Source organism: Nostocoides sp. F2B08, from assembly GCF_009184895.1.
Classification (GTDB): Bacteria; Actinomycetota; Actinomycetes; order Actinomycetales; family Dermatophilaceae; genus F2B08.
Window position 1 is genome coordinate 571,357 of sequence record NZ_WESE01000001.1, and the last position, 112,488, is coordinate 683,844.

Here is a 112,488-nt window from a genome sequence, read left to right on the forward strand (position 1 = left end):
ACGTCGAGGCGTGCGCTGCGATACTGCGGCCATGGCCCAGCAGTACCCGCAGCTCACCGATCGCCTGCAGCGGTTCATCGAGGCTCAGCACGTCTTCTTCGTCGGCACCGCCGCCCGCGACGGGCGGGTCAACGTCTCACCCAAGGGACTGGACACCCTCCGCATCCTGGCGCCCGACCGGATCGTCTGGCTCAACCTCACCGGGAGCGGCAACGAGACCGCCGCCCATGTCCTCGACTCCGGGCGGATGACGTTGATGTTCTGCTCGTTCGACACCAAGCCGCTGATCGTGCGCGTCTATGGGGCGGCGAAGGCCTGGCACGAGACCGACGACGAGTGGGGCGAGCTCGCCCGGCTGTTCCCCGACCTGCCGGGTCAGCGGAACATCTTCGACGTATCCGTCGAACTGGTTCAGACCTCGTGTGGCTTCGGCGTGCCGTTGATGGAACTCGTCGAGGAGCGGGACACCATGACGGTCGGCCTCGAGCGCCGCGGGCCCGACGGTGTCCGTGACTACCAGCAGGCCAACAACCGGATGAGCATCGACGGCTTCCCGACGGGATTGCCGCTGATGTGAGGTCGGGGCCTGCGCCGTTCCACGTTTCGGTGCCGTCGAGCATCAGAACGGCGGAGGCTCAGCGGATGCGACCGCAGCGCGGTCGACCGAGGAGCAGGCGGGCTGGACCTCAGGGTCGAAGACGAGGTCGTGACCACCGTCGTCGTCGATCCGCACGAATCGGAAGTCGACCCGGCGCGACCGGTGCCCGGCCGGGTCGTCACAGTTCTCGGCACGCGCGAGGCGCGGTTCCTCGTCCCGCGCCTCGACGGCCTCGTCGATCGTCTCGAACTCGCCGCGGCGCACCTGTCTGGCGAGATCGTCGATCTCCTCGATCGTGATGGCGCCCGTGCTTCGCGTCGGGCTCGCTCGGCCGACGCTGGTGCCGGCCGAGCCCGCCATCAGCACGTGCTCCAGCGCGATGCCCATGACCTGTTCGGCGATGCTGCGCAGCTCGTCGGCGCTGGGCTCGGCGAGGGAGGACGGCACCAGGACGAGACTCAACCACCCGGCTCTGACAGAGCTTGCCGCCACATGCCCCGCCCGAAACGCCCCCGCCGGACGCCCCGCCCGACCGTGTCCTACGGCGTCGGATGCCGCGCGTCGTAGGCGACGAAGCCCTTCGCCCGCACGGCCAGCACTCCCATGGCGGCGATACACGCCAACCCGCCCGCGAACGCCGTCCAGCCCTCGCCGATCACATCGGCGACGACACCACCGATGATGTCGCCGACCCGTGGCCCACCCGCGACGACGACGATGAACACGCCCTGGAGCCGCCCGCGCATGTGATCCGGTGCCGCGGTCTGCAGGATCGTCGTCCGGTACACCGCGGACACCGAGTCCGCCGCCCCCGCGACGAACATCCCCGCCATGGCCGCCCAGAACGCCTGCTGCTGGTTCAGTGGCCCACCGGCCAGCAGCAGCGCCACGCCCAGGCCGGCGATCCCGGCGCCCCACCCCACGATCGAGACGAGGATCGCGAGTCCCTGCCGCCGCACCGCTCCCAGCCGACCCGAGAGCGCCATGGCGACGATCCCACCGACCGCGGCCGCCGCATACAGGTTGCCGACAGTCGTCGCTCCGCCGCCGAGGATGACCGTCCCGGCGGCCGGGAGCAGCACCCGCGGCTGGGCGAGCACCATCGCGTAGATGTCGCTGACGAACGTCATCCGGACGTTCGGGCTGCGGCGCAGGAAGCCGAAGCCCTCCACCACCGACCTCAGCCCCTTCAGGCGCGGACCCTCCCCGGGCTCGGGACGGATCGGACCGAGCCTGAGCAGACCCCACAGGGCGGCCGTCGTGATGAGCGCGTCGAAGGCGTACGCCGCCTCGAAGCCCCACCGCCCGATGAGCACGCCCGCGAGCAGCGGCCCCGCGGTGAGCGAGGTGTTCATCGCGAGCACGCCGAGGGCGTTGGCCGCGGGCAGCTGCTCCCGCGGGAGGATCCGCGGATAGATGCTCGAGCGCGCCGGCGACATCACGGCGAACGCCCCGTTGAAGAGGGCGACCAGCGCATACAGCACCCACACCTCGGTGTTCCCGAGGAACGCCTGCAGGGCCAGCAGGACGGCACTGAGCCAGGCGACCAGCTGAGCGACGAGGGCGAGTATGCGGCGGTCCACCTGGTCGGCCAGCGCACCTCCGTAGAGGCCGAGGGTGACCAACGGCACCAGTGCGAAGAGGCCGACGAGGCCGACGGCCGCGGAGGAGCCGGTCAGCTCGAAGACCTGCAGGCCGATGGCGACCGTCGCCATCTGGGATCCGACACCGGCCAGGGCGAACCCGACCCACAGGCGCCGGTACGCGGGGTTGGTGCGCAGCGGCGTGAGGTCGGGGAGCAGCGTGCGCACCCGGGGAATCATGCCCCAGCCGCTTTGGGTCCGACCACCACGCACGGCGGTGCATCATGGAGGGAGTCAACCTTCTCGACGCGTCCTGCGTTCAGGAAGGTGAAAGACGGTGGACTCATACGCCACCGCGGCGGACGTCAGGATCGGCCATGGCACGAGCATCGGAACGCGAGGAGGACTTCCGTCAGTTCGTCGAGGCCCACTGGCTGGGTCTGGTCCGCTCCGCATACCTGCTCGTGGGGGGCGACCACGGTGAGGCCGAGGACCTGGTCCAGCAGACCCTGGCGCGTGTCTACGGACACTGGAACCGGCGAGTGCGCGAGGGCGCGCCGGTTGCGTACGTGCGCAAGGCCATGGTCAACCAGGCCATCTCGAACCTTCGCCGCAAGAAGGTCCAGGAGGTGCTGTCGAGCGCATGGTCCGGTGAGGTGGATACCACGCCGGAGCCTCGTGCGGTGCGCCGCGACGTCCCGGGTTCTCGCGACCCCTACGGTGCGGTCGAGGACCGGGACGTCGTCGTCAGGGCCCTGCGCGAGCTCCCGCCGCGGATGCGCGCCGTTGTCGTGCTGCGGTTCTTCGACGACCTCACCGAGGCCGCCACCGCAGATGTGCTCGGCATGTCGGTCGGCTCCGTGAAGAGCCAGACCTCGCGTGGCCTGCAGCGGCTGAGAGCGGCCATGTCGGACCAGGAGGTCGTCGGCGGACGGACGGCTACCGATCAGGTCTCTGTGCCCTCCTCCGGCGCTGCGGTCGGCCTGAGCCGAGACGCGGGGAGGCCGTCATGAGCACCCACCTCGAGGACGACGTCCGCCAGGCCCTGCGAGCCGGCGCCGAGAGCCTGTCGGCCGCCCCCGACGGCTACGCGCGGGTGATGACGAGCGTGGCGGTCCGCCGACACCGGCGACGTGCCGTGATCGCGGGAACTGCGATCGCCTCGCTCGCCCTCGCCGGAGTCGTCGGTCTCGCCACGGGTGCCGGGTTCGACGAGCCCCGGCCGACCACGCCCGCGAGCGAGCGCAACCGCGAGATCACCCGCGTCGCGGATCCGGCCTCTGCCTGGCCCGCGAGGGGCGCTCTGGCGACCGATTCAACGTTCACCTCGCAGTTCGAACAGGCCCTCGGAGCCGACCACCAACTCCTCTACGCCGAGGACGGTGAAGCAGGGCGGGTGATCATCGCGATCTCCGCGGATGGTGCGACGGTGGTGTATCGCGGGGCGCGCGGAGCGGACATCGAGGACCTGGAGCGGTTCGCCGGTCTCTCGGCTGCGAGCCAGGACATCACCGTGGCGGTTCCCCTGAGCGCCGGTCACCTGGTGATCGCATTGATGCCGGAGCACGAGCGGTACGCCCAGATCTCCTTGCCGTCCGTTGCGACCGACGGATCCGTCTATCGGAACTGGCGGCAGATACCCGTCGAGCGGGGCGTCGCGCGGATGGTCACCGCCGACCCCGTCGGTGCCCTGCGGGTGCGGACACCGGTCGGAGACGGGGCGGTTCATCTCATCGCGGGGAGGTTCCCCGAGCCCGGAACCCTGACCTGCGACACCTGCGACGACTCATGGGTCGTCCAGCAGGGCCCCTCCCAGTTCCGCGAGGTGGCCGCAGCCACGGTCGGTGTGACCACTGACGCGGTCACGAGCCGTCTCCTCCTCGACGCGGTCGTCCCGACCGCCGGAGGCCGCATCGTCAGCTACGTCGCGGAGCTGCCGACGGGCGGGATCCTGCGGGCCAGCTACCTCATCGCCGACCTGGGGAACGGCGACTCGACACTGTGGATGGTCGAGCCACTGCGTCCACTGCCGGTGTTCGACCCCGCCCGCCCCTTCGCGTTCACCGCACAGCCGTCCGGCGATCTCGTCATCGTCGCGCCAGGCAAGGGCCGGATCGCCTTCAGCCCTATCGGCGACGTGCCTGCGTTGCCCGATGTCCAGCTCACCGACGGTGTCGGCTTCGTGACAGAGCTGCCCTCGGACTTCGGGTCGTACCGCATCCTCGCGTACGCATCGGACGGGTCGCTCACCGGCGGGTGGCACGGCAGCGCCCTGCGCGTCGACGACCCGCTTCAGGTGCGTTACCGGGTGGGCAGCGGGGCCGCGGGCTGACGTTCGGCCCTCACCTGCGACGATCCGTCTCGCGTGCGCCGACGCGCCCGAGGTCCTCCGAACGGTGGACGTGCCGACCGCATACCCGCACCGGTCGTAGCATGGATGCATCATGACTACCTCAGCACGGCTCGACAAGGTCGTGATCCGCTTCGCCGGAGACTCCGGGGACGGCATGCAGCTCACCGGTGACCGGTTCACCTCCGACACTGCGGCCCTCGGGAACGACCTGTCGACACTGCCGAACTTCCCGGCCGAGATCCGCGCACCCCAGGGGACCCTCCCCGGTGTCTCGAGCTTCCAGCTCCACTTCGCCGACCACGACGTCCTCACGCCCGGCGACGCGCCCGACGTCCTCGTGGCAATGAACCCCGCCGCCCTGCGGGCCAACCTCGCCGACGTCCCACGCGGCGCGACGATCATCGTCAACACCGACGAGTTCAACCGGCGCAACCTCGCCAAGGTCGGCTACGCGACGAACCCGCTCGAGGACGGCTCGCTGCAGTCCTGGCAGGTCCGCCCGGTCGCCCTCACCTCCATCACGGTCGAGGCGCTCGCCGAGTTCGACGGCCTGACCCGCAAGGAGAAGGAGCGGGCGAAGAACATGTTCGCCCTCGGGCTCCTGTCGTGGATGTTCAGCCGCCCGACCGCGGGCACCGAGGCGTTCCTGAAGACGAAGTTCGCCGACAAGCCCGAGATCCTGGCCGCCAACCTCGCCGCCCTCTACGCCGGTCTGCACTACGGCGAGACGACGGAGGACTTCGCGGTCCGCTACGAGATCGCACCCGCCGCGATGCCGCCCGGCACCTACCGCAACATCACCGGGAACACCGCCCTCGCATACGGATTCGTCGCCGCCTCGCACCGCAGCGGCCTGCCGCTGGTCCTCGGGTCGTACCCGATCACCCCTGCGAGCGACATCCTGCACGTCCTCTCCGGGCTCAAGCGCCATGGCGTGACCACCCTCCAGGCCGAGGACGAGATCGCCGGCATCGGCATGGCGCTCGGCGCGGCGTTCGGCGGCGCGCTCGGCCTGACGACGACGAGCGGGCCGGGGGTCGCCCTGAAGTCCGAGACCATCGGCCTGGCGGTCTCGCTCGAGCTGCCGCTCGTCATCGTCGACGTCCAGCGCGGCGGCCCGTCGACGGGTCTGCCGACGAAGACCGAGCAGTCCGACCTGCTGCAGGCGATGTTCGGTCGCAACGGCGAGTCGCCGGTGCCCATCCTCGCGCCGCAGTCCCCCGCCGACTGCTTCGACATCGCGCTCGAGGCGGTCCGCATCGCGACCGCCTACCGCACCCCCGTGCTCGTGCTCTCCGACGGCTATCTGGCGAACGGCTCCGAGCCCTGGCGCGTCCCCTCAGTCGCCGAGCTGCCCACCGTCAAGGTGGAGTTCGCCACCCAGCCGAACGGTGAGTCCGACGACGGGACGCCCGCGTTCCACCCCTACCTGCGTGACGGCGAGACCCTCGCCCGGCCCTGGGCCGTCCCGGGCACCCCGGGTCTGGAGCACCGCATCGGCGGCATCGAGAAGGCCAACATCACGGGCAACATCTCCTACGACCCGGACAACCACGACCTCATGGTCCGGCTGCGTGCCGAGAAGATCGCCGGAGCGGTCGTGCCCGACCTCGAGGTCGACGACCCGACCGGCGACGCCGAGGTCCTCGTTCTCGGCTGGGGCTCGACCTATGGCCCGATCGCGGCCGCCGCCCGCGAGGCCCGCAGTCTCGGTATGCGGGTGGCCCGCGGCCATCTGCGTCACCTCAACCCGTTCCCCGGCAACCTGGGAGAGGTGCTCCGCGCATACCCGAAGGTTCTCGTCCCGGAGATGAACACCGGGCAGCTGGCCCTCCTGCTGCGCGCCGCATACCTCGTCGACGTCCAGTCGGTCTCGCAGGTGCGCGGCATGCCGTTCACGACCGGCGAGCTGGTGGCGGCCATCACCGCGGCGGTCGACGCGGGCCGGCCGGTCGCCCCCGCGACCGCAGGAGGTCGACGATGAGCACCCCCATCGATCTCGGTATGCCTCGCTCGGGTCTCGCGGACATCCCCACCCTCGCCGAGGGTCGGGCTCCGCAGACGAAGAAGGAGTTCACCTCCGACCAGGAGGTGCGCTGGTGCCCGGGCTGCGGCGACTATGCCGTCCTGGCGGCCGTGCAGGGCTTCCTGCCCGACCTCGGACTACGCCGCGAGAACATCGTCTTCGTCTCCGGCATCGGCTGCTCCTCACGCTTCCCGTACTACCTCGACACGTACGGCATGCACTCGATCCACGGTCGCGCCCCCTCGATCGCGACCGGCCTGGCGACGTCGCGGCCGGACCTGTCGGTCTGGGTCGTCACCGGTGACGGCGACGCCCTGTCGATCGGTGGCAACCACCTCATCCACGCGCTGCGCCGCAACGTCAACATCACGATCCTGCTGTTCAACAACAAGATCTACGGGCTCACCAAGGGGCAGTACTCGCCGACGTCCGAGCCGGGGACCGTGACCAAGTCCACCCCGATGGGCTCGCTCGACACCCCGTTCAATCCCGTCTCGCTGGCCCTCGGTGCGGAGGCGACCTTCGTCGCCCGGACGATGGACAGCGACCGTGCGCACCTGACGGGTGTCCTCAGGCAGGCCGCCGAGCACCGTGGCGCAGCACTGGTCGAGATCTACCAGAACTGCCCGATCTTCAACGACGGCGCCTTCCAGCTCATCAAGGACCGTGACAGCCAGGCGGCCCGCCTCGTCAAGCTCGTCGACGGTGAGCCGGTGAGCGCCGGCACCGACCCCGACCGACGCGTCCTCGTGCGCGAGCCGAACGGCTCGGTGACGTTCGTTCCCGAGGCCGAGGCCGCCGGGCGACCGGTGGTCGTCCACCACGCGGGCGACCCCGACCCGACGGCGGCCTTCGCGCTCTCGAGGCTCGACGACGGCACGATGGCCCATGTCCCCATGGGCGTCTTCCGCAACGTCACCAGGCCCACGTACGACGACCTCGTGCGTGAGCAGGTCGCGACCGCCGTCCAGGGTGCCGGGCGACCGGCCGACGACGCAGCGCTCGACTCGCTGCTGCGCGGTCAGGACACCTGGACGGTCTCCTGACCGACCGGACGGAGCGCGATGGCGCTCCGACGCGGTCGCTGACCTGGTCCGATCGCCGCTGCGGGGTCGAGTAGTGTCGGCGGGTGATCACCGGCTCCGACGAGACCCGCCGCGGCACCGGGTACGTCTTCGCCGCATACGGGATCTGGGGTCTCTTCCCGTTGTACTTCGCGGCGATGCAGCCCGCGAGCGCCTGGGAGATCCTCGCGCACCGGATCATCTGGTCGCTCGTGTTCTGTGCCGGCATCCTCGTCATCCGGCGCGACCTGGCGTGGCTCGGTGGGGTGCTCCGAAACCGGCGACTCATGCTCGGCATGGTCGCGGCGGCTCTGCTCATCGCCACGAACTGGGGCTTCTACGTGTATGCGGTGATCAGCGGTCAGACCACCGAGGCGGCCCTGGGCTACTTCCTCAACCCGCTCGTCACCGTGGCGCTCGGTGTCGTCGTGTTGCGCGAGACCCTTCGCCCCCCTCAGTGGGTCGCTGTCGGGATCGGTGCAGTCGCCGCCGTCTACCTCGGCATCCAGGCCGGAACCGCACCCGTCATCGCGCTGATCCTGGCGTTCTCCTTCGGTCTGTACAGCCTGGTCAAGAAGCGCGTCGGCGTCTCGCTCACCGCCATGCGCGGCCTGGCGCTCGAGACGGCGATCCTCGCGCCGGTGGCCGCCGCACTGATCGCGTGGACGACGTGGAACGGCACATCGACCTTCCTGACCGAGGGAACCGGACACACGATCCTGCTCGCCTCCGCCGGTGTCGTCACGGCGATCCCCCTGCTCCTCTTCGCTGCTGCTGCTCGGCGGGTCCCGTTGACGACGATCGGGCTGGTCCAGTTCATCACCCCCGTGCTCCAGCTCATCGTCGCGGTGACCCTGCTCGGTGAGGAGATGTCGAGGGCCCGGTGGATCGGATTCGGCATCGTGTGGATCGCGCTGGCGGTGCTCACCGTCGACATGCTCGGGCGTCGTCGCCGGCTGCGGGGTCTGCCGCCCGCCACCGCCTGAGGGTGCTGCGACCGTGGCACGGACCCCGCTTCGGGAAGGGAACCCTGGGTCGAGGAAGGATTCGTTCCATCCCGAGGGAGGGGTTTTCTTCCGTGGGAAGGAATGGAGAAGCCCTCAGCCGAAGTTCTTTCCCTCGCCGCGATAGGTCGGCACCGTCTCGACGATCTCATCGCCGCAGACGAGGTGCAGCTCGGTGAAGCGTTCACAGGCCTCCCCGGCCTTGGCGTGCCGCAGCCACACCCGGTCGCCGACGCGCAGGGTGTCCGCCGCGGGTCCGGTGAGGGGCGTCTGCACCTCGCCGGCGCCCTCGGTGCCGACGTAGGACAGTCCGTGCGGCGCGAGGACGCTCGGCATCCGAGAGCGTCCGACCGGCCCCGAGGCGATGTAGCCACCGGAGAACAGCGTGACGATACCGGGCGCGGGTCGCCGCACGACCGGAAGCGCGAACGCCATGGCGGGGCGTGGCGCGAAGTCGTCGTAGCCGTCGAAGAGGGCCGGGCCGTACAGACCCGAACCCGCCGCAAGCTCGGTCACCGCCGGGTCCTGGCGGGTCACGTGCAGGCTGCCGGTGCCGCCGCCGTTGACGAAGCGCAGTGGCGTCTCGGCACCGATCGCAGCGCAGATCTCGCTGCGCCGCTCGAGCAGCTGCGCGTGGGAGCGGCGCTTCATCACGCGGACGGCCGCATTATCGTCCGGGACACCGGCGATCTGCGCGTCGTAGAACATCAGTCCATCGACGAGCAAACCCGCCCGCGCGGCCGCGCGCGCCACGGTGGCCGCCTGCGCGGCGGTGCGGACCGGCGAGCGCCGCACCCCGAGGTGGACCCGCCCCACCCGTAGCGAGGCGTCGACGTCGATCGCGACGCGCAAGGGGTGCGCCGCGGAGGTGGCGACCCTCGCATACAGCTCGACGTGCTCGAGCGAGTCGATCGCGACGGTGATCTCCCTGGACAGCTCGGCGTCGCGGGTCACCTCGGCGAGCGCAGGCAGGTCGACGGAGGGGTATGCGACGAAGACGTCCGCGAATCCCTCCCGGACCAGCCAGATCGCCTCTCGCACCGCATACCCCATCACCCCGGCGAACCCCGGGGTGGCGAGGGCGCGGGACTGCAGATGCCGGCAGCGGACACTTTTGCTCGCCACCCGGATCGGGTGCCCACCGGCCCGGCGGACGAGGTCGGCGGCGTTGGCGTCGAAGGCCTCGAGGTCGACGACCGCGAACGGAGGGACCAGGTCCGCTGTGGCCCGGTCCCAGCGATCCGTGCGCACCGCGCCCTTCCGATGACCCTGCGCCATCGGCCGCTCAGCCGACGCGGGACACGATGAGTGCGGCGAAGGCGGAGAGGGCCTGCTTGACCTCGCCATCGGGCAGAGGCTCGAGCGCCTCGCGAGCGGATCGGGCCACCGCCTCGGTGCGCTCCTCGGCCGCCCGCATCGCAGGATGGTCGCGGAGCAGCCCGAGCGCTTCGGCATGTGCCGCGTCGTCGAGGGCGAGGTCGGACCGGAGCAGCTGCTGGAGGCGGGCATCGGCAGGGTCATTCGAGGCGAGGGCGTACAGGACAGGAAGGGTCCGCTTGCCCTCCCGGAGATCGGTGCCCGGCAGCTTGCCCATTGCGTCCGCATCGCTGGCGACGTCGATGAGATCGTCGGCGAGCTGGAAGGTCACGCCGACGCGTTCGCCGTACTCCCGCAGCAGACCGACGGTGCGCTCGTCGCAGCCGCTGAACATGGCACCGTAGCGCGCAGCCGTCGCGATGAGCGAGCCGGTCTTGTCCGCGAGGATCTGGAGGTAGTACTCGACCGGATCGGCGTCACCGGGGTGAGGTCGGTCGTCCCGGATCTGACCGGCGCACAGCCGGACGAACGTGCGGGCCTGGATGCGGACGGCCTCGGCACCGAGATCGGCCACGAGCTCGGAGGCCTTGCCGAACAGCAGGTCACCGACGAGGATCGCGGTGCTGTTGTCGTACTTCGCGTTGGCGCTGGGAGAGCCACGCCGCACGTCCGCATCGTCCATGACGTCGTCGTGATAGAGCGAGGCGAGGTGGGTCAGCTCCACCGCCGCCGCAGCGGTGACCACGTCGTCGTTGATCCCCTCCCCCACCTCTGCCGCGAGAAGGGTGAGGAGCGGCCTGACCCGCTTGCCCCCGGCGTTGAGCAGGTGGGAGCTGGCCTCGCGGATGAACTCGTCCTCGTGCCGGACCGCGTCCCGAAGGGTGGCGTCCACGCGGGCCATTCCATCGGCCAGTCGGCGCTGGAGGTCGGGTGAGATACCAGGGATGTCCATGACCGCCGGGGTCGCCCGGCCATGCGAGTCCGGCGCACCCGTCCCCCCGTCGGGCAGGGAGTCGCGTGTGTCCGGACTGTCGAAGTTCATCGGCTAGCGGATCAGCTCGGAGGCCTGGGCCGCGAGCTCGAGCACGGGCCCCGGGACGATGCCGAGCACGACGGTGGCGACGGCGCCGACGGCGACCGCAGCCGTGGTCAACGGCGATGCCTCGGCGGCGACGACGTCCTCGCTCGTCGCGTCGGAGAAGTACATGAGCACGATGATCCGGACGTAGACGAACGCGGTGACGGCGGAGGCGAGCACACCGATGACGACGAGCACGACACCGAGGGTCCCGCTCTCGATCGCAGGCGCGAACGCGGCGAACTTGGCGGTGAAGCCGGACGTCAACGGAATGCCCGCGAAGGCCAGCAGGAGGAAGCCGAAGGTCGCCGCGAGGATCGGGTGGCGCTGGCCGAGACCGGCCCACTGGGACAGCTGGGTGGCCTCCGTGCCGCCCTGCCGCACCATCGAGACGATCGCGAAGGCGGCGATGGTCATCAGCCCGTAGGCGAGCAGGTAGAACATGACGCCCCGAAGGCCCAGCGTCGAGAACGCGAGGACACCGACGAGGATGAAGCCGGCGTGCGCGATGGACGAGTAGGCGAGCAACCGCTTGATGTCGGTCTGGGTCACCGACAGAACGGCACCGACGACCATCGTCAGGGCGGCGATGACGGCCAGGCCCACCTCCCAGCTCCACCTCGTGCCCTCGACACCGACATAGACGAATCGGAGGATGGCGCCGAACGCGGCCAGCTTGGTGGCCGCGGCCATGAAGCCGGTGACCGGTGTCGGAGCGCCCTGGTATGCGTCGGGCGTCCACGAGTGGAACGGCACGGCACCGACCTTGAAGAGCAGTCCGACGAGGACCAGCAGGATCGCCGGGACGAGCAGCGGCTCCAGGCCGGGACGGGTCTCGGTGATGGCCGCGGCGATCCCGTCGAGGTCGGTCGTCGCGGCGTAGCCGTACAGCAGCGCCGAGCCGAAGAGGAAGAAGGCGCTCGCGAACGCGCCGAGGAGGAAGTACTTCAGCGACGCCTCCTGCGAGAGGAGACGGCGGCGCCGGGCCAGACCGACCAGGACGTAGAGCGGGAGCGAGAGGACCTCGAGCGCCACGAACATCGTGATGAGGTCGCCGGCGGCGACGAACATCATCATGCCGGACAGCGAGAAGAGCGCCAGGGGGAAGACCTCGGAGGTCGCCAGGCCCGCACGGTCGGCAGCCGCTTCGTACGCGGACCCGGGAATGGCCGCGCCCATGGGCGTGAACGCGTCCGGACGGTCCCCGCCGAACTTCTCGGCCATGGTGAGCACCCCGAGCAGGCCGAAGACGATCAGGGAACCCTGGAGGAAGACCGACATCCCGTCCATGACCACTGAACCGCCGAGCGTCTTGACCCGGTTGTCCACCGTCAGCGTGACCAGGGCGACGAAGGCGAGGACGAGCGCGACGACCGAGAGGGCGACCTGCACGCTGTGCCGACGACGCCGCGGCACGAAGGCCTCGACGACGATGCCGATCAGGCCGCCCGCCATGACGACGAGCATCGGCGCGATGGCCGCCCAGTTGATCTCCGGAGCCTCGAACACGGTGGGCATCACCTTTCACTTCCCGGAGTGGCTTGGGTGGGCGCGGGATCCTCGACGCCGACGTAGACGAGGGTCCGCTCGACCGCCGGGTTGATGATGTCGAGCGCGAGCTTGGGGTAGAACCCGAGGACGAGGAAGGCAGCGATGAGCGGAGCCACCACGAGCTTCTCGCGCAGGGAGATGTCCGGGACGAGCCGTCCGAGGTCGGGACGCGGTCCGGTCATCGAGCGCTTGTACATCCACAGCACATAGACCGCGGCGAGCACGACACCGGGCAGCGCGATCAGGGCGGCTACCGGGTAGCGCTGGTAGGTGCCCACGAACACGAGGAACTCGGAGACGAACGTCGCCAGGCCCGGAAGGGAGAGGGCCGACAGACCCGCGACGAGGAAGACCCCGGCGAGGGCCGGCGTGACCCGCTGCCAACCGCCGAAGTCCTCGATGTGCTGACGGCCGTGGTTGCGGTAGATGAACATCGCCGCCACGAGGAACAGGGCGGCCGTCGAGAAGCCGTGGTTGACCATGTAGAGCGAGGCACCGGCACCGCCGACGGTCGTCATCGCGAAGATGCCGAGGATGATGAACCCGAAGTGGCTGATCGAGGTGAACGCGATCAGTCGCATCATGTCGCTCTGGGCGATCGCGAGGAGCGCGCCGTACAGGATGGACACCACGGCGAGGGTGAGCACGACCGGCGTGGCCCACTGGCTCGCCTCCGGGAAGAGCTGGAGGCAGAACCGGATCATGCCGTAGGTGCCGACCTTGTCGAGGACGCCGACGAGCAGGACCGCCGTGGCGGGCCGCGCTGCCGATGCCGCATCCGGCAGCCAGGTGTGGACGGGCCACATCGGCGCCTTGATCGCGAAGGCGATGAAGAACCCGACGAAGAGCCACCGTGCCGTGTTCGTGTCGATGTCCACGCCGGTGAGGTTGCTGACGAGGAAGCCGTCCGGGCCACCGGGACCGACGAAGTACAACGCGATCACGGCGACCAGCATGATCAGGCCGCCGAGCAGCGAGAACAGCAGGAACTTGACCGCTGCGTAGCGTCGCCGCGCCCCGCCGAAGGACCCGATGAGGAAGTACACCGGGATGAGCATCGCCTCGAAGAAGACGTAGAACAGGAAGACGTCGGTCGCCGCGAAGACACCGATCATGAACGTCAGCAGGACGAGCATGAGGGCGTAGTACGTCTGCACCCGCCGACCGGAGCCGTTCTCGTGGCGCAGCGCCTCACCGTCGAGGTCGTTCCAGGCGGCGAGGAGGCAGACCGGGGTCAGTACGAGGGCCAGCAGGATCAGCGCGAGGGCGATGCCGTCGACGCCGAGGGCGTAGGACACCCCGAACTGCGGGATCCAGGCGTACTGCTCGGTGAGCTGGAACTGCTCCGACGAGCCGATCTCGAACTGGCTCGCAGCCGCGATCCCGACGAGCAGGGTCACGATCGAGACCCCCAGGGCCGCGCGCTTCGCGGTCTCGGCGCTCGGGAGGAAGGCGACGACCACGGCTCCCACGAGCGGGATCAGTCCGAGGATGGTCAGCCAGGGGACGTTGGACATCACTGCATCACCCACACGGCACCGAGGAAGAGGACGACGCCCGTGAGCATCGTCAGGGCATAGGACCGGGCGAACCCGTTCTGGATCCGACGCAATCGGGACGACAGGTCCCCGATCCAGGTCGCGAGTCCGCCGACCGTGCCGTCGACGCCCGAGCGGTCGGTGTGCTCCAGACCGTGGACGAGTGCCACGCCGGGCTGCTCGAAGAGCGTGCGGTTGACTTCCTCCTGGTAGAGATCCGCACGCGCGGCCTGGGTGCCCCAGGAGCCGACCGGCGCCGTCGTCGGCACGTCCTCCTGGATGTACATCCGGTAGGCGACGAACGCACCGATGGCCACGAAGATCAGCGTCAGCGCGATGATGACCGGGATGGCCAGGACCGGCTCGGCCTCCGAGCCGCCGTAGCCGACGACGGGCTCCAACCAGGCGACGATCGGCTTGGTCTCGGCGAAGGGCCAGGCCAGGATCAATCCCAGCAGGGCCGAGCCGGCGGCGAGAACCATCATCGGGACCGTCATCGTCGGGGGCGACTCGTGGGGATGGTAGTCACGCTCGCTCCACCGGCGCTTGCCGTGGAACGTCATGAAGAACAGTCGCGACATGTAGAAGGCGGTGATCCCGGCACCGACCAGAGCCGCGCCCCCGAGCAGCCAGGGCCGGATGCCCTCGCCGATGAAGGCGGTCTCGATGATGGCGTCCTTGGACCAGAAGCCCGAGAAGGGCGGAACCCCGAGGATGGCCAGCCAGCCCAGTCCGAAGGTGATCCACGTGATCTTCATGAAGGTGGACAGCCCACCGAAGCGCCGCATGTTCACCTCGTCCTTCATGCCGTGCATGACGGAGCCCGCCCCGAGGAACATGCCGGCCTTGAAGAAGCCGTGGGTCAGCAGGTGGAAGATCGCGTACGCATACCCGGCCGGGCCGAGTCCGGCGGCCAGCATCATGTAGCCGATCTGCGACATCGTCGAGGCGGCCAGCGCCTTCTTGATGTCGTCCTTCGCCATACCGACGACGGCTCCGTAGAGGAGTGTGACCGCACCGATGACCGCGACCGCCGTCTGGGCGGTCGGCGCATTGTTGAAGATGGGCGCGCTGCGGACGATGAGGTAGACACCGGCGGTCACCATGGTCGCGGCGTGGATCAGCGCGGACACCGGTGTCGGGCCGGCCATGGCGTCCCCGAGCCAGCTCTGCAGCGGGAACTGCGCCGACTTTCCGGTGGCGCCGAGGAGGAGGAGCAAACCGATGAGCACGAGCACTCCCGTGTCCGCCTCGGCGGCAGCGGCACCGACTCCGGCGAAGTCGGTCGCTCCGAACGCGGCGAACATCGCCATGATCGCCGCGATGACTCCCATGTCACCGACGCGGTTGACGATGAAGGCCTTGTTGGCGGCGGTGGCATAGGCGGGGTTGTGGTTCCAGAAGCCGATGAGCAGGTACGAGGCCAGGCCGACACCCTCCCAGCCGACGAACAGCAGGGGGTAGGAGTTGGCGAGCACCAGCAGCAGCATCGCGGCGATGAACAGGTTGAGGTAGGCGAAGAACCTGCGACGCTCGGACGGCTGGCGACTCTCCTCCCACGCGCTGAGCGTGTGGCCCTCGTGGCGCACGTGACCGGGGTCGTCCTTCATGTAGCCCAGCGAGTAGACGTGGATCAGCGAGCCCACGAAGGTGATGAGCAGGACAAACGACATCGAGAGGGGGTCGATGAGGATGCCCGCGTCCAGCTGGAACGACCCGGCCCGTATCCAGGAGTAGAGAACGTGCTCGACGGCCCGGTCCTCCGGCGCCCGGCCCAGCATGGCGAACAGCAGCGGCAGCGCGAGGACGAAGCTCGCCCACGACAGGCCGGTCGCCAGCAGCGGACCGAACGAGTCGGTCTTGCGGCCCCCCAACAGGAGGATCGCCGCACCCAGCAACGGCAGCCCGATGAGCAGCCAGGCGTAGGCCGGCGCGGCGCCGGGTTCCGCGGCGGCCGCGGTCACGAGGAATGTCACCTGGAACTCCTTCTCAGGCCTTGAGCAGGTTGGCGTTGTCGATGGAGGCCGAGCGACGCGAACGGAAGATCGCCATAATGATCGCCAGACCCACGACCACCTCGGCGGACGCGACGACCATGACGAAGAGCGCGATCACCTGTCCGTCGAGCTGACCGTGCATCCTCGCGAAGGTGATGAAGGCGAGGTTCGCGGCGTTGAGCATGAGCTCGACTCCCATGAACACGATGATCGCGTTGCGGCGGAGCAACACGACCGCGCCGCCGATGGAGAACAGGATCGCCGACAGGTAGATGTAGTTGACCAGGCTCATCGCTCACTCCCCTCCTCGATCTCGCGCTCGATCTCGTCCTGCGCGTCGGCGAACCGCTCGGGTGAGGCTACCTGGGACCGGGCCGCGAGGACACGCGACACGGACAGCTCGGAGATGCTGCCGTCCGGGAGCAACGCCGGGGTGTCGACGGCGTTGTGGCGGGCGTACACGCCGGGGGCCGGCAGGCCGGCAAGGTGCTTGCCCTCGCGGAACCGGCGCGCGGCCCAGGCCCGCTGGTTCGGAGGTGGTGCCAGCCGGGTGCGGTGGGCGAGCACCATGGAGGCGACCGCCGCCGTGATGAGCAGCAACGCGCTGACCTCGAAGATCCACACGTAGCGCCCGAAGATCAGGTATGCCAGGCCGGTCACGTTGCCGGTCTCGGTGTTCGTGGCGGCCAGGCCGACCGCACCACCCCACGTCACCTGCCCGACGACCACCGTCAGGAGGGCGACCAGCCCGAGGGTCACGAGAACCGTGGCCAGACGCTGGCCGCGGATGGTCTCGATCAGGCTGTCCGAGGCGTCGCGTCCGACGAGCATGACCACGAACAGGAAGAGCATCATGACGGCGCCGGAGTACACGACGATCTGGATGATCCCGACGAAGGGCGCCTCGTTGGCGATGTAGAAGACGCCCGCGATGAGCATCACGACGATCATGCTCAGGGCCGCGTGGACCGACTTGCGGGCGAAGAGCAGGCCGAGCGCGGCGATCACGCTGATCGGCGCGAGGATCCAGAAGAGGGCCGTCTCTCCGGCACCGATCTCCAGTGGCGTGGTCACCGGGCGACCTCCTCGTCCACCGTCGACTGCGCCGAAGCCGACGCATCCGAACCCGACGTGTCCGAGGACTCGGCGCGGGCCGCATAGTCCTCGACGTAGGCCCGCTGCTCGTCCGTCGCGCTGGACACCTTGCCCTGGTAGTAGTCGCGCTCCTCCAAGCCGTCCACCATCGGGAACGGCGGCGGCAGCATGCCCTCCTGCAGCGGGGCGAGCAGCTGGTCCTTGGTGTAGATCAGGTCCGTACGGTTGTCGTCGACGAGCTCGTAGAAGTTCGTCATGGTCAGCGCCCGGGTCGGGCAGGCCTCGATGCACAATCCGCAGAAGATGCAGCGCAGGTAGTTGATCTGGTACACGCGGCCGTAGCGCTCGCCGGGCGAGAACCGTCCCGTGCCGCCCAGCTCGATCGGGGTGTCGTCGTTGTCCGCGCCCTGGACGAAGATCGCGTCCGCCGGGCAGGCCCAGGCGCACAGCTCACACCCGACGCACTTCTCGAGGCCGTCCGGATGACGGTTGAGCTGGTGCCGGCCGTGGAACCGCGGCTGGGTGGGTCGCTTCTCCTCGGGGTACTCCTCGGTGTAGACCTTCTTGAACATCGTCGAGAAGGTCACGCCGAAGCCGGCCACCGAGGCGAGCAGCCCGGGCTCACTCTCCCTCTCGCCGGAGTGGCCGCCCTGCGGCTCGAGCTCCCTGCTGTCGGACATGGCTCAGTCCTCCTTGTCCGAGACGACGACCGCCGTGGCGGCGCCGGATCCGGACGCGTCGGTGTGGATGTCGGTCTGGGTTCGGCCGACCCGGGCCGAACCCGGCTCGACGAGACGCTGCCCCGGCAACGGTGGGACGGGATAGCCGCCCGCGAAGGGATCGACGTCGATCACGGACTCCTCGCGCCGCTCGGCCCGGCGGCGCTCGGCGGCCCGGTCCCACAGCGTGAAGCCGATGATCATGAGCAGTAGGGCCGCCCCGAGGATGAAGAGAACGGGGACGGGGAAGTCCCGGCCGAGGATCCCGAAGGTGCTGTCCCCGAAGAAGCCGGCGTCGGCGCCGCGGACGAGCGCGACGAGCACGATCCAGACCAGCGAGGCCGGGATGAGGAACTTCCAGCCGAACTTCATGAACTGGTCGTACCGGGTTCGCGGCAGGGTGCCGCGCAGCCAGACGAACAGGAACATGAACAGCCACATCTTCAGCGTGAACCAGAGCAGACCCCACCAGCCCTCGTTGAACATCCCGTCGTTGATCGCCGCGATGCCGGGAGGTGCCTGCCATCCGCCGAGGAAGAGCGTCGTCGCGATGGCGGAGACCGTGAACATGTTGATGTACTCGGCGAGGAAGAACATCGCGAAACGCATTCCGGAGTACTCCGTGAAGTACCCGCCGACGATCTCGCCCTCACCCTCGGCGAGGTCGAACGGCAGCCGGTTGGTCTCGCCGACCATGGTGATGACGTAGACGACGAACGAGAAGGCCGCGGCGATGATGAACCATCCCTGCTCGGCCTGGGCGGCCACGATCTGGGAGGTCGACATCGAGCCGGCGTACAGGAAGACCGCGACGAGAGAGAGACCCATCGCGATCTCATAGGAGATGATCTGGGCGCTGCTCCGCAGCCCACCGAGCATCGGGTAGGTCGACCCGGAGGCCCACCCCGCCATGATGACCCCGTAGGCGGCGACACCGGCCGCCGCGAGGACGAGCAGGACGGCCACCGGTAGGTCGGTCAGCTGGAGCGGCGTCCGGTAGCCGAACATCGACACGTCGGGTCCCAGCGGGATGATCGAGAACGCCACGAAGGCCATCGACGCGAAGAGGATCGGCGCCACCGTGAACACGATCGCGTCGGATGCCTTGGGGCGGACGTCCTCCTTGAGCATGGACTTCACGCCGTCCGCAAGCGACTGGAGCAGCCCGAAGGGACCGTTGCGGTTGGGGCCGGGCCGCTGCTGCATCCGGCCGATCACGCGACGCTCGAACCAGATGACCAACAGCACCTGGATGAGCAGGTAGGCGAAGATCCCCACCGCCTTGATCGCCGTCAACCACAGCGGAGTGTCGCTGAAGTCGGCGAGCGGGTTCTCTCTGGCCCCGTCCAGGGCCAGCGAGGTCACTCCCGAAGAGACGACCTGCGCGATCATGCGACACCATCCTCCGTGGTCAGGACCGTTGCGACGAGATCGGCCTTGCGCAGGCCGACGACAGCACCCGAGTCGACGCCGAGCGCCGAGCGCACAGGTGCCCCGGCCGAGTTGGTGGGCATCCACACGACGTGGTCGACCATGCCCTCGGTCACCACCACCGGCAGCACGATGCTCCCGGAGTCGGTGCTGACCTCGACGGCGTCCCCGTCGACGAGTCCGAACGTCTCGGCCGTGCCGGGCGAGACCTTCGCGACCGTCGCAGGGGCGGTGCCGGCGAGGAACGGCTCCCCGTCCTGCATCCGGCCCATGTCCAGCAGGTGGTGCCACGTCGCGAGGAGCACGTGTCCGGCGCCCGGCTCTGCGGGCTCACCGGCCTCGACGGTCGGGGCGGTCGGGCGTGTCGGCTCCGGCTCCGCGACGAGGCGGTCGCGGGTGCCGCTGAGCGTGCGCGTGCCGATCGGCGTGCCCAGCTCGGTGGCGAGCATGTCGAGGACCCGATAGTCACTCATGGCCCCGCTGTCGAGGGCCGCCTCGAAAGGCCGGGCGCGCCCCTCCCAGTCGAGGAAGGTGCCGGCCTTCTCGGCGTGCGGGGCCACGGGAAGCACGACATCGGCGAGCTCGGTCACAGCGGACTCGCGGACCTCCAGACTGACGACGAAGGCCCGTCGCATCGCCTCGAGCACGTCCTCGGTGTCGATGGTCACGCCGTCCGCATGACCCGCGCCCGCCGACACGATGTCGTAGGGGTCGACGCCCCCGACGACGAGTGCCCCCAGTCGCCCCACGGCGGCGTCGCGGACCATCTCGGCCGTGCTCCTGCCGGCGATCGCGCCGGCCTCGAGGGCACCCCGCTCGCCGGCGCGACGCGGGACCCAGGCCAGCCTCGCCCCGGTGGCCTCGGCCAGCCGAACGGCGGCCGACAGGGCGCCGGGCACCGATGCGAGTCGCTCACCGACGAGAATCACGGCACCGCCCTCGCGGAGTGCCTCCCCCGCGCGGGTCATCGACTCGGTCGCCCGCGAGGAGCCGCGGGCGATCCCGTCCAGCACCTGGGCCTCGGTGCCCGGAGCCGACGCGAGAAGCGTGCCCCCCACCTTGGCGAGGCCGCGGCTCGGCAACGGTGCCACCGCATACACACCGGTCTTGTTCTTGCGGAACGCCTTGCGCAGGCGGAGGAAGACGATGGGTGACTCGTCCTCGGGCTCGAGTCCCACGAGAAGCACGCTGCTCGCGCTCTCGAGGTCGGCATAGGTGACTCCCCCGGTCTCGGGGGTGACACCGCGCACCGCGTGCGCGAGGAAGGCGGCCTCCTCGGCCGAGTGGGGACGGGCGCGGAAGTCGATGTCGGCACCGCCGAGCGCACGGGACAGCGCGCTGTATGCGTAGGCGTCCTCCATGCTCACCCGTCCGCCGACGAGCACGCCGACCCCTGTGTCGTCGATGCCGGCGGCCGTGGCCGCCGCAAGGCCGTCGGCCGCGGCGGCGAGTGCCTCGGGCCACGAGGCGACCCGCAGAACGCCGTTCTCCCGGACCATCGGGAACTGGAGGCGGTCACCGACGAGCGGGTAGGTGAACGCCCACCGACCCTTGTCGCAGTTCCACTCCTCGTTGACCGCCGGATCGTAGTGCGCCAGCCGGCGCATGACCTGGCCGCGCCGGTGGTCGGTCCGCTGGGCACACCCGCTCGCACAGTGCTCGCAGACGCTGGAGGTGGAGACGAGGTCGAACGGGCGGGCCCGGAAGCGGTAGGCAGCGCCGGTGAGCGCGCCGACAGGACAGATCTGGACGGTGTTGCCGGAGAAGTAGGACTCGAAGGGCTTCTCCTCGTAGATGCCGACCTGCTGCAGGGCACCGCGCTCGACCAGCGCGATGAAGGGGTCACCGGCCACCTGCTCCGAGAAACGGGTGCACCGGGCGCAGAGTACGCAGCGCTCACGGTCCAGAAGGACCTGGCTGCTGATGTTGATCGGCTTGGGGTAGGTCCGCTTGACGTCCTCGAAGCGGGAGGTGGCCCGACCGTGGCTCATCGCCTGGTTCTGCAGAGGGCACTCGCCGCCCTTGTCGCACACCGGGCAGTCCAGCGGATGGTTGACCAGGAGCATCTCCATGACGCCCTGCTGGGCCTTGTCGATGGCCTCGGAGGTCAGCTGGGTCTTGACGATCATGCCGGGCGCCACGGTCATCGTGCAGGACGCCTGAGGCTTCATCCGCCCCGGAGGACCCTGCATCTGCCGCGCCTCGCCAGGAGTGCCGTCGGGTCCGGGGGGTCCCGGCATCCACACCTCGACGAGGCACTGCCGGCACGCGCCGACGGGGTCCAGACCCGGGTGGTCGCAGAAGCGGGGGATCTCGATCCCGATCTCCTCCGCGGCACGGATGATGAGCGTGCCCTTGGGGACACTCACCTCGACCCCGTCGATCGTCAGGGTGACGAGGTCGGTCTGCGCCGGGGACCTCTCAGGAGCCGTGGTCACAGGGAGGCACCTTCCTGGGCGGGTGTGCGGGACGACGAACCGTTCGACGAGGCGAAGAGCGTGGCGTCCGTGGGGTCGAACGGGCAGTGCCCGAGCTCGAGGTGTCTGAGGTACTCGTCGCGGAAGTACTGGATGCTGCTCGTGATCGGCGACGTGGCGCCGTCACCGAGGGCGCAGAACGAGCGACCGAGGATGTTGTCGCAGATGTCGAGGAGCTTCTCGAGGTCCTCCTCGTCGCCCTGTCCGTGCTCGAGCCGGCCGAGGATCTGCTTCAGCCACCACGTCCCCTCGCGACACGGAGTGCATTTGCCGCACGACTCGTGCTTGTAGAAGTCGGTCCAGCGGTCCACTGCACGGACGACGCACACGGTCTCGTCGAAGACCTGCAGCGCACGGGTGCCGAGCATCGAGCCCGCCTTGGCGACGGCGTCGAAGTCGAGGGGGATGTCGAGGTGCTCATCGGTGAAGAGCGGGGTCGAGGAGCCGCCCGGGGTCCAGAACTTGATCCGCTTGCCCCCGCGCATGCCGCCCGCCATCTCCAGCAGCTCGCGCATCGTGATCCCGAGCGGGGCTTCGTACTGGCCGGGCTTCTCGACGTGGCCGGACAGGCTGAAGATGCCGAAGCCCTTGCTGCTCTCCGTTCCCATGTCGGCGAACCACTCGTCTCCGTGCAGGACGATCGGCGGGATGGAGGCGATCGACTCGACGTTGTTGACGACGGTGGGGCGGGCGTACAGACCGGCGACCGCCGGGAACGGCGGCTTGCTCCGCGGCTGTCCGCGACGGCCCTCGAGACTGTCGAGCAGCGCCGTCTCCTCGCCGCAGATGTAGGCGCCGGCTCCGGCGTGCACGGTCACGTCCAGGTCGAAGCCGGAGCCGTGGATGTCCTTGCCGAGATGACCGGCGGCATAGGCCTCTTCGACCGCACGGAGCAGGCGTCGGTAGACGTGAACGATCTCACCCCGGATGTAGATGAAGGCGTGGTTGCACCCGATCGCGTAGGACGTGATGGCGATACCCTCGATGAGGATGTGCGGTGCCGCCATCATGAGCGGAGTGTCCTTGCAGGTGCCCGGCTCGGACTCGTCGGCGTTCACGACGAGGTAGCGAGGGCCGCCGTCCGGGGGTGGCAGGAAGCCCCACTTCATCCCCGTCGGGAAGCCGGCGCCGCCGCGACCGCGCAGGCCGGAGTCCTTGGCCATCTGGACGAGCTCGGCGGGGTCGAGTGAGAGGGCGCGGTCCAGCGCCTGGTAGCCCTCGTTGTCCTCGTAGGTGTCCAGGGTCCAGGACTGCGGGTGGTCCCAGAACTTCGTGAGGATGGGAGTGAGGGTGGTCATGTCTCGTCCTCGGTGTCGGTGGCTCGGTTGTCGGACGCTCTGTTGTCGGACGCTCTGTTGCCGGACTCGGTGAGGCCGACGTCGTAGACCTCGTCGCGCGACCGGTTGGCCTCCGAATCGGGTGCGGTCACCTCGTCCTCGTCCTTGGCGGCGGGCCCGCTCACCTCGTCGCTCGGATCGGTGGCCTCGGGTGCCGCCTGGGTTCCGGCGGCGGCCTCGGGGCTCTCGGGCGTGATCTCGGTGCGCCCCGGGGCGTCGCCGTCGCTCGATGTGTCGGCGTCGGGCGTCACCGTGGCCTTCACCTGCTCGCTGGTCCCGTCGGAGCGGGCCGCATCGGCGGCGGCGGGGGTATCGGCCTCCCGGGACGATGTCGGCGGGAGGGCTTCGGCGCGCGGAGCCTCCCAGCCGTTCTCCTTCGCCAGAGACAGTCCCACCAGCGAGGGCGGACCTGCCCCGACACCCTCGTCGGCGAGGCCGTCGGAGAAGCCGGCGAGCACCCGCGAGACCTCCTTGAAGGTCCGGACCTGGCTCGGGCCCCGCGTCGGCCGGACCGGGTTGCCCGCCCGCAGCTCGTCGACGAGGGCGATCGTCGACTCCGGGGTCTGGTTGTCGAAGAACTCCCAGTTGGTCATCACGACCGGCGCATAGTCGCAGGCGGCGTTGCACTCGACCCGCTCGAGGGTGATCCGGCCGTCCTCGGTCGTCTCGTCATGTCCGATGCCGAGGTGCTCGGAGACCGCCTCCCAGATCTCGTCGCCGCCCATGATGGCGCACAACGTGTTCGTGCAGACGCCCACGGTGTACTCGCCGTTGGGGTGCCGCTTGTACTGCGTGTAGAACGTCGCCACCCCGGACACCTCGGCAGCGCTCAGCTCGAGCAGCTCGGCGCACAGGTCGATCCCGCGGCCGGTGATGTACCCGTCGATCGACTGGACGAGGTGGAGCATCGGGAGGAGCGCCGAGCGCTTCTGCGGGTAGCGCGCGATGATCTCCGCCGCGTCGGCACGGAACGTGGCCTCGACCTCCGGCGCATACGGTTCCTTGGACTCGGCCGGCACCTCCAGGTGCCCGGATGCGGTCTGCAGTCCGAAGTCGCCGGCCATCAGTGGTCGTCCTTTCGCGCAACGACGGTCGCTCCGCGCCTCGGGACCACGCAGAGCATGGGATCCGCCCAGGGCTCGCTCGGGTGCTCACTCCCTGCTGCACTCATCGGTCCACCCCTCCCATCACGGGGTCGATCGAGGCGACCGCGACGATGACGTCGGCGAGCATGCCGCCCTCGCACATCGCCGCCGTGGCCTGGAGGTTGTTGAAGCTCGGGTCCCGGAAGTGGGCGCGGTACGGGCGGGTGCCCCCGTCCGAGACCACGTGGCAGCCGAGTTCGCCCTTGGGCGACTCGATGGCCACATAGGCCTGCCCCGGCGGAACCCGGAACCCTTCGGTGACGAGCTTGAAGTGGTGGATGAGCGCCTCCATGGAGGTGCCCATGATCTCGCGGATGTGGTCGAGGCTGTTGCCCATACCGTCGCCTCCGACGGAGAGCTGGGCCGGCCAGGCGATCTTCTTGTCGGTGACCATCACCGGGTCGCCGACACTGTCCTGGAGCCGCGCGATGGCCTGCTCCACGATCCGCAGCGACTGGTACATCTCGTCGATGCGGTTGCGGAGCCGGTCGTAGGCGTCGCAGCCGGTGCGGGTGATGACGTCGAAGTCGTAGGTCTCGTAGCCGCAGTACGGATCGCTCTTGCGCAGGTCGTGCGGAAGGCCGGCGGATCGCAGGATCGGGCCGGTGAGTCCGAGCGCGATGCATCCCGTCAGGTCGAGGTATCCGATGCCCTTCGTCCGTCCCTTGAGGATCGGGTTCTCGTTGAGAAGCTTCTCCAGCTCGCCGAGACCGGTGCGCAGCTGCGGGATGATCTCCTTGACCTTGTCGATCGCACCTGCGGGCAGGTCCTGGGCGACCCCGCCGGGGCGCACGTACGCGTTGTTCATGCGCAGCCCGGTGATCATCTCGAAGACCGCGAGGATGCGCTCACGTTCGCGGAACCCGGTCGTCATGATGGTCGTCGCGCCCATCTCCATGCCGCCGGTGGCGAGACAGACGAGATGGCTGCCCATGCGGTTCAGTTCCATCATCATCACCCGGATGACGTTGGCCCGCTCGGGGATCTGGTCCTCGATCCCCAGGAGCCGTTCGACCGCCAGACAGTACGCCGTCTCGTTGAAGATCGGCATGAGGTAGTCCATCCGGGTGCAGAACGTCACGCCCTGGGTCCAGGTGCGGAACTCCATGTTCTTCTCGATACCGGTATGGAGGTAGCCGATCCCCGCCCGGGCCTCGGTGACCGTCTCGCCGTCGAGCTCGAGGATGAGCCGGAGCACACCGTGTGTCGACGGGTGCTGCGGACCCATGTTCACGACGATGCGCTCCTCGTTCAATGAGGTCGCCTCGTCGACGAGGTCGTCCCAGTCGCCGCCGCCGGCCTGGAAGACCCGACCCTCGGTCTCGACATAACCCTCGTCGCCGTAGACGAAGCTGTCGCCGTCGCTGGAGTCGCCGCCGGCCGTCGTCGCGCTGTCGGACGCGGTGCTGGCGAAGGTGTCGTCGGTGTGTGGGGTGGTCATCAGCTGTACGTCCTCCGCTGGTCCGGCGGCGGGACGGTGCCGCCCTTGTACTCGACGGGGATGCCCCCGAGCGGGTAGTCCTTGCGCTGGGGGTGCCCGGGCCAGTCGTCCGGCATCAGGATGCGGGTCAGGGCGGGGTGGCCGTCGAAGATGACGCCGAACATGTCCCATGTCTCGCGTTCGTGCCAGTCCACGGCCGGGTACACGGACACCGCCGACGGGATGTAGGGGTCTGCGTCCGGACAGGTGACCTCGACCCGCAGCCGCCGGCCGTCGTGGGTGATGGAGAGCAGGTGGTAGACGGCGTGCAGCTCGGCGCCGGTGTCATCCGGGTAGTGCACACCCGAGACACCGAGACACATCTCGAAGCGCAGCGACGGCTCGTCACGCAGTGCCCGGAGCACGCGCAGGAGCTCCTCACGCCGGACGTGGAGCGTCAGCTCACCCCGGTCCACGACGACGCGATACACGGCCTCACCGAAGGCGTCGGCTCCGCCGAGCGCGGCCTCGAGCCCGTCGGCGACGTCGTCGTAGTATCCGCCGTAGGGCCGGACCGCCGCTCCGGGGAAGAGGATCGGCGCGACCAGACCGCCGTAGCCGGAGGTGTCCCCACCTCCCTGGGCGCCGAACATCCCGCGCCGCTCGCCGCGCTGCACCGGCTCTGGAGTCGCGCCCGGACCGGCAGGCAGGTTGTCGGCCTCGGGTGCACCGTCCGGGCCGGAGGCGTCCTGCTTCTCGGTCATGCGAGGAGGTTCCTTCCGACGAAGGACGGGTGGTCCGGACCCTGTCCCGAGGTCAGCTCGTGATGTCCGTGGACATGAGTCGCGGGCATGAGCGACGTCGGCGTGGCCTCGAGAGCCGCCGCCTCGGCCGCCGCGACGGCCTTCGCCCGGTTGACGCCCAGGGGTGCGTGCCGCACCTGCTGGTGCAGGGTGATGATCGCGTTGAGCAGCATCTGGGGGCGGGGCGGACAGCCCGGTAGATAGATATCGACCGGGATGATGTGATCGACGCCCTGGACGATCGCGTAGTTGTTGAACATCCCGCCGGAGCTCGCGCACACGCCCATGGAGATGACCCACTTGGGCTCGGCCATCTGGTCGTACACCTGTCGGACGACCGGGGCCATCTTCTGGCTGACCCGCCCGGCGACGATCATCAGGTCGGCCTGGCGCGGGGTGGCGGCGAAGCGCTCCATTCCGAAGCGGGCGAGGTCGTAGTCCGGCGTTCCCACGGCCATCATCTCGATCGCGCAGCACGCGAGCCCGAAGGTGGCCGGCCACATCGAGGCCTTGCGGCCCAGGCCCGCGATCTGCTCGACCGTCGTGAGGAGCAGTCCGCTCGGGAGCTTGTCTTCGATACCCATGACGTGTCCTTTGTCCGTTCGGTTCGTCCGGCTCAGCGGGTTCCGGTCACCATGGCCGGCCGGTCAGTGCCTCTGTCGCACTCTCTCCAGTCAAGTTCACTGCGCGCCCCCGTCATCAGTCCCACTCGAAGCCGCCGCGCTTCCACACGTAGGCGTCGGCGATGAAGAACGCGTTGAGGAGGAACAGGAACATGGCCAGCAGAGTGAACAGGCCGAGCTGGTCGAAGGCCACCGCGTAGGGGTAGAGGAAGACGGCCTCGATGTCGAAGATGATGAACAGCATCGCCGTCAGGTAGTACTTGATCGGGAACCGACCACCCTCGGCAGCCTGCGGGCTCGGTTGGATGCCGCACTCGTAGGCCTCCGCCTTGGCGCGGTTGTATCGCTTCGGCCCCACGATCTGGGCCAGTCCGACCGAGAAGATCACGAACCCCGCGCCCAGAGCGACGAGGATCAGCATGGGGGTGTAGGGGTTCGTCATCGGCGCGGATGCCCCTTTCGAGTCGGACGGCTGTGCTGTCTGGCTGCGGACCCCCTGTGCGGGCCTGCTCCCGTTGTGCGGTGGGTCACATCGCTGGCGGTCTCATCCTAGAGGCGCACACCGAAGCGCGGCGCGTGGGACCCGCGGGCGTTGCTTGTGATCGCATTCACGAGCGGTGCGAGTCTATGAAGCGTTCTGAGCGCCAACCCACTTAGGGTCCCCTAACCCGGCTGACCGGCGGCTTCGTCCCCGCGGCCAGGGCTCGGCCCAGGTCTGGTCGCGCGGTGCAGAGCCACGATGCCGCCGCTCAGGTTGCGCCACTGGACGCCCTCCCAACCGGCGTCGCGGACCACCCGCGCCAGGCCCTCCTGGTCGGGCCAGGCCTGGATCGACTCGGCGAGGTAGACGTAGGACTCGGGGTTCGAGCTGACCCGTCGAGCGACGGCCGGAAGCGACCGCATGAGGTACTGCTGGTAGATCCTGCGGAAGGCGCCGTTCGTCGGCGCGCTGAACTCGCAGACGACGAGGCGACCACCGGGACGCGTGACGCGGAGGAACTCGGCCAGGGCCACCGCCGGCTCGGCCACGTTGCGCAGTCCGAAGCTCATCGTCACGGCGTCGAAGGACGCGTCGGCGAACGGCAGTCGCATCGCGTCGGCGGCGGTGAAGCCGAGATCGTCGCGCCGGTCGCGACCGACGTGGAGCATCCCGAGGGAGAAGTCGGCGGGCACCACGTCGACTCCGGCGTCGGCGAAGGGCTCGCTGGAGGTACCCGTGCCGGCCGCGATGTCGAGGACCGTCTCGCCAGGGCGTGCCGCGACCGCGCGGACCACGGCGCGCCGCCAGAGTCGGTCCTGGCCGAGCGACAGGACGTCGTTGGTCAGGTCGTACCGGCCGGCGACGTCGTCGAACATCGCCGCAACGTCGTGAGGGTCCTTCTCCAGGCTGGCGCGGGTCATGGTCCCATCATGTCCCACGCGCGAACCCCGGCTCGAGCCATACCGTGCCGGGAGACGACCTTGCGTGGTCGTATTCTTGGCGGCGATGACGCTCCTGCCAGCCTCCGGCCCCGCCGGCGCCCGCAGCGACCGGCCGGCCGGGACCGGGCCCCTGGTCGCGCGCACGGTACCCATTCCCCTGTCGCTGGCTCACGACCTGCTCGCCGTCATCCCCGCATTGCCTGCGGATCAGCTGTACTCGTGGGTGCGCCGCGGCGAGGGTTTCGTCGGGTGGGGCCGGGTGGCGTCCGTCGTCACCCGCGGGGCCGACCGCTTCACCGAGGCCGAGGCGTGGTGGCAGGCCCTCGTGCAGAGCGCCCAGGTGCATGACGAGGTGAAGGTCCCCGGCACCGGACCGATCGCCGTGGGCAGCTTCTCCTATGCTGCCGACTCCACCGCCGGTGCCACGCTCGCCGTCCCCCAGGTCGTCGTGGGACGGAGGGGCGAGCAGGCGTGGGTCACGACGATGGGGGTCGGCTCGGCACCCGAGGTCCCCCAGCTCGCCGCCAGCAGGCCGGAGCAGCCCATCGGCGTCCGGTTCGCGGACGGGGGGCTCTCCAGCCCGGAGTGGGCGACCGTGGTCCGCGAGGCGGTGGCACGGATCACGAGCAGTGTGCTCGACAAGGTCGTCCTCGCGCGCGACCTCGAGGTCGCGACGGACGCCCCGATCGACATCCGCTGGCTGCTCGCGCGACTCGCCGAACGGTATGAGAACACCTGGGTCTTCGCGACCGACGGACTGGTCGGCGCCACCCCCGAGCTGCTCGTACGACTGGACAAGGGTCTGGTGCACTCACGAGTGCTGGCAGGAACGATCCGGCGCACCGGTGACGACGAGCACGACCTCGCTCTGGCGGCCTCACTCGCCCGCTCGTCGAAGGACCTCGAGGAGCACGAGTACGCCGTCCGGTCCGTGGCCGACGCACTGCGCCCGCACTGCTTCTCCATGAACGTCCCGGAGTCTCCGTTCGTCCTGCACCTGACCAACGTCATGCACCTCGCGACCGACGTCGCGGGGGTGCTCGGTGACCGCACCACGTCGTTGACCCTCGCCGCCTCGCTCCATCCGTCCGCCGCCGTCTGTGGCACCCCCACGGTTCAGGCCGACGCCGTCATCACCGACATCGAGGGCATGGACCGCGGTCGCTACGCCGGCCCCGTCGGCTGGATGGATGCGGCCGGCGACGGCGAATGGGGGATCGCCCTGCGCTGCGGCGCACTGCTCCCCGACGACCGTCGGATGCGCATCTACGCCGGCTGCGGCATCGTCGCGGGATCCGACCCCGAGGCCGAGGTGGCCGAGTCGGACGCGAAGTTCATCCCGATGCGGGATGCACTGACTGCGCCACCCCTTCAGCGCTGACGGCTTCCGTCGGACGCGAAACCGGCGCCCCGACCCTCGGCCCGACGGGTCCCTCGCCCACGCTCAGATCCGCATGCCGCGCTCGGGGTAGTCACGGTCGGGGCGTCCCGGAGCCGGCGGTCCGCTTCCGGCGTCGGGACGCAGCGGCGCCGTCGCACGCTCGGCGGCCTCCCGCAGGGCGCGCCGCACCGGTCGATGGCTGCCCCGGCCGAGGATGGCTTCGATGATCCGGAGCCCCTCCGGCACCCTCTCGACCGCGGCGACGAGTTCCGCGGGCGAGGTGATCCGCGCATACCCGACCGAGTATGCGCGGGCCAGGTCCTCGATGCGGGCGCCGGTCGGCGTGCCGAAGACCCGTTCGAAGTCGGCGGCCCGCTCCGGTTCGCCGGGCTCGAGGGTGGCGAAGATGCCGCCGCCGTCATCGTTGACGACCACGACGGTGAGGTCGGGTCGACGCTCGAGTGGGCCGACGAGGAGGGCGCCGACGTCGTGCAGGAAGGTGAGGTCCCCCACGAGGGCGTAGGTCGCCCCTCCACCGGCGAGCGCGACGCCCGCGGCTGTCGACACGATCCCGTCGATGCCGGCCAGTCCGCGGTTGGCGACGACGCGAACCGCATCCGCGTGCCCCGGATCCGCGACCGGCGCGGCCTCGGCCGACCCGCGGGCGGCAGCCCAGTCGACCCCGAGGTCCAGGTCGCGGACCGCGTTCGAGGAGCCGACGACGAGGCGCGCCCCGCCGGGTAGGGCGCTCGCCAGAACGCGCGCCAGCGCGGGACCGCTCCCCCACGCACACTCGGCCGCCACTGCCCTCGAGACCGCCGCGGCGGCCTCGCGCCAGCCTCGCAGCCAGTCACGTCGACCGGAGCCGGCAGTCAGGGCTGGCGCCTCGAGCACGGCATCGAGGTCGAGGGTGCGGCCCGCGTCGAACGACGGCCCCAGCCAGCGCGGCCCGGCGCTCAGGTAGGTCACCCGCGCCGGGTCTGCCGTCAGGAGGCGACGCACGGGGCGGGACAGGGTGACACGACCGGCGACGACGACGTGCTCGGGTGGCTGGGCGGCGAACCACCCGGTGTCGAGCAGCAGCGGCCCGTGCGCCACCACCGTTGCTCCGAGCGGCTGCTCGCCGAACGGCTCGGCGACGACCGGCAGGCCCTGTTCCTCGGCCCACCGGGCCACTCTCCGCGCCTGGCCCGGCTCGGGCAGGTCACCGATGACGACGATGGTCCGGTCGGGGAGCCGCAGCTGCGGGCCGGTGATGGCCGCCCGGTCCGGCGCGGGCCGGTCCCGTGCCCACGTACTCCCTTCGGTCTCGGGCCACGTGCGCTCCTGCGACTCGGCGAGGTCGGGGACGAGCGGTTCCCGGAAGGTCAGGTCGAGGTGGACGGGCCCGGGCGGCGCCTCGACGGCTGCCGCGGTCGTCGCCGCGCCGACGGCCCTGGCCACGAGGTCCTGGACCGTCACGGTCCAGCACGCAGGGTCACCTTCGTCCGGGTCGAGCTCGACCTCGCCCCGGACGACGGAGCCGAACATGCCGGGTTGGACGGTGGTCTGGTTCGCCCCGATGCCACGCAGCTCGGGAGGCCGGTCGGCACTCAGGACGACGAGCGGCACGAGGCCGTGGTGGGCCTCGAGGACAGCCGGATGGAGGTTGGCGACGGCCGTGCCCGACGTCGTCACGACCGCAGCGGGAACCCGGGCCACCTTGGCCAGGCCGAGCGCGAGGAAGCCGGCCGCGCGCTCGTCCACGCGCACGTGCAGCTCCAGCCGCCCCGCGCGGTCCGCCTCCTGGAGCTCGTAGGCCAGCGGCGCCGAGCGAGAGCCGGGGGCCAGGACGGCGTGACGAACGCCGGCCCGCAGCAGCCCGTCGACGACGGCGCGGGCCAGGCTCGTGGACGGGAACACGTCGCGATTGTGTCATCCTGCCCCCTCGGGACGACGCCGCACCCGGTAGTCCCGGACGTGCTGCGGGCCGGGGCCGTCCCGAGGACGCGCGACCCCCGCCGGTCCCCCGGCCAGGAAGGGCGATGCACCAGCCATCCAGTCCACGAGCGACGGGTGGCCACCGTCCTCGGCGGCGCGGACCGCCAGCCGGGCCGTCTCGCGATAGGTGAGGGCCGAGTGCTCCCGCGGTCCGGGGCCCGGCATGATCATCGTCGCGTCGGGGACGTCGCGCCGCACCGTCGTCCAGTGGGGCAGGTCGGGGTTCGGCGTCAGGTCCGCGAGGGGCACGATGTCGCCCGTGTGCTCCAGAGCGAGCACCTGGACCCCGGGAGGCACCGGCATGTGACCCACCGGCGATCCCGCGGTGACGACGTGGGTGAGGTTGACCTCCTCGCGCAGTCTCGCGTCCGCCGCGATCGCTGTCGCGACGATGCCGCCGAGACTGTGACCGGTCAACATCACCGGCTCGCCCCTGGCGTCCGGGCGGCCGCTGCGGACCTGCGCGTCGAGCAGCGCGGCGAGCGCCGTCTCGGCCAGGACCGACGGCCGCAGGGACATCGCCCGGACGTCCGAGGTCAGGTCGTGGACGCGCGGGTCCGCTCGAGGGCTCCACTGCTGCGTCCCGGGGATCTGGACGATCCAGGCCCCGGAGCCGTCCGGCTGCGCGACCTCGATCACCCGCACGACCGGACGCCCGGAGATGAGCGACTGGGAGGTCAGCACGGATGCGAGGTCGTGGACGACCACTCTCGAGCCGGCGGCGACCGGCACCTGCTCCACGGTCTCGGGGCTGCCGTCGACCAGAAGACCGACCCGGGCACCGGCGAGCTGGGCACCGAGGGTCACGGCCACGGTGGCACTGCGCGCCAGGGCGATGAGCGCCGCCGACTCCTGCTCGGCGAGGCGGTAGCCGGTGATGACCCAGGTGGTCCGCCGGACCAGGGTGTCCAACTCGACCGCCAGGTCCCGCAGCGCGGTGACGGCGCCGACGCGGCACCACTCGACCCTGCTGAGGTGGATGGCGGTGTCCAGTCCGCTGAACCACGCGGCCCACGACGACAGCTCGAGCCGGTGGACGGTGAACGCGGCACCCGACACGGTCTCGGCACAGCGCGCCAGGGTCTGCACGACTCGCTCCAGGTCCTCCACCGCGACGACGAACCCGCCCCGTCCGCCGGTCACGACGAGATCCCCGTGGCCGGCGTGCCTGGACGCGGTCATGTAGCCGGTCCGGTCTCGAGCCGCTCGAGCAGGGCGCGTAGCTCGGTGAGGTCGCTCAGGCCCACGCCCGCTGAGCGACGGGCGGCGCCGACCCGAGCCCGCCACGCGCCGGCCGCGGGGCCGGACCACGGGATCGCGCTCGCTGCGACGAGGGCGGCGACGACCTCCTCGACATCCGCATGCACGCGGTCGATCCGGGCCCGCGCGGAGGCGAGCTCGTCCAGAGCGGCGTGCACGGCGGCCGTGTGCAGCGCTCCGCCGACGCTTCCGGGCCCTGGCCCTGACCCTGGCGTGGACACCGTCCGCTCGCCCTCCCGCGCATTCATCCCCCCATCCAGCCAGCCCCACCGCGATCCCGCCAGACCGTCACAACCGGGCTGGGGACGACACTCCCGGAATGAGGGACCGCATGGGACAACTCGTACGCTCGTGCCCATGCCGCACCACCAGCTCGTCATCATCGGGACCGGATCCGGGAACACCCTCGTCACCGACGAGCTCGAGGGACTCGACATCGCCATCGTCGAGGCGGGTCGGTTCGGGGGGACGTGCCTGAACGTCGGGTGCATCCCGACCAAGATGTTCGTCCTCCCGGCGGACCGGGTCGTCGAGGCCGAGGATGCCTCCCGGATCGGGGTGACCGTCACCGGGGCCAGCGCCGACTGGGCGGCCATCCGCGACCGCGTCTTCGCCAGGATCGACCCCATCGCCGACGGCGGCGAGGAGTACCGCGTCAGCCAGGAGTTCGTCACGGTCTACAAGGCCGAGGCCCGCTTCGTCGGTGAGCGACGACTGCTGCTGTCGACCGGGGAGGAGCTGACAGCCGACCGGATCGTCGTCGCGGCCGGCAGCCGACCCCGGGGTCTGCCCATCGAGGGCCTGACCGGCGCCGACCCGGCCCGCGGCGTCCACACGTCCGACACGGTGATGCGAATGGACCGCCTACCGCGCAGGATGGTCGTCATCGGTGGAGGCTTCGTCGCGTGCGAGTTCGCCTACGTCTTCGCCGCCTACGGGGTCGAGGTCACGCAGGTGCAGCGCTCCGCCACCCTGCTGTCCAGGGAGGAGGCGGAGGTCGCCCACACCTACACGGCGGTCTCCGCCGAGCGGATCGACCTGCGCCTCGGCACGGTCGTCACCGATGCAGAGTACGACGGGTCGGAGTGGACCCTCTCACTCGGCGGTCCGGACGGACCCGCCCAGGTGCGCGCGGACACGGTGCTGCTCGCGGTCGGCCGTGATCCCAACACCGACCGCATCGACGCCGAGGCGGGCGGTCTCGCGACGGACGCCTCCGGCCTGCTCGTCGTCGACGAGCGGCTGCGCACCTCGGTGCCCGAGGTGTGGGCGCTCGGGGACGTCTGCAGCGAGGACCAGCTCAAGCACGTCGCCAACCACCACGCCCGGATCGTCGCCCACAACCTCGCGGTCGACTTCGGCAGGACACCCGGCGAGCCGCGCACGCTCGACGACCGGGTCATCCCGCACGGCGTGTTCGGGCACCCGCAGATCGCCGCGTTCGGCCCGACCCGGGCCCAGCTGGAGGCGGCCGGGACCGAGTTCGTCTGCTACACCCAGCGCTTCAGCGACGTCGCCCAGGGCTGGGCCCTCGAGGACCCGCACGGCCTGCTCACGGTGCACGCGACCCCAGACGGCCGGATCCTCGCAGCGCATTGCATCGGACCGCACTCCTCGACCCTCATCCAGCCGCTGATCCAGGCCGCGACGTTCGGTCAGCGTGCCCTCGAGGTCGCCCGGGGCCAGTACTGGATCCACCCCGCTCTCGCCGAGGTCGTCGAGAACGCCCTCCTCGGACTGCCGCTCGAGTCGTCCTGACCGCAGGCCCACGGGTCGGAGCGCACAGCGGCGCACAGGTCAGCGGACCCACCGATCAGAGGTATGCGGCGCTCGCCTCGACCCGGTCCGCCCACCACCGGCGACGGTCACCCGGGACCGCGAACCGCTGGAGCAGCTCGGGATCGACCGTGACCGGACGCACCGGCAGCCCACCGGCACTGGGCAGCAACGGGTCCGCGGACACGTCTCCGTCGAGCAGGGCCACCGTGCCCAGGCCGCAGGCATAGGGCAGGTCGGGAAGGGCCGCCGCGAGGGCCACCCCGGCCGCAATGCCCACACTCGTCTCCAGAGCCGAGGACACCACCGCCGGCAACCCGCACTCCTGCACGATCCGCAGCGCCGCACGCACGCCACCGAGCGGGGCGACCTTGACGACGACCACGTCGGCCGCCTCGAGATCCCGCACGCGAAGGGGGTCCTCAGCCCGCCGAATCGACTCGTCCGCGGCGACCGGCACCTCGGTGCCGTCGCGGGCGAGCGCTCGGCGCAGCCCGGCCAGCTCCTCGACCGAGGCGCACGGTTGCTCGGCGTACTCCAGCCCATAGGCGGACAACCGGCGCAGCGCGTCCCGCGCCTGCTCGACGTCCCAGCCCCCGTTGGCGTCGACGCGGATCAGGCCGTCACGGCCCAGGTGGGCGCGCACGGCCGCCACCCGGTCGAGGTCGTCGGCGAGGCCCTCGCCGGACTCGGCCACCTTGACCTTGACCGTCGTGGCACCGGGGAAACGGTCGAGCACCTCGCCCACCCGCTCCGGCCCGACCGCCGGAACGGTGGCGTTGACCGGCACCCGGTTCCGCAACGCGGGCGGCGGGCCCTCCCAGGCCGCCTCCACGGCTGCGGCGAGCCAGCGCGCGGCCTCGACCGGCGCATACTCGAGGAACGGGCCGAACTCGCCCCAGCCGGCCGGACCGTGCAGCACGGCGACCTCGCGCCGCGTCACACCCCGGAAGCGCACCCGCATCGGCACCGAGACGACGTGCATGGCGGCCACCAGGTCCGCGACGGACGGTCGCTCGGACGGACACGGCTCGGCAGTGGGGGTCATGGTGGTCCGAGACTATGCCGGTCCGCGACCGGGGCCTCGGTCGGGACCCCTCTCGGGGCCAACTACCCTGGCCGGTGTGAGTGCACTGGAGAACGTCAGCGACACCTTCGACCCGGGCGCCTGGGACGAGGTGCCGGGCTTCGAGAACCTCACCGACATCACGTACCACCGGGCCCGTGACCTGGGCTGCGTCCGAGTCGCGTTCGACCGGCCGCACGTCCTCAACGCCTTCCGGCCGCACACCGTCGACGAGCTCTACCGGGTGCTCGACCACGCGCGCCGCACCCCGGATGTCGGCGCAGTCCTCCTCACCGGCAACGGCCCCGGCCCGGAGGGCAACGGCGCCGCGGGCAAGTGGGCCTTCTGCACGGGCGGGGACCAGCGGATCCGCGGCCGCTCGGGATACCAGTACGCGAGCGACCCGACCGGCGACGAGACGGCCGGTGGCGTCGACGAGCGCCGGGTCAAGGCCGAGGGCGGCCGGTTGCACATCCTCGAGGTCCAGCGCCTCATCCGCACCATGCCCAAGGTCGTCGTCGCGGTCGTCGGCGGCTGGGCGGCCGGTGGCGGGCACTCGCTGCACGTCGTGTGCGACCTCACCGTCGCCAGCCGTGAGCACGCGCGGTTCAAGCAGACCGACGCCGACGTCGGCTCCTTCGACGGTGGCTACGGCTCGGCCTACCTGGCGCGGATGGTCGGACAGAAGAACGCCCGCGAGATCTTCTTCCTCGGCCGCACCTACAGTGCCGAGGACATGCACCGGATGGGCGCCGTGAACATCGTCGCCGACCACACCGACCTGGAGCGCGAGGCGCTGCTCGTGGCCCGCGAGATCATGGGCAAGAGCCCGCAGGCGCAGCGGATGCTCAAGTTCGCCTTCAACCTCGTCGACGACGGCCTGATGGGACAGCAGGTCTTCGCCGGAGAGGCCACCCGGCTCGCCTACATGACCGACGAGGCGATCGAAGGCCGGGACCAGTTCCTCGAGAAGCGCGACCCCGACTGGTCTCCGTTCCCCTGGTACTACTGACCCCCGGCCACGACACGACACGAGAGCCGACGACCAGCAAGAGACACACGATGACGACCACGTCACCCGCACCGACCCGCCGACGGAGGCGCTCGCCCGGCTGGGTGCCCGCCCAGCACGGTGCCTGGGCCATGCTCGCCACGCCCCTGCTCGTCGGCATCCTCGCGTCCGGTCCCACGTGGACCCACGTTCCGCTGACGGCGTTCTGGTTCCTCGGCTACGCCGCCTTCTTCGCGACCGGTCTCTGGCTGAAGTCGCGCCGCGGGCCGCGGTACCGGCGACCCGCCCTGGTCTACTCGGCCGCCGCGGCCGTGGCGGCGCTCCTCACGCTCCTCGCCGACCCGACCCTGCTCCGCTGGGCGCCGCTGTTCGTCGTCCCCCTCGGCGTCGGTCTGCTCGCGAGCGCGGTGCGGGACGAACGGTCGCTGTGGAACGGGGTCGCGACGACGGTGGGCTCGACCCTGATGACGGTGGTCGCCTACGACGCCGGAGCGGGCACCGACCTCGAGCGCGCCTGGCTGCTCGCCGGCGTGCTGGGCCTCTACTTCGTCGGGACGGTTCTGTATGTCAAGACGATCATCCGGGAGCGGGGCAGCGAGCCGTACTACTGGCTGTCCGTCGGGTTCCACGGGCTGGCGACTCTGGCCCTCGTCCCCCTGACCCCACCGCTGACCCCGGTCTTCGCGGCCCTGACCGCGCGGGCGGCCATCGTGCCGGCGTTCCGGATCACGCCGAAGCAGGCGGGGATCGGCGAGATCGTCGCGACCGTCGTCGTCGCCGTGACCGCTCTGCTCGCGACATGAGCCCCCACACCACGAGCGCGCGGCCCGCGCCCCACGCCTGGACCTACGAGGAGATCGCCGCGGTCCTCGTCAGGGCCGCACCCGACGAGGTCGTCGTCGAGGTGGGGACGTCCGGATCGACCGGCACCCCGAAGATCGCGCGGCTCACCCGGAGCGCCCTCACCGCGAGCGCCGAGGCGACCCTCGAGGTGCTCGGCGGACCGGGGCAATGGCTGCTCGCCACCCCCACCACCCACATCGCGGGGATCCAGGTGCTCGTCCGCTCGGTGCTCGCGGCTGCCCCACCGGCCGTCCTCGGAGGTCGCTTCACCACCGAGTCGTTCGCGTCGGCAGCCGGGCGGCTGGACCATGAGCGTCGCTACAGCGCCCTGGTCCCCACCCAGGTGCGGCGGCTGCTGGACCGCCCGGAGGGCAGGACGGCCCTGTCCGGGCTGGACGCCGTGCTGGTCGGCGGCGCCTCGGTCCCTACCGCACTGCGGGCGGAGGCCGAGGCGGCCGGCGTCCACCTCGTTGCGACCTACGGCATGAGCGAGACGGCCGGGGGCTGCGTCTACGGCGGCCGGCCGCTACCGGTGACCCGAATGCGGATCGCCGATCCCGACTCGCACGGAGTCGGAGTGATCGAGCTCGCCGGCGCCACGCTCGCCCTCGGCTACGCCGACCGCCCGAGCCAGTCGGCCACCGCCTTCCGGACCGAGCCGGACGGGAGCCGCTGGTTCCGCACGGACGATCTCGGTCGCATCGACGACGGGGTGCTCACCGTGCTCGGGCGTCGCGACGACGTCGTCAACACGGGCGGCCTGAAGGTCGCACCGGCGGTCGTCGAGGAGGCCGTGGCCACCGCATACCCGCGACTGGCGGACCGGTGCGTGGTGGTGGGGCTACCGGACCCGCTCTGGGGCGAGAGCGTGACACTCGTCGTAGCGGGATCACCCGCACCGGCGCTGGACGAGGTGCGCGACCGCCTGCGTCCGCTCCTGCCGGCCACGGCACTGCCCACCCGCGTCGAGACCGTGCGCAGCATCCCCCATCTCGGACCGGGCAAGCCCGACCGGCGGTCGGTTCGCGCACTCGTGGCCGGCCCACCGGACCGGTGACGCCACAGCCAGGACCGAGTGGCCGCTAGCCGATCAGGCGGACGCTGAGGACCAGGCCGACGCCGAACAGCACCGCATAGAGCAGCTCGTATGCGCCGGTCGCCGCCAGCAGCGGGATGAGGTCCCGCCCGGTGGCACCCGAGCGCAGTGCCTGCACCGGCCGCACGAGCAGGCCGAGCGCGAGCAGAGCCAGGAGCACGAGCGGGTGGGTGGCCGCCACGGCCACGACGCAGGCGACCGAGATCGCCACGAGGAGCAGGTAGAAGTTGCGTGTCCTGCCGTCGCCGAGCCGCACCGCCAGGGTGCGCTTGCCGTGCTCGGTGTCGGTCGGGATGTCGCGCAGGTTGTTCGCCACGAGGATCGCGGACGCGATCGCGCCGACCCCGACCGCACCGAGGACGCCGGGCCAGGTCAGCTGTCCGGCCTGGGTCCACAGCGTCCCGAGCGTCGCGAAGAGCCCGAAGAAGACGAACACGTAGACCTCGCCGAGACCGCGGTAGCCGTAGGGGTTGTCGCCTCCGGTGTACCGCCACGCGGCCACGATCGCGGCCGCCCCGAGGATGAGGAGGACCCAGGCCCCCGAGAGGGCGACGAGAGTGAGACCCGCCAGGGCGGCCAGGCCGAAGAAGCCGAACGCGACGATCTTGACGTTCTCCGCCTTGGCGCGCCCGCCGCCGACGAGCCGCGCCGGTCCGGCCCGGTCGGCGTCGGTCCCCCGCACCCCGTCGCTGTAGTCGTTGGCGTAGTTGACGGCGATCTGCAGGCACACCGAGACGATGAGCGCCAGCAGGGCCAGGCCGAGGTCCTCGGAGTCGACAGCCATCGCCGCGGCGGTGCCGACGACGACGGGCGCGACAGCGGCCGGAAGGGTACGCGGGCGCGCACCGTCGATCCATTGGGCGGGGGTGGCCACGGGCGGTCGTCCTCAGGTGTGGGTGCGGTATGGGTGGCGATGTCGCTGCGGAACGGGACTAGAGCCCGCGCAGGAAGTCGGGATCGTCATCCGGCCCGAGCGGACCGCGACGGCGGCCCCCACCGCGATCCGGACGAGCGCGTTCCTTGCCCGCCAGAAGCCATCCGAGCGGACCGAGGAAGGGGACCACGACGATGAGGATGAGCCAGAACGTCTTGGCGATCCCGCGGACCCTGCTCTGGTCGGTCTGGATGCAGTCGACGAGTGCATAGATCGCCAGCCCCAGACCGATGAGAACGGGAACGACTCGGGTCATAGCGGTATCGTCGCACGTCGTCCTGGGAGGCCAGGACGGTGCCGGTGTGAGCCCGGTCGCCTGGTCGTTCCCCGGCTAACGGAACGAGTCATCGACCTCGGCGTCCTCGGCGTCCTCGTCCCCCGGTTCGTCCTGCCGACGGGCTGCCTTGGCGGCGGTGCGCTCCTCGATCCGGTGGGCCATCTGGGCGCTGAAGCGCTCCCGCATCGGTCGCAAGGTGAAGTACGAGATGACCATCGAGGTCAGTGCAGCTGCGATGACGAGGTAGGGAAGCTCGGTCTCCGACCGCAGTCCCAGGAGCCAGAAGACGTAGAGGCAGGCGCCGAAGACGAGCAGGCGTAGCAGGGTGTACTGGATCATCGAGGTGCCGTCACAGCCCGGAGTAGGAGTGCTGTCCGACGAAGAACAGGTTGACGACGGTGTAGTTGATGATGATGCAGACGAAGCCGGCCAACGCGATCCATGTGGCCCGCTGCTTGGACCAGCCGCTCGTCACCCGGGCGTGCAGGTAGGCGGCGTAGACGACCCAGATGATGAAGGTCCACACCTCCTTGGGGTCCCAGTTCCAGTAGGACGCCCACGCCTGACGCGCCCAGATCGCGCCCGCGATGAGGGTGAAGGTCCACAGCGGGAAGGCCACCACGTGCAGGCCGTAGGTCAGCCGCTCCAGCGTGCGCGCCGGCGGGAAACGGTTCAGGACCGACGTCGCCCCCGACCGCTCCACGGAGTCCTGCCACAGATAGAGGATGCCGGTCATCGCGCCGATGAAGAACACCGCCGACGCCAGGACCGCGACGGTCACATGGATGACGAGCCAGTACGACTGGAGCGACGGCATCAGCTCCGCGGCCTCCGTGTACCACGAGACGAGCGCGACGCCGAGGACGAGCAGCACGGGCGCGACGACGAAGAGCCCGAGCCAGCGCAGGTCACGGCGCGTCGACCACACGGCGAACGCGATGAGCGCGGCCAGGCAGGCGGTGACGGCGAACTCGAACAGGTTGCCGAGCGGAGCCCGCTGCACGGACAGACCGCGGAGGAGGACCGAGAGCGTGAGCAGACCGGTGCTCAGCCACGTCAGCGTGATCGCGATGCCACCGAGCTTGCGGGCCCCGGCAGAGACCCCCTCGTCGCGGTCCACGTCGACCGGCCCGCGCCCGACGGCACGGCGCGGTGCCGGAGCGGCCGGGCGGGTGCTCTCGACCGTGTCCGCGGCCTCGGCGGTCGCCGTGCCCGCGCCGACGAGCGAGCGGTCGGGGGTCGCGTCCGCTTCGGCGTCCCGGCGAGCCTCCTTCAGCTCCGAGCGCGCGGGCATGAGTCCGGCGAGGTAGCCGGCGAAGGCCAGCATCGCCAGGGTGAGCACCCCCATCGCGGAGTACAGCGCGTAGTTCGCGTAGGTGGCCAGCTCTTCGTAGGTCATCGCCTCAGGTCTTCCGGGAACGGTCCGGGTCGGGATCGAGATCCTCCCGGAGGTCTTCGAGCAGCGACTCCAGGCCGGTGTCGTCGGCCTTGGCCATCGCCGCCATGGTCACTACGGTACGACCCTCGACGGAGTCCGCACGCACCCGGGCGAACACTCGGCGACGGGGGACGACGAGGGTGAGGATGAGGCCGCCCAGCGCGAGCAGGGCGGAGGCCAGGGTCAGCCAGCGACCCGGGTCGTGACGCACGGAGATGCCGGCGAACCGCTCGACCGACTCGAACGTGATCGATCCCCGGTCCCCGGGTAGCTCCACGGTGTCCCCCGGCTCGAGCCAGAGGCGGAAGGCGTCGGTGCCCTCCTCGTTCGTCAGCTGAGTCATCTCGTCGGTGTCCAGGCGGAAGACCGACTGTGGCCGACCGTCCGGGAACAGCTCCCCCTCGTAGACCGTGAGCGCGAGCGCCGGCTGGAGCGCGTCCGGGAAGATCGACTGGGGTCCGCCATCCTCGGTGATGACGGCCGTGGGGAGGAACCAGCCGACGAAACCCAGGCCCGGGTCGGCAGCGGCGACCTTGACCGCACCGACCGACTGGTAGTTGTTGTCCTGGGGCAGGAAGGTCGTGGGGCCGGTGTACAGCACCTCACCCGCCGCATCCCGAACGGTGATGACGGGGGCATATCCGTTGCCGAGGAGGAACACCGAGGCGCCGTCGAGCTCGAGCGGCGCGTTGACCTTGATGATGGTCTCACGTGCGACCCCGTTCTCCGTGGCGGTGACGTAGGCGGTGAAGTCCCGCGGCATGCCGAACTGGCCCTCCGTCGTCACCTCGTCCTCGAACTCGGCGGTGAAGTCGTCGACCCGGAGCGTGAACGGCGGGACGTCGTCGTCACCGACCCAGGGGCCCGGCGCGAAGGTGTCGAAGCGGGTCTTGGCGAAGGTCTGGCCGACGGGGACGATCGCGTCACCCTTCCAGCCCCACAGGTGGCCGGCCGCCACCCCGACGATGATGCCGATGAGGGCGAGGTGGAAGACGAGGTTGCCGGTCTCCTTGAGGTAGCCGCCCTCGGCGCTCAGGGTGCCGGGCTGATGCCTGTGGACCCGGTAGCGGCGGCGGCGCAGCGCCCGCTCCAGCCGGTCGAGCGTGTCCTCGCCGGCGCCGGCTTCGACCTCGAGAACGGAGTGGGTCGCCAGGCGCTCCAACCGGGCCGGTGTGCGCGGCGGCGGCTGGCGCATCGCGTCCCAGTGCACCCGGGTGCGTGGCAGCACGCAGCCCACGAGTGAGATGAACAGCAGCAGGTAGATGCTCGCGAACCACGGTGAGGAGTAGACGTCGAAGAAGCCCAACCGGTCCAGGATCGGTCCCGCGGTCGGGTGGTCGGCGATCCAGTCCGCAGTGCGGGTCGCGTCGATGTTCCGCTGCGGGAAAACCGATCCGGGCACGGCCGCGACCGCGAGCATGAGGAGGAGGAACAGGGCCGTCCGCATGCTCGTGAGCTGGCGCCACAGGAAGCGCAGCCAGCCCCGGGCGTCCAGGGTCGGCTGGGTCACCGGGTCGGTCGACCGTCCGGCCGTTCCCGCGGTCACGGGGTCGGTTCCGTCGTCGGTGATCCTCGGCATCAGAACGCCACCTCGAAGCCGGCGAGCCAGTTGGCCTGCACCCAGCGGTTGAGGCTCTCCCACACGCCGGTGACCAGAAGCACGCCCACGAGCAGCAGGAAGCCGCCACCCACCAGCTGGATCCCGCGCTGGTGGACGCGCAGCCGCTCCGACCAGCGGGCCGAGCGTTCGTAGCCGGCGGCGATGAGGACGAAGGGCAGCCCGAGACCGAGACAGTATGCGACGGCCACCCCGGTGGCCCGCGTCAGGTCGGGATCAAGGCTGGACAGCATCGCGAACAGCGCGATGAGGGTCGGCCCCGTGCACGGCGCCCACCCCAGGGCGAAGGTCGCCCCGAGAAGAGGTGCTCCGGCCAGGCCGGTCCTGGGCCGGACCGAGAGCCGCGCCGTGCGCTGGGTCCCCATCCCCATGAAGACGAGAGCCAGGACGATGACGACGACCCCGCCGATCCGGGAGAGCAGGACACGGTGTTCGACGAAGACCCGACCGATGGAGGTCACGAAGATGGTCGCGAGGATGAACACGATCGAGAAGCCCAGCACGAACAGGGCGGAGCCGAGCACCATCCGGTGCCGTCGGCGTTGACTCAGAGAGACGTCCGAGAGCCCCGTGACATAGCCGAGGTAGCCCGGGACGAGTGGCAGGACGCAGGGTGAGAGGAACGAGACCAGTCCGGCCAGCACCGCGAACCCGAGGGCCAGCGGGAGCGGACCGGCCGCGACGGTCTCCGTGACGTCGGCGAGCGGGAGTGGACCGGCACGGAAGATCGCAGTGACGTCGGCGAGCGGGAGTGGACCGGCACGGAAGATCGCAGTGACGTCACCCATCGCCGCCGCCATCTCCGTCCTGGAGCACGTCCTCCACGAGCCCGATCAACGTGGCCCGGGTCAGCGGACCGGCGACCGTGGCGGCGATGCGACCCTCCTGGTCGATGACGAGTGTGGTCGGTGTGGCCTGGGCCCGACCCTGCAGCTCCAGCGGCAGGATCCCGTCCTCGTCGGCCAGTGAGGGGTAGGTCATCCCGTACCGCGCGGCGAAGGCCGCCCCGGTCTGGGGTGACTCGCGGAAGTTCAGCCCCACCATCGTGACCGGGGCGTCCATCGACTGGATCTCCTCCCAGGCGGCGACGAGCTCGGGGGTCTCCTCGACGCACGGCGGACACCACGAGCCCCACTTGTTCAGGACGACGACCGATCCGCGCTGGTCCTCCAGGGACCACTCGTCGCCGGTGACCGTGGGCCCGCTCAAGGTGACCGGTTCGAGGCGGTCCTCGGGTGCATAACGGACGATCTCTCCGTCGCCCGAGATGTAGCTCTTGTTGTCTCCTGCGCTGGCCTGCTCGGCCAGCTCCGAGCTCTCGGTCGAGCATCCGGAGAGCAGCGTGAGACTCACCAGGGCCGTGGCGAGCACGGCCCGAACCGGTCGACTCATGCGCCGGCCACCTTGCTCGCGAGCGGCAGCAATGACCCCGCCGGCTCGGTGTACTCGACACCGGTCAACTCCCCGTTGCCGTCGAAGCACAGCGTCGTCAGGGACGCGAGAGTGCACTCGCGGCGCCGCGGATCGTGCCAGAGCCGTCGCCCTTCGGCGGCCATCCTGGCAGTCCAGATCGGCAGCTGGTGGCTGACGACGACCGCCTCGTGGCCCCACGCCACGTCCCGGGCGGCGAGGACTGCCGGAACCATCCGGTCTCGGATGTCGGTGTAGGCCTCGCCCCAGCTGGGCCGGAACGGGTTGAGCGCGAGCGGCAGGTTGGCGAGTCGGATCAGACCCTGTCCTCCGGCGACGGCGCGGCCCTCGAAGCGATTGTCGGCCTCGATCACGCGGTCGTCGATGACGAGCTCGAGCCCGGTGCGCTCGAGCAACGGCTGAGCCGTCTGCTGAGCCCGCTCGAGGGGAGAGGAGACGAGGTGGACGATGTCGTTCTCCCCGAGTGCGTCGGCGACCATGGCCGCCATCCGGTGGCCCAGCTCGGAGAGCAGGAAGCCGGGCAGCCGGCCGTAGAGGATCTTCTCGGGGTTGAAGACCTCACCGTGGCGCAGGAGGTGGACCCGCGTGGAGGGGGCTGCTGGCATGGCTCGATTGTCCCAAATGTTCCTGGGTGCTCCCTGTCAGGGAGCCTGCCCGGCAGCGGCTCGAGCCGCGCCGGGGAGGGCGTCGAGAACAGTCTGGACCGCCTCGTCGTCGTGCGCGGCGCTGACGAACCACGACTCGAACGCGCTCGGCGGCAGGTGGACTCCCTGCTCGAGCATGGCGTGGAAGAAGCGGCCGAAGGCCGCGGTGTCCTGTTGCCGGGCATCGTCGTAGTCGCGGACCTCCTCGTCCTGGAAGAACACCGAGAACATCGACCCGGCCCACTGGACCCGGTGCGGGACCCCGGCCTCGGTCAGCGCACCCGAGGCCGCGTCGGCGATCGTGCCGGACACCTCGGCGAGACGCGCGTAGACCTCGTCCGTGCAGGCCTGCAGCGTGGCCAGTCCCGCAGCGGTCGCGACCGGGTTACCGGACAGCGTTCCGGCCTGGTACACGGGCCCCTCGGGGGCGAGCATCGCCATGACGTCGGCACGGCCGCCGAACGCCGCGGCGGGAAACCCGCCGCCCATGACCTTGCCGAACGTGAAGAGGTCAGGAGCTCCGTCCTCGGTCGGGCCCTCGAGCCCGAACCACCCGCTGCGACTGCACCGGAATCCGGTCATCACCTCGTCGGAGATGAGGAGCGCGCCATGGCGGCGGGTGAGCGTACGCAGGGCCGCGGTGAACCCCGGCGCCGGCGGGACGACGCCCATATTGCCCGCGGCGGCCTCGGTGATGACGGCGGCCACCCGCTCGCCGTGCTCGGCGAACGCCGCCTCGAGTGCACCGATGTCGTTGTAGGGCAGCACCACGGTCTCGGCCGCCGACTCGGGCGGCACGCCCGCCGAGTCCGGGAGGGCGAGGGTCGCGACCCCCGACCCCGCCGCCGCGAGGAGGGAGTCGACGTGGCCGTGGTAGCAGCCGGCGAACTTGACGACGAGGGTGCGACCGGTGAAACCACGCGCCAGCCGGATGGCGCTCATCGTGGCCTCGGTGCCGCTCGAGACCAGACGAAGCCTCTCCACCGGCGCGACCCGGGCGACGATCTCCTCGGCGAGCAGGAGCTCGTTCTCGCTCGGGGTGCCGAAGGAGAAGCCGCGTGACGCCGCCTCCTGGACCGCCTGCAGCACGTGAGGGTGCGCGTGGCCCAGGATCATCGGCCCCCACGAGCAGATCAGGTCGACGTAACGCCGACCGTCGACATCCGTCAGCCACGGGCCCGATGCCGAGGCCATGAACCTCGGCGTGCCGCCGACGGCGCGGAAGGCGCGGACCGGACTGTTGACGCCGCCGGGGACGATCCGGCGTGAGCGGGCCAGCAGCTCACTCGAGCGGGGGGTCTTCTCGGACGGCATCCTCTCGGGTGGGGCAGTGGGGGGCGGGGTCGTCTCGGACAAGGTCCGGTGGGGGTCGGACATGATCTCCTCGGTCATCGCGCGCTCCTCATCGCCACCGCCGGGCACGGCCACGCGCGCGCACCAGCGCCATGGCCTCGCCGACCGCCCGGAACTGCTCCGGGGTGAGCAGGTCGACGAAGTGCTCGCGCACGCTCTCGACGTGCAGACGGGACAGGTTCTCGATCGTCTCGCGGCCGGAGTCGGTGAGGGTGAGCTCGACACCGCGACCGTCTTCGACACAGGCCTCCCGCGTGACCAGACCGCGACGCTCGAGCCGGCTCGCCGTATGCGTGACCCGGCTCCGGGACTGGACGACCAGGTCCGCCAGGGCCGACATGCGCATCCGCGTGCCCTCGGCCTCCGAGAGCATCGACAGGATCTCGTACTCCGAGAGGGAGATCCCGTGCTCGGCCAGGTCGGCGTCGAGTGCCACCTCGAGGAGTCGGGCGCCGTGCAGGTAGGCCCTCCAGGCCACCTGCTCCTCGTCGCTGAGCCACCTCGGCTCGGGAGTCATCGCCGCCGGCGGAAGGACCTCGCTCATCGGGGAAGCACCGCAGCCGCCTCGAGGGCGAAGTACGTCAGGATGATCCGTGCACCCGCGCGCCGGATGCTCAGGAGCGACTCGAGCATGGCGCGCTCGCGGTCGATCCAGCCGCGCTCGGCGGCGGCGACCAGCTGGGAGTACTCCCCGGAGATCTGGTAGGCGGCCACCGGGACGGTCGAGACCCGCGCCGCGTCGGCGACGATGTCGAGGTGCGGACCGGCGGGCTTGACCATGACGATGTCCGCGCCCTCCGACAGGTCCAGCTCGATCTCGCGCAGTGCCTCACGGGCGTTGGCCGGGTCCTGCTGGTAGGTGGCGCGGTCACCGACGAGGCTGGAGGCGACGGCCTCGCGGAACGGTCCGTAGAGCCCGGAAGTGTACTTGGCCGCGTAGGCGAGGAGGATCACATCGTCGTGTCCGTGCGCGTCGAGGACCCGCCGGACCGCCCCCACCTGACCGTCCATCATCCCCGAGAGCCCGAGCACGTGAGCGCCCGCAGCCGCCTGGGCCAGGGCCATCGCCTCGTAGCGCTCGAGCGTGGCATCGTTGTCCACCCGGCCCTCCTCGTCGAGCACGCCGCAGTGGCCATGGCTGGTGAACTCGTCCAGGCAGAGGTCGGCCATGACGACGAGCTCGTCTCCCACCTCCTCGCGGACCGCGCGCAGGGCGACGTTGAGGATGCCGTCCGCGGCGTCGGCACCGGAGCCCTGTTCGTCCTTGTCCTCCGGCACGCCGAAGATCATCAGCCCGCCGAGTCCCGCGGCGACGCACTCGCGGGCCAGCTCGACGAGGCTGGGCACGGTGTGCTGCAGAACGCCGGGCATGGCGGAGACCGCGACCGGCGCCTCGATGCCCTCACGCACGAACGCCGGCAGGACGAGCTCGGCCGGGTGCAGCCTCGTCTCGGCGACGAGACGACGGACCGCGGCCGACTGGCGCAACCGCCGCGGCCGGTGAGCCGGGTATGCGGTGGTCACCGGGCCTCCGACGAGCTCCGCTTGGGCCGACGTCGGCCGGGCGAGCGGCGCATACTCGGTCTGCGGACCTCTTCGCCCGCGGCGCGCGCCGCGGCCGCCAACCCGGCGCCGTGGTCCGCGAGGGCGTCGACGAGTGCGACGGCACTCGCCTCGGGGGCCAGCACGTCGACGCGCAGGCCGTGTTCCTCGGCGGTCTTCGCCGTGGCCGGGCCGATGCACGCGATGACCGTGCTCACGTGTGGCTTGCCCGCGATTCCCACGAGGTTGCGCACGGTCGAGCTGCTCGTGAACAGGACGGCGTCGAAGGCGCCGGTCTTGATCGCCTCGCGGATCGCCGCCGGGGGTGGGGCGGCGCGCACGGTCCGGTACGCGGTGACGTCGTCGACCTCCCAGCCCATCTCCTGCAGACCCGCCACGAGAGTGTCGGTCGCGATGTCGGCCCGCGGCAGGAGGACCCGGTCGATCGGGTCGAGCACGTCGTCATAGGGCGGCCACACGTCGAGCAGTCCCTTGGCCGACTGCTCGCCGCTCGGAGTCAGGTCGGGTTCGATACCCCAGGCGCGCAGGCTGTCGGCCGTCACTCCGCCGACGGCCGCGATCTTCAGGCCGGCGAAGGCGCGCGCGTCCAGCCCGCACTCCTCCAGCTTCTCGCGAACCGCCTTGACGGCGTTGACCGACGTGAACCCGACCCACTCGTAGCGTCCGGTGACCAGACCTCGGATGGCCTTGTCCATCTGGTGGGGCGTGCGTGGCGGCTCGACGCTGATGGTGGGGACCACGGTCGCCGTCGCCCCGTGTGCGGCGAGCCGGGCCCGGACGGACTCCGACTGTTCCTTCGTGCGCGGGACGAGGACGTCCCAGCCGAAGAGGGACTTGGTCTCGAACCACGAGAGCTCGGAGCGCAGCCCGACCGTCGGTCCCACAACGGCCAGCGCCGGGAAGGTCGTCGCCGGGAGCTCCTCGGCGATCTGGTCGAGGGTGGTGACGATCGTGTGCTGGCGCACCACGGTGCCGTTCTCGGTGAGGGCGACCGGCGTCTCCCCGCCGCGACCCAGCTCGATCAGTCGCGCCAGGGAGGCGCCCAGGACGTCGGGAGTGCCGAGGAAGACGATCGTGGCGGCCTCGTCCTCGGCGATCGTGGCGCTGACGGCCTCCGGGCCGTGACACACGTGCACAGCATGCGAGGCACCAGTGGTCAGGGGGATGCCGGCATAGGCGGGCACCGCGTTGACGGCGCTCACGCCGGGGACGATGTCGAACGCGATCTCGGCGCGATGGCAGGCGAGGGCCTCCTCGGCCAGCCCCGCGAACATCGTCGGGTCACCGTCGAGGAGCCGCACCACCAGGCCGCCGGATGTCTCCTGCGCGGCCTTGACCACGAGCTTGGCCAGTCCGGCGTGGGTGAGGCGACGGCCGTGGTCGCCGTGGCTCAGGCTCGTCGTCCCCGCGTCGATGACGGTGACGTCCTCGCGCGCGAAGCGCTCGAGGAGGGTTTCGCGGGCGATGTGGTCGATGATGACGACGTCGGCACGGGCGAGCAGGTCCGCGGCGGCCATCGTCAGCAGGGCGGGGTCGCCAGGTCCGGCGCCGACGAAGGCCACACGCCCGGCAGGGCCGGGGGGCGGGGGTGCGGAGCGGGGGCTCACTGGGGGTCCTCCAAGGACGTCGGGGTGGTCATCAGGTCGCCGGCGCCGTCCTCGATGAGGAGGTCGGCGAGCCGTCGGGCGAGGCCGTGGGGGTCATCGGGGTCCCCCACGGCCGAACGTCTCAGCTCCGCGCTGCCGTCGGGCGCGACGACCGCGGCCCGCAGGGACAGCTCGAGCGCGCCGTCGCCCTCGGCCGCCTCACCCTCGACGATCTCGGCGAGGGCGCCCACCGGGGCCGAGCATCCCGCCTCGAGCAGAGCGAGCACGCCGCGCTCGGCCTCCACGCAGACACGGGTGTCGGAGTCGTCGAGCGGTGCGAGGATCTCACGCAGGTCGGTGCGGTCGGTGCGGCACTCGACGGCGAGGGCACCCTGCCCCGGCGCGGGGAGCATCTGGATGGGGTCGAGCACTTCGCTCACGCGGTCGCCGAGCCCGAGCCTGCGGAGACCGGCATGCGCGAGGACGACCGCATCCACGGCACCGTCGGTGACGAGTCTGAGCCTGGTGTCGACGTTGCCGCGGACGTCCTGGGGCTCGAGGCCCCAGCCCAGGGCCCTCAGCTGCGCGGCCCGGCGAGGCGAGCCGGTGCCGACGCGGGCACCGGGCCCAAGCTCGGCCAGGGCGCGGCCGTCGGCGGTCACCACGGCGTCCCGGGGATCCTCACGCCCGGGGATCGCGGCCACGATGAGGTCCGGATGCGGAGCGGTGGGCAGGTCCTTGAGCGAGTGCACGGCGAGGTCGATCTCCCCGCGGACGAGAGCCTCGCGCAGGGCCGCGGCGAAGACCCCCGTGCCGCCCAGGGTCACGAGCGGAGCCCGCGAGACATCACCTTCGGTGACGACCGGCACCAGCTCGACCTCGTGGCCGAGGGATCGCAGGGCGTCCGCGACGTGGCCGGACTGGGTCGTGGCGAGGGCGCTGCGGCGGGTTCCGAGACGCAGTGGGGCGCTCATGACCACGCCCCCGGCTGCCTGTCGGGCACATCGGCCGCGATGAGGGTCTCGCGCGTGCCGGCGCGATGGGTGGGTCCCGGGAGGTCGAACAGGTCCGACAGGGCTGCGGCGTACGACACGCTCTCCCCCGCGCCCGCGAGCTCGCGCACCCTCGTGGTCGGGGTGTGCAGGAGCTTGTCGACGATGCGGTGCACCGTGCGGTCGACCTCCGCGCGCTGCGCGTCGGACAGATCCGGGGTGCGGCGCCAGAGGCGCACGAGCTCCGCCGAGACCACTCCCGCGGCGTGGTCCCGGAGCGCGGTGACCGTCGGCCCCACGGCGTCACCGGCCCGTGCGGCGAGGAACTGCTCGACCTCGGCGACCACGATGCCCCGGGCCTGGTCCACCGCGGGCGACAGAGTGGTCGCGGCCAGGGCGGAGCCCAGCTCGTCGAGACCGAGACGACGCACTCCGGTCAGAGCGTCGACCTCGGTGGCGACGTCGTGCGGGAGTGCGAGGTCGACGTAGAGCTGGGGCCGGCCGGCCCGCGCAACCTGAGCGTCGACCGCTTGCGGCAGCGTCACGACGGCACCCATCGCACCGGTGGACGCGATGACCACATCGGCCTCCGCCAGCGCCTTGTCGAGCTCGTCGACCGGCCTGGCAGTGCCGTCGACCCGGGCGGCCAGCCGCTGGGCGCGGTCGAGGGTGCGATTCGTGACGGTGACGAGCGCGCCCTGCCGCTGGGCCGTCGTCGCTGCGAGGGCGCCCATGCCCCCGGCGCCGATGACGAGGGTGCGCAGCCCGTCCACCGTTCCGAACATGTCCTCGGCGACGGCGAGACCGGCTTCGACGAGACTGTGGCTCACGGCGTCGATCGCCGTATCGGTGTGAATCCGCTTGCCGACTCGCAGCGACTGCTGGAGGAGCACGTTGAGTGCGGGGCCGACGTGACCGCGGTCCTGGGCTCGGGCCAGGGCAGCTCGCAGCTGTCCGAGGATCTGGGTCTCCCCGACCGCCATGGAGTCCAGTCCGGCGGCCACGGTGAAGGCGTGCTCGACCGCGCGGTCGTCGTAGTGGATGTACAGGTGGTCGCGGAGGGTGCTCCTGCCGACTCCAGTCAGAGCCGAGAGACCGCCGGTGAGAGCCTCCAGGGCACCGTGAAAGGTCGCCGCCTCGACGTACAGCTCGGTGCGGTTGCACGTAGACAGGACCACGACCTCCTCGATGTGGTCGGTTCCGTGCAGCGCGGTCTCGAGAGCGTGCCGTCGCTGCTCGTCCAGGGCGACCGACTCGAGGATCGGGAGAGGAGCACTGAGATGAGAGACGCCGACGACGAGAAGGGTCATGGGATCACCGTCCGCAGGCCGGACAGCAGCGCTCGGTCGTGCTGCAGCTGGTGGAAGGCGAGGATCTGAACCTCGGTCGCGAGGTCGACCTTGCGGACGCGCACGCCGTCGGGCACCTCGATCGACGTCGGAGCGAAGTTCAGGATCGAGCCGATCCCGGCCGCCACGACGGCATCGGCGACCTCCTGAGCCGACCGGGCAGGAGTGGCAACGAGCGCGATCGCGACCCCGCGCTCGCGCGCGATCCGGGGCAGGTCGGCCATCGGCTCGATCGCCAGACCGGCGACCACTCGGCCGAGCACCGCGGGGTCGCGGTCGAGAAGCGCGACGACCTGGATCCCGCGGCTGGTGAATCCGTTGTACGCGGCCAGCGCGCGACCCAGGTTGCCCATGCCGATGATCGCGACCGCCCAGTCATGGGTCAGCCCGAGGGCCAGCGAGATCTGGTAGGAGAGGTGATCGACGTCGTAGCCCACGCCGCGAACCCCGTAGGAGCCGAGGTGGGACAGGTCCTTGCGCAGCTTGGCCGAGCTCACGCCGACCAGGGAGGCGAGCTCCTCGGAGCTGACCCTCACCGTCCCCGACTCCGCGAGCGCGGTCAGCGCCCGAAGGTACTCGGGCAGCCGGGTCACCGTCGCGTCGGGGATACCCCGCCGCTGTGTCGCATTGCTGCTCACGGCCGGCCGCGCCTCCTGGTGTCGGATCGCCTGCGGGCCGCACCGCGCACCCTGGCGTCCGCTCCACGGTACGCCCTTGTGAACCGATGCACAAAGTCACAAACCGCCGGTGAGAGCGTTCCTGAGACGGTCGGGACTCACCCGCCAGTAGTCGTGCCGGCGACCGTCCACGAGAGTGACCGGGATCATCTCGGCGTACTGCTCCACCAGGCCCGGATCGCTGCGGACGTCGACCTCCTCGAACGCTTCACCGAGCTCCGCGGTCACCGTCGCGATGATCGCCCGGGCGTCGTCGCACAGGTGGCACCCGGGGCGTGAGATGAGCGTCACGCGCGGCGTCGTCATCGTGGGACCGGCCGCGTCCTAGAAGAAGACCGAGCGGCGCTGCATGAGCAGGGAGTACAAGGTCTGCTGGATGGTTTCGCGCACCTGGTCGGTCAGGTCGAACACGAGCATGGGGTCCTCGGCACCGGCCGGCCCGATCGAGCTCGTGTCGAGGGGTTCCCCGAAGGCGATGATCCACTTGCTCGGGAGCGGGATGAGGCCGAGCGGGCCGAGCAAGGGGAAGAACGGGGTGACGGGGAAGTACGGAGCACCCAGGAGCCGGGCGATGACCGACATGTTGCCGATGAGCGGGTAGATCTCCTCGGCGCCGACGATCGAGCAGGGCACGATCGGCACTCCGGTCCGCAGCGCGGCCGCGACGAACCCGCCCCTGCCGAAGCGCTGCAGCTTGTAGCGCTCCCCGAACGGCTTGCCGACACCCTTGAAACCCTCGGGATAGACGCCGACGAGCTCACCCTGTCGCAGGAGCCGCTCGGCGTCGGCTCCGGTGGCCAACGTCGAGCCGGTCCGACGGGCGCTGCGTCCCACGAAGGGAAGCTGGAAGACCAGGTCGGCGCCGAGCATCCGGAGGTGGCGGCCGTCCGGGTGGGCGTCGTGGATGGCGATCTGGGTCATCAAGCCGTCGACCGGCACGGTTCCGGAATGGTTGGCCACGATCAGCGCGCCGCCGGATGCGGGGATGTTCTCGATGCCGCGCACCTCGACGCGGAACCATTTCTCGTACAGGGGGCGCAGGAGCGGGAGCCAGACGTTCTCGGTGAAGTCCTCGTCGAAGCCGAACTCGTCGACCGTGTAGTCGCCGGTCGCCCGCCGTCGCAGGAAGGCAAGCGTGCGCGCCACCTGCTCCTCGGCCTCGGACGAGGAAAACCCCATGGCCGCGGCTCCGACCCGAAGGGCGTCGGCGAGCATGGAGACGGCCTGCTCGATCGACCGAGGCACGGGAGCCATCCGAGGGGCCGCCGGCTTCTCACCGAGGTCGGGCACGACCCTCAGCCGCCGCTCGGATGCGGCGGCGGCAGAGCCGGACCGCGCCCCGGAGGTCTCCGCCCGGGGGTCGCCCGGGGGGGCCACGGTGGCACGCAGCAGCGGTGACGCGGTCCTCGGCTCACTGGCCGCACGAGTGAGGCCGGCGTCGAGAGTGCTCCGACCCGATGCCGCACCCGCAGCCGCGGGGGTTGCTTTGGCAGCCGCTGTCTTGCCGGGGGCCACCTTCTTCGTGGCAGCCGTCTTCTTCGCGGCGGCCTTCTTCGGAGCGGTCCTCGTCTTCCGCGCGGTCGATCCTGTCTCCGCAGGAGTCTTCGGGCCTGGTGCCTGGTTCGTGTCCGGAGCCCGTTTCGTGGTCGTCGCCCTCGCTCCGGCCTTCTTCGGTGTCGTTCCCTTCGGTGCGGCCTTGTTCGGTACGGCCTTGTTCGGTGCGGCCTTCTTCTGGGCCGACGTCGTCGTGGACCGCTTCTTCGCGGGTGCGTTGTCCGTGGTGCCGGCCATCAGGCGCTCCTCCCAGAGAGCTGGAAACCGGACTCGCGGACCGCAGTGGCGAAGCTCTCGAACGCCTGCCGGGTCGTGTACTGCGGCTCGAAGCCGAAGGACTCGCGCATGCGGGTGGTGTCGACCCCGCGGCCGTAGGACAGCAGACCCATCTGGTCGGGCGAGAAGTCCGCCAGACCGAAGCGTTTGAACACCCCGCCGACGACACCGGCCGCCTGGGCCAGCACCGGCATGGAGGGGCGCCCGAGCATCGCGATCGCCTGGGAGAGGGTGATGACGCCGTCACCCGCGATGTTGACGATCCCGTCGTCCGTGCCGGTGGCCGAGGCGATCATCGCCCTGACGAGGTCGTCCTCATGGAGGAACTGGAGCCGCGCCTCGAAGCCGAGGGGCGTCGGGATCACCGGGAGAGTGAAGTAGTCGGTCATCGACGTGCGGATCTCCGGTCCGATGGCGTTGGCGAACCGGAGCAGGTGGATGGCGGTGTCCGGCCGACGGCGCGAGAAGCCGCGGACATAGCCCTCCACCTCCATCGAGTCCTTGCCGAACCCTGCGCGGGGCTGGCGCATCGGGCCCATGTCCTCGGTGAACATCGCGGGGTCGCGGGAGCTGGAGCCGTAGACGGCGGTGGAGGACTTCACGACGAGGCGACGCACCGAGTCGGCCTTCTGACAGGCCGCGAGGAGCTGCATCGTCCCGATGACGTTGATCTCCTTCTGAGAGGCCCTGCCGCCGACGAAGGTGGGCGTCGCGATCACGTTCATGTGCACGACGGTGTCGACGTTCTCCGAGGAGATGATCTTGCTGATCACCGGGTTGCGGATGTCGGCGCGAACGAACTCGGCGTCACCGAGGTCATGCGTCGGAGGGATGACGTCAACCCCGATCACGTGGTCGACCTCGCCCGACGTCGACAGCGCCCGGGCGACCCGGCCGCCGAGATAGCGCGACACTCCGGTGAGGAGAACGACTTCAGCCATGGGGCCCAGCCTACGGGGCGCGGAAGGACCGGCCATGCGCCGAGGCCGCGTCACCCCCGGGGTGACGCGGCCTCGAAGGACGCGCTGCGCACCCACGACGCGAGCGGGGTGCGGCGATGGTCACTTCTTGTTGCGACGCTGATGACGCGTCTTGCGCAGCAGCTTGCGGTGCTTCTTCTTCGCCATGCGCTTGCGGCGCTTCTTGATGACTGAACCCATGGGTTACCTCGTTCGTGATCGGCTCGGATCCCTCGTCGACGGGACACCGGACCGTGCACACGCCGAACAGCAGCGTTCACTGTACCGCTGACGTGGAGCGGCGCCCAAACCGGCCGGCTCTCAGGCGGTGTCGACGAACGAGTCGCGCAGGTAGTCCTGGACCGCACTCTCGGGAACCCGGAAGGAGCGACCGACGCGCACGGCGGGGAGCTCGCCGGCGTGGACCATGCGGTAGACCGTCATCTTCGAGACCCGCATGATCTTCGCGACCTCGGCGACGGTCAGGAAGGAGACGTCACCGAAAGGGCGGTCGGTCGACATGGATCACCTCGGGGTGTCGGGGCGGATCGCTCCGCGGGTGCGGCAGTGAATCTGCCTGGGGAAACCATAGGGGCAGATGTGACCCGTGGGAAGTCAGCAGCGGATAATTTGTCCGCACGTCCACTCGACACGCCGGTCGCCGGCCACAGAATCCGTGCCGGTCCACATCGTGCCGTGCGTCGACGTGCGGGTCAGTCGAAGTGATGGTCGAGGCCGTGGTGGGCGAAAGTCGCCTCGCGGGCCGCCAGGATCGCACGGTCGGTCGGACTCTCCGGGTTGTAGCCCATGGACCACGGCTGGACCCAGATCGGCAGTCCGCTCGCCGGCACGTCCCCCATCCGTCGGGGCCCGGGCCGCCCGGTGCGCCGGGCGACGTACTCCCGCCAGGAGAGCGGCGTCTCCTCAGCGGGGTCGATCGGGCGGTGGGCCGCGATCGCGGTCAGGTGGGTCCACGCCCGGGGGACGACGTCGATGGCCTCGTAGCCGCCTCCGCCCAACGCAACCCATCGGCCTCCGCACACCTCGTGGCTGAGTCGGTGCATCGCCTCGCCGGCCTGCCGTTGGGCGTCGACCGTGACCGCCATGTGAGCGAGCGGGTCGTCCACATGGGTGTCGCACCCGTGCTGGCTCACCAGGATGTCCGGCTTGAAGGCCCGGACCAGGGGCTCGGCCACCGAGGTGATCGATCTGAGCCAGGCCGAGTCGGTCACCCCGGGAGGGAGCGCGACGTTGATTGCCGTCCCCTCGGCATGCTGTCCGCCGATGTCCGCCGGCCACCCCGTGCCGGGGAAGAGGATGCGACCGTTCTCGTGTACGGAGATGGTCAGAACCCTGGGGTCGTCCCAGAAGACCGTCTCGACGCCGTCGCCGTGGTGGACATCGACGTCGACATAGGCGACTCGCTGGGCGCCGTTGTCGAGGAGCCACTGGATTCCGACGGCGATGTCGTTGTAGATGCAGAAGCCGGAGGCACGGTCGCGCATCGCGTGATGCAGGCCTCCGCAGAAGTTCACCCCGTGCATGGAGTCGCCCCGCCAGACCCCCTCGCACACCAACCGGGTGCCCTCGACGACCCGGGCACTCGCCTCGTGCATCCCGAGGAACGCAGGATCGTCATCGGTCCCGAGACCTCGGCGCGGGTCGGCGCTCGAGGGATCGAGGCCGGCTTCCTTGACCGCTGAGATGTAGTCACGGTCGTGGACCGTCGCGAGCACGTCGTCCGACGCCTCGCACGGTGAGACGACCTCGACCTCAGGCAGGTCGAACAGCCCGAACGACTCGCACAGCCGGGCCGTCAGCTCCAGCCGCAGCGGCGTCATGGGGTGCCCCTCGCCGAAGTCGTATGCGGTGAAGTCGTCGTCCCAGATGACCCGCGTCGTTGCTGCCATAGCCTGCACGCTACTCCTTGCCGCGGGCTAGGCTTCCCGCCATGTCGAAGAGTCGCCTGTACGACGACGACGTGCTCGTCATCGGCCTCGGCCGGTTCGGTGGGGCCGCTGCGGTGGAGCTGCAGAAGCTCGGTCACCGGGTGCTCGGCGTCGAGATCGACGGGGCTCTGGCGGAGAGCTATCTCGGTCGACTGACGAGGGTCGTACAGGCCGATGCGGCCGAGGCGCGCATCATCGACACGGTCAAGGCCCGTAGCTTCAGCATCGCCGTCGTGGGCATCGGGTCCTCCGTCGAGGCCTCCGTCCTGGCGTCGGCCAACCTCGTCGACGCCGGCGTCGAGTCGATCTGGGCGAAGGCGCTCTCCCCCGAGCACGGACGCATCCTCGAGCGGATCGGGGTGCACAACGTCGTGCGCCCGGAGGCCGACTCGGGTCGACGCGTGGCCCACCTCGTCAACGGAAAGCTCCAGGACTTCATCGAGTTCGACGACGGGTTCGCCATCATCAAGATGCGCCCGCCTCAGGAGACCCTGGGCTTCACCCTCGAGCAGAGCGCCCTGCGCAGCAAGTACGGCGTCACCGTAGTCGGCGTGAAGTCACCGGGTCAGGACTTCACCTACGCGATCCCCCAGACCAAGGTCATGCAGGGCGACACCCTCATCGTCGCCGGCAAGACCGAGTTGCTGGAGAAGCTGGCCGCCCGGCCCTGACCGCACCCGTCAGTCAGCGAGCGAGAGGACCATCGCGATCTCCTCGTCGCCGTCCTCCTCGCTCTCGACCCGCACCGGACGACGCTTGTCGGTCGGGCGGAACCCGAAGCCGCTCGCGAACGCGACAGCCCGGCCGTTGTCCGTGCCGACCCAGTAGTAGAGATGGCTGTGGCCCTGCTCGGATGCGTTCTTCGCGCCAGCACTCACGAGTTTGGTGGCGATGCCCTTGCCGCGCAGGGCGGGCGAGACCCAGAGGCCGAAGAGCTCGCCCTGACAGCCGTCGTCGGTGTCGACCTCGCCGACGCTCGCGATCCCGACCGGTTCCCCGTCACACTCGGCCAGGAGGCGCTGGGACCGTCGCATCCGCAGTCGCCAGTACTCCTCGTCGTAGTCGGACTCCTCGTCGTACGAGGCGACGAACGCCTCGGGCGACTCCTGGAGCGCCGCCAGGCGCACGGAGCGGTACTGGTCCCACTCCTCCTCGGTCAGCTCGCGCACGGTGATGTCAGCCATATCGACGATTCTCACACGGTCGTCGTCGGGGCGGGGGATCGGGTCCCGCCGCGTTGGACGACTGCGCACGTCAGCCCCTGTCCGGTTCGTCACTCCTCCGCTCGGACGGGACGTCGAGCTCGAGCGCCATCTCCACCTCGACGACGTCATCGTCCCAGGGCATGACCGCCTCGGCCCCGGTGCGGTGGAAGCCCAGCCGGCGATAGCAGCGCTCCGCACGCACGTTCTCCTCGGCCACCTCGAGCGCGACGGTCCCCCAGCCGTCGGCGCGGGCCGACTCGACGGCCGCGTCGATCAACGCATCGGCGACCCCCCTCCCCCTGGCCCAGCCAGCCACCCACATCTGGGTGATGTGGATGCGGTCGTCGGGGGAGTCCGGGACCCGCCACAGCGCGACGAGACCCACGGGTGCGGGAGGTCGCTCCGGGTCGGGTGAGAGCGGCGCCCGAGCGATCCACGTCGGCCAGTCCAACCGGTCCCGCCAGTCCTCCTCGAGCAGGGCCGCGGCCTGCGCATACGTGGTCCAGAACGCCCGGGGGCTGTCGATCAGCGCCGCCAGACGGACATCCCGGTAGGTCCGCCAGTCGCGCGGACCGACCCGGTGGACCTGCAGTCCGGGAAGGGCCGCTCTCCCGATCATGGAACCGTCACCCCGGGGCTACTGGCCGCTCAGCTCGGCGGACCGCGCCGCCGCGGCCTCCATGGCCGTGATGAACGCGGCGCGCACCTTGTGGTCGTCCAGCTGCCGCAGGGCTGCGGCGGTCGTGCCGCCGGGGCTCGTGACCTGCTCCCGGAGGACGGTGGGGTGCTGCCCGGTCTCCTTGATCATCGTGGCCGCCCCGAAGAGCGTCTGGACGACGAGCTCGGTCGCCGTGGCGCGCGGCAGACCCAGCACCACTCCGGCCTCGATCATCGCCTCGACGACATAGAAGACGTAGGCCGGACCGCTGCCGCTGATCGCGGTCACGGCGTCCTGGTACTTCTCGGGGACCTCGATCGCCCGTCCGCAGGACTGCAGCAGCTCCATCGCCTCGGCCATGTGCTCCGCCGTGCAGTGTCCACCGCTCGACAGCGCCGCCATCCCCTGGTCGACGAGGGCCGGCGTGTTGGGCATGACCCGGACCACGGAGGACCCGTTGGGCAGGTGGCTCTCGAGGAACTGGGTCGTGATCCCGGCGGCGAGGGAGACGACGAGGTTCCCCGGCCGGACGTGCTCGGAGATCTCGAGGAGCAGACCTGCCATGTCCTGGGGCTTGACGACGAGGACGAGCACCTCGGCCAGCTCGGCGGCATCGACGTTGTCGAGGATCCGGACGCCGGGGTACCGGTCGCGCAGCTCATCGATGCGCTCCGGTCGACGCTCGGTGATGACGAGGTCCTCCGCGCGGCGTCCGGCCCGGAGCAACCCCGACAGCAGCGTCTCGCCCATGACCCCGGCCCCGAAGATGGCCACGGTCGCACGGGTGCCCTCGTCACGGCTGACGTCGGTGGTCCTGGTCCCCTCGGATGTCACGGGGGTCACCCCTTCGTGGCGAGGGCGCGAAGGAAGAACGCCGTGTTCGCGGGACGCTCGGCCATACGGCGCATGAGGTAGCCGTACCACTCGTCGCCGTAGGGGACGTAGACACGCATCTGGTTGCCTCGGTCCGCGATCCGCTTCTGCTCCTCGGGCCGGATGCCGAACAGCATCTGGAACTCGAACGTGTCCGGGTCGCGGTCGTGGGAGTCGGCCAGCGACTGCCCGATCGCCACGAGGCGAGGGTCGTGCGTCGCCAGCATCGGGTACCCCTCCCCCGCCATGAGGATCTTCAGGCAGCGGACGAACGCGAGGTCGACATCGGCACCGTCCTGGTACGCCACCGACTGCGGCTCCTTGTAGGCCCCCTTGCACAGCCGCACCCGGCTGCCCGGACCCGCGAAGTCCCGGCAGTCCCCCTCGGTGCGACGCAGCTGGGACTGGAGCACGATGCCGACCCAGGGGAAGTCCTCGCGCAGGGTCCGGGCCGTCTCCAGTGTGCGATCGGTCGTCGTGTGGTCCTCCATGTCGAGGGTCACCGTCGTGTCGGCGTCCTGCGCGGCCGCGCAGATGGCCCGCGCGTTGTCCAGGGCGATCGCGTCTCCGTCGCGTTCGAGGGACTGCCCGACCGCACTCAGCTTGAGGGACACCTCGGCCTGTCCGTGCTGGCTGAGGTTCTCCTCCCTGAGCCTCCGGAGCAGGGAGAGATAGGCCTCGCGCGTGTGGTCGGCCTGGTCCGGGTCGGTCGTGTACTCCCCGAGGTAGTCGATGGTCGCGACCCGCCCGGTCTGGCGCAGGACCGAGGTGACGCGCACCGCGTCCTCGGTTCCCTCACCGGCGACGAAACGGGTCACCACACCGCGGGAGATCGGCGCCGTGACGACCGTGCGGCGGACGAGGTCGGACTCGCTGAGCTGGAGCAGGCCGGCGCGAAGGATGTCGGCTGGGTCGATCATGGCCCTCAACCTACTCGGTCGACCGTCCGTGGCCCGGCGTGAGCGTCTGCCCGGGCACCGAGCGACGGGCAGGGACGAGCATGCGATAGGCGGCAGGCTCGACCCGCCACGTGCGGGAGCGCAAGGGGTGCGACAGCTCACCGTCGGTGTTGACGGTGAACGTGCCGTTCGATGCCCGCACGGTGACCTCCCGGGCGCGCGTACGCACGACGTCGTCGAGCTCCTGATGCCGCCCACGACGCATCGCCAGCCCGTACCGGATCCGGGCGGCCCGGCCGATCGCGAAGGAGACAGCGACGTCGATCAGCCCGTCGGAGGCGTCGGAGTCGGGCGCGATGCGGGCACCGCCCCCGATCGTCCGGCCGTTGGCCACCGCGACCTGCAGCACCCGCCGCCCACCGCCCGCGATCGTCAGGCCGTCGGCGACGACGGTCAGCCGCCACCCCTCGGTGGTGAACAGCGCGAGAACCGCGCCCACCGCATACCCGAGGACGCCGAGTCCGACCTTCGACAACCGGGCCTTCCACGGCCGGGCCCGCTCTCCCGCCTCGGCGCCCACGCCCACGTGGGCGACATTGACGACCAGACCGCCTGTCTCGTCGCGGACCACGTCGATGGGTTCGGTGCAACCCCCGAGCACGACGGCTGCGGCCTCGCCCGGGTCGCGCGGCAGGTCCAGGGCCCGGCTGAAGTCGTTGCCGGTGCCGAGCGGCAGCAGACCCACGACCGGGGCCTCGGCTCCGTCCCTCTCGGAACCCAGCCGTCCGAGCGCGTCGAGCGCACCCACGAGCGCGTGCAGGCTCCCGTCGCCGCCCGCGACGACGACGGGAACCCCGGGGCGGTCCGCGACGGTCGTCAACAGCTCGTCCTCGTCACGAGTGCCCACGACCTCGACCTCCGCGCCCTCGCGAAGCACCTCGACAGCCTCCTCGATGGCCCGCTCGTCGGCGGTGCCGGCTGCGGCGTTGGTGATGAGGAGGATTCGGTTCATGGGGACCATCATCCCCGGCGTCCCTCCTCGTCTACGGTGGGAGGGAGCAGTCACGACCGACGACCGGTCACCCCGAAGGAGGATCCCCATGTCCGTCGACGACATCGGCCCCCGGCCCAACGCCTTCGACATCGAGACCGCGACCCGCGAGAACTCGACCTACCGCACCGTCGTGTGGACCGGCGCCCACCTGCAGGTGACCCTCATGTCGATCCCCCCGGGATCCTCGGTCGGCCTCGAGGCGCACCCCGACACCGACCAGTTCCTCCGGCTCGACGCCGGCCGGGGACGGGTCACGATGGGACCGAGCGAGGACGACCTGTCGTTCGTGCAGGAGGTCGAGGACGGGTGGTGCGTGACCGTGCCGGCCGGCACGTGGCACGACATCGTCAACATCGGCGAGACGGACATGCGGCTGTATGCGATCTACGCCCCCGTGCACCACGCCGCCGGGATCGTCCAACAGACCGCACGGGATGCGGAGCGGGACGAGGAGGACGGCACCGACGTCCCGCCGTCCTGGGCCGTGGCCCCGCAGACCTCCTCGGACGAGCACGGCGGCTGACGGCTCAGCCGCCAGGTGCCGGCTCCGCGGGAAGTCCGGAGCGAGCGGGCTACCGGCCCACGGGCGCGGCGAAGTTCAGCCGGGCGAAGGCGAGTGACTCGGCAAGGTCGATCTCGCGCTGCTCCGGTGTCAGCTTGCGGGTGCCGACCTCGACGACGATCGCCCCGTCGAAACGCTGCCGGGCCAGGATCTCGAGCAGCTCCCCGCACGGCTGCGTCCCCCGGCCCGGCACGAGGTGCTCGTCGCGGACCGAGCCCAGCCCGTCGGCGAGGTGGACGTGCCGCAGCCGCTCGCCGAGGGCCCCGGCCATGGCGAGCGCGTCGCTGCCGGCGGTGGCGGTGTGCGACAGGTCGAGGGTGACGTGGGCGTAGTCCTGGGTCGTGGGGTCCCAGTGCGGCAGATAGGCCTCGAGCTCACGCCGTTGCCCGGCCCGCCGCCCGGCCCGCCACGGGTACATGTTCTCGACGCACAGCTCGATCCCGCTGGAGCGCTCCCGCTCGGCGACGCCGTCGGCGAAGGACTCGGCATACCCCTTCTGCCACCGGAACGGCGGATGCAGGACCACGACGCGCGCGCCGACCTCGAGCGCGAGGTCGATCGAGCGGTCCACCTTGGTCCACGGGTCGGAGCCCCAGACGCGCTGGGTGAGGAGGAGGGTCGGGGCGTGGATCGAGACGATCGGCAGCTCATGCAGCTCGGAGAGCGCACGCAGCGCCCCGGCCTCCTGCGTCACGGGGTCGGTCCACACCATGACCTCCATGCCGTCGTAGCCGAGCTGACGGGCCAGGGCGAAGGAGGACGCGCACCGGTCGGGGTAGGTCGATGCGGTCGAGAGGGCGATCGGGGCGGTCGGGCGTCCCGGGCGGCTCGGGTAGGTGGCGGACATCGGCTCTAGCGTCGCACGGGTGCGGTGGGTCGCGACGGGCGGACCCGTCCGCGTGGTCAGGTTCCCGAGTGGTCGAGGAGACGGAGGATGACGCCCTCCCGCATGGCCCACGGACAGATCTCGAGACTGTCGACACCGAGCAGGTCCATCGCCGCCTCGGCGACGATGGCGCCGCCGAGCAGCTGCGGAGCCCGAGAGCCCGACACCCCCGGGAGCGCCCTGCGCTCGGCGAGGGTCATGTCCGCCAGCCGGGACAGCTCGTCGGTCAGTCGGGACCGCTCGAGGAGCCGGGTGACATAGGGCCCCTCCCGGCTCGGCGCGGCCCCGCAGATCCGGGCGAGCGACCGCATCGTCTTCGAGGTGCCGACGACCCTGTTCGCGTCGGGGTGCTTGATGATCGGGCGGGCCGCGGCGGCGATCTCGGCGCGGACGTACTTGCGAGCGGCCCGAATCGCCTCCGCCTGCGGCGGGTCGCCCACGAGGTGGTCGCGGGTGATCCGGCCGGCTCCGAGCTGGAGCGAGATGGCCACGTCGGGCTCCTCGTCCATTCCTGTCGCGAGCTCGAGGGAACCCCCGCCGATGTCGATCATCAGCAACGTCCCCGAGGACCATCCGAACCAGCGACGCGCCGCGAGGAACGTGTGACGGGCCTCGTCCTCGCCCGTCATCACCTGCAGGTCGACGTCGTGGCGTGAGCGTACGGCCTCGAGGACGTCGTCGCCGTTGGGCGCGTCGCGGATGGCGCTCGTCGCGAAGCCCACGAGGGACTCGGCGCCCTTCTCCTCGGCGAGGTCGAGGCACTCCCCGACGAAGTCGACCAGCCGGTCGCGGCCTTCGTCGCCGATCCGTCCGTCGTCGGTCACGTGCTCGGAGAGACGGAGGGTGATCTTGTGCGAGTGCGCCGGCAGGGGGTGGGCGCCGGGGTAGGCGTCGACGATGAGCATGTTGACCGTGTTGGAGCCGACGTCGATGACCCCGAGGCGCATGCGATCAGCGTAGTGGTCGAGCGCATAGGGTGTCCCACGTGCCTGAGTCGGACCTCGACATCCCCCGGATCTGGGTCGAGTTCACCGACCCCGCTGAGCCCGGACAACGGTTCCGGTGCGACCTGACGTGGCTCACATCCGACTGGACGTGCATCTTCGGCTCCGGGTGCAGGGGCATCTACGCCGACCGCCCTGACGACGGGTGCTGCACCCTGGGTGCGCACTTCACCGACCGGGAGGACGTCGAGCGTGTGCGGGCCGTCGCGGAGCGGCTCGGCGAGGACGAGTGGCAGCACCGCCCCGGACCGAAGGGCTTCGACGCCGAGGGCCGGCTGCGGCGGTCGGCCTGGACCGAGAAGGAGGACGGCGCCCGCCGGACCCGCATCGTCGACGGAGCCTGCATCTTCCTCAACCGGCCCGGCTTCCCGGCCGGGGCGGGATGCGCCCTGCACCAGCACGCGGTCCTCATGGGCGAGCCACCGCATACGACCAAACCCGACGTGTGCTGGCAGCTGCCGATCCGGCGCACCTACCGGACCGTGGAGCTTCCCGACGGCTCCAGCTATCTCGAGACGACGATCACCGAGTACGACCGCCGCGGCTGGGGGCCCGGTGGACACGACCTGGACTGGTACTGCTCGGGCAACTCGGAGGCGCACGTCGGCCGTGAGCCGGTGTTCCGCAACAGCGCCGACGAGCTGGTCGAGCTGATGGGCGAGGAGGCGTATGCGGCGCTCGTCGTCCGCTGCGAGGCGCACCTGGCCGCCGTGAAGGCCGCGCGGACCGTCCGCAGCCGCCGGATGCTGCCACTCCTGGTGCACCCGGCCACGCTGGCCGCAGGTGGGCCGGGCCGGCGTCCGAGCGCGCGGAAGGCGCCTCCGCGCACGACCCCGTGACCGGTCCGATCCCCAGCCCGAACATCTGGAACGACCCGCAGACCTACGAGGTCGAGAACCTCGCCGTGGACCGGGAGCATCGGATCGAGGCGGCCATACTCGCCCACCGGAGGATCGCGGGTGCCCGGCTCCTCGACCTCGGCTGCGGCAGCGGCTTCCACCTCGCCCGCTGGGTCGGTCTGGGCGCCGCCAGGGTGGTGGGGGTCGAGCCGCACCCGCCGCTACTCGCCCTGGCCCGGGCCCGGGTCTCCCGGCTCGCCGCCCCGGACCGCGAGCGCATCAGGGTCCTGCCCGGTGGTGCGGAGTCGGTTCCGCTCCCGGACGCGAGCATCGACGTCATGCACGCCCGGTGGGCCTACTTCTTCGGTTCGGGATCCGAGCCCGGACTGCGTGAGCTGGACCGGGTCATGGCCGCCGGCGGAGTCGCCTTCGTCGTCGACAACGACCTGACCGTCCCCTCGACCTTCGGCTCCTGGTTCGCGGCCGCCTACCCCGCATACGATGCGGATGCGACAGAACGGTTCTGGAGCCGCCACGGATGGGGGCGCGAGACGGTCGTGACCTCCTGGGAGTTCGACGACCGCGCCGATCTCGAGGCCGTCGTCCGCATCGAGTTCCCTCCCGCGGCGGCCGACCGCATCCTCGCCCACCACGAGGGGCGGTCCGTCGACTACGCGGTCGTCCTGCGCACGCGCGCGTACTGACCGACCGGGCGGGCGACGCTGGACGCGACCGCGAGGGGTGACCATACTCGTGGAGATGGCGGACGGGAGGGCGATTCCGGAACAGCTGGCCGACCGGTTGCGGGAGGCGGACGCCCGCATCGCCGAGCTGGAGTCGGCCCGCCTGCGCGCCGAGACGCTCCTCGCCGTCACCCGGGTGCTCGGGAAGACGCTGACTCTCGAGGACACCTTCGAGGCGATCCTCGGCGAGCTGGCGAAGGTCGTGCCCTACGACAGCTGCTCGATCCAGGTCATCCACGGCGATCGGCTCGTCATCGTCAGCGGCCGCGGCTTCGAGGACCTCGGGGGCATGCTCGGCGTCGGATTCGACCTGGACGACGAGGACAACCCCGGCATCCAGGTGGTGCGCTCCAAGCGGTGGCAGGTCGTCGCCGACGTGTCCACGCACCCCCACTTCGCGAGCCAGGAGCACGGCTCGGGCCGCATCCGGGGCTGGCTCTGCGTCCCGATGCTCATCGGGGAACGGGTCATCGGTGTCCTCAGCGTCGACAAGTTCGAGGCCGACTTCTACACCGATGAGCTCGCCGAGCTCGCGACCGCGTTCGCCACCCAGGCCGCCATGGCCATCGAGAACGCCCGCCTCCTCGACACCGAGCGCTCCGCGCGCGAGCAGGCCGAGACCCTGCGCGCCGCCGCCCACTCCCTGAGCAGCACGCTCGACCTGCGCGAGGTCTTCGACCTGATCCTCTCCGAGGTGGGCAAGGTCGTCCCCTACCGAAGCGCCAGCATCCAGCAGCTCGACGGGGACGAGTTCGAGATCCTCGCGCTCGTCGGAGTCCCCAACGCCGACGAGGTCATGCGGCACCGCTACCTGTGTCGAGGGCCCGAGGACCCAGCCTGGGAGCTGGTCCAGCGCCACGAGACGATGATCGTCTCCGACCCGGCCGAGCGGTACCCGTCCTTCGAGGACGCGCACACGGACGGCGTGATCCGCACCTGGATGGCTGTGCCCCTCCTCATCGGCGACCGACTCATCGGGATGCTCACCCTCGACTCCTTCGAGCGCGACTCCTACCCGCCCGACCTGGTGCGCACGGCGAACGCGTTCGCGTCGTTCGCCGCCACGACGATCGACAAGGCGCGCTATCTCAAGGAGCTCCACCGGGCCCGCGAGGAGGCCGTGGCGGCGACCCAGGCCAAGACCGCGTTCCTGGCGACGATGAGCCACGAGATCCGGACCCCGATGAACGCCGTGATCGGGATGAGCGATCTGCTGCTCGACACCGAGCTCACCTCCGAACAGCGCGAGTTCGCCGAGGTCATCCGCTCCAGCGGCGACGCACTCCTGCACGTGATCGACGACATCCTCGACTACAGCAAGATCGAGGTCGGCAAGCTCGAGCTCGAGCGGGTCCCCTTCGATCTGCGGGCGTGCGTGTCCGAGTCACTGGACATCGTGGCCCGCAGGGCAGCCGAGAAGGACATCGAGCTGGGCTGTCTCGTCGGAGACGGAGTGCCGACGGGTGTGCTCGGCGATCCCGCCCGACTGCGCCAGGTGCTGCTCAACCTCCTCTCGAACGCGGTCAAGTTCACCGAGCGTGGCGAGATCGTCGTCACGCTCGACGCCGAACCCGTGGAGGCTGGATCGCACCGGATCCGGATGGCCGTGCGCGACACGGGCATCGGCATCCCCGCGGACCGGGCGACCCGCATCTTCGAGTCGTTCACCCAGGTCGACGCCTCCACGACCCGTCGGTACGGAGGCACCGGACTGGGTCTCGCGATCACGCGCCGGATCGTCGAGCTGATGGACGGCACCGTAGAGCTCGACAGCGTGGTGGGCGCAGGGTCGACGTTCACCGTCACCTGGCCCGCCGAGGAGGCCGAGCTGCCGCTCCCGACCGCGCAGCGGACGGTGCAGCCGCTCCTTCAGGGCAGACGGGTGCTCGTCGTCGACGACAACGCGACCAACCGCGAGATCATCCGTCGGCAGACCCGCTCCTGGGGCATGGAAACCGTCGCCGTCGGCCGACCCGACCTGGCTCTTCAGCTGCTCGACGCCGGAGAGCGGTTCGACGTCGCGGTGCTCGACCATCTGATGCCCGACATGGACGGCATCGAGCTGGCCAGTGAGGTCAAGCGGCGCGTGGCCGAGCTCCCGCTCATCCTGGTCACGTCGCTCGGGCGGCTGCCGCCCGGTGACACGGTGCGGGACTTCGACGCCCAGATGTCCAAACCGCTCAAGGTCGCGCAGCTCCACGAGGCGCTGAGCCGGGTGCTGGACGAGCCCGAGGACGAGACGGAACCCGCTGCCGGCCCGTCGGAGGAGACGGGGCGAGCGCCGATCGAGATCCTCCTCGTCGAGGACGGTGCGGTGAACCAGACCGTCGCCCTCGGCATGCTCGCGCGACTCGGCCATCGGGCGGATGTGGCGTGGAACGGTCTCGAGGCCCTGGAGGCCCTCGAGAGACGACGCTACGACGTGGTCCTGATGGATGTGCAGATGCCGGAGCTGGACGGTCTCGACGCGACGCGGCGGATCCGCGAACGGTGGCACGACCGCGGTCCGTACATCATCGCCATGACGGCCAACGCGATGGCCGACGATCGCGATGAGTGCCTCGCTGCGGGGATGGACGACTACCTCGCGAAGCCGATCCGTCTCGAGTCGTTGGCGGAGGCGCTGCGGATCGCCCCCGATCCCGACCGCAGGCCCGAAGCGTCCGATGCGGTGGACCGCCCCGGCGAGGCCGAGTTCGACGCTGACCCTCGCGGAGCCGACGCCGCCGAACTCGACCCGCAAGCCCTCGCGGACCTCGTGGCGATGGGTGGCCCCGAGCTGCGCGACCAGGTGATGGAGGCTTTCGCGGCCGAGGCGGCTCCCCTCCGCACGACCCTGACCGACGCGGTCCGCGACGGGGACCTCGACCGGGTCAGGCGAGCCGCGCATACCCTCAAGTCGAACGGCGCGACACTCGGAGCGACCGCCTTCGCAGACCTCTGCCGCGAGCTCGAGCAGCGCGCCCGCGACGGTCGGCTCGACGGAGCAGCGACCCTCGTCGACAGGATCGCGGCGGAGCTGGCCCGGGTCGAACGGGCGTTGGCCGCGGTCCCGGCGCAGGGCGAGCCGTGAGCGCACCCGGAGGGCGGGTCCTCGTCGTCGACGACAGCCTGGTCAACCGGACCGTCCTGAGCCGAGCCCTGACCGCCGAGGGCCATGAGGCGTTCACCGCCGAGAACGGGCTGCGGGCGCTGGAGCTGCTCCGGGCGGGCGACGGCCCTGCGATCGACGCGATCCTGCTCGACCTCGAGATGCCCGAGCTCGACGGGTTCGCGACCCTGGAGCAGCTCAAGGCCGACGCGTCCCTCCGCGACCTCCCGGTGATCGTCGTCTCATCCAACGAGGACCTGGACAGCGTGGTGCGGTGCATCGAGATCGGCGCCGCCGACTACCTCCCCAAGCCGTTCAACGCCGCCCTGCTGCGGGCCCGGGTCAACGCGTCGTTGACCGAGAAGCGGCTCGGCGACCAGCGACGGGCCGTGGCGGACGTCCTGCGCGCGGTGGCCGGCTCGCAGGGCCTGCAGCCGGTGCTCGACGAGATCGTCACGGCCGCGCGGAGACTGTGTCGCGGTGACCACTCCCAGCTGTACCTGGTGGCCGGTAGCATGCTGCGCCTGCATGCCGAGAGTGTGGACGACGGTGTGGAGCGGCCCGGCGTCGAGCCGACCGAGGCGAGGACCGATGCGCACGCCCTCGACCGCACGAGCGTTGCCGGACGGAGCGGTCTGGCGCGCGCGGTCGTGCAGATTCGGGACGTGCTCGAGGACGCCGACTACTCCGTCCCCGCGTCCGGAAGGGCGCGATCCCGCGCCCTGCTCGGCGTGCCCATCCTGCACGACGAGGTCCTCGTCGGGGTGATCACGGCCGGCCGCGCCGACCCGTCTCCGTTCACCGAGGAGCAGGTCGAGCTCGTCAAGACATTCGCCGACCAGGCCGCCATCGCGATCACCAACGCTCGCCTCATCAGCGCGGTCGAGCGGCAGCGGACCGAGCTGTCCCGGTTCCTGTCGCCGCAGATCGCCGCACTCGTCTCCTCCGACGATGGCGAGGTCCTGCTCGCCGGCCACCGGGCCCACATCACCTGCGTCTTCTGCGACCTGCGCGGATCGACGGCCTTCGTGGAGACCGCCGCCCCGGAGGAACAGCTCGAGGTGATCCGTGCATACCACCGGCTGCTCGGCACCCTGATCCCCGAGCACGAGGGGACCCTCGAGCACTTCGCCGGCGACGGCGTCATGGTCTTCTTCAACGACCCGGTGCCGGTGGCCGACCATGAGCTCAAGGCGGTCCGCTTCGCCCTCGCCGCGCAAGAGCGCTTCGCGCCCATGGCCGAGTCATGGCGCAAGCGTGGCATCGTCCTCGCGCTGGGGATCGGCATCGAGTCCGGCTACGCCACCTTGGGGCGGATCGGCTTCGAGGGCCGGTACGACTACGGCGCACTCGGTCCGGTGACCAACCTCGCCGCCCGGCTGAGCGACAGCGCCGCCTCCGGCCAGGTGCTCATCGGCCAGCGCGTCCACGCCGAGATCGAGACGCTGGTCGACGCCGAGGCCGTCGGCGAGCTGGGGCTCAAGGGCTTCGGGCGGCCGGTCGCGGCGTACGCCGTGCACGGACTGCGCGGCTCGGCGACCTGAGCGGAGACGAACGCTTCCACCCGGACGGGCTGATGCCGCCTAGCATGGTTCGGCCTCTGACGGGTCGGTCGCAAGGGCTGTCGGACCCGTCGCCTAAGGTCGTCGACATGGCTGGGAACGGTGTCGCCGGACGGACTCTCGCCGCTCGCTCGCGGGCGTCGGGGTTCCGGTGCGCGGAGTGCGGCTGGAGCACGGCCAAGTGGGTCGGCCGGTGCGGGGAGTGCCAGGCCTGGGGGACGGTCGACGAGGTGGCGGCGAGCGCGGGACCGCGAACCACGTCGGCGTCGCGCGTCGCCATACCCGCTCGACCCATCGGCGAGGTCGACCCGGAGTCGGCGCGCGCCCGACCGACCGGAGTCGGCGAGTTCGACCGGGTCCTCGGCGGCGGACTCGTCCCCGGCGGGGTAGTGCTCGTGGCCGGCGAGCCGGGCATCGGCAAGTCCACGCTCCTGCTCGATGTCGCCGCGCGCGCCGCGCGGGGGTCGTCCGAGGACGGGACGGCTCGCCGGGTTCTCTACGTCAGCGGAGAGGAGTCGGCGGCGCAGGTCCGGGCGCGGGCGGAGCGGATCGAGGCGATGGCGGCGAGCCTGTTCCTCGCCTCGGAGACCGACCTGGCCACTGTCCTGGGCCAGATCGACCAGGTGGTGCCCGACCTGGTCGTCGTCGACTCGGTGCAGACGATCGCCAGCGGGGAGGTCGACGGGGCGGCGGGCAACGTCAGCCAGGTCCGTGAGGTGGCCGCGGCCCTGATCGCCGCCGCCAAGTCCCGCGGCATGGCGGTCCTCCTCGTCGGGCACGTGACCAAGGACGGGTCGATCGCCGGCCCGCGCGTGCTCGAGCACCTCGTCGACGTGGTGATCCAGTTCGAGGGCGACCGGCACTCGCGGCTACGACTCGTGCGGGCCGTGAAGAACCGATACGGCCCCACCGACGAGATCGGCTGCTTCGACCTGTCGGAGGTCGGAATCGTCGGGCTCCCGGACCCCAGCGGGCTGTTCACCTCCGACCGGTCGGTGACCGTGCCCGGCACCTGCATGACGGTCGCGCTCGAGGGGCGCCGGCCGTTGCTGGTCGAGGTCCAGTCCCTCGTGGCGTCGTCCACCCTGTCCCAGCCGCGACGAGCCACGAGCGGTCTGGACACGGCCCGGGTACAGATGATCATCGCCGTCCTCGAGCGGCGGGCGAAGGCGCCGATCGGGGCCAACGACACGTTCGTGTCGACGGTGGGTGGCGTGCGCCTCACCGAGCCCGCGGCGGATCTCGCGGTCGCGCTCGCCATCGGCAGCGCGGTGGTGGACCAACCGCTCCTCCCCAGCCTCATCGCGGTCGGTGAGGTCGGCCTGTCGGGCGACATCAGGCCCGCGGTGGGGATCGGGAGGCGCCTCGCCGAGGCAGCGCGACTCGGTGTCACCCACGCGATCGTGCCCACCGGCACGGTCGGGGCCGTGTCGGTGCCGACCGGGCTGCACGTCGCGGAAGTGGGAGACCTGCGCGCAGCCTTGCGCGCCGCCCTCTCCGCCGAGGGTGTGGGCGGATAGGATCGGACCTCGTGACCGACGACGAGCTGCTGCGTTCGACGCTCGCGGCCGTCGCGCCGGGGACCGAGCTGCGGGACGGCCTCGAGCGGATCCTGCGGGGCCGGACCGGCGCGCTGATCATCCTCGGGCACGACCGCCTCATGGACAAGATCGCCACCGGCGGGTTCCCCCTCGACATCGAGTTCTCGGCGACGCGGCTTCGTGAGCTCTGCAAGATGGACGGTGCGGTGATCCTCGACAAGGACCGCATCCGCATCCTGAGGGCGGCCACCCAGCTGGTGCCCGACGCCACGATCGAGACGAGCGAGTCCGGCACCCGACACCGGACGGCCGAGCGGGTCGCGAAGCAGACCGGCTTCCCCGTCATCTCGGTGAGCCAGTCGATGCACATCGTGGCCCTCTATATCGGTCACCGACGTGTCGTCCTCGAGGACAGCGGCGACATCCTCGCCCGGGGGAACCAGGCGCTCGCGACGCTGGAGCGCTACAAGCACCGCCTCGATGAGGTCACCGGCACCCTGTCGGCTCTCGAGATCGAGGATCTGGTGACGGTCCGCGACGTCGCGAGCGTCCTCCAGCGTCTCGAGATGGTCCGACGCATCCGGGAGGAGATCGCCGACTACGTCCTGCAGCTCGGCATCGACGGGCGTCTCTTGAGCCTTCAGCTCGAAGAGCTCACCGCCGGACTGAGCGACGACCTGTCGCTGGTCCTTCAGGACTACCTCGGCGAGGCCCGTCACGCGGTCTCCTTCGAGGAGGCCATCACCGCGCTGACCGAGCTCGACGCCACCGAGCTGCTCGATCTCGTGGGCGTGGCACGGGCGGTCGGCTTCACGGTCAGCGGCGACGCCCTCGACTCCTCGGTGAGCCCCCAGGGCCACCGGTTGCTCTCCAAGGTTCCGCGGCTCCCCGGTGCGATCGTCGAGCGCCTCGTCGTGCACTTCGGCGGCCTCCAGCGCCTGCTCTCGGCGACCGTCGAGGAGCTCATGGAGGTCGACGGGGTCGGTGAGGGTCGGGCCCGCGCCGTCCGGGAGGGACTGTCCCGGCTCGCCGAGTCGAGCATCCTCGACCGCTACGTCTGACCAGACCTGCCGTGCCGCTCGACGCCGTGCTCCACGACCGCATCCTCAGCTGGTACGCCGAGCACGCCCGCGACCTGCCCTGGCGTGCGCCGGACTGCACACCCTGGGGCGTCTTCGTCAGCGAGATCATGGCCCAGCAGACTCCGCTCTCGCGCGTCGAGCCGGTCTGGCGCGAGTGGCTGGAGCGGTGGCCGACTCCGACCGACCTCGCCGCCGACTCACCCGGCGAGGCGGTCCGGGCCTGGAAGCGCCTCGGGTACCCGCGGCGAGCCCTGCGACTGCACGAGGCAGCCACGGCGATGGTCGACCGCTTCGACGGCGAAGTGCCGGCCGACGAGCTCGACCTGCTCGACCTGCCCGGCGTCGGCGCCTACACAGCCGCTGCGGTGACCGCTTTCGCCTTCGGGCGACGCGCCGTGGTCATCGACACGAACATCCGGCGGGTCCAGGCACGTCTGATGGCCGGTGACGAGCACGCCGCCCCCAGCCTCACGGCGGCAGAGCGCGCCCTCGCGACCCGACTCCTGCCCGAGGACGACGCGGCGTGCGCCACCTGGAACGTCGCCGTCATGGAGCTCGGCGCACTCGTCTGCACCGCTCGCGCACCGCAGTGCGACGTGTGCCCCGTCGCCGACCTCTGTCGCTGGGTCGCAGCGGGCCGCCCGGACTACGAGGGTCCACCCCGTCGCGGCCAGGCCTGGGCGGGCACCGACCGCCAGGTGCGGGGCGAGATCGTGCAGCGACTCCGCGACAGCCTGTCGCCGGTCCCCCGGACCGCGCTGGCCGACGCGGGTCCGGAGCCGAGCCAGGTCGAGCGGGCCCTGTCCACGCTCATCCACGACGGGCTCGTCGAACCTCATCCGAACGACCACTTCGCACTGCCGACATGAGCGACCCGCACCCGCGCGGCAGGCACACTGGAGTCGTGACGGACCGGGCCCGGCGGCATGGCGCGGGCCGTCGCCTGTCCGGGCCGGTCGCAGTCGTCGTCGTCCTGCTCGCCGCCCTCCTCACAGCGCCGCCGGCGGGCGCCGACGCCGGACTGATCGTGTCGTCGACGAGCCGCTACGTCGTGGACCTCGAGGCCGAACAGGTGACCGCCGGCATCAGGATGACGCTGCGCAATGTCGCTCCCGACGAGCCGACCGAGGACGGTGGGGTCAGGTTCTTCTTCTACGACGCCTACGGCATCCCCCTGCCGGCCGAGGCCCGCGACGTGCGGGCGGTCAGCGGAGGTGAGGAGCTCGTCGTCGAGCGACTACCCATCGAGGGGCAGACCGGCTTCCGGCTCTACCAGATCCGCTTCCCCGACCTGCTCTTCGGTGACAGCCGCACCATCGATCTCGACTTCACCCTCGAGGGTCAGCCACCCCGCTCCGACGACCCGACCCGGATCGGACCCGGGTATGCGACCTTCTCGGTGTTCGGGCCGGGAGACCCCGGCTCGAACACCGTCGAGGTGGTCGTCCCCGAGGACCTCACCGTCGACAGCACCGCGAGCTCGTTCACCGAGGCGCCGGGCAGCGACGGAACCTCCGTCTACACCTCACGCGAGGACAACCTCGCTCCGGGATTCGCCGCGACCATGTCGGTCCGCAGTCTCGAGGTCGGTGAGGGTCGGCCTGTGACGGTCGGCGGCGTTCCCCTGGTCCTGGTGCCCTACCCGAACGACCCCGAGTGGGCGGACTTCATCGAGGAGCGGGCCGATGTCGGACTCCCGGTGCTCGTCGAGCTCGTCGGCCAGGAGTGGCCCGGCGAGATCGACCGGATCCGGCAGGACTCGGGGAGCCAGGTCCGCGGCTTCGAGGGGTGGTACTCGACGACGGAGCGGGAAATCGTCCTCGGGGAGGGCCTCGACGACGGCGTTCTCTTCCACGAGCTCGCCCACGCGTGGGTCAACACGTCGACGATCGAGGACCGTTGGCTCTCCGAGGGTCTCGCCGAGCTGCTGGCCGAGGAGACCGCCGCGCGGACCGACGGGACGTTCACCCGGCCCGCAGAGGTCGACGCCACGGACGATGCCGCCGTCCCCCTGCAGACCTGGGACGAGTCGCCGGGCTTCCGTGGCACGGACGTCGACGGGTGGGCCTACCCCGCGAGCTACCAGGTCGTCACCGCGCTCGTCGCCGGACTCGAGGACGACGAGCTGCACGCGCTGATCGCCGACGTCGTCAACGCGAGCAGCCCGTGGGACCTGCCGGGCCGGAGGAGCCTGTCCGGCGGGGCCTTGCGCACGACGACGTTCTTCGACATGCTGGCGTCCCACGACGCGCCGACGATCGCCGACGGCTCCGCGCAGTCGCTGTACGTCAGGTGGGTGCTCACCGACGAGGACGCCGCTCGGCTCGCCGACCGGGCGGAGGCGACCACCGCATACACGACGTTCGCGGCCGCCGCTCCCTGGGGACCGCCACTCGGGGTCCGCGCCGCCATGGCGCAGTGGGACTATCCGCAGGCCATGACCCTGATGGCCGAGCGGGCCGAGCTGCCGGCCGGGGCCGCCACCGTACAGGAGCTCTCCGAGCGCAGCGGAACCGAGCTCCCGGAGCGGATCCGCAGCGGCTACGAGGACGCCGACAGCGAGCAGGAGCTCGATGCGGCGGCTGCGGCCATCGCCACCGCCACGAACGCCCTGCAGCGGTACGAGGAGGCGCGCGCGGCCGTCGACGCCGACCGCGGGCCACTCGGACGGCTCGGGTCCGCCGTGCTGAGGTTGGAGCCCACGGTGGACGCCGCCCAGCAGAACATCTCCCTGGACGAGATGGACGCCTCGGTGGCCGCGTCCGAACTCGCCCTCGAGCGGGCCGGCTGGGCGACCCGCCTCGGGCTCGCCATCGTCGCCGGTGTCGTTCTCCTCGTGCTGGCCGCGGTCGCCCTCGCCGTCGCCGTGCGCCGCCGCACCCGGCGCCGTCCCGCTCCGGAACCGACCCCGGCCGCCGCACTCCCGTAGCCCGCCGGGAAACGGCGAGCGCCGCATACCCGCGATGGGGTATGCGGCGCTCGCGTCGGTCGGGTCAGTCGCCCGTGCCGGTGCCCGCCTCGACGAGAGGCAGGTCGTCCGGGACGCGTGGGCTGCCGACGAAGGTGAAGGTCGCCTCGGCGCCCTCCCCCTCGACGTCGACCGTGACGACGTCGCCGGGACGCAGCTCGTTGTAGAGGATCTTCTCGGACAGGGTGTCCTCGATCTCGCGCTGGATCGTGCGACGCAGCGGCCTGGCGCCGAGGACCGGGTCGTAGCCCTTCTTGGCCAGCAACGACTTGGCCGCCGGCTGCAGGACGATGCCCATGTCCTTGTCCTTGAGCCGCCTGCCGAGCTTGGCGATCTCGAGGTCGACGATCGTCTCGATCTCCTGCTGGGTCAGCTGCGGGAAGACGATGACGTCATCGACGCGGTTGAGGAACTCGGGACGGAAGTGCTGCTTGAGCTCGTCCTGGACCTTGGCCTTCATCCGCTCGTAGTCGGAGCGGGTGTCCGGCCCGGCCGAGAAGCCCATCGCGGCCTTGCTGATGTCTCGGGTGCCGAGGTTGGTCGTCATGATGATGACGGTGTTCTTGAAGTCGACCATCCGACCCTGGGAGTCGGTGAGGCGGCCGTCCTCGAGCACCTGGAGGAGGCTGTTGAAGATCTCCGGGTGGGCCTTCTCGACCTCGTCGAAGAGGACCACGGAGAACGGACGGCGCCGGACCTTCTCGGTGAGCTGGCCGCCCTCCTCGTAGCCGACGTATCCGGGCGGGCTGCCGAACAGTCGCGAGACGGTGTGCTTCTCGGAGTACTCGGACATGTCGAGCTGGATGAGCGCGTCCTCGTCCCCGAAGAGGAACTCGGCGAGCGTCTTGGCCAGCTCGGTCTTGCCGACACCGGTCGGGCCGGCGAAGATGAACGACCCACCGGGGCGGCGCGGGTCCTTCAGGCCGGCGCGGGTGCGCCGGATGGCCTGCGAGAGCGCCTTGATGGCGTCGTCCATGCCGACGATCCGCTTGTGCAGCTCGTCCTCCATGTGGAGCAGTCGGCTGGACTCCTCCTCGGTGAGCTTGAACACCGGGATGCCGGTCGAGGCGGCCAGCACCTCGGCGATGAGCTCCTCGTCGACCTCGGCGATGACGTCCATGTCGCCGGACTTCCACTCGGCCTCACGCTGCGCCTTCTCGTGGCGCAGTCGCTTCTCGTCGTCGCGCAGGCGAGCGGCCTTCTCGAAGTCCTGGCCGTCGATCGCGGCCTCCTTCTCGCGGACGACGTTCTGGATGCGGTCGTCGAACTCGCGCAGATCCGGCGGAGCGGTCATCCGGCGGATGCGCAGGCGCGCTCCCGCCTCGTCGATGAGGTCGATCGCCTTGTCCGGCAGGTGCCGGTCGTTGACGTAGCGGTCGGCCAGCGTGGCGGCGCTGACGAGGGCCGCGTCGGTGATCGAGACGCGGTGGTGCGCCTCGTAGCGGTCGCGCAGACCCTTGAGGATCTCGATGGTGTGGGCCAGCGTCGGCTCCATCACCTGGATCGGCTGGAACCGGCGCTCGAGCGCCGAGTCCTTCTCGATGTGCTTGCGGTACTCGTCCAGCGTCGTCGCACCGATCGTCTGCAGCTCGCCGCGGGCCAGCATCGGCTTCAGGATGCTCGCGGCGTCGATGGCGCCCTCGGCGGCACCCGCTCCGACGAGGGTGTGGATCTCGTCGATGAAGAGGATGATGTCGCCGCGCGTGCGGATCTCCTTGAGAACCTTCTTCAGGCGCTCCTCGAAGTCACCGCGGTAACGGCTTCCGGCGACGAGCGCGCCGAGGTCGAGGGTGTAGAGCTGCTTGTCCTTGAGGGTCTCGGGCACCTCGCCGCGGACGATGTCCTGCGACAGTCCCTCGACGACGGCGGTCTTGCCGACGCCGGGCTCGCCGATGAGGACGGGGTTGTTCTTGGTGCGGCGGGAGAGCACCTGCATGACCCGCTCGATCTCCTTCTCGCGACCGATGACGGGGTCGAGCTTGCCCTCGCGGGCCGCCTGGGTGAGGTTGCGGCCGAACTGGTCGAGCACGGTCGAGCCGGACGGAGTGCCCTCCTGCGCGCCGCCGGCGGTGACCCCGGCGGGCGGAGCGCCCTCCTTGCCCTGGTAGCCGGAGATGAGCTGGATGACCTGCTGACGGACCCGGTTGAGGTCGGCGCCGAGCTTGACGAGAACCTGGGCGGCGACGCCCTCCCCCTCGCGGATCAGGCCGAGGAGGATGTGCTCGGTCCCGATGTAGTTGTGGCCGAGCTGGAGCGCCTCGCGCAGCGAGAGCTCGAGGACCTTCTTGGCGCGGGGCGTGAACGGGATGTGACCGGTCGGCGCCTGCTGGCCCTGGCCGATGATCTCCTGGACCTGCTCGCGCACGGCCTCCAGCTTGATGTCGAGGCCCTCCAGGGCCTTGCTCGCAACGCCCTCCCCCTCGTGGATCAGCCCGAGCAGGATGTGCTCGGTCCCGATGTAGTTGTGGTTGAGAAGGCGTGCCTCGTCCTGGGCGAGGACGACCACGCGTCGGGCCCGGTCGGTGAACCGCTCGAACATTGCTTCACTCCTGACGTCTCGAGACCCTTCGATGCTACTTCGGTGAACGGACTACCCGACCACTCGTGTCATAACCGTGAGGGATCTGTGTCCTCCTGGGGTGCGGACCCCGCAGCGAGGACGACTGCCTGATGATCTGGACCGCGGCCTTCGGCGCCGCCGCGATGCGAACTGTCCCCTCAACGCCACCCACGGGGGATCTGTTCCCCGGTCGATGGGCCGCCGAGAGGCGGGTATGCGCGGCGCCGACCCGCGCATACCGTCACCTCGTCGCCGGTCGGCGGCGAGACATCACCCACGATGCTCGACCGCAGGTGCCCGGCGCCAGCGCTTTTCCCCGACAGCTCGACCCACGCAGCCGGAGATCCCCACCGCGCGGCCTGCTACAGCTCGGGAAGGGTGCGCTCGAGCAGAGTCGCGGCCTCCGCCTCGGTCAGCCCCTGGAAGGCCTGTCCGCCAGTGACGTCCGCGAGCCTGGTCAGCCCCTCGAGGTCGGTCTCGGGACCGTAACCGAGGGCCAGGATGCGCACCGGCCGCATGCCGTCGTAGAGGAGCCGGAGCTGGTCGAGGGTCTCGTCCTCGGTGAGCGTCCCGCTCGGGTGGTCGTTGCGACCGTCGGTCACGACCACGACGGCGTTGAGCCGGCCCCAGGCGTAGTTCTCCTGCGCCTCCTCGTAGGCGTCGAGCACGACCTGGAACAACGGGGTGTCGCCCACGGCCCTCGGTTGCAGTCCCGTGACGGCGGTCGTCAGCCGCTCCCGGTGGGTGGCTCCGGTCGACTGTGCGGACAGCGGCGCCATCGGCGCGAGGCGGTCGATCTCGGCCTCGTCGCCGTCCGTCGTGAAGGACCACAGCCCGAGCTCGGTGTCGGGTGAGGCCGAGGCGACGACCTGGACGACCGAGTCCCGGGCGAGGGCCGACTTCGGGACGGTGCCGTCCGGAAGCGGACGACGCATCGAGCCGGAGCGGTCGACGACGAGGAGGATGCGGGCCCGCCGACCCGCGACGGCCCAGGCGTCCAGCCCCGCGGTGACGCCGTCGGCCACGACCGCCTCTGCTTCGCGCGCCCGGGCGTCGACGCCGTACCCGTCCCGGTAGCGCTCGTCGAGCTCCCCACCGCCGGTGCGCAGGCCGAGGGCCGCGAAGGCCGCGGCGGCCTCCTCGCCGAGCAGTTCCGCACGCGCGACCTCGGCGGCGGCCGCCACGTCGTCAGCGGAGCCCTCCGCACTGTCCGACTCCTCGCCGGTGACGACGACAAGGGGGAAGTCGAGAGCCCCCAGCCGGGTGTCGTATGCGCTGCGCAGCGTGCCCTGCCGGTCACCGGACTCCTGGGTCCGGATGACGTCGAGCTCGGACGTCGGCATGACGTCGGCCACGTCCTCGAGCACCATCTGGGCGGGGCTGCGCCCCTGCGAGGCGGGCACGGACACCTTTGCGCTCATCGCCGCCACTGTCTGGGGGCTGGGGTCGCCCGACGTCGCGGCGAGCATCGCGGCCAGGGCTGGGGCGTCCGTTCGTGGGTCTCCGGAGGCGACGCGGACCGACCCGCCCTCCATCAGCTGCAGCCAGTCGGCCTCGGAGCCCGACCATCCCTCCCCGGGTTCTGCGTCGGCCGCCGCCGCGAGGACGACGGGGCTGCTCGCCAGGCTGACCGGGTCCTGCGCGACGCGCGCGGCACCGGCCTCGGTCGAGCGGGCCTGGGCGACCCACAGGGACGAGCTGGGGATCCACACGTCGGGGAGCGCGCCTCCGAGTCCCACCCCCTCCGGTCTGGCGACCGCGTCGGCCGTGACGTCGGAGGCCTGGGCCGAGACCCGGGCGTCGACACACTCGAGGTCCTCGAGCACGGTCGTCACGGTGCCCGACACCGCGGGGTCGGCGACGACGTCGAGCCGGATCGGCTCCTCGCACTCGAGCGGTTCCGCCGAGGCCGCCGCGACGTCGTCCGACGCGCTCGCGGCCGCGTCCCTCCCGGCAACCCAGGTGACGAGCACGCCGAGACCGACCACCGCGACGAGCGCGACGACGAGCAGGACGGCGACGAGCCGGGGGTCGCGGGTCGTCCGGGCCGAGGCGTGGCGGCCGCGTCGCGTGCTCTGGTCTGTCATGACCCACCACCTGCCGCGACGACGTCGGCGAAGGCGGCGCGCTGGGTGTCCTCGGCGTCACCCTCGAGTGTGGGCAGCTGGAAGGAACGGTCGAGCACGGTCCGGTCCGGGAAGATCAGTGAGTTGGCCGCGAGGTCGGGGTCGAGGGACTCCATGGCCTCCTGGGCGCCGACGACGGGACAGATGTAGTTGACCCAGGCCGCGACCGTGGCCGCGACGTCGGGGCGGTAGAAGTAGTCGGCGAGGAGTCGCGCGGCCTCCGACTGCACCGAGCCGGCCGGCACGAGGAGGTTGTCGGCCCAGATCACCAGCCCCTCCTCCGGGACGACGAACTTCAGGTAGGGGTTGTCGACCTGGGCCTGGAGGATGTCGCCGGACCACGCGAGCGAGGCGACGACCGAGCCGTCCTCCAGGGCGTCGAGGTACTCGTTGCCGTAGAAGCCGGCGAAGGTTCCCTGCTCCTGCAGCTCGGCGAGCCGGGCGATGCCGTCCGCGACGTCCGTCTCGGTCGCGGCGGGAAGGTTCACCCCGCTGGCGAGGAGGGCCATACCCACCGTGTCGCTGTAGTCCTTGAGCACCCCGACCCGGCCGCGCAGGTCCTCGCGGGTGAACAGCTCCGTGACCGACCCGATGGCGCGGTCCACCTCCCTGGCGTCGTAGGCGATCCCGGTCAGGCCCGCCTGCCAGGGGACGGAGTATGCCTGCTCGGGGTCCCACGCCGGTGCGGCGAGCGCGGGGATGATCCGGTCCGCGCTCTCACCGGGGCCGAACGGCTGCATGTGCCCGTCCTGCACGAGCCGCGCCGCCATCCACGTCGTGAGGGTGACGATGTCCGCCCCGATCGGCTCACCGGCCTCGAGGTCGGCGCGCACGGAGTCGACGTACTCGTCGTTGTCCTCGATGACCTCCTCGTAGGTCACCGGCACGCCGCTCTGCGCGGTGAAGGCGGCGAGCGTCGGCCGGCCGCCCTCCTCGTCCACGTCGATGTAGTCGGGCCAGGTCGCCCAGGTCAGCGCCCGCTGCTCACCCGTGGCCGTGGAGAAAGTCGGCGCGGGCGTCGTCGTGGTCGTCGTGCTCGAAGGGGGAGCCTCCGGGTCGCCGCTGCACGCGGCCAGGGCCGCGGCGGCGGCGCCGAGGACCGCGCGCCGTCCGACCCGCCGGACCCGTGGTGCCGGCGGGACGGATGGGCCTGCCGTGCGCCATGGGAAGGGTGTGCTCACGCGCACAGTCTTGCGGGGGCGGGCGTCCAGGGCAATGTTCAGTGGCGACCGTCTCAGCGGTTCGGTCCCCCGAGAGGCCTCAGCGCCGGCGCTGGCAGCGCCCACACCAGAAGAGGTTCCGGCCCGCCACCACCTGCGTTCGCACCTTCGATCCGCACACATGGCACGGCGCCCCTGCGCGTTTGTAGACGTAGTACTCCCGCGGGAACGGGCTGGCGCTCTCGTAGGCGGGACGCCGGCCGCGCTCGCCCTCGGCGGCGCCCTGCCAGCGCACCAGAGTCGGACGACGCGGCGGGTATGCGGTGGTCGCCTCTCCCGGCCCGCCCGCGTCCACCGGGAGCGGCTCGGGTTCCCCCTGCGCGGCTGCGAGGAGGTCCTGCGCCTGCTCCACCTGGTGCTCCATCGTGATGATCTGGCCGAAGGCGACCCCGAGTGGGAGGAGCGCGACGAGGTCGTCCCAGATGGCGCGGAAGGTCGCCGGCCGGATCTCCCGCGCGGGACGGAGCGGGTTGACCCGGTGCCGGAACAGGACCTCGGAGCGGTAGACGTTCCCCACGCCCGCGACGATCGACTGGTCCATGAGGGCCTCGGCGATCGTGCGGCCGGTCCGGGCCAGGCGCGCGATAGCACGCTCCGGGTCGTTGCCGTCGGTCCCGGCCCGCAGGGGATCGGGGCCGAGCCGGGCCACCGTGGCGTCGAGCTCCTCGGGCGTGACGATCTCGACGAGGGTGGCGCCTCGCAGGTCCGCCACGTGGGTCTCTCCCTCCAGGCGCAGCCGGACGGCCCCGACGGGTGGTGGGACGTGGTCGGGGCCGCCGTGCCGGCTCACGTCGAAAACCCCGATGAGCCCGAGGTGGACGTTGAGGATGACGTCATCGGCATAGGTGAGGAACAGGTGCTTGCCCCACGCGTCGACCCGCTCGAGGAACCGCCCGTCGAGGATCGCCGCGCCCTCGACGAACCGGCCCTGCGGGCTCGTGGCACGCGGGCGGGTGCCGGCGAAGGCCTCCTCGAGCGCGAGCGCGAGCCGGTGCAGCGTGTGACCTTCGGGCATGTGGGCAGGCTACGTGGTCGTGCGGGGACGGGATCGACCTCGGCTGGAGCGGCGGCTCGCTCTCAATGGCTCAGTCCTCGGCGGCTCAGTCTCCCTGCGGCTCGGTCCTGGGCGGCTCAGTCTCCCTGCGGCTCGGTCCCGCGGACCAGCGAGGCGAACAGCTCGACGTACTGCTCGAGGTGCCGGCCACCGAGGAAGTCGGCGAGCACTCTCTCCCGGGCGGCGCGGCCCAGCCGGGCGGCCAGATCGGGATCGCTGAGGACCCGGTCGAGTGCCTCGGCGAGCTCGCCGGGATCGTGTGGGTCGTCGATGAGCAGCCCGTCGCGTCCGTGGACGATCTGGCTCCGGATCCCGCCCACCTTGCTGGCGATGACCGGACGGCCCTTCCACATCGCCTCGGTGACGGTCAGGCCGAAACCCTCGACGAGGCTCTTCTGGACGACGACGTAGGCGTGCCGCTGCAGGGCGTTGACGATGAGCGCGTTGGCGTCGACGTCCTCCATCGGCACCGAGACCAGGTGCACCCGGCGCCGCAGCTCGGGATGCAGGGCCTGCCAGCGAATCCGGCACTCCTCGAGCACCTCGGCGCCCTCGGGGTCGTCGCTGACCCCGGCCGTCGCCGGGCCGGCGAGGACGAGATGGGTGTCGCCGTGCCGACCGGTCTGCGCGAGCCGGACGAAGCCGTCCATGACGCCGACCATGTCCTTGAGCCGGTCCCAGCGGCTCACCTGCACGATGAGGCGGGCGTCGAGCGGCGGAGGTTCGGAGTCGTCCTCGAGCAGGCCGGTGTGTCGCCACAGCGTGCCGGTGGACCCGTCCCGGCGGGTGAACTGAACGTCGCCGTCCGGGTCGGCCCCCGAGACGAGGGAGGCCTGGGCGAGGACCGCCTCCACGGTCTCGGGGTCGAGATCGGCGTTCTTGGCGGTGAAGGGGTCGATCGAGGGCGGGATGACGACGAGCCGACCAGGGGGCACCCAGTCTGGGGCGTACTCCGCCAGCGAGAACACGAACGACTCGCAGTCCTCCAGGTAGGGCTGCAGGAAGCCCCATGCCAGGTCGGTGCACTCGTTCGGTACCTCACGTCCCACGTGGCACCGCCAGACCACATGGACGTCCAGGTCCTGCAGCCCGGGCACGAGCCCCGCCGTCTGGGGGTCGTGGAGCATGACGATGTCACCGGGGCTGACGACCGTGCGCAGCGTCGTCAGGTTGTCGGCCAGCACCCTCTCGAAGACCTCGTGCTCCGCCGCACCGAGCGGACCGCCGTCGCCGGGCTCGCCGTGCAGAAGGTTGTGGATGCGCTTGGTGACGGTGAAGAACTCCGGCTCACCGTCGAGGACCAGCCAGCGATTCTCGATGCCGGCGCCGCGTCCGTAGGCGAGGAGCGTCTGCAGCATCTCCGCGACGCCGCCTCCCTGCGCGGTCGCGTTGACGTGCCAGATCACCCGATCACCGAACTCCGCCCGCGCCCGATCCGCCTCCTCCAACAGACTCCGGCCCTGGTCCGGCGGCAGGATGTCGACCAGTCGCTGTAGGGGTAGCGGCTCAACGGGGACGTTGCGCATACCACGAGTGTGCCCTACGGAGGGGACCGCGGGTCGGTCGGGTCGGGCGCGGCGCCCGCTCCTTCGTGGCTTCAGCTGGCCTTCCGGTCGGACGACTTCTTCGTCGCAGTCTTCTTCGTCGCAGTCTTCTTCGCCGCAGTCTTCTTCGCCGCAGTCTTCTTCGGCGCGGCTTCCTTCGTGCTCGTGTTCTTCGCGCTCGCCTTCGTGGCGACGGACGCGTCGGCGGCGGACTTCTTGGCCGGGCCCTTCTTCGTCGTCGATGACGACGTCCCCCCATCGGCCTCGGCCTCGTCGTCGTCGTCGACCGACACCTCGCCCCGCGCGGCCTTCGCGCGCTCGACGGAGCGGGCCAACGCAGCGAGCAGGTCGACCACCTCGCCGGTCTCCTCCACCGGCTCGGCCGAGACCGCGACCTCGCCGCCCTCGACCTTGGCCTTGACGAGCGCCTCGACGGCCTTGGCGTAGTCGTCCTCGTAGTCGTCGGGCTCGTAGTCGCCCGCGAGCTGGTCGATGAGCAGCCGCGCCATCTGCATCTCCTGGTCGCTGGCCTCGGCAGCGGAGTCGACGAAGGCGAAGTCGGGCGAGCGGATCTCGTCCGGCCAGAGCATGGTCTGCATGACGATGACCCCGTCCCGGACCCGCAGCACCGCCATCGTCATCCGCGTGCGGATCGAGACGGTGACGATGGCCATCCGGTTCTCGGACTCGAGCGCCTCACGGAGCAGGACGTACGGCTTGGTCGCCGACTTGTCGGGCTCCAGGTAGTACGACTTGTCCAGGAGCATGGGGTCGATCTGGTCGGCCGGGACGAACTTCTCGACGCTGATCTCCTTGGACGTCCGGCTCGGCAGGTCCTGGAAGTCCTCGTCGGTGAGGACGACCATGTCGCCGTCCTCGGTCTCGTACCCCTTGGCGATGTCGTCGTAGGCGACCTCCTCACCGTCGATCGAACAGACCCGGCGGTACCGGATCCGCCCGCCGTCCTCACGGTGCACCTGGCGGAACTGCACATCGTGGTTCTCCGTCGCCGAGTAGAGCCGCACAGGTACGTTGACCAGGCCGAAGCTCACGGCTCCCTTCCAGATCGCGCGCATGACGACAAGCATGCCCCGAGCCGGGGCTGAGAGGATAGCCCGCGTGTCCATCTCACCGATGCTGGCCACCCGGGCCGACCGCGTGCCGACCGGCCCGGGGTGGGTGCACGAGATCAAGTGGGACGGTATGCGCGTGCTGGCCGACATCCACGGCGGCCACCTCACGCTGACCTCGCGGCTGGGCAACGACGTGACCCCCGCATACCCGGAGCTGGCGCCCATCGCGGACCTGTACGACGACGCCCTCCTCGACGCGGAGATCGTCGCGTTCGACGGCGGACGGCCGAGCTTCGCCGCGCTCGCGGAGCGGATGCACGTCCGCAGCCCCCGCAAGGCGCTCGCCCTGAGCGCGACCCGCCCGGTCACACTCATGGTCTTCGACCTGCTCCGGCTGTTCGGGTCGGATCTGACGGCTCAGCCGTGGCGAGGGCGGCGTGAGCTGCTCGAGCGGCTCGAGATCGACGGCCGGCACTGGCAGGTGCCCCCGACCTATGACGACGGCGTCGAGCTGCACGCCGCCACCGCCGAGCAGGGCCTCGAGGGCGTCGTCAGCAAGCGTCGGGACAGTCCGTATGCCCCAGGTCGCCGATCGGCGGACTGGCTCAAGGTCCCGCACCGCAACCTCGTCAGCGCCGTCGTCGGAGGCTGGCGGCCGGAGACGGGCAGCTCCGGCGACGGGGACACCGCCCGGCTCGGCGCCGTCCTCGTCGGGGTCCCGGGGGCCGACGGGCTGCGCTTCATCGGGCGGGTCGGGTCCGGCCTGGCCGGGAAGGCGGGCATCGCGATGCGGACCGCCCTCGAGGGACTCGCGACCGATGCGAACCCCTTCCTCGAGGTCCCCCGCGAGGACGCGGTCGGCGCCAGATGGGTGCGGCCCGAGCTCGTCGTCGATGTCCGGGCGCTCGGTGAGTCGTCCGGGGGACGGCTCCGGCAGCCCAGCTACATCGGCATCCGGCCGGATCTGACGGCCGCCGATGTGATGGAGGTCGGCGATGCCTGAAGCACAGACCCAGCAGGTCACCGTCGACGGACGCCGGCTGAAGCTGTCCAGTCTCGACAAGGTCATGTACCCGGCGACCGAGACGACCAAGGGCGAGATCCTCGACTACTACGCCCGGATCTCCCCCTACCTGTTGCCGCTGCTGGCGGAGCGAGCCGTCACGAGGGTGCGCTACCCGCACGGAACGGCCGACCTCTCCTTCTTCGAGAAGAATCTGCCCTCGGGTGCGCCGAGCTGGATCGCGCATACCGATTTCGACGAGATGACCTATCCGTTCGTCCCCGACCTGGCGACGCTGACCTATCTCGTCAATCTCAATTCCCTCGAGTTCCACATCCCGCAATGGCGCGTCGGAGCCGACGGGAATCCGGTCAACCCCGACCGACTCGTCCTCGATCTCGACCCCGGAAAGCCCGCCGGCCTGCGGGAGTGTGCGCAGGTCGCACTCGTGTTGCGCGAACGGCTCGGCTCCTTGGGACTCGACCTCGTGCCGGTCACCTCGGGTAGCAAGGGAATGCAGCTGTACGCCTCACTCGGCGGCGATCTCTCCTCGGACCAGGTCCGGGACCTGTCCCAGCAGCTCGCCCAGGAGATGACGAAGAAGCATCCCGACCTCGTCCTGTGGAAGATGACGAAGTCGCTGCGTCCGGGAAAGGTCTTTCTCGACTGGAGCCAGAACGTCGCCGCGAAGACGACCATCGCCCCATACTCACTCCGGGGCCGGGACCTGCCGACCGTCGCCGCGCCGCGCACGTGGGACGAGATCGATGCAGGCGCCGGCGGCGGAGAGCTCGAGCAGATCATGTTCGACGACATGCTCGACCGGGTCGCCGAGGTCGGCGACCTCGCCGAGTCGCTGCACTAGCGGCGGGCCAGGCGGGGACACCCCGCACACGCGACGCAGCCGGGCAATGCGTAGATCAGGCAGCAGGAGGACCGGCGCGTCTCGCCGACGGTGAAGCGACCTCCTGCCATACGCACCGCTCTGGCGGCCTCAGCCCACATGTCCGCGACCATTCCGCGACGCTGCTGGCTGCTCATCGGACGGGTCGAGACATAGGCGCCCGCCAATGGTTCGGCGACAGCCCGGTACTCACGCTCAGCGAGGGCGAGCGACTCCTCGGGCCCCAGGCCCGCGAGGCTCTCGAGGTCACCCAGCTCGACGACGCGCGGGACGCCGTTGCGGGAGATCTCGAACGTGAGGTCGTCGAGCCGGCTCACGCGCATACCGAGTCCTGCGGCCCCCGCCGCCGAGTGCGCCGCAACCTGGAGCAGGTACTGCAGGACGAACACCCCACTCACCTGAGGCGCGGCATCCGGCCCGTACCAGACCCGGTGGTCGGCGAGCACGTGCTGCTGCCAGGCCCGGGGGTCGTCGTCGAGACAGGTCGGCAGCGGGTGGCCCTCCGAGCGGAAGCGCAACCAGGCGTGCCGGGCCGACATGACCGTGGCGGCCTCCCCCGCCTCGGGGGAGGCCGCCACGAGGCGGTGGGTGTCACCCATCGTCGCCCGCAGGCACGACTGGAGTCACGGCCCGATCAGGCGTGCGCCTTCGCGTACGCCTCCTTGACCTTGGCGCTGATCCGGCCGCGGTCGGCCACCTGGAAGCCGTTGTCGCGCGCCCACGCGCGGATGGCGTCGAGGTCCTCCTTGCCCGAGGCCGAGGTTGCGGCCGAGGACGTGCGCTTGCGGCCGCCGACGCGCGTCGCATGCGCGGTCCAGACCGCGAAGTCGTCACGGAGCCGCGCGGCGTTGGACTCGTTGAGGTCGATCTCGTAGCTCACGCCGTCGACGGCGAACGAGACGGTCTCGGCGCCCTCGGACCCGTCGAGGTCGTCGACGAGCATGGTGATAGTGCGTCGTGCCATGGGGGTATTTCTCCTGGTTAATACGGGGGCAGGTATTGAACACGCGCAAATGCCGGGGGCGGCACTATTGCAGAGCACACTCTATGTCCCTGGAATTCGTTTCCACAACTGTTTCCACAGTGTTCGGAAGGAACGTCAGGAAAGCATCAGCCAGAGAGCGCGATCCTGCGTCGAATGACGGCGCCTGTTCTCACGAAAGGTGATCGCCGCCGTCGCGCTCCTTCTCGGACTTCTCCCACTCCGCCTGAGCCTTGCGCTCATTCCGGTCGGCGTTGAAGATCAGCCGAACGATGACGTAGCAGACGCCGAGAAAACCGAGGAACGGCAGCAGGCCGGCGAACACCAGCCAGGCCTGGTTGACAAAATCGCCCATGATCGGTGCTTTCCTCAGGACTCGGGCTTCAGATGCGGATAGAGGATCGTCTCGCGCACACTCGCCCCCGTGAAGAGGCCGATGACCCGGTCCACGCCCATCCCGAGCCCGCCCATGGGTGGGGCGCCGTACTCCAGCGCCCGGAGGAAGTCCTCGTCGAGCTGCATCGCCTCGTGGTCGCCGTTCGCGGCCCGCAGGGACTGCTCTGTGAGGACCTCGCGCTGGACGACGGGGTCGATCAGCTCGGAGAACCCTGTGCCGCGCTCGACACCGCCGATGATGAGGTCCCAGGCCTCGATCAGACCCGGCTCGTCGCGGTGCGGGCGGGCCAGGGGCTGGGCGATCGCGGGGTAGTCGTAGAGGAAGGTCGGTTGCTGCAGTCCGGGCTCGACGACGTCGCCGAGGATCTCGAGCAGGATCCGATCCTTGTCCATCGTCGGCTCGAGCTCGACGCCGAGTCGCTCGGCGTGACCGCGCAGGGTTTCGGCGGAGGTCTCGAGGGTGACCGTCTCCCCCACGGCCTCGCTGACCGCGTCGTAGACCTTGAGCCAGCGCCAGTCACCGTCGAGGTCGATCACGACGGGGTTGCCGTCGTGGTCGTGGGTCTCGATCCGGCGGCTGCCGAGCGCGTCGGCGATACCCACGATGACGTCCTGGATGAGCCGGGCGATGGTCGTCTGGTCTCCGTAGGCCTGGTAGGCCTCGAGCATCGTGAACTCGGGGCTGTGGGTGGCGTCGACGCCCTCGTTGCGGAAGATCCGGCCCATCTCGTAGACCCGGTCCACACCCCCGACGACGGCCTTCTTCAGGTTGAGCTCCAGGGCGATCCGCAGCACCATCTCCTGGTCGAAGGCGTTCATATGCGTGCGGAACGGCCGCGCCGTCGCACCACCGTGGATGAGCTGGAGGATCGGTGTCTCGACCTCGACGTAGCCCTGGTCGTGGAGAACCCGACGGATCGTCGCGAGGGCGGTGGCCTTGAGCCGGACCATGTCACGCGCCTCCTGGCGCACGACGAGGTCGGCGTACCGCTGCCGGACCCGGGCCTCCTCCGAGAGGTGCTTGTGCAGCACCGGGAGCGGCCGCAGTGCCTTGCTCGCCATCGACCAGGAGGTCGCCATGATGCTCAGCTCGCCGCGCTTGCTGCTGATCACCCGGCCGGTGACGAAGACGTGGTCTCCGAGATCCACGAGCGACTTCCACTCGGCGAGTGCCTCCTCGCCGACCTCGGCCAGGCTCAGCATGACCTGCAGCCGGGTGCCGATGCCCTCCTGCAGCGTGCCGAAGGCGAGCTTGCCGGTGTTGCGGATGTACATCAGCCGCCCGGCGACCGTGACGACCTCGTCGGTCTCCTCGCCCGCCTGCAGATGGCCCCACCGCTCGCGGATCTCGGCGAGGGTGTGCGTGCGCGGGCTGACGACCGGATACGGCTGACGGTCCGCGGACAGGAGGCGTTCGCGCTTCTCGCGGCGGACCCGCATCTGCTCGGGTAGGTCGTCCTGGACTTCCGGGTGGCCCGCGGGCGGGGTTCCCGGGGAGGGGTCGCTGCCGGTGGGCGCGGCTGACTTCGTCACCGCAGAATCCTAGCCGCCGTGCTCCTGGACCAAGACCTCGCGGTGGCCGCAGGCCCCGGACCGCACGGGTCGGTCGGCCGGCGACCCTCGGTCAGGTCGATCGTCCCACCGTCACCCGGGCCGGTCCGTCGACTCGTCGGGCACGATATCGAGCGCGATGTCGAGGACCGGAGAGGAGTGGGTGAGGGCCCCGACGCTGAGATAGTCAACGCCGGTCATGGCGTATGCGCGGGCCACCTCGAGCGTCAGACCGCCGGTGGCCTCGAGCTCGACGTCCTCGTTCGTCGTCCGCACGGCCCGCACGGTCTCGGCCAGCTCCTCGGTGCTCATGTTGTCGAGGAGCAGGAAACGCGCCCCCGCGCGCACCGCCTCGAGGGCCTCCTCGGTCGTCGTGGCCTCGACCTCGACGGGGACGTCGGGGTAGGTGCGGCTGACCGCCTCGAACGCGGCCGTGATGCTCCCGGCGGCGAGCTTGTGGTTGTCCTTGATCATCGCGACGTCGTAGAGGCCCATCCGCTTGTTCCGTCCGCCGCCGGCGCGCACCGCGTACTTCTCGAGCGCGCGCAGGCCGGGGGTGGTCTTGCGAGTGTCGAGCACGATGCAGCCCGTCCCACCCAGGGCATCCGCCCAGCGGCGGGTGTGGGTCGCGACGCCGCTGCAGCGGCAGAGGAGGTTGAGCAACGTCCGCTCGCCCATGAGGATGACGCGCGTCGTCCCGCTGAGAGTGGCCAGCACGTCACCGCGACCGACGCCCTGGCCGTCGTCGACACATACCTGCACCTCGACAGCGGCGTCCCCGAGGCGTTCGGCCACGGACGTGAGGACGAGGTCGACCACGGACATCCCGGCGACGACACCCGGCGCCCGGGCCACGAGCTGCGCGGTGGCGGTCTGGCCGGCCGGGATCGTGGCGAGCGTGGTGACGTCGAGCGCACCCCCGTGGCCCAGATCCTCGTCGAGGGCGATGGCGACGAGCTCTCGGGCGCGGTCGACGGGGAAGTCTGCGTCGTGGGTCGTCATGGTCGGTGCTCCTTGTGCTCGGCCGTCTGGGCGTCGGCGGTGACCACGACCGCCTGGGTCGGCACGGGCGCGAACCAGGCCGCGAGGGTCCCGTCCGGCTCGCGGCGGGTGTGCAGGTGACCGCGCCATCCGGGTGAGCGGTCGGGGAAGTCGCTGCGGACGTGACCGCCGCGGGTCTCCTCCCGCAGCCTGGCGCAGAAGGTGAGCGCCTGACCGAGGTGGAGCAGGTTCGTCGTCTCCCACGTCCGCGGACCCGGCTGCGCCTCGGTCGGGGCCAGATCGGCATGCCGGTCCAGCTCGTCCGCGGTCGCAGCCAGCGAGTCCGCCGAGCGCACCGCGCCCGAGCCCGACGTCATCGCGGCCTGGATGTGCGGTCGATGGGCCGCATCGCACGCGTCGGCCTCGCCGTCCTGCGACGTCGGTGTCGTCGGCGCCAGCTCCCCCGCCGCCAAACGGGCCACGAGATCATCGGCGATGCGGTGGGCGAAGACCAGTCCCTCGAGCAGCGAGTTGGACGCGAGGCGGTTGGCGCCGTGGACGCCCGTGCACGAGACCTCCCCGCACGCATAGAGACCCGGAAGGCTGGTCCGGCCGTGCAGGTCGGTGCGCACCCCGCCGGAGGCGTAGTGCTGCGCCGGGGCGACCGGCACCAGGTCGACCGCGGGGTCGATGCCGTGCTCGCGCAGGCTCGCGACGATCCCCGGGAAGCGCTGCTGGAGGAAGGCGGCACCCAGGTGGCGACAGTCGAGGTAGACGTGGTCGGCGCCGGTCTGCGCCATCCGCGTGACGATGGCGCGCGAGACCACGTCGCGTGGCGCCAGGTCGCCCTGCGGGTGCAACGCCGGCATGAACCGCTCGCCGCGGACGTCGACGAGGAAGGCGCCCTCGCCGCGGACGGCTTCCGAGATCAGCGGCTGCTGACCGCTGGCTCCCGGCCCCAGCCAGAGCACCGTCGGGTGGAACTGGACGAACTCGAGGTCACCCATGACGGCACCGGCGCGCAGGCACATGGCCATGCCGTCACCGGTCGCGACCGAGGGGTTCGTGGTCGCGGAGTAGATCTGCCCGAGGCCGCCGCTCGCGAGAACGACCGCTCGGGCGTGCCCGGCTCCGATGCCGCTGATCTCCCCCTCGCCGATGACGTGCAGGGTGACCCCGCAGACCCGGCCGCCGCCGTCGGTCAGCAGGTCGACGACGAGCGCGTGTTCGATCACCTCGATGCCGGGGTCGGTCATGACCGCCCGCAGCTGGGCGATCAGGGCCCGGGAGATCTCGGCCCCGGTCGCGTCACCGCCGGCGTGGGCGATGCGGTCCGCGCCGTGTCCGCCCTCCCGGGTCAGTTTGATCCCTCCGGCGTCGTCGGTGTCGAACTGCGTTCCGAGAGAGATGAGCTCGCGCACGCGCGCCGGCCCCTCCTCGACGAGCGCCCGGACGGCATCCTCGTCGCACAACCCGACGCCGGCCACGAGCGTGTCGGAGAAGTGCGCCTCCGGGGAGTCCTCCGGGTCCAGCGCGGCGGCGATCCCGCCCTGCGCCCACTCGGTCGACCCCTCCGACAGGACGGTCTTGGTGACCAGCAGGACGCGGTCGACCCGCTCCCGCAGCTTCAGCGCCGCCGTGAGGCCGGCGATACCCGACCCGACGACGATGACGTCGGCGGTCGCGACCCACCCCGGGGGCGGAGCCACGAGCCGCTGCGGCAGGTGCGGCGCGGTGATCCCGGTGGGGACCGCATACGGCGCGCCGAAGTCGCTGACGTCCTTCATCACGCTCAGGGTCGCACGGCGGGAACGTCGGAGAACACCTCGAGCGCTCCCCCGCCCGGTCCGACGAGGACCGGCGCGTTGTCGATGAGGCGGGTCGTGCCCACCCGGCCCGCGACCGCGAGGAGCGCCTCCCCGCGGTACCACTCGGGCACGTCGTTGAGCGTGTGCGGATGGACGAGAACGAGATAGTCGATCAGCGCCAGCGGCTCACGGACGAGCACCGCGCGGGCGGCGCGTCGGATCGCCGAGGGACCCTCCGGGGCCGCCTCCGCCCCGGCCCGCAGTGCCCGGGAGAGGCAGAGGGCGGTCTCCCGGTCGGCCTCGGTGAGGTAGGTGTTGCGCGAGCTCATCGCCAGGCCGTCGGACTCGCGGACGGTCGCGACGGAGACGATCTCGACCGGGAAGTCGAGGTCCTGGGCCATCCGGCGGATGAGGAGCAGCTGCTGGGCGTCCTTCTGGCCGAAGAAGGCACAGTCGGCTCCGGTGAGGTGGAGCAGCTTGCCGACGACCGTGAGCACTCCGTCGAAGTGCCCGGGTCGCGACTGGCCCTCCAGCACGTCGCCCAGGGGCCCGGCCGAGATGCGCACGCCCGGGTCGCCGTCGGGGTAGATGACGTCCGGGGTCGGCGCGAAGACGAGGTCGACCCCCTCACGGGTGCAGATCTCCATGTCGGCGTCGAACGTCCGCGGATAGCGCGAGAGGTCCTCCTTGGGCCCGAACTGCAGCGGATTGAGGAAGATCGTGACGATGACGTGCTCGGCGCGCTCCCGCGCCGTGCGGATCAGGGTCGCGTGCCCGTCGTGCAGCGCGCCCATCGTCATGACGACGGCGACCCGCCCGCCGTCCAGCCCTTCCCTGCCATCCCGCAGCTCGATGCGCGTGCGCGCGACGACGGGGGTGTTCGGTGTCATCAGGACTCCTGTCCGGGTCGGTCGGGTGCGGCGAGCAGGTCGAGCAGGGGTGCCGCGAGGTCGGCGCGCAGCCGACCGTCCTCCACGGCGCGCGCCGCCGTCGCCGTGGCGAGGGCGCGGTAGGTCGTCAGGACGTCGGGCACCCGCTCGGCGAGCACGTCGAGGTGCGTCGCCACGGTGCCCACGTCACCGCGCGCGACGGGACCGGTGAGCGCGCCCTCCCGCAGCCGGAGCGCGTTGTCGAGCGCCGCATACAGCAGCGGGCGGAGGACGTGTGCGGGCGACTCGACCCCGGCGTGGTCGAGGATCTGCATGGCCTGGGCGGTCAGCGTGACGAGATGGTTGCTCCCGTGCGCGAGGGCGCAGTGGTAGGCGACGCGGTCCGCCTCCGCGATCGTCACCGGCTCGGCGCCCATGTCGAGGACCAGCGCTGCGGCGATGGGCAGGATGCGGTCGTCGGCGGTGACGCCGAAGCAGCACTCGTGCAGCCGATCCAGGTCCAGGGCCGTGCCCGTGAAGGTCATCGCCGGGTGCAGCGCGAGCGGGAAGGCGTGGTGCCGGCGAACCGGGTCGAGGACCGCGGCACCGTGTCGACCCGAGGTGTGCGCGACGATCTGTCCGGCCTGCCAGGCCCCCGTCGTCGACAGCCCCTGCGCGAGGTCGGCGAGCGCGTCGTCGGGCACGGCGAGGAGGACGAGCTCGGCCTCGGCGACGACCTCGGGGACGGTCCGGACCGGCACGCCGGGAAGGAGGGCCTCGGCACGTTCGAGGGAGGCCTGGCTGACCGCGCTGACGGCTCGGAGATCGTGGCCGGCGCGGGCCAGCGCGGCTCCGAGCACGGCGCCGACCTTGCCGGCTCCCACCACGCCGACCCGGAGGCGGGCGGGGTGCGCGGGACCCTGCGGGTCCGGGGAGACGCTCACGGACGGCGACCATACCGCATGGCCCGCTGGTGCCGGCCAGCCCTCTCCTGACAAGCGAACTTGACACATGACAAGCACGCTTGACAGGCTCGAGTTCATGCAGACACTCACCACGCTCACCTGGTTCAACAAGATCGGCCTCGCGATCCTCGCCGTGGGCATCCCCTACCTCGTCGTGCAGCAGGAGTGGATCGGCGCAGTGGCCTGGACCGTCGCGCTCGCCTATCTCGCCATCTCGGTCCGACGCTCGGTCACGGCCCGCGCCGACGACCGCGAACGCGTCGCCGCCGCTCAGCCCTATGACGAGCGAGACGCCGCCGCGATGCGCTCGGCGTTCTCGGTCGTCGGTCAGGTCGCCTTCCTCGGACAGGTCGCCATCGTCATCTGGTACATGGGGCAGCCCGTCGACGAACGCATCCTCATCGAGTCCGCCAAGGTCGTCGTCCTCGCGGTGGTCCTCGGTTTCGCGAACCGCGCAGCGCTGCAGCGGGCGTGATGGAGGTGGATACCACCCTCCCCAGCCTCCGATCCGAGCGCGGCCTGTCCCAGGCCGCGCTCGGCCAGGCCCTCGGCGTCTCCCGCCAGACGATCAACTCCATCGAGGTCGGCAAGTACGACCCCTCACTCCCCCTCGCCATCCGGATCGCCCGCTACTTCGACCGCACGGTCGAGGAGGTCTTCATCCTTCCGGAGGACGCATGAGCTCCGCGCTGCCCTGGCGGTCCGCCTGGCACGAGGCGCTCTACGGCACGGCCGGCTTCTACCGCACCGGGCGTCCGCACGCGCACTTCTCGACGGCCACGTCGCCCGGTCTCGTCGAGGTGCTCGCCGAGGCCGTCGTCGCACTGGCCCGCAACGAGGGTCTGACCGGCGTCGTCGACGTCGCCGCCGGCGGTGGCGAGCTCGCGACGGCGGTATGCGCGCTCGCCCCCGACCTGGACCTCACCTGCGTCGAGGTGCGGCCCCGCCCGGCAGGGCTGCCCGGCCAGTTGCGCTGGGTGCGCTCCCCCGGGGGAGCGGCACTTCCCGACGACCTGGGTGTCCTCCGCGACGTTCTCGTCATCGCGCACGAGTGGCTCGACAACGTGCCGTGCGCCGTGGCTGAGCGCACCCGGGGCTCTCGCCACGGAGCCCTACGGGAGGTGTTCGTCACCACGGCCGGTATCGAGAGTCCCGGCCCCGAGGTCGAGCCGGTGGATCGCGTCTGGGCGGAACGCTGGTGGCCGGTGGGGTCGCGCGTCGAGGTCGGCAGAGCGCGCGACGAGGCGTGGGCCGATCTGCTGTCCCGGGTCGGCCGCGGCCTCGTCGTCGCGGTCGACTACGGGCACACGACCGCAGCCCGGCCGGAGACGGGGACACTCACCGGGTACCGGGGCGGGGACGTCGTGGCGCCGGTGCCCGACGGCTCCTGCGACCTCACCGCCCACGTCGCGGTCGACAGCCTCCGCCACGACCGGATCGTGCGACAGCGCGACCTGTTCGCCGAGCTCGGGCTGACCGGCACCGCACTCGAGCCGCGGCTCGCGCACGAGGCGCCCGCCGCATACCTCCAGGCGCTGGCGCGACGCTCGGCCGTGACCGCCCTGCGCGACCCGGCCGGCCTCGGTGCCTTCTGGTGGGTCTTGGCCCGCCGGCCGTGAGGACGCATGCTCCGTCGTGCGACGACGGCAATTGCGCCGGTCTCACGACGGGACATCGGTCCTCCGGCGGAGCAAGGTCGCCTCAGCCGGCGTCGTGCGCGGCGCCTCCGATGTCGCACGGCATGACGATGAGGGTGCGGGGCTCGGGCACGTCCGGCTCGTCGAGGTAGCTCTCCCACGGCGCGTCCGTGCTCGCGTACCCCCGCTCCGCCATCCACGCCTCGGCCTGCTGCCACGTCACCGCGACGCTGTCGTACGAGCCGCGGTGCATGACCTGCACTGCCCGCCCGCCCGGCAGACGACCCGACTCCACCCCTGACCCCTCGACCGGACCGTCGACGGGGAAGCCCGCCACGATGTCCCAGCCCGAGTCCGGCACCGGCCGGTACCGCGCGAAGGGTGGGCCGACGACATGACTCTCGCTGGCCGCGACGGCACCCATGACCGCCCCGAACGCTCTGCCGAGAAAGTCCGCGATCCCGTCGTGGGGCACTCGGTCACGCACGACCGCGGTCCGTTGCTCCTCCAGCTCCACCAGGGTCACTTCGTCGTCCATGTCCCCACTGTCCCGCTCGCCTGCCGCGCTGTCGAGATCGGGTGGGGCAGACTTGCACCGTGACCTCCGACACCCGGCGACGCGCCCTCGACGTCGGGGTCGGTGCGGGCGGACTCGCCACGGCCGACATGATCCTCAACATCGGCCCTCAGCACCCCGCGACACACGGGGTCCTGCGGCTGCGGATCGTTCTCGACGGGGAGCGGATCGTCAGCGCCGACCCGGTCATCGGGTACATGCACCGAGGCGCCGAGAAGCTCTTCGAGGTCCGCGACTACCGGCAGATCATCGTCCTGGCCAACCGGCACGACTGGCTCTCGGCGTTCGGCAACGAGCTCGGCGTGGTCCTGGCCGTCGAGCACATGCTGGGCATGGAGATACCCGAGCGGGCGACGTGGGCACGCACCCTGCTCGCCGAGCTCAACCGCGTCCTGTCCCACTTGATGTTCCTCGGCTCCTATCCGCTGGAGCTCGGTGCCATCACTCCGATGTTCTACGCGTTCCGAGAGCGGGAGGAGCTCCAGGCCGTCCTCGAGGAGGCCTCGGGCGGACGAATGCACTACATGTTCAACCGGGTCGGCGGCCTCAAGGAGGACCTGCCGGCCGGCTGGCTGGGCCGGGTCCGCGAGGCGGTCACCGAGGTGCGACGCCGGCTTCCCGACATCGAGTCCATGCTCGTCGGCAACCCCATCCTGCGGGCCCGGACCGAAGGCGTCGGGAGGCTCTCGCCCGAGCTGGTCCACGCATACGGCGTCTCCGGCCCGATCGCCCGGGCGAGCGGGGTGGACGTCGACCTGCGCCGCGACGCCCCCTATCTCGCCTACGCGGAGCTGTATGCGCAGGGCGGCCCGGGCCGCGTCGTCACCCGCATCTCGGGAGACTCCCTGGCCCGGCTCGAGGTGCTGCTCGAGCAGGTCCACGTCTCGCTCGACCTCGCCGAAGCCTGTCTGGACCGGCTCGGGTCGCTGCCGCAGGGGCCGGTCAACCAGCGGCTCCCGAAGGTGCTCAAGGTGCCCGAGGGCGAGACCTACGTCGCGACCGAGAACCCGCTCGGCTTCAACGGGTACTTCCTCGTCTCCCGCGGTGAGAAGACCCCGTGGCGGCTCAAGCTGCGCTCGGCGTCCTTCAGCAACGTCCAGGTGCTGCGGGAGATCCTGCCCGGCTGCCTGGTCGCCGACATGGTCTCGGTGCTCGGGTCGATGTTCTTCGTCGTCGGCGACGTCGACAAGTAGACCTCGTCGACCCACTCCCGCGACGGACGGTTGCGCGGTGGCCATCGGGGGATTCGCCACCGCCACACCGTCCGTCGCGGGTCCGAGTCGGACTCAGCCGGAGAGGCTCAGCCGGAGAGGCTCAGCCGGAGAGGCTCAGCCGGAGAGGCTCAGGCGGTGCGGCGCAAGACGCTGACCGCGAAGTCGGCGTCGTCGTGCCACGGACGCAGGTCCCACGTGGCGAACCGGTGCTCGAGCCGCAGTCCAGCGGACGGCGCGGCCGCGTCGAGGTCGGCGGGGGTGAAGCCGCGGTCGAGGCGGCATCCGACGACGACGAAACCATCGGCGCGCACGTGGCCGGCCACGCGCCGCACCGCCTCGGCACGGTGCTCCTCGCCGATGAAGTCCACGACGTTGCCGGCGACGAGGGCTCCGTCGAAGGGCTCGGCCGCACCCTGCTCGGCGAGGTCGAGGGTCGCGAGGTCGCCGACCAACCACGTCGCCCCGGGGTGGTCCTCGCGGGCCGCGGCGATGAGGGCGGGGTCGATGTCGACGCCGACGACCCGGTGCCCGAGTCGGGCGAGGTGCCCGCCGTGACGACCGGGTCCGCAGCCGGCGTCGAGCAGACGCGCGCCGCGCGGCGCGAGGACGTCGACCAGCCGCGACTCACCCTGCAGGTCGGCGCCTTCGGCGGCCATCATCCGGAACCGCTCGATGTACCAGCGAGAGTGCTCGGGGTCGTGCAGTCCTGGCCAGCTCGAGGTGTCCATGCCTCAGCCTTGCACGGCCCCGTCGAGGTCGGAGCCGTCGTCACGCTCGTCGGAGCCGCCGCGAGCATCTCGGCCTCCCGGTGGCAGTCGGCACCAGTGCTGTGCGACCAGACCGGCGATCGCGAGGACGACGCCGGAGGCGATGAGGACGAGCAGCGGGACGATCTGCCGCCCGTAGGGCGTGAGGTCGCGGTCCGGAAGGAGGATCGCGAGATGGCCGAGGAACCAGCCGGCGACGGCGGCGCCGGTCAGCGCCCCGGCCTGGGACAGGCTGAGGATCCGGGCGGCGCGCAGGCCGGAGAGTGAACGGCGCGCGCGGCCCCGCTGGTACTGGCGAACCTGCCAGCCGCCCCACAGGACGAGCCCGGCGAGGACGAGGACGACCACGGCGGTCAGCCACGCGGGCGACGGGAGCAGTCGCCCGGTCCGCGTGAAGAGATGCCAGACGACGGCCGACACGAGGGTCGTGCCGGTCAGCACGGTGACCACGTGCCGCGGCCGCAGCCCGTGGCTCAGCATCCGGCGCACCCACCGGCGCCGCAGACCCCGCCGGCTGCACCGGCGTCCGGCTCCTCCGCTGCGCGCACTCCGCTCGTGTCGAGCCCGCCGAGGAGCTCGTCGACCGGGTGGACGGCTCCGCCGACGCGGAGCGCGGCGGCCGGGTCGGCGTCGAGCCACGGCAGGAGCACGAACGCCCGCTCGTGAGCGCGCGGGTGCGGAAGGGTCAGACGTTCGGCGTCGCTCACGATGTCGGTGCCCGTGTCCGGGTCGCCGTACTGGACGAGGTCGAGGTCGAGCGTGCGCGGCCCCCAGCGGACGTCCCGGACCCGGCCCGCGGCGGCCTCGATGGCGTGCAGCCTCGACAGGACAGTCGTCGGTGAGAGCCGGGTGAGGCCGACGGCGACGGCGTTGAGGTAGTCGGGCTGGTCCGGGCCGCCGACCGGGTCGGTCTCGACGTAGTCCGACACGACGACGGGGCCGGCACAGACCCGCTCGGCGAGCTCGAGCTCGGCGAAGGAGAGGGTGGAGTACCGGTCACCGAGGTTGGTCCCCAGCGCGATCACGACGGGGACGGCCGGACGCTCCCGGCGCACCCGCACCGTCACGTCGCCGAAGGCGACGCCGACCGGAGCCTGCGGCTTGTGCACGGTGACCGTGACGGCGTCCACGAGGAGCCGGCCTCCGTCGTCGGCGAGGACGTCCTCGGCGATGACCGAGGCGAGTCGCTCGATGAGGTCGAACGATTCCCCCTCGATCCGCGCGACGGCGAGCGCCGCCAGGTGCGCGTAGTTCACGGTGTCGGCCAGGTCGTCGCTCGATCCGGCGGCCGCGAGGTCGGCGTCGACCGCGATGTCGACGACGAAGTCCTGGCCGTCGCGCCGCTCCTCGGCGAAGACCCCGTGGAACCCGCGAGCGCGGATTCCGGTGATCTCGACGAGGTCGCTGGTGGTCTCTGCCATGTCAGTCCTCCGCCCGGCGTGCGGGCGTTGCCGCGGACGCCTCGCGTGCGGCCCGCAGGGCCTGCGCGACGTCGAGCGCGTCGACGGTCGAGGGCACGTCGTGGACGCGCACCCCCCACACCCCGAAGTCACTGAGGTATGCGCTGGTCACGGCGGTCGCGACGTCTCGCTCCCGCGGGGGTCGGGGGTGTCCCTCGGGCCGCCCGACGGCGCCGAGGAAGCCCTTGCGGCTCGTACCGACGATGACGCGGTGCCCCAGGGCCATGAGCGTCGGAAGGGTGGCGATGAGTCGCCAGTTGTGCTCGAAGCTCTTGGCGAAGCCGAGGCCCGGGTCGAGGATGATCCGCTCGGCGGGGACTCCGGCTGCCGTGAACGCACCGACCCGGTCGGACAGCTCCGCGATGACGTCCGCGGTCACGTCGCCGTAGACGGCGCGCTGCTGCATGTCGGCGCTGTGGCCCCGCCAGTGCATGACGATGACGTCGCATCCGGACCCGGCCGCCTCGGCCGCAACGGATGCCATGTCCGGGTCGGCGAGGCCGCCGCTGACGTCGTTGATGTATGCGGCGCCCGCCGCGACCGCCCGCCGCGCCACCTCGGCGCGCATCGTGTCGACGGAGACGGTGAGCCCCGCGCGGGCCAGCGCCTCGATGACCGGGAGGGTGCGATGGAGCTCGTCCTCGAGAGCGACCCGACCGGCCCCCGGGCGCGTGGACTCCCCGCCCACGTCGATGATGTCGGCACCCGAGTCCGCGAGCTCGCGAGCGTGGGCGACGGCGGCGTCCGGGTCCAGCCAGAGCCCTCCGTCGCTGAAGGAGTCCGGCGTGACGTTGAGCACGCCCATGACGAGAGGGCGGGTCATCACCGGCGCCTCACCCGCGCTTGCCACCGAGCAGGAGTGACATCGCCTCGGATCTGGTGGCGGGGTTGCGCAGCTGGCCGCGGACGGCCGACGTGATAGTGCGGGATCCGGGCTTGCGCACGCCGCGCATGGACATGCACAGGTGCTCGGCCTCGACGACGACGATGACGCCCTGGGCGTCGAGATGGCTGACGAGCGCGTCAGCGATCTGGGTCGTGATCCGCTCCTGGACCTGGGGTCTGCGGGCGAAGACGTCGACGAGCCGGGCGAGCTTGGACAGACCGGTCACCCGACCGTCCAGGGCGGGGATGTAGCCGATGTGGGCCTCTCCGTGGAACGGCAGCAGGTGGTGCTCGCAGACGGAGTACACCGGGATGTCGCGCACGATGACCATCTCGTCGTGGTCGATCTCGAAGGTCCGCGAGAGCACGTCGGCGGCCTCGAGGCGCAGGCCGGCGTACATCTCGACAGCGGCGCGAGCCACCCGGGCCGGGGTCTCGACCAGGCCCTCGCGGTCCGGATCCTCACCGATGGCCAGGAGGAACTCGCGCACCGCCGCCTCGGCGCGCCCGAGGTCGACCTCGGGAACCCGGGTGCGGGCCCCGTCGAGATCGGCGGCCGCGGTGTCGGTCCGCAGCTCGAGGGCGTCAGTGCCCACGCGGGTCGACCTGTCCGCCCTCGGGCACCTGGACGACCTCGGCGGGCGGCTGCTCGGGCGGCGGCGCGGCGCCGTTCCTGGCCGCCTGCTCGATGCGCTCCTCGACGGCCGGGTCACCCTGGTTGACGGTGGCACCCACCGGCGCACCGGCGTGTCCGTTGAGGGCTGCCTGCTCGGCCGGGGTGAGCACCGGCGGACGGTCCGAGTGCACGCGCAGGTCGCTGGACAGCCACGTCGGCCGATGCGGGCGCTTGCGGACGTCGGCGAAGATCTCGGCGAGCTCCGCGGCGTTCAAGGTCTCGTGCTCGAGGAGGTCGAGGACGAGGCGGTCGAGGAGGTCGCGGTTGTCGTTGATGACGTGCCAGGCCTCGTCGTGGGCGTCGTCGATGAGCCGACGGACCTCCTCGTCGACGACCGCCGCGATCTCCTCGCTGTAGTCGCGCTGGTGGCCCATGTCGCGGCCGAGGAAGACCTCGCCCTGGCTCTGCCCGAGCTTGATCGCCCCGACGCGCTCGCTCATGCCGAACTCGGTGACCATCTTGCGCGCCAGAGCGGTGGCCTTCTCGATGTCGTTCGCCGCACCGGTCGTCGGGTCGTGGAAGATGATCTCCTCGGCGACCCGACCGCCCAGGGCGTAGGCGAGCTGGTCGAGGATCTCGTTACGGGTCGTGGAGTACTTGTCGTCGACCGGCATGACCATCGTGTAGCCGAGGGCCCGCCCACGCGGCAGGATCGTCACCTTCGTCACCGGGTCGGTGTGGTTCATGGCCGCTGCCACGAGCGCGTGTCCGCCCTCGTGGTAGGCCGTGATCTTGCGTTCCTTGGCCGACATGATCCGGGTGCGCTTCTGCGGGCCGGCGATGACGCGGTCGATCGCCTCGTCGAGCATGTCGTTGTCGATGAGCTGTTTGTCCGAGCGTGCGGTGAGCAGCGCCGCCTCGTTGAGGACGTTGGCGAGGTCGGCACCGGTGAACCCGGGAGTGCGGCGGGCGACGGCGAGCAGGTCCACACCGGGCGCCATCGGCTTGCCCGCGGAGTGCACCTGGAGGATCCGGTGTCGGCCGATCATGTCGGGGTTCTCGACCGCGATCTGCCGGTCGAAGCGTCCGGGGCGGAGGAGGGCCGGGTCGAGGATGTCGGGCCGGTTGGTGGCGGCGATGAGGATGACGTTGGTCTTGACGTCGAAGCCGTCCATCTCGACGAGCAGCTGGTTGAGGGTCTGCTCGCGCTCGTCGTGGCCGCCGCCGAGACCGGCGCCCCGGTGCCGGCCGACGGCGTCGATCTCGTCGACGAAGACGATGGCGGGGGCGTTGGCCTTGGCCTGCTCGAACAGGTCACGCACGCGAGAGGCACCCACGCCGACGAACATCTCGACGAAGTCCGAACCGGAGATCGAGTAGAAGGGCACGCCCGCCTCCCCGGCGACGGCCCGCGCGAGAAGGGTCTTGCCGGTGCCGGGCTGGCCGTAGAGCAGGACGCCCTTGGGGATCTTGGCGCCGACGGCGAGGAACTTGGCCGGCTCGCGGAGGAACTCGACGATCTCGTGGAGCTCCTCGACGGCCTCGTCGGCGCCGGCGACGTCGGCGAAGGTGACCTTCGGGGTGTCCTTCGTGGCGAGCTTGGCCCGGGACTTGCCGAACTGCATGACCCGGCCGCCGCCGCCCTGGGCCTGGCTCATGAGGAACCAGAACAGCAGGACGAGCAGGATGATCGGCGCGAACGTCATGAAGAACGTCCAGAAGGCCGACGAGCGCTCGATCGTGTCGTTGTAGCCGCCCTCCCCGACGTTCTCGTCGACGAGCGCGACGATCTCCTCGGCACGGGCGTCGACGAACTCGGTGCGCACCTGCGTCGCGTCGGAGACCGACCCATCGGGGCTCGAGTAGGCCTGGCCTTCCTTGAGGTCGAGGTCGAGGACGTTCTCGGAGGTCAGCTGGGCCTTCTCGACGTGTCCGTCCGTGATGAGCTGGACGGCCTGGTTGGTGTCGATCCGCGCGTAGCCACCGCTGCCGTCGACCGAGAACATCGCGAAGGCGATCGCGACGGCGACAAACAGCCAGAACAGTGGCGTGCGGAAGATGCGCTTGGCGTTCATACGTGTGTCGTGCCGGGCTCGTTCGAGCCCGTCCTCTCTGCAGACGGTACTGACCGGGTGGTCGCTTGGACAACGCTACCGGGGTGCGGTGTGTTCCACCGACTCCGTCCGCCGCCCTCATCGGCTCTCGCTCTTCCCTACCCGCCGCCCCACACTCCCACCCACTCGCAGCGATCCGCGGCCTTCGCGCCCACCCGCGGCGCAATATCACCCCTGCTCGGCTGCAGCGCCGCGGCTCGGCGACAAGACCGCTGCTCGATCGGCCGTGGCGCCGACGACGTCCGCTGTGGTTGTGGATGACGTCGGACCCGAAACTCCCCGATGCGCTGGAATCGACTCCATGTCCGAGGCAGCCACCCCCTTCGACCCGACACTCCTGCGCGCAGCCGCCGACCTGCAGAGGCTCGGCATCGACCCCGGCCGCGAGCGGTGGCATCGGATCCGGCGCGGGGTGTGGCTGCCTCAGGACATCTGGCGCAACCTCTCGATCGACCGGCGCTATGAGGCTCTGGTGTTCGCCACTGTGATGACCTGTCGGGACCAGGAGTCCGTCGTGCTGAGCGAGCACGCGGCCGCCGTGCTGTGGGGGCTCCCCTCGATGGAGCCGTGGCCGGATCGGATCCACGTGCTCGTTCCGGACGGGGTGTCCGGACCATCGCGGCACGTTCGTTCCAGGCCCGGCGCCCCGGTCGTCCCCGTCTCGGTGCGGGGGGTTTTGGTCACACCCGTGGCCCGCACCGTCATCGACCTGGCCCGCTGGGCCAGCCTCGACACCGCGGTCGCCGCCGCGGACCACGCCCTACGCGTCGGCCTCTGCTCGCGGTCTCAGCTGGAGTCCGAGGCCACGGCCCTACCGAAGGGTGCGCGGGGCAGAGCCACCGCGCGGCTCGTCGTCGACCTCGCCGACGGCCTGAGTGGTTCACCCGGCGAGAGCCTCTCCCGCGTCCAGATGTTTCGCGCGAACCTCCCGCGTCCTCAGCTCCAGCAGCCGTATCGCGACGCCATGGGCGCCATCGGATACGTCGACTTCGACTTCGCGGACGTTATCGGCGAGTTCGACGGCAAGCTGAAGTACCGCGTCCCGGAGGGCGCCAGTCCCGCCGAAGCCGGGGAGATCGTCTGGCGGGAGAAGAAGCGAGAGGACCGGCTGCGGCGGCACAAGCCGGTCGCACGGTGGGTGTGGAGCGTCGCGCGCGACACCGCCGCACTGGCACGACTGCTCATCGACCACGGGGTCCGACCTCAGCCGCGATCCACCTGGATCGACCTGGGGGCGCGTTGCCCCCGGTCATGAGCTGCGGCGCCCGTTCACGAGCCGCGGCGGCTCAGCCGAGCAGCGGCGGTTCCAGCCACTGCGGCGCAATATGGGCTCGGCTCGCCTGGAGCTCCGCGGCTCGGCGCAAACGCCGGCGCCTTCTCAGCTGTAGACGTGCGGGGCGAGCGTGCCGATGTCGCGGAGCCCGCGGTACTGCTCGGCGTAGTCGAGGCCGTAGCCGACGACGAACTCGTTCGGGATGTCGAAGCCGACCCACCGGCAGTCGATCTGCACCTTGGCGGCCTCCGGCTTGCGCAGGAGAGTGCAGATCTCGACGGACGCGGGCTGCCGGGACTCGAGGTTGGCCCGGATCCAGGACAGCGTGAGCCCGGAGTCGACGATGTCCTCGACGATCAGGACGTGCCGCCCGGAGATATCGGCGTCGAGGTCCTTGAGGATGCGCACGACGCCGCTGCTCTTGGTGCCGGAGCCGTACGACGAGACCGCCATCCAGTCGACCGGCGCCGAGAACGGCAGGTGGCGCATCAGGTCGGCCATCACCATGATCGCCCCCTTGAGGACACCGACGAGCAGGACGTCCTTGCCCTCGTAGGCCTCGGCGATCTCGGTGGCGAGCTCGGCGAGCCGGTCCTGGATCTGGTCGTCGGAGAGGAGGACCTTCTCGAGGTCCCGGCCCATCGCTGCGCTGTCCACCCGCCCTATTCAACCGGACCGGGCCGCTCGACGCGCACCCTGGTCCCGCGGCGGGCGACCCGCAGGTCTCCGGGCAGGTGCAGCGGGCCCTGTCCCCTCCAGTGCGTGAGCAGTCGGTCACAGGCGTCGGTATGCGCGGCTCCCGTCCGTCCCGCCGGCGCACCGGCCTCGAGGAGCAGCACGCGCCAGACCCGGGTGCGCAGCGGGGCGGGGATCGCGGCGAACGTGGCGACGTCGTGGTCCGGGCCCGGTCCGAGGCCTCGGCGGGCGTCCCCGGCCAGCGCGTCGAGAAGGTCCGCGTCGGCGCGGAGCTGGTCAGCGCTGCGCGCGAGGGCCGAAGCGACCCCGGGGCCGAGTTCGCGCTCCAGGTCCGCGACGGCCCGTCGGGCCCGGACCCGGGTGAACTCCGGGTCGGCGTTCATCGGGTCGTCCCAGACCTGAAGACCCTCCGCTGCGCACGCCTCCCGCGTCTGCTCGCGGGTGATGCCGAGCAGCGGGCGCTCCATGAGACCGCGACGCGCCGGCATGCCCCCGAGCGACCGGGTCCCCGACCCGCGGGTGAGCCCGAGCAGAACCTGCTCGGCCTGGTCGTCGAGAGTGTGTCCGAGCAGGACGGCGACGGCACCGAGTCGCCGCCCTGTCTCGGTCAGCGCCTCATGACGCGCCTCCCGGGCCGCCGCCTCGAGCCCGCGCCCGGCGCGGCTCACCGACACCCGCACGACCTCCACCGGGTCGAGCCCGAGCGACCGACAGGTCTCCGCCGCCTCGGACGCGGCCTCACCCGAGCCGGGCTGGAGCCCGTGGTCGACGATCACCGCGCCACCGGACCACGCGCCGTGGCGACACTCGAAGGCCACCGCTTCCGCGAGCGCCAGGGAGTCGGCGCCCCCCGAGCACGCGACGAGCACGAGACCGTCGTCGCGACCGACGCGCTCCGCGAGGTCGGCGATGTGGGTGCGCACCGCATACCGGATGGCCGCGACCGCCGGGTGGGGGCGGCCGCTCCGGCCCGTGCGCCCCTCCTGCGTCACGTCCGGCTCCGTCACGTCCGGCTCAGCCGTGCACCCGGGCGACCCAGGCGCCGGGGTCGGAGATCTCCACCGGCTTGGGGAGGGTGTCCGGCGAGGTCCAGACCGCGTTGAGGCCGTCCCAGCCGACGGTGTCGACGACGGCGCGCACGAACACGGCACCGTCGCGGTACTGGCGCATCTTGGCGTCGAGCCCAAGAAGTCGACGGAGCAGCTTGTCGACGGCGCCCTGGCCCTGGCGGCGCTTGGTGAACTTGCGGCGGATCTCCTCGACGCTCGGGATGATCTCGGGTCCGACCTCGTCCATGACGACGTCCGCGTGGCCCTCGAGGAGGGACATCACCGCCGTCAGTTCGGCGACCTTCTCGCGGGTCTCCGGGGTGGCGAACAGGTCGGCGAGTCCGCCTCCGTCGCCCGAGAACGCCTCGGGGAGCCGGGTGAGCAGCTGCTGCGCCTTCTCCTGCAGGCTCTCCGGGTCGGGCGTCATCTCGGCCGCGATGGTCCGGGCCCGCTCGATCATGTGGTCCCGCAGCCACGGGACAGCCGTGAACTGGACGCGGTGGGTCTCCTCGTGCATACACACCCAGCGGCGGAAGTCGGTGTCGTCGACCTGGAGGTCGCGGGCGACCTGGACCATGTTGGGCGCGACGAGCAGCAGGGTGGGCTTGCCGCCCGGAGCCAGGTCGTACTGACCGAGCACCTTGCCGGCGAGGAAGGCCAGGAGCGCTCCGGCCTCGGCCCCGGTCACCTTGCCGCCGATCGCGGCGGCGGTCGGCGACGGGGCGGCGCCGCGCTTGTCCATGACGTCGGCGAAGACCGGGTCCATCAGCGCGGACATCGAGTCCGCGTTGACCGCGATCCAGGACGGGCGGTCGATGATGAGCGGCGCGGGCGCCTGCCCCGGCGCGTGCATCCGCGACGTGGCGGCGACCGGCTCGACGGCCTCTGCGGCGATCCGCCGGATCTGCTCGACCGCCTCGCGGGCCTCCGACGCGCTGACGGCCGGACCGGCCTGCACGAGCCGCGCGCCGGTCGCCTTGGCGAAGGCCCAGTCGACGTAGGACTGCGGAGGCGTGGTCTCGGTCGTGGTGATGTCGGTCATGGGGTTCCTTCGCTGTGGCGGACTCGGTCAGATGTGGTCGGTCATCCAAAGGTGGACGGTCATCGACAACCGCACTCCGTCAGCGCAGTCACCAACGCGTCCAACGCGTCACGCGCGGCCAACCTTCCCGTCCGGGGCACGGTGTCGGCGATGACCACGAAGGCGAGCAGTCGACCGTCCCGGGTCGTCGTCGTGCCCGCGAGCGCCGCGGTCGCGTTGATGGTGCCCGTCTTGGCGCGCGGGATCCCGGCGACCACCCGCGTCGGGGTCGTCGCGAACCGCTCGTCGAGGGTCCCGCTCAGCCCGGCGACCGGCAGCTCCGCCACGAGCGGGGCGAGGACCGGGTCGGCACCCGTCGTTGCGAGGAGGAGCACGTCGGCGACGACCCGCGCCGGCAGGAGCTGGTCGTAGGTCATCCCGGAGGTGTCGAGGAGGGTCGCGCCGGTGACGTCGACCCCCAGGCCCGCCACCCGGTCCAGGACGAACTCGGCGACCCCCTCGAAGTCCGTCGGACCCCCGACCGAGGCCGAGGCCTGGCGGGCGAGTGCCTCGGTGAGCGCGTTGTCGCTGTCGGCCATGGCGAGCGCGGTCACCTCGGCGACCGTCGCGCTGCGGACGACACCGACACGCGGCCCGCTCGCCGGGCCTGGGAGCACCGGATCCGCCGCCACGGTCGCCGGGAGACCAGCGGCGGTGAGGGCCTCGGCGAAGGCTCCCGCCGCCTCGAGCTCGGGGAAGGACGGGGACGGCTCGTCCGGGCGGGGCCGCTGCCCGGCCAGGCCGATCATCGTCACGCCCTGGTTGAACCCGGCACGGATGTCGGCCATGTTCCAGCGCGGCGCGTAGCGGGGGCCGGCGGCGTGGGACATGTCGAGCGTCACCGTGAGCGCGGCCGGAGGGGTTCCGTCCCGGCCGAGCCGCTCGACGACCTGTGCGGCGAGGTCGGCCAGCCCGGCGTGCCCCTCGACGGCGAGGGGGTCCCCTTCGCCGGGCGCGAGCATGGTGTCCCCGCCGGCGACGAGGGCGATCGTGTCCGGGGCGGTGCGGACGGCGGTCGTGGCGAAACGGCCGTCCGGGTCGAGCGTGTGCAGCACGGCGGCCCCGGAGAGCAGCTTCTGGGTCGATGCGGGCGTGACGGGACGGTCGGCCTCCCGCGCATACAGGATCTCGCCGGTCGGTCCGTCCGCGATCACCACCGTGGCCGAGCCGAAGAAGCCCGGGTCCGCCAGCCGCTCCTCGACGGTCTCTTCGAGAGCCGCCCGGTCGGGCAGGGGCGCGGCCGGAGCGGCGGCCAGCACCGGTTGCAGCGGTCCGGGCGTGGGGACCGGCACGAGCCCGGTGACGTCGGGCTCCGGCTCCGGGGGCGGCAGGGTGGCCGGGTCGACGGGCTCGGCGATCGTGAGCACGCCCGGGACCGCGTCATAGGCGTCGGCGGTCGCGTATGCGCCGGTCGCCACCGCGAGGACGCCGACCGTCAGCGCGGCGATCGTGCGGCGGCGGGGCATCGGCTGTCCTCATGTGCCTGGGGTGCAAGACTGTCCCCAGCAGAGTAGGTCACCAAAGGGAGCACCTCCCGCGAAGGAGTCAGACAGTGGAGTTCGACGTCACCATCGAGATCCCCAAGGGCGCTCGGAACAAGTACGAGGTCGACCACGAGACCGGCCGGATCCGACTCGACCGGCTGCTCTTCACCTCCATGGCCTACCCCTCCGACTACGGCTACGTCGAGGACACGCTGGGTGAGGACGGCGACCCGCTCGACGCGCTCGTCCTGCTCGACGAGCCGACCTGGCCCGGCTGCCTGGTCCGGGCCAGACCGATCGGCCTGTTCCACATGCGTGACGAGGCCGGCGGTGACGACAAGCTGCTGTGCATCCCCGCCGGCGACCCGCGCAAGACGCACATCACCGAGCTCGAGCACATCAACGAGTTCGACCGGCTCGAGATCCAGCACTTCTTCGAGACCTACAAGGACCTCGAGCCGGGCAAGTCGGTGGAGGGCGCGCACTGGGCGGGCCGCACGGAGGCCGAGCGGGTCGTCGTCGAGGCGCTCGAGCGGGCCAAGGCGGCCGGCATGTCGACGGCGCGGTGGCGGATGCCGGCCGCACACCACACCGAGAGCCAGGCCGAGCGACCCGAGAAGTGGACCGAGGCGCACGCTGCCTCGGCGGCCCGGGCCCGCGAGGAGCTGGCGACCAAGGAGCGCCCGCTCAGCGACTGAGCGGGGGGCCGAGCCGAAGCGGCTGAGCGGGAGAGGCTGAGCCGGAGGGACAGAGTCGCTCGGGCCCGCAGGTGCTGCCATCCGTGGGAGAGTTGCGCCGTGAGCACCGCGTCCAGGACCACAGACAGCACAACCACCGGCACAACCACGACGGCCACGGGCGACGCCGCCCCGGCGAGCAGCTCTGTCGGGGTCTACTCCGAAGCCGGCCGGCTGCGGACCGTTCTCGTGGCGGCCCCCGGGCTCGCGCATACCCGGTTGACGCCCGACACGTGCAAGGACCTGCTGTTCGACGAGGTGCTCTGGGTCGAGCGCGCCCGCGCCGACCACGAGGAGTTCCGGTCCCGGATGACCGAGCGGGGCATCGAGGTGCTCGAGCTGAACGAGATGCTCACCGAGGTCGTGGCCGACCCGGAGGCCCGCGACTGGATCCTCGACCGGCGGATCACGATCGAGGACGTCGGAATCGGCCTGGCGGACCCGACCCGGGAGTGGCTCACGTCACTCACCCCGGACGACCTCGCGGCGCATCTCGTTGGCGGGGTGTCCTACAGCGAGCTGCCGGAGGAGTTCGGCGGCGCGTTCCTGACCGTCCTGCGCGACGGGCTGCGCGACCAGCACCACTGGATCCTGCCCCCACTGCCGAACACCCTGTTCATGCGGGACAACACGTCGTGGATCTATGGCGGGGTGACGCTCAACCCGATGTACTGGCCGGCTCGGCGCCCGGAGACTCTGCTGACCGCGGCGATCTACAAGTTCCACCCGCGGTTCGTCGACGCGCGGTTCTCGGTGTGGTTCGGCGACCGCGACGAGCCGGGTCGGGCGGGGGCGCACGGCTCATCGGGCGCGACGCTCGAGGGCGGCGACGTCATGCCCATCGGTCGCGGCACGGTGCTCGTCGGCATGGGCGAGCGCACCTCGCACCAGGCGATCACCCAGCTGGCCCGGTCCATGTTCGAGCAGGGCGCGGCCGAGCGGGTCGTCATCGCAGGCCTGCCGCATTCGCGGGCCGCGATGCACCTCGACACCGTCTTCACGTTCTGCGACGCCGAGACCGTCACCGCCTTCGGCCCGGTCGTCGACCACATCGTGCCCCTCGTGGTGCGGCCGTCCTCCTCGAGTCCCTCGGGTCTGGAGATCGAGCGGGCCCCCGGCTCGTTCGTCGACGCCGTCGGCTCAGCGCTCGGGGTGTCGCTGCGGGTCGTCGAGACCGGCGGCGACGTCTACGGCATGCACAGGGAGCAGTGGGACGACGGCAACAACGTCGTCGCACTCGAGCCGGGCGTGGTCATCGGCTACGACCGCAACACCCACACCAACCGGCTGCTGCGCAAGG

At 71.0% G+C, this 112,488-nt stretch carries 105 protein-coding genes and 1 pseudogene (1 of these 106 only partly in view); 30 read left to right on the top strand and 76 right to left on the bottom strand.

The features are described 5' to 3' along the window. Positions 1-31: 31 nt before the first annotated feature. Positions 32-577 carry a pyridoxamine 5'-phosphate oxidase family protein gene (locus GA707_RS02630; RefSeq protein WP_152176828.1) on the top strand — a complete coding sequence of 182 codons (546 nt, stop codon included), beginning with the start codon at positions 32-34 and terminating at the stop codon, positions 575-577. 42 nt (positions 578-619) lie between these two features. Here GA707_RS02630 and GA707_RS02635 read toward each other — a convergent pair whose 3' ends face one another. Further along, on the bottom strand, positions 620-1,045 hold the full coding sequence (locus GA707_RS02635; RefSeq protein WP_152176829.1) for a hypothetical protein: 426 nt from the start codon (positions 1,043-1,045) through the stop codon (positions 620-622). Positions 1,046-1,137: 92 nt separating this feature from the next. Beyond that, a complete protein-coding gene (locus GA707_RS02640) occupies positions 1,138-2,409 on the bottom strand; it encodes an MFS transporter (protein ID WP_152176830.1) in 1,272 nt (423 codons plus the stop codon). 149 nt (positions 2,410-2,558) lie between these two features. On the opposite strand from GA707_RS02640, the gene GA707_RS02645 reads away from it, so the two are divergent. From GA707_RS02645 to rarD, 5 genes are all read left to right on the top strand, one after another. Then, positions 2,559-3,194 (top strand): SigE family RNA polymerase sigma factor, encoded by a 636-nt coding sequence (locus GA707_RS02645; protein WP_152176831.1) that lies wholly within the window; start codon positions 2,559-2,561, stop codon positions 3,192-3,194. Further along, positions 3,191-4,513: a hypothetical protein gene (locus GA707_RS02650; protein WP_152176832.1), complete on the top strand. Its 1,323-nt coding sequence runs from the start codon at positions 3,191-3,193 to the stop codon at positions 4,511-4,513. Before GA707_RS02645 ends, GA707_RS02650 begins: the two co-directional genes overlap by 4 nt. A 112-nt stretch (positions 4,514-4,625) precedes the next feature. Continuing rightward, positions 4,626-6,518 (top strand): 2-oxoacid:acceptor oxidoreductase subunit alpha, encoded by a 1,893-nt coding sequence (locus GA707_RS02655; protein ID WP_152176833.1) that lies wholly within the window; start codon positions 4,626-4,628, stop codon positions 6,516-6,518. Then, complete coding sequence (locus tag GA707_RS02660) at positions 6,515-7,606, top strand: 2-oxoacid:ferredoxin oxidoreductase subunit beta (protein WP_152176834.1); 1,092 nt, start codon at positions 6,515-6,517, stop codon at positions 7,604-7,606. Before GA707_RS02655 ends, GA707_RS02660 begins: the two co-directional genes overlap by 4 nt. 83 nt (positions 7,607-7,689) lie before the next feature. Further along, positions 7,690-8,610: an EamA family transporter RarD gene (gene rarD, locus GA707_RS02665; RefSeq protein WP_152176835.1), complete on the top strand. Its 921-nt coding sequence runs from the start codon at positions 7,690-7,692 to the stop codon at positions 8,608-8,610. 114 nt (positions 8,611-8,724) lie between these two features. On the opposite strand, the gene GA707_RS02670 is transcribed toward rarD, so the two are convergent. The 17 genes and pseudogenes from GA707_RS02670 to GA707_RS02750 form a co-directional block, all read right to left on the bottom strand. After that, positions 8,725-9,879 carry an amino acid deaminase/aldolase gene (locus GA707_RS02670; RefSeq protein WP_226963481.1) on the bottom strand — a complete coding sequence of 385 codons (1,155 nt, stop codon included), beginning with the start codon at positions 9,877-9,879 and terminating at the stop codon, positions 8,725-8,727. Between the two features lie 34 nt (positions 9,880-9,913). Further along, positions 9,914-10,897 carry a polyprenyl synthetase family protein gene (locus tag GA707_RS02675; RefSeq protein WP_152177059.1) on the bottom strand — a complete coding sequence of 328 codons (984 nt, stop codon included), beginning with the start codon at positions 10,895-10,897 and terminating at the stop codon, positions 9,914-9,916. A gap of 93 nt (positions 10,898-10,990) precedes the next feature. Further along, complete coding sequence (gene nuoN, locus GA707_RS02680) at positions 10,991-12,541, bottom strand: NADH-quinone oxidoreductase subunit NuoN (protein WP_152176837.1); 1,551 nt, start codon at positions 12,539-12,541, stop codon at positions 10,991-10,993. Next, positions 12,541-14,091: an NADH-quinone oxidoreductase subunit M gene (locus GA707_RS02685; protein WP_152176838.1), complete on the bottom strand. Its 1,551-nt coding sequence runs from the start codon at positions 14,089-14,091 to the stop codon at positions 12,541-12,543. Before GA707_RS02685 ends, nuoN begins: the two co-directional genes overlap by 1 nt. Beyond that, positions 14,091-16,088 (bottom strand): NADH-quinone oxidoreductase subunit L, encoded by a 1,998-nt coding sequence (nuoL, locus tag GA707_RS02690; RefSeq protein WP_152176839.1) that lies wholly within the window; start codon positions 16,086-16,088, stop codon positions 14,091-14,093. Before nuoL ends, GA707_RS02685 begins: the two co-directional genes overlap by 1 nt. A 13-nt stretch (positions 16,089-16,101) precedes the next feature. Further along, positions 16,102-16,401 carry an NADH-quinone oxidoreductase subunit NuoK gene (gene nuoK / locus GA707_RS02695; RefSeq protein ID WP_152176840.1) on the bottom strand — a complete coding sequence of 100 codons (300 nt, stop codon included), beginning with the start codon at positions 16,399-16,401 and terminating at the stop codon, positions 16,102-16,104. After that, positions 16,398-17,183 (bottom strand): NADH-quinone oxidoreductase subunit J, encoded by a 786-nt coding sequence (locus GA707_RS02700; RefSeq protein WP_226963482.1) that lies wholly within the window; start codon positions 17,181-17,183, stop codon positions 16,398-16,400. The genes nuoK and GA707_RS02700 overlap by 4 nt, the downstream gene beginning before the upstream one ends. Further along, on the bottom strand, positions 17,180-17,884 hold the full coding sequence (gene nuoI / locus GA707_RS02705; protein ID WP_152176841.1) for an NADH-quinone oxidoreductase subunit NuoI: 705 nt from the start codon (positions 17,882-17,884) through the stop codon (positions 17,180-17,182). Before nuoI ends, GA707_RS02700 begins: the two co-directional genes overlap by 4 nt. A 3-nt stretch (positions 17,885-17,887) precedes the next feature. Further along, entirely contained in the window at positions 17,888-19,315 is a 1,428-nt protein-coding gene (gene nuoH / locus GA707_RS02710; RefSeq protein ID WP_152176842.1) for an NADH-quinone oxidoreductase subunit NuoH, read from the bottom strand. Beyond that, the gene (locus tag GA707_RS02715) at positions 19,312-21,792 is read right to left on the bottom strand and encodes an NADH-quinone oxidoreductase subunit G (protein ID WP_152176843.1); all 2,481 of its coding nucleotides are present in this window, start codon (positions 21,790-21,792) and stop codon (positions 19,312-19,314) included. The genes nuoH and GA707_RS02715 overlap by 4 nt, the downstream gene beginning before the upstream one ends. Then, the gene (gene nuoF, locus GA707_RS02720; RefSeq protein WP_152176844.1) at positions 21,789-23,129 is read right to left on the bottom strand and encodes an NADH-quinone oxidoreductase subunit NuoF; all 1,341 of its coding nucleotides are present in this window, start codon (positions 23,127-23,129) and stop codon (positions 21,789-21,791) included. The genes GA707_RS02715 and nuoF overlap by 4 nt, the downstream gene beginning before the upstream one ends. Before the next feature lie 260 nt (positions 23,130-23,389). Further along, positions 23,390-24,232 (bottom strand): annotated as a pseudogene (nuoE, locus tag GA707_RS02725) (NADH-quinone oxidoreductase subunit NuoE); the annotation flags it as partial. 103 nt (positions 24,233-24,335) lie between these two features. Beyond that, positions 24,336-25,754: an NADH-quinone oxidoreductase subunit D gene (locus tag GA707_RS02730; RefSeq protein ID WP_152176846.1), complete on the bottom strand. Its 1,419-nt coding sequence runs from the start codon at positions 25,752-25,754 to the stop codon at positions 24,336-24,338. Continuing rightward, a complete protein-coding gene (locus GA707_RS02735; RefSeq protein ID WP_152176847.1) occupies positions 25,754-26,497 on the bottom strand; it encodes an NADH-quinone oxidoreductase subunit C in 744 nt (247 codons plus the stop codon). Before GA707_RS02735 ends, GA707_RS02730 begins: the two co-directional genes overlap by 1 nt. Beyond that, entirely contained in the window at positions 26,494-27,120 is a 627-nt protein-coding gene (locus GA707_RS02740) for an NADH-quinone oxidoreductase subunit B family protein (protein ID WP_152176848.1), read from the bottom strand. Before GA707_RS02740 ends, GA707_RS02735 begins: the two co-directional genes overlap by 4 nt. A 115-nt stretch (positions 27,121-27,235) precedes the next feature. Beyond that, entirely contained in the window at positions 27,236-27,601 is a 366-nt protein-coding gene (locus GA707_RS02745; protein ID WP_152176849.1) for an NADH-quinone oxidoreductase subunit A, read from the bottom strand. 221 nt (positions 27,602-27,822) lie between these two features. Continuing rightward, entirely contained in the window at positions 27,823-28,560 is a 738-nt protein-coding gene (locus GA707_RS02750; protein ID WP_152176850.1) for a demethylmenaquinone methyltransferase, read from the bottom strand. Between the two features lie 85 nt (positions 28,561-28,645). Here GA707_RS02750 and GA707_RS02755 point away from each other — a divergent pair, with 85 nt between their 5' ends. Then, positions 28,646-29,962, top strand: coding sequence for an isochorismate synthase MenF (locus GA707_RS02755; RefSeq protein ID WP_152176851.1), 1,317 nt, complete (start codon positions 28,646-28,648; stop codon positions 29,960-29,962). A gap of 63 nt (positions 29,963-30,025) precedes the next feature. On the opposite strand, the gene menD is transcribed toward GA707_RS02755, so the two are convergent. The 3 genes from menD to GA707_RS02770 are packed head-to-tail and all read right to left on the bottom strand — an operon-like array spanning position 30,026 to position 33,450. Continuing rightward, on the bottom strand, positions 30,026-31,864 hold the full coding sequence (gene menD / locus GA707_RS02760) for a 2-succinyl-5-enolpyruvyl-6-hydroxy-3-cyclohexene-1-carboxylic-acid synthase (RefSeq protein WP_152176852.1): 1,839 nt from the start codon (positions 31,862-31,864) through the stop codon (positions 30,026-30,028). Positions 31,865-31,876: 12 nt separating this feature from the next. Further along, positions 31,877-33,124 carry a hypothetical protein gene (locus GA707_RS02765; RefSeq protein ID WP_152176853.1) on the bottom strand — a complete coding sequence of 416 codons (1,248 nt, stop codon included), beginning with the start codon at positions 33,122-33,124 and terminating at the stop codon, positions 31,877-31,879. Further along, positions 33,121-33,450, bottom strand: coding sequence for a hypothetical protein (locus GA707_RS02770; protein ID WP_152176854.1), 330 nt, complete (start codon positions 33,448-33,450; stop codon positions 33,121-33,123). The genes GA707_RS02765 and GA707_RS02770 overlap by 4 nt, the downstream gene beginning before the upstream one ends. A 109-nt stretch (positions 33,451-33,559) precedes the next feature. Between GA707_RS02770 and GA707_RS02775 the strand changes: the two genes are divergently transcribed. Further along, the gene (locus tag GA707_RS02775; protein WP_152176855.1) at positions 33,560-34,960 is read left to right on the top strand and encodes a mycothione reductase; all 1,401 of its coding nucleotides are present in this window, start codon (positions 33,560-33,562) and stop codon (positions 34,958-34,960) included. A 55-nt stretch (positions 34,961-35,015) separates the two neighbouring features. Here the strand turns inward: GA707_RS02775 and GA707_RS02780 are convergent, their stop codons facing one another. Then, positions 35,016-36,026 carry an o-succinylbenzoate synthase gene (locus tag GA707_RS02780; protein WP_152176856.1) on the bottom strand — a complete coding sequence of 337 codons (1,011 nt, stop codon included), beginning with the start codon at positions 36,024-36,026 and terminating at the stop codon, positions 35,016-35,018. A gap of 76 nt (positions 36,027-36,102) precedes the next feature. On the opposite strand from GA707_RS02780, the gene GA707_RS02785 reads away from it, so the two are divergent. From GA707_RS02785 to GA707_RS02795, 3 genes are read left to right on the top strand one after another with little or no spacing between them, the layout of a single operon-like run. Further along, a complete protein-coding gene (locus GA707_RS02785; protein ID WP_226963483.1) occupies positions 36,103-37,056 on the top strand; it encodes a 1,4-dihydroxy-2-naphthoyl-CoA synthase in 954 nt (317 codons plus the stop codon). Between the two features lie 50 nt (positions 37,057-37,106). After that, positions 37,107-37,859, top strand: a complete 753-nt coding sequence (locus GA707_RS02790) for a YwiC-like family protein (RefSeq protein ID WP_152176858.1) — start codon at positions 37,107-37,109, stop codon at positions 37,857-37,859. Further along, the gene (locus tag GA707_RS02795; RefSeq protein ID WP_193315130.1) at positions 37,856-38,956 is read left to right on the top strand and encodes an AMP-binding protein; all 1,101 of its coding nucleotides are present in this window, start codon (positions 37,856-37,858) and stop codon (positions 38,954-38,956) included. Before GA707_RS02790 ends, GA707_RS02795 begins: the two co-directional genes overlap by 4 nt. Before the next feature lie 25 nt (positions 38,957-38,981). Here GA707_RS02795 and GA707_RS02800 read toward each other — a convergent pair whose 3' ends face one another. From GA707_RS02800 to GA707_RS02900, 21 genes are all read right to left on the bottom strand, one after another. Then, positions 38,982-39,869, bottom strand: a complete 888-nt coding sequence (locus GA707_RS02800; protein WP_152176859.1) for a 1,4-dihydroxy-2-naphthoate polyprenyltransferase — start codon at positions 39,867-39,869, stop codon at positions 38,982-38,984. Between the two features lie 58 nt (positions 39,870-39,927). Beyond that, complete coding sequence (locus GA707_RS02805; RefSeq protein ID WP_152176860.1) at positions 39,928-40,185, bottom strand: PLD nuclease N-terminal domain-containing protein; 258 nt, start codon at positions 40,183-40,185, stop codon at positions 39,928-39,930. A 75-nt stretch (positions 40,186-40,260) separates the two neighbouring features. Beyond that, on the bottom strand, positions 40,261-40,545 hold the full coding sequence (locus GA707_RS02810; protein WP_152176861.1) for a DUF4229 domain-containing protein: 285 nt from the start codon (positions 40,543-40,545) through the stop codon (positions 40,261-40,263). A gap of 10 nt (positions 40,546-40,555) precedes the next feature. Then, positions 40,556-41,605, bottom strand: a complete 1,050-nt coding sequence (ccsB, locus tag GA707_RS02815; protein WP_152176862.1) for a c-type cytochrome biogenesis protein CcsB — start codon at positions 41,603-41,605, stop codon at positions 40,556-40,558. A 4-nt stretch (positions 41,606-41,609) separates the two neighbouring features. After that, positions 41,610-43,223, bottom strand: coding sequence for a cytochrome c biogenesis protein ResB (locus GA707_RS02820; protein ID WP_152176863.1), 1,614 nt, complete (start codon positions 43,221-43,223; stop codon positions 41,610-41,612). Next, positions 43,223-44,050 (bottom strand): cytochrome c biogenesis CcdA family protein, encoded by an 828-nt coding sequence (locus tag GA707_RS02825; protein WP_152176864.1) that lies wholly within the window; start codon positions 44,048-44,050, stop codon positions 43,223-43,225. Before GA707_RS02825 ends, GA707_RS02820 begins: the two co-directional genes overlap by 1 nt. Next, entirely contained in the window at positions 44,043-44,654 is a 612-nt protein-coding gene (locus GA707_RS02830; protein WP_152176865.1) for a TlpA disulfide reductase family protein, read from the bottom strand. The genes GA707_RS02825 and GA707_RS02830 overlap by 8 nt, the downstream gene beginning before the upstream one ends. Continuing rightward, positions 44,651-45,298 carry a histidine phosphatase family protein gene (locus GA707_RS02835; protein ID WP_152176866.1) on the bottom strand — a complete coding sequence of 216 codons (648 nt, stop codon included), beginning with the start codon at positions 45,296-45,298 and terminating at the stop codon, positions 44,651-44,653. The genes GA707_RS02830 and GA707_RS02835 overlap by 4 nt, the downstream gene beginning before the upstream one ends. 36 nt (positions 45,299-45,334) lie before the next feature. Then, complete coding sequence (hemL, locus tag GA707_RS02840) at positions 45,335-46,651, bottom strand: glutamate-1-semialdehyde 2,1-aminomutase (RefSeq protein ID WP_152177062.1); 1,317 nt, start codon at positions 46,649-46,651, stop codon at positions 45,335-45,337. Between the two features lie 88 nt (positions 46,652-46,739). Continuing rightward, positions 46,740-47,234 carry a MarR family winged helix-turn-helix transcriptional regulator gene (locus tag GA707_RS02845; protein ID WP_226963484.1) on the bottom strand — a complete coding sequence of 165 codons (495 nt, stop codon included), beginning with the start codon at positions 47,232-47,234 and terminating at the stop codon, positions 46,740-46,742. Further along, entirely contained in the window at positions 47,231-48,214 is a 984-nt protein-coding gene (hemB, locus tag GA707_RS02850) for a porphobilinogen synthase (protein ID WP_152176867.1), read from the bottom strand. The genes GA707_RS02845 and hemB overlap by 4 nt, the downstream gene beginning before the upstream one ends. After that, a complete protein-coding gene (locus GA707_RS02855) occupies positions 48,211-49,770 on the bottom strand; it encodes a uroporphyrinogen-III synthase (RefSeq protein ID WP_255425032.1) in 1,560 nt (519 codons plus the stop codon). The genes hemB and GA707_RS02855 overlap by 4 nt, the downstream gene beginning before the upstream one ends. 86 nt (positions 49,771-49,856) lie before the next feature. After that, the gene (gene hemC, locus GA707_RS02860; protein WP_152176868.1) at positions 49,857-50,813 is read right to left on the bottom strand and encodes a hydroxymethylbilane synthase; all 957 of its coding nucleotides are present in this window, start codon (positions 50,811-50,813) and stop codon (positions 49,857-49,859) included. Continuing rightward, entirely contained in the window at positions 50,810-52,141 is a 1,332-nt protein-coding gene (locus GA707_RS02865; protein WP_152176869.1) for a glutamyl-tRNA reductase, read from the bottom strand. The genes hemC and GA707_RS02865 overlap by 4 nt, the downstream gene beginning before the upstream one ends. Next, complete coding sequence (locus GA707_RS02870) at positions 52,138-52,818, bottom strand: redox-sensing transcriptional repressor Rex (protein WP_152176870.1); 681 nt, start codon at positions 52,816-52,818, stop codon at positions 52,138-52,140. Before GA707_RS02870 ends, GA707_RS02865 begins: the two co-directional genes overlap by 4 nt. Positions 52,819-52,914: 96 nt before the next feature. Further along, positions 52,915-53,148, bottom strand: coding sequence for a glutaredoxin family protein (locus GA707_RS02875; protein ID WP_370459975.1), 234 nt, complete (start codon positions 53,146-53,148; stop codon positions 52,915-52,917). 33 nt (positions 53,149-53,181) lie between these two features. Beyond that, positions 53,182-54,648: a lysophospholipid acyltransferase family protein gene (locus GA707_RS02880; protein ID WP_152176872.1), complete on the bottom strand. Its 1,467-nt coding sequence runs from the start codon at positions 54,646-54,648 to the stop codon at positions 53,182-53,184. Next, positions 54,648-55,628, bottom strand: a complete 981-nt coding sequence (locus GA707_RS02885) for an NAD-dependent epimerase/dehydratase family protein (RefSeq protein ID WP_152176873.1) — start codon at positions 55,626-55,628, stop codon at positions 54,648-54,650. The genes GA707_RS02880 and GA707_RS02885 overlap by 1 nt, the downstream gene beginning before the upstream one ends. A 120-nt stretch (positions 55,629-55,748) precedes the next feature. Continuing rightward, positions 55,749-55,847 carry a 30S ribosomal protein bS22 gene (locus GA707_RS02890; RefSeq protein WP_003792170.1) on the bottom strand — a complete coding sequence of 33 codons (99 nt, stop codon included), beginning with the start codon at positions 55,845-55,847 and terminating at the stop codon, positions 55,749-55,751. Between the two features lie 120 nt (positions 55,848-55,967). Further along, positions 55,968-56,168, bottom strand: coding sequence for a helix-turn-helix domain-containing protein (locus GA707_RS02895; RefSeq protein WP_152176874.1), 201 nt, complete (start codon positions 56,166-56,168; stop codon positions 55,968-55,970). 191 nt (positions 56,169-56,359) lie between these two features. Then, the gene (locus GA707_RS02900) at positions 56,360-57,556 is read right to left on the bottom strand and encodes an acetoin utilization protein AcuC (protein ID WP_152176875.1); all 1,197 of its coding nucleotides are present in this window, start codon (positions 57,554-57,556) and stop codon (positions 56,360-56,362) included. A 41-nt stretch (positions 57,557-57,597) separates the two neighbouring features. Here GA707_RS02900 and GA707_RS02905 point away from each other — a divergent pair, with 41 nt between their 5' ends. Continuing rightward, positions 57,598-58,266 carry a TrkA family potassium uptake protein gene (locus tag GA707_RS02905; RefSeq protein ID WP_152176876.1) on the top strand — a complete coding sequence of 223 codons (669 nt, stop codon included), beginning with the start codon at positions 57,598-57,600 and terminating at the stop codon, positions 58,264-58,266. Positions 58,267-58,275: 9 nt separating this feature from the next. Here the strand turns inward: GA707_RS02905 and GA707_RS02910 are convergent, their stop codons facing one another. The 5 genes from GA707_RS02910 to GA707_RS02930 form a co-directional block, all read right to left on the bottom strand. Beyond that, positions 58,276-58,779 carry a GNAT family N-acetyltransferase gene (locus GA707_RS02910; RefSeq protein ID WP_152176877.1) on the bottom strand — a complete coding sequence of 168 codons (504 nt, stop codon included), beginning with the start codon at positions 58,777-58,779 and terminating at the stop codon, positions 58,276-58,278. Between the two features lie 70 nt (positions 58,780-58,849). Then, entirely contained in the window at positions 58,850-59,419 is a 570-nt protein-coding gene (locus tag GA707_RS02915) for an N-acetyltransferase (RefSeq protein ID WP_152176878.1), read from the bottom strand. An 18-nt stretch (positions 59,420-59,437) separates the two neighbouring features. Further along, positions 59,438-60,292, bottom strand: a complete 855-nt coding sequence (gene proC / locus GA707_RS02920; RefSeq protein ID WP_226963486.1) for a pyrroline-5-carboxylate reductase — start codon at positions 60,290-60,292, stop codon at positions 59,438-59,440. Between the two features lie 5 nt (positions 60,293-60,297). Beyond that, positions 60,298-61,251: a proline dehydrogenase family protein gene (locus GA707_RS02925; RefSeq protein WP_152176879.1), complete on the bottom strand. Its 954-nt coding sequence runs from the start codon at positions 61,249-61,251 to the stop codon at positions 60,298-60,300. Between the two features lie 10 nt (positions 61,252-61,261). Beyond that, entirely contained in the window at positions 61,262-62,242 is a 981-nt protein-coding gene (locus GA707_RS02930) for a diacylglycerol kinase family protein (RefSeq protein ID WP_152176880.1), read from the bottom strand. Between the two features lie 88 nt (positions 62,243-62,330). Here GA707_RS02930 and GA707_RS02935 point away from each other — a divergent pair, with 88 nt between their 5' ends. Beyond that, on the top strand, positions 62,331-62,807 hold the full coding sequence (locus tag GA707_RS02935) for a cupin domain-containing protein (protein WP_152176881.1): 477 nt from the start codon (positions 62,331-62,333) through the stop codon (positions 62,805-62,807). 49 nt (positions 62,808-62,856) lie between these two features. On the opposite strand, the gene GA707_RS02940 is transcribed toward GA707_RS02935, so the two are convergent. Beyond that, positions 62,857-63,693: a sugar phosphate isomerase/epimerase gene (locus GA707_RS02940; RefSeq protein WP_152176882.1), complete on the bottom strand. Its 837-nt coding sequence runs from the start codon at positions 63,691-63,693 to the stop codon at positions 62,857-62,859. A 56-nt stretch (positions 63,694-63,749) separates the two neighbouring features. Beyond that, the gene (locus tag GA707_RS02945) at positions 63,750-64,679 is read right to left on the bottom strand and encodes a Ppx/GppA phosphatase family protein (RefSeq protein ID WP_152176883.1); all 930 of its coding nucleotides are present in this window, start codon (positions 64,677-64,679) and stop codon (positions 63,750-63,752) included. A gap of 38 nt (positions 64,680-64,717) precedes the next feature. On the opposite strand from GA707_RS02945, the gene GA707_RS02950 reads away from it, so the two are divergent. The 8 genes from GA707_RS02950 to GA707_RS02985 all read left to right on the top strand — a co-directional run bounded on the left by GA707_RS02950 (position 64,718) and on the right by GA707_RS02985 (position 76,523). Continuing rightward, positions 64,718-65,575 carry a hypothetical protein gene (locus GA707_RS02950; protein ID WP_152176884.1) on the top strand — a complete coding sequence of 286 codons (858 nt, stop codon included), beginning with the start codon at positions 64,718-64,720 and terminating at the stop codon, positions 65,573-65,575. Continuing rightward, complete coding sequence (locus GA707_RS02955) at positions 65,572-66,279, top strand: class I SAM-dependent methyltransferase (RefSeq protein ID WP_152176885.1); 708 nt, start codon at positions 65,572-65,574, stop codon at positions 66,277-66,279. The genes GA707_RS02950 and GA707_RS02955 overlap by 4 nt, the downstream gene beginning before the upstream one ends. 55 nt (positions 66,280-66,334) lie before the next feature. Then, complete coding sequence (locus tag GA707_RS02960) at positions 66,335-69,391, top strand: response regulator (protein WP_152176886.1); 3,057 nt, start codon at positions 66,335-66,337, stop codon at positions 69,389-69,391. Then, positions 69,388-70,953, top strand: a complete 1,566-nt coding sequence (locus tag GA707_RS02965) for a response regulator (protein WP_152176887.1) — start codon at positions 69,388-69,390, stop codon at positions 70,951-70,953. The genes GA707_RS02960 and GA707_RS02965 overlap by 4 nt, the downstream gene beginning before the upstream one ends. Before the next feature lie 107 nt (positions 70,954-71,060). Next, the gene (radA, locus tag GA707_RS02970; RefSeq protein WP_152176888.1) at positions 71,061-72,491 is read left to right on the top strand and encodes a DNA repair protein RadA; all 1,431 of its coding nucleotides are present in this window, start codon (positions 71,061-71,063) and stop codon (positions 72,489-72,491) included. An 11-nt stretch (positions 72,492-72,502) separates the two neighbouring features. Next, positions 72,503-73,573, top strand: a complete 1,071-nt coding sequence (gene disA / locus GA707_RS02975) for a DNA integrity scanning diadenylate cyclase DisA (protein ID WP_226963487.1) — start codon at positions 72,503-72,505, stop codon at positions 73,571-73,573. Positions 73,574-73,584: 11 nt separating this feature from the next. Next, positions 73,585-74,463, top strand: coding sequence for an A/G-specific adenine glycosylase (locus GA707_RS02980; RefSeq protein WP_226963488.1), 879 nt, complete (start codon positions 73,585-73,587; stop codon positions 74,461-74,463). A gap of 35 nt (positions 74,464-74,498) precedes the next feature. Further along, positions 74,499-76,523: a hypothetical protein gene (locus tag GA707_RS02985; RefSeq protein WP_152176891.1), complete on the top strand. Its 2,025-nt coding sequence runs from the start codon at positions 74,499-74,501 to the stop codon at positions 76,521-76,523. 64 nt (positions 76,524-76,587) lie between these two features. Here GA707_RS02985 and GA707_RS02990 read toward each other — a convergent pair whose 3' ends face one another. The 6 genes from GA707_RS02990 to GA707_RS03015 all read right to left on the bottom strand — a co-directional run bounded on the left by GA707_RS02990 (position 76,588) and on the right by GA707_RS03015 (position 86,142). After that, positions 76,588-79,101 carry an ATP-dependent Clp protease ATP-binding subunit gene (locus tag GA707_RS02990; protein WP_152176892.1) on the bottom strand — a complete coding sequence of 838 codons (2,514 nt, stop codon included), beginning with the start codon at positions 79,099-79,101 and terminating at the stop codon, positions 76,588-76,590. A gap of 383 nt (positions 79,102-79,484) precedes the next feature. Next, positions 79,485-81,209 carry a VWA domain-containing protein gene (locus GA707_RS02995; RefSeq protein WP_152176893.1) on the bottom strand — a complete coding sequence of 575 codons (1,725 nt, stop codon included), beginning with the start codon at positions 81,207-81,209 and terminating at the stop codon, positions 79,485-79,487. Beyond that, a complete protein-coding gene (locus GA707_RS03000) occupies positions 81,206-82,429 on the bottom strand; it encodes a spermidine/putrescine ABC transporter substrate-binding protein (RefSeq protein ID WP_193315131.1) in 1,224 nt (407 codons plus the stop codon). The genes GA707_RS02995 and GA707_RS03000 overlap by 4 nt, the downstream gene beginning before the upstream one ends. A 79-nt stretch (positions 82,430-82,508) precedes the next feature. Continuing rightward, positions 82,509-83,483, bottom strand: a complete 975-nt coding sequence (locus GA707_RS03005; RefSeq protein WP_152176895.1) for an Fpg/Nei family DNA glycosylase — start codon at positions 83,481-83,483, stop codon at positions 82,509-82,511. Between the two features lie 116 nt (positions 83,484-83,599). Beyond that, entirely contained in the window at positions 83,600-85,048 is a 1,449-nt protein-coding gene (locus GA707_RS03010) for a glycosyltransferase (protein WP_152176896.1), read from the bottom strand. Positions 85,049-85,119: 71 nt separating this feature from the next. Continuing rightward, a complete protein-coding gene (locus tag GA707_RS03015; RefSeq protein ID WP_152177065.1) occupies positions 85,120-86,142 on the bottom strand; it encodes a Ku protein in 1,023 nt (340 codons plus the stop codon). A gap of 43 nt (positions 86,143-86,185) precedes the next feature. Between GA707_RS03015 and ligD (GA707_RS03020) the strand changes: the two genes are divergently transcribed. Together ligD (GA707_RS03020) and ligD (GA707_RS03025) are read left to right on the top strand one after the other, a co-directional pair. Then, positions 86,186-87,142 carry a non-homologous end-joining DNA ligase gene (gene ligD, locus GA707_RS03020; RefSeq protein WP_370459976.1) on the top strand — a complete coding sequence of 319 codons (957 nt, stop codon included), beginning with the start codon at positions 86,186-86,188 and terminating at the stop codon, positions 87,140-87,142. Then, positions 87,135-88,007, top strand: a complete 873-nt coding sequence (gene ligD, locus GA707_RS03025; protein ID WP_152176897.1) for a non-homologous end-joining DNA ligase — start codon at positions 87,135-87,137, stop codon at positions 88,005-88,007. Before ligD (GA707_RS03020) ends, ligD (GA707_RS03025) begins: the two co-directional genes overlap by 8 nt. Here the strand turns inward: ligD (GA707_RS03025) and GA707_RS03030 are convergent. The 8 genes from GA707_RS03030 to GA707_RS03065 form a co-directional block, all read right to left on the bottom strand. Further along, positions 88,004-88,645 (bottom strand): (2Fe-2S)-binding protein, encoded by a 642-nt coding sequence (locus GA707_RS03030; protein ID WP_152176898.1) that lies wholly within the window; start codon positions 88,643-88,645, stop codon positions 88,004-88,006. The two genes, ligD (GA707_RS03025) and GA707_RS03030, sit on opposite strands and share 4 nt — an antisense overlap. A 35-nt stretch (positions 88,646-88,680) precedes the next feature. After that, on the bottom strand, positions 88,681-89,010 hold the full coding sequence (locus GA707_RS03035) for an Lsr2 family protein (protein ID WP_152176899.1): 330 nt from the start codon (positions 89,008-89,010) through the stop codon (positions 88,681-88,683). A gap of 190 nt (positions 89,011-89,200) precedes the next feature. After that, complete coding sequence (locus GA707_RS03040; RefSeq protein WP_152176900.1) at positions 89,201-89,383, bottom strand: hypothetical protein; 183 nt, start codon at positions 89,381-89,383, stop codon at positions 89,201-89,203. A 14-nt stretch (positions 89,384-89,397) separates the two neighbouring features. Further along, positions 89,398-90,864 carry a lysine--tRNA ligase gene (gene lysS, locus GA707_RS03045; RefSeq protein ID WP_152177067.1) on the bottom strand — a complete coding sequence of 489 codons (1,467 nt, stop codon included), beginning with the start codon at positions 90,862-90,864 and terminating at the stop codon, positions 89,398-89,400. A 204-nt stretch (positions 90,865-91,068) separates the two neighbouring features. Beyond that, complete coding sequence (gene nadC / locus GA707_RS03050; RefSeq protein WP_152176901.1) at positions 91,069-91,977, bottom strand: carboxylating nicotinate-nucleotide diphosphorylase; 909 nt, start codon at positions 91,975-91,977, stop codon at positions 91,069-91,071. Then, the gene (locus tag GA707_RS03055) at positions 91,974-93,743 is read right to left on the bottom strand and encodes an L-aspartate oxidase (RefSeq protein WP_152176902.1); all 1,770 of its coding nucleotides are present in this window, start codon (positions 93,741-93,743) and stop codon (positions 91,974-91,976) included. Before GA707_RS03055 ends, nadC begins: the two co-directional genes overlap by 4 nt. 5 nt (positions 93,744-93,748) lie before the next feature. Continuing rightward, the gene (gene panC / locus GA707_RS03060; protein WP_152176903.1) at positions 93,749-94,654 is read right to left on the bottom strand and encodes a pantoate--beta-alanine ligase; all 906 of its coding nucleotides are present in this window, start codon (positions 94,652-94,654) and stop codon (positions 93,749-93,751) included. Beyond that, complete coding sequence (locus GA707_RS03065) at positions 94,654-95,577, bottom strand: Rossmann-like and DUF2520 domain-containing protein (protein WP_226963489.1); 924 nt, start codon at positions 95,575-95,577, stop codon at positions 94,654-94,656. Before GA707_RS03065 ends, panC begins: the two co-directional genes overlap by 1 nt. Before the next feature lie 97 nt (positions 95,578-95,674). Between GA707_RS03065 and GA707_RS03070 the strand changes: the two genes are divergently transcribed. The 3 genes from GA707_RS03070 to GA707_RS03080 are packed head-to-tail and all read left to right on the top strand — an operon-like array spanning position 95,675 to position 97,217. Continuing rightward, positions 95,675-96,073, top strand: coding sequence for a hypothetical protein (locus tag GA707_RS03070; RefSeq protein WP_152176905.1), 399 nt, complete (start codon positions 95,675-95,677; stop codon positions 96,071-96,073). Then, a complete protein-coding gene (locus GA707_RS03075) occupies positions 96,073-96,279 on the top strand; it encodes a helix-turn-helix transcriptional regulator (RefSeq protein WP_193315132.1) in 207 nt (68 codons plus the stop codon). Before GA707_RS03070 ends, GA707_RS03075 begins: the two co-directional genes overlap by 1 nt. Next, a complete protein-coding gene (locus GA707_RS03080; protein WP_152176907.1) occupies positions 96,276-97,217 on the top strand; it encodes an SAM-dependent methyltransferase in 942 nt (313 codons plus the stop codon). Before GA707_RS03075 ends, GA707_RS03080 begins: the two co-directional genes overlap by 4 nt. A gap of 82 nt (positions 97,218-97,299) precedes the next feature. On the opposite strand, the gene GA707_RS03085 is transcribed toward GA707_RS03080, so the two are convergent. Continuing rightward, positions 97,300-97,773: a GyrI-like domain-containing protein gene (locus GA707_RS03085; protein WP_152176908.1), complete on the bottom strand. Its 474-nt coding sequence runs from the start codon at positions 97,771-97,773 to the stop codon at positions 97,300-97,302. 128 nt (positions 97,774-97,901) lie between these two features. On the opposite strand from GA707_RS03085, the gene GA707_RS03090 reads away from it, so the two are divergent. Next, entirely contained in the window at positions 97,902-99,005 is a 1,104-nt protein-coding gene (locus GA707_RS03090; RefSeq protein WP_152177068.1) for an NADH-quinone oxidoreductase subunit D, read from the top strand. A 149-nt stretch (positions 99,006-99,154) separates the two neighbouring features. Here the strand turns inward: GA707_RS03090 and GA707_RS03095 are convergent, their stop codons facing one another. From GA707_RS03095 to ftsH, 6 genes are read right to left on the bottom strand one after another with little or no spacing between them, the layout of a single operon-like run. Next, a complete protein-coding gene (locus GA707_RS03095; RefSeq protein ID WP_152176909.1) occupies positions 99,155-99,754 on the bottom strand; it encodes a bifunctional 2-polyprenyl-6-hydroxyphenol methylase/3-demethylubiquinol 3-O-methyltransferase UbiG in 600 nt (199 codons plus the stop codon). Positions 99,755-99,757: 3 nt separating this feature from the next. Continuing rightward, a complete protein-coding gene (locus tag GA707_RS03100) occupies positions 99,758-100,273 on the bottom strand; it encodes a DUF3180 domain-containing protein (RefSeq protein ID WP_152176910.1) in 516 nt (171 codons plus the stop codon). Further along, the gene (gene folK / locus GA707_RS03105; protein WP_152176911.1) at positions 100,267-101,214 is read right to left on the bottom strand and encodes a 2-amino-4-hydroxy-6-hydroxymethyldihydropteridine diphosphokinase; all 948 of its coding nucleotides are present in this window, start codon (positions 101,212-101,214) and stop codon (positions 100,267-100,269) included. Before folK ends, GA707_RS03100 begins: the two co-directional genes overlap by 7 nt. Position 101,215: 1 nt before the next feature. Next, positions 101,216-102,076, bottom strand: coding sequence for a dihydropteroate synthase (gene folP / locus GA707_RS03110; protein ID WP_152176912.1), 861 nt, complete (start codon positions 102,074-102,076; stop codon positions 101,216-101,218). Positions 102,077-102,086: 10 nt separating this feature from the next. Continuing rightward, positions 102,087-102,713 (bottom strand): GTP cyclohydrolase I FolE, encoded by a 627-nt coding sequence (folE, locus tag GA707_RS03115; protein WP_152177069.1) that lies wholly within the window; start codon positions 102,711-102,713, stop codon positions 102,087-102,089. A gap of 10 nt (positions 102,714-102,723) precedes the next feature. Further along, positions 102,724-104,829: an ATP-dependent zinc metalloprotease FtsH gene (gene ftsH, locus GA707_RS03120; protein ID WP_152176913.1), complete on the bottom strand. Its 2,106-nt coding sequence runs from the start codon at positions 104,827-104,829 to the stop codon at positions 102,724-102,726. A 340-nt stretch (positions 104,830-105,169) separates the two neighbouring features. Here ftsH and GA707_RS03125 point away from each other — a divergent pair, with 340 nt between their 5' ends. Beyond that, positions 105,170-106,123, top strand: a complete 954-nt coding sequence (locus GA707_RS03125) for a hypothetical protein (RefSeq protein WP_152176914.1) — start codon at positions 105,170-105,172, stop codon at positions 106,121-106,123. Between the two features lie 123 nt (positions 106,124-106,246). Here GA707_RS03125 and hpt read toward each other — a convergent pair whose 3' ends face one another. Genes hpt through GA707_RS03145 form a run of 4 tightly spaced genes read right to left on the bottom strand, consistent with a single transcriptional unit; the run spans position 106,247 to position 110,433 of the window. Next, positions 106,247-106,798, bottom strand: a complete 552-nt coding sequence (hpt, locus tag GA707_RS03130; protein ID WP_152176915.1) for a hypoxanthine phosphoribosyltransferase — start codon at positions 106,796-106,798, stop codon at positions 106,247-106,249. A gap of 5 nt (positions 106,799-106,803) precedes the next feature. Further along, the gene (gene tilS, locus GA707_RS03135; protein ID WP_226963490.1) at positions 106,804-107,844 is read right to left on the bottom strand and encodes a tRNA lysidine(34) synthetase TilS; all 1,041 of its coding nucleotides are present in this window, start codon (positions 107,842-107,844) and stop codon (positions 106,804-106,806) included. A 7-nt stretch (positions 107,845-107,851) separates the two neighbouring features. Further along, a complete protein-coding gene (locus GA707_RS03140) occupies positions 107,852-108,928 on the bottom strand; it encodes a zinc-dependent metalloprotease (protein ID WP_152176916.1) in 1,077 nt (358 codons plus the stop codon). Between the two features lie 59 nt (positions 108,929-108,987). After that, complete coding sequence (locus tag GA707_RS03145; protein ID WP_152176917.1) at positions 108,988-110,433, bottom strand: D-alanyl-D-alanine carboxypeptidase/D-alanyl-D-alanine-endopeptidase; 1,446 nt, start codon at positions 110,431-110,433, stop codon at positions 108,988-108,990. Between the two features lie 86 nt (positions 110,434-110,519). On the opposite strand from GA707_RS03145, the gene GA707_RS03150 reads away from it, so the two are divergent. Beyond that, positions 110,520-111,149 (top strand): inorganic diphosphatase, encoded by a 630-nt coding sequence (locus tag GA707_RS03150; RefSeq protein WP_152176918.1) that lies wholly within the window; start codon positions 110,520-110,522, stop codon positions 111,147-111,149. Positions 111,150-111,248: 99 nt separating this feature from the next. Continuing rightward, positions 111,249-112,488, top strand: the 5' portion of a protein-coding gene (locus GA707_RS03155) for an arginine deiminase (RefSeq protein WP_152176919.1). The gene runs 104 nt beyond the window's last position; 1,240 of the gene's 1,344 nt are visible here — the first part of the coding sequence; its start codon is at positions 111,249-111,251; its stop codon lies beyond the right edge, outside the window.

What these genes read in the sequence shown, in the direction of transcription:
- GA707_RS02630 (WP_152176828.1), top strand. Translation starts at nt 32, where the DNA reads ATGGCCCAGCAGTACCCGCAGCTCACCGATCGCCTGCAGCGGTTCATC.
- GA707_RS02645 (WP_152176831.1), top strand. Translation starts at nt 2,559, where the DNA reads ATGGCACGAGCATCGGAACGCGAGGAGGACTTCCGTCAGTTCGTCGAG.
- GA707_RS02650 (WP_152176832.1), top strand. Translation starts at nt 3,191, where the DNA reads ATGAGCACCCACCTCGAGGACGACGTCCGCCAGGCCCTGCGAGCCGGC.
- GA707_RS02655 (WP_152176833.1), top strand. Translation starts at nt 4,626, where the DNA reads ATGACTACCTCAGCACGGCTCGACAAGGTCGTGATCCGCTTCGCCGGA.
- GA707_RS02660 (WP_152176834.1), top strand. Translation starts at nt 6,515, where the DNA reads ATGAGCACCCCCATCGATCTCGGTATGCCTCGCTCGGGTCTCGCGGAC.
- GA707_RS02675 (WP_152177059.1), bottom strand. Translation starts at nt 10,897, where the DNA reads ATGGACATCCCTGGTATCTCACCCGACCTCCAGCGCCGACTGGCCGAT.
- nuoN (WP_152176837.1), bottom strand. Translation starts at nt 12,541, where the DNA reads ATGCCCACCGTGTTCGAGGCTCCGGAGATCAACTGGGCGGCCATCGCG.
- GA707_RS02685 (WP_152176838.1), bottom strand. Translation starts at nt 14,091, where the DNA reads ATGTCCAACGTCCCCTGGCTGACCATCCTCGGACTGATCCCGCTCGTG.
- nuoK (WP_152176840.1), bottom strand. Translation starts at nt 16,401, where the DNA reads ATGAGCCTGGTCAACTACATCTACCTGTCGGCGATCCTGTTCTCCATC.
- nuoI (WP_152176841.1), bottom strand. Translation starts at nt 17,884, where the DNA reads ATGTCCGACAGCAGGGAGCTCGAGCCGCAGGGCGGCCACTCCGGCGAG.
- nuoH (WP_152176842.1), bottom strand. Translation starts at nt 19,315, where the DNA reads ATGATCGCGCAGGTCGTCTCTTCGGGAGTGACCTCGCTGGCCCTGGAC.
- nuoF (WP_152176844.1), bottom strand. Translation starts at nt 23,129, where the DNA reads ATGACCACCCTCACTCCCATCCTCACGAAGTTCTGGGACCACCCGCAG.
- GA707_RS02730 (WP_152176846.1), bottom strand. Translation starts at nt 25,754, where the DNA reads ATGACCACCCCACACACCGACGACACCTTCGCCAGCACCGCGTCCGAC.
- GA707_RS02735 (WP_152176847.1), bottom strand. Translation starts at nt 26,497, where the DNA reads ATGACCGAGAAGCAGGACGCCTCCGGCCCGGACGGTGCACCCGAGGCC.
- GA707_RS02740 (WP_152176848.1), bottom strand. Translation starts at nt 27,120, where the DNA reads ATGGGTATCGAAGACAAGCTCCCGAGCGGACTGCTCCTCACGACGGTC.
- GA707_RS02745 (WP_152176849.1), bottom strand. Translation starts at nt 27,601, where the DNA reads ATGACGAACCCCTACACCCCCATGCTGATCCTCGTCGCTCTGGGCGCG.
- GA707_RS02750 (WP_152176850.1), bottom strand. Translation starts at nt 28,560, where the DNA reads ATGACCCGCGCCAGCCTGGAGAAGGACCCTCACGACGTTGCGGCGATG.
- GA707_RS02755 (WP_152176851.1), top strand. Translation starts at nt 28,646, where the DNA reads ATGACGCTCCTGCCAGCCTCCGGCCCCGCCGGCGCCCGCAGCGACCGG.
- GA707_RS02765 (WP_152176853.1), bottom strand. Translation starts at nt 33,124, where the DNA reads ATGACCGCGTCCAGGCACGCCGGCCACGGGGATCTCGTCGTGACCGGC.
- GA707_RS02770 (WP_152176854.1), bottom strand. Translation starts at nt 33,450, where the DNA reads ATGAATGCGCGGGAGGGCGAGCGGACGGTGTCCACGCCAGGGTCAGGG.
- GA707_RS02775 (WP_152176855.1), top strand. Translation starts at nt 33,560, where the DNA reads ATGCCGCACCACCAGCTCGTCATCATCGGGACCGGATCCGGGAACACC.
- GA707_RS02780 (WP_152176856.1), bottom strand. Translation starts at nt 36,026, where the DNA reads ATGACCCCCACTGCCGAGCCGTGTCCGTCCGAGCGACCGTCCGTCGCG.
- GA707_RS02790 (WP_152176858.1), top strand. Translation starts at nt 37,107, where the DNA reads ATGACGACCACGTCACCCGCACCGACCCGCCGACGGAGGCGCTCGCCC.
- GA707_RS02795 (WP_193315130.1), top strand. Translation starts at nt 37,856, where the DNA reads ATGAGCCCCCACACCACGAGCGCGCGGCCCGCGCCCCACGCCTGGACC.
- GA707_RS02805 (WP_152176860.1), bottom strand. Translation starts at nt 40,185, where the DNA reads ATGACCCGAGTCGTTCCCGTTCTCATCGGTCTGGGGCTGGCGATCTAT.
- GA707_RS02810 (WP_152176861.1), bottom strand. Translation starts at nt 40,545, where the DNA reads ATGATCCAGTACACCCTGCTACGCCTGCTCGTCTTCGGCGCCTGCCTC.
- ccsB (WP_152176862.1), bottom strand. Translation starts at nt 41,605, where the DNA reads ATGACCTACGAAGAGCTGGCCACCTACGCGAACTACGCGCTGTACTCC.
- GA707_RS02820 (WP_152176863.1), bottom strand. Translation starts at nt 43,223, where the DNA reads ATGCCGAGGATCACCGACGACGGAACCGACCCCGTGACCGCGGGAACG.
- GA707_RS02825 (WP_152176864.1), bottom strand. Translation starts at nt 44,050, where the DNA reads ATGGGTGACGTCACTGCGATCTTCCGTGCCGGTCCACTCCCGCTCGCC.
- GA707_RS02830 (WP_152176865.1), bottom strand. Translation starts at nt 44,654, where the DNA reads ATGAGTCGACCGGTTCGGGCCGTGCTCGCCACGGCCCTGGTGAGTCTC.
- GA707_RS02835 (WP_152176866.1), bottom strand. Translation starts at nt 45,298, where the DNA reads ATGCCAGCAGCCCCCTCCACGCGGGTCCACCTCCTGCGCCACGGTGAG.
- hemL (WP_152177062.1), bottom strand. Translation starts at nt 46,651, where the DNA reads ATGCCGTCCGAGAAGACCCCCCGCTCGAGTGAGCTGCTGGCCCGCTCA.
- GA707_RS02845 (WP_226963484.1), bottom strand. Translation starts at nt 47,234, where the DNA reads ATGAGCGAGGTCCTTCCGCCGGCGGCGATGACTCCCGAGCCGAGGTGG.
- GA707_RS02855 (WP_255425032.1), bottom strand. Translation starts at nt 49,770, where the DNA reads ATGGCCGCCGCGGACCTGCTCGCCCGTGCCGACGTCGTCATCATCGAC.
- hemC (WP_152176868.1), bottom strand. Translation starts at nt 50,813, where the DNA reads ATGAGCGCCCCACTGCGTCTCGGAACCCGCCGCAGCGCCCTCGCCACG.
- GA707_RS02865 (WP_152176869.1), bottom strand. Translation starts at nt 52,141, where the DNA reads ATGACCCTTCTCGTCGTCGGCGTCTCTCATCTCAGTGCTCCTCTCCCG.
- GA707_RS02880 (WP_152176872.1), bottom strand. Translation starts at nt 54,648, where the DNA reads ATGGCCGGCACCACGGACAACGCACCCGCGAAGAAGCGGTCCACGACG.
- GA707_RS02885 (WP_152176873.1), bottom strand. Translation starts at nt 55,628, where the DNA reads ATGGCTGAAGTCGTTCTCCTCACCGGAGTGTCGCGCTATCTCGGCGGC.
- GA707_RS02890 (WP_003792170.1), bottom strand. Translation starts at nt 55,847, where the DNA reads ATGGGTTCAGTCATCAAGAAGCGCCGCAAGCGCATGGCGAAGAAGAAG.
- GA707_RS02895 (WP_152176874.1), bottom strand. Translation starts at nt 56,168, where the DNA reads ATGTCGACCGACCGCCCTTTCGGTGACGTCTCCTTCCTGACCGTCGCC.
- GA707_RS02900 (WP_152176875.1), bottom strand. Translation starts at nt 57,556, where the DNA reads ATGGCAGCAACGACGCGGGTCATCTGGGACGACGACTTCACCGCATAC.
- GA707_RS02905 (WP_152176876.1), top strand. Translation starts at nt 57,598, where the DNA reads ATGTCGAAGAGTCGCCTGTACGACGACGACGTGCTCGTCATCGGCCTC.
- GA707_RS02910 (WP_152176877.1), bottom strand. Translation starts at nt 58,779, where the DNA reads ATGGCTGACATCACCGTGCGCGAGCTGACCGAGGAGGAGTGGGACCAG.
- GA707_RS02915 (WP_152176878.1), bottom strand. Translation starts at nt 59,419, where the DNA reads ATGATCGGGAGAGCGGCCCTTCCCGGACTGCAGGTCCACCGGGTCGGT.
- GA707_RS02925 (WP_152176879.1), bottom strand. Translation starts at nt 61,251, where the DNA reads ATGATCGACCCAGCCGACATCCTTCGCGCCGGCCTGCTCCAGCTCAGC.
- GA707_RS02930 (WP_152176880.1), bottom strand. Translation starts at nt 62,242, where the DNA reads ATGAACCGAATCCTCCTCATCACCAACGCCGCAGCCGGCACCGCCGAC.
- GA707_RS02935 (WP_152176881.1), top strand. Translation starts at nt 62,331, where the DNA reads ATGTCCGTCGACGACATCGGCCCCCGGCCCAACGCCTTCGACATCGAG.
- GA707_RS02940 (WP_152176882.1), bottom strand. Translation starts at nt 63,693, where the DNA reads ATGTCCGCCACCTACCCGAGCCGCCCGGGACGCCCGACCGCCCCGATC.
- GA707_RS02945 (WP_152176883.1), bottom strand. Translation starts at nt 64,679, where the DNA reads ATGCGCCTCGGGGTCATCGACGTCGGCTCCAACACGGTCAACATGCTC.
- GA707_RS02960 (WP_152176886.1), top strand. Translation starts at nt 66,335, where the DNA reads ATGGCGGACGGGAGGGCGATTCCGGAACAGCTGGCCGACCGGTTGCGG.
- radA (WP_152176888.1), top strand. Translation starts at nt 71,061, where the DNA reads ATGGCTGGGAACGGTGTCGCCGGACGGACTCTCGCCGCTCGCTCGCGG.
- GA707_RS02990 (WP_152176892.1), bottom strand. Translation starts at nt 79,101, where the DNA reads ATGTTCGAGCGGTTCACCGACCGGGCCCGACGCGTGGTCGTCCTCGCC.
- GA707_RS02995 (WP_152176893.1), bottom strand. Translation starts at nt 81,209, where the DNA reads ATGACAGACCAGAGCACGCGACGCGGCCGCCACGCCTCGGCCCGGACG.
- GA707_RS03005 (WP_152176895.1), bottom strand. Translation starts at nt 83,483, where the DNA reads ATGCCCGAAGGTCACACGCTGCACCGGCTCGCGCTCGCGCTCGAGGAG.
- GA707_RS03010 (WP_152176896.1), bottom strand. Translation starts at nt 85,048, where the DNA reads ATGCGCAACGTCCCCGTTGAGCCGCTACCCCTACAGCGACTGGTCGAC.
- GA707_RS03015 (WP_152177065.1), bottom strand. Translation starts at nt 86,142, where the DNA reads ATGCGCGCGATCTGGAAGGGAGCCGTGAGCTTCGGCCTGGTCAACGTA.
- ligD (WP_152176897.1), top strand. Translation starts at nt 87,135, where the DNA reads ATGCCTGAAGCACAGACCCAGCAGGTCACCGTCGACGGACGCCGGCTG.
- GA707_RS03030 (WP_152176898.1), bottom strand. Translation starts at nt 88,645, where the DNA reads ATGGGTGACACCCACCGCCTCGTGGCGGCCTCCCCCGAGGCGGGGGAG.
- GA707_RS03035 (WP_152176899.1), bottom strand. Translation starts at nt 89,010, where the DNA reads ATGGCACGACGCACTATCACCATGCTCGTCGACGACCTCGACGGGTCC.
- GA707_RS03040 (WP_152176900.1), bottom strand. Translation starts at nt 89,383, where the DNA reads ATGGGCGATTTTGTCAACCAGGCCTGGCTGGTGTTCGCCGGCCTGCTG.
- lysS (WP_152177067.1), bottom strand. Translation starts at nt 90,864, where the DNA reads ATGCGGGTCCGCCGCGAGAAGCGCGAACGCCTCCTGTCCGCGGACCGT.
- nadC (WP_152176901.1), bottom strand. Translation starts at nt 91,977, where the DNA reads ATGACGACCCACGACGCAGACTTCCCCGTCGACCGCGCCCGAGAGCTC.
- GA707_RS03055 (WP_152176902.1), bottom strand. Translation starts at nt 93,743, where the DNA reads ATGAAGGACGTCAGCGACTTCGGCGCGCCGTATGCGGTCCCCACCGGG.
- panC (WP_152176903.1), bottom strand. Translation starts at nt 94,654, where the DNA reads ATGACACCGAACACCCCCGTCGTCGCGCGCACGCGCATCGAGCTGCGG.
- GA707_RS03070 (WP_152176905.1), top strand. Translation starts at nt 95,675, where the DNA reads ATGCAGACACTCACCACGCTCACCTGGTTCAACAAGATCGGCCTCGCG.
- GA707_RS03075 (WP_193315132.1), top strand. Translation starts at nt 96,073, where the DNA reads ATGGAGGTGGATACCACCCTCCCCAGCCTCCGATCCGAGCGCGGCCTG.
- GA707_RS03080 (WP_152176907.1), top strand. Translation starts at nt 96,276, where the DNA reads ATGAGCTCCGCGCTGCCCTGGCGGTCCGCCTGGCACGAGGCGCTCTAC.
- GA707_RS03085 (WP_152176908.1), bottom strand. Translation starts at nt 97,773, where the DNA reads ATGGACGACGAAGTGACCCTGGTGGAGCTGGAGGAGCAACGGACCGCG.
- GA707_RS03090 (WP_152177068.1), top strand. Translation starts at nt 97,902, where the DNA reads ATGATCCTCAACATCGGCCCTCAGCACCCCGCGACACACGGGGTCCTG.
- GA707_RS03095 (WP_152176909.1), bottom strand. Translation starts at nt 99,754, where the DNA reads ATGGACACCTCGAGCTGGCCAGGACTGCACGACCCCGAGCACTCTCGC.
- GA707_RS03100 (WP_152176910.1), bottom strand. Translation starts at nt 100,273, where the DNA reads ATGCTGAGCCACGGGCTGCGGCCGCGGCACGTGGTCACCGTGCTGACC.
- folK (WP_152176911.1), bottom strand. Translation starts at nt 101,214, where the DNA reads ATGGCAGAGACCACCAGCGACCTCGTCGAGATCACCGGAATCCGCGCT.
- folP (WP_152176912.1), bottom strand. Translation starts at nt 102,076, where the DNA reads ATGACCCGCCCTCTCGTCATGGGCGTGCTCAACGTCACGCCGGACTCC.
- ftsH (WP_152176913.1), bottom strand. Translation starts at nt 104,829, where the DNA reads ATGAACGCCAAGCGCATCTTCCGCACGCCACTGTTCTGGCTGTTTGTC.
- GA707_RS03125 (WP_152176914.1), top strand. Translation starts at nt 105,170, where the DNA reads ATGTCCGAGGCAGCCACCCCCTTCGACCCGACACTCCTGCGCGCAGCC.
- GA707_RS03140 (WP_152176916.1), bottom strand. Translation starts at nt 108,928, where the DNA reads ATGACCGACATCACCACGACCGAGACCACGCCTCCGCAGTCCTACGTC.
- GA707_RS03145 (WP_152176917.1), bottom strand. Translation starts at nt 110,433, where the DNA reads ATGCCCCGCCGCCGCACGATCGCCGCGCTGACGGTCGGCGTCCTCGCG.